This is a genomic window from Pseudoalteromonas sp. S2721 (assembly GCF_005887425.1).
In the GTDB taxonomy this organism is placed as follows: Bacteria; Pseudomonadota; Gammaproteobacteria; order Enterobacterales; family Alteromonadaceae; genus Pseudoalteromonas; species Pseudoalteromonas simplex.
Map to the genome: position 1 here is coordinate 57,672 of NZ_PNCZ01000014.1, position 115,343 is coordinate 173,014.

Here is a 115,343-nt window from a genome sequence, read left to right on the forward strand (position 1 = left end):
GTAAAGCAGCACTAACATGATATCGATTTTTAGCTGTATATCTTACATTAACTTGTGGGCTAACTCTTGTTGGTCTACGAATTCGCAATTTTTCTTTATCACCTAAACTTGCAACTCGACTTTGCTCTTGTGCAACTAGCGCTTGCCAAGCGTGTTGGTCGATCATTCTTGGGTTAGAATAACTAGCCGATTTATCCAACATTGCTAAGGCCATTTTTTTTGTTAGCGTTTTAGTTGCGTGTTTGTGCATCCAAGTAAAACGAACAGAGTAGGGCGATTCAGTTTCAAAATGGATCTTACGATATGCTGCAAGGGTAATGAGATTTGGAACAGCATTGTGAACAGCTTCAAACCTCGCATCATTATTATCGATAGCTATAACACTATTTTTAAAATCAGCTTTGGCTTTATTTAATTGATTTATCCTTGCAATGAAATGTTGCTTATCGACATCTTTTAAAACTAATAAGCCTGGATGCCTTTTTAATACTCGACTACTTAATCCTGACTTTTTATAAAAATCACCAAAGGAATTTAGAATTAATTTATGAGCATCATCGCCTTCAATTTTATGTACACTAATTGAAGAAGGAACTTTCTTTTCGTCGTTTACATCGATATCTGGCAGTTGATAATATGAAGCCTTATCAAAACCCACTTCTTTTAATTCTTCACAAAACAAATGAGTCAATTCACTGACTAAATCAAACTGACTGCGTATCTCTAACTTTGTACTCATAGGAACACATCTTACTTAACGTTTATTCAATTTTAATCTTATCCTCTGAAAATTAATAGATAAATTTATTTTCGATGCTGACCTTACATATTAATTAATTTAAGTATGATGTGTTCTTTATTATGCTACTTAGTACAGGTTTTCAACTTGATCAATGTTAGATATAAATTGTTCAATATAAGTGTGTAAAGCAGAGGTTACACTAGGCCTTAATCTAGGTAAGATGTGTTCTTGGCCTTTGGGTTAATTGTTAAAACAAAAAAAGCTCTATAACTCACTGTTTCAAAATGGAAAGATGCTAAGTATCTGCTAGTTAATATCGAATCTGTTTATCAAATAACGAAATAATCGTAAATAGCTGAATATTGTCCTTGAACTTAGTACGTGCAATAAGTTAGTTTTCGTAAATGGTCTATGTTAGGAATGAGGAAACAACATGCAATCGTGGAACCCAGACAGCTGGAGAAAACTGCCGATACTTCAGCAGCCAGAGTACCCAGATCAAGAAGCCCTTAAATCAGTTGAAGGGCAATTAAAAAGCGCACCACCTCTGGTATTTGCCGAAGAGACGCGTAGCTTATACAAACAACTAGAAGCTGTATGTGAAGGCAGAGCCTTCTTATTACAGGGTGGTGATTGCGCAGAGTCATTCAGTGACTTTAATGCAGCAAATATCCGCGATACATTTAAAACACTTTTACAAATGGCCGTTGTTTTAACTTATGGTGGTAAATGCCCTGTAGTTAAAATTGCGCGTATGGCAGGTCAGTACGCTAAGCCTCGCTCATCAGATTACGAAACGATCGATGGTGTATCTCTGCCTTCGTACCGTGGTGATATCATCAATAACTTCGAGTTCACTGAGCAAGCACGTGTACCCGACCCACAGCGTTTGATGACAGCATATCATCACAGTGCAGCAACGCTAAATTTATTACGCGCATTCGCGCAAGGTGGTTTAGCCGATTTACATCAAGTAAACCGCTGGAACATGGGTTTTGTTGCAGCAAATCCGCTTAAAGAGAAATACCAACAGCTAGCTGACAGAATTCAAGATGCGCTTGAATTTATGGAAGTGTGCGGTATCGACTCAACTGTTGCACCAAGCTTAAAAGAAACAGACTTATTTACATCACACGAAGCATTATTATTAGGCTACGAAGAAGCACTAACACGCCGCGACCACTTATCAGGTGACTGGTACGATTGTTCTGCACACTTTGTTTGGATTGGTGAACGTACACGTCAACTTGATCATGCACACATCGAATTCTTTAAAGGTATTAAAAATCCAATTGGTGTGAAAGTTGGGCCAGGTATGGACCCAGATGAGCTAATCAAACTTATCGATGCAGTTAACCCAGATAACATTCCAGGTCGCTTAACGTTAATTACGCGAATGGGTGCTGATGTACTGCCAGAGAAACTACCGGCACTAGTACGTAAAGTACAACAAGAAGGCCGTAAAGTTATTTGGAGCTCAGATCCAATGCATGGTAATACTGAGAAAGCGAGCTCAGGTTATAAAACACGTAGCTTTAATAATATTCTTCGTGAAATTAGCCAGTTCTTCGCAGTACACAAAGCTGAAGGTTCATACCCAGGTGGTGTTCACCTTGAAATGACTGGCCAGCACGTGACTGAATGTACTGGTGGTGCATATGGCTTATCTGATGAAGATTTAGCACAGCGCTACCGCACTCAGTGCGACCCACGCCTAAATGCAGATCAAGTTTTAGAACTAGGTTTCTTAGTTGCTGATTTATTAAAAGACGCACGTAAGTAACACTAAGTTATCCAAAAAAGGCTGCATATTGCAGCCTTCTTTAATGTCCGATACTAAAATAAGTTAGTACTTACGTCTTTCAAGACCAGTATCAGATATAATCTTTGCAGAAATTTCTTCTACTGAATGATGAGTCGAATTTAAAAATTGAATCTTCTGTTTTTTATAAAGCATTTCTACTTCACGCACTTCGATACGGCACTGTTTTAAAGACGCATATTTTGAATTAGCCATACGACGCTGGCGAATATCGGCAAGGCGAACAGGGTCAATCGTTAAACCAAAAAGTTTATGTTTGTAAGCTTTTAAACACTCAGGCAGGGTGCCTCTTTCTAAATCATCTTCTGTCAGCGGGTAATTCGCCGCTTTGATACCATATTGTAATGCTAGGTATAAACTAGTTGGTGTTTTACCGCTTCTGCTAACACCTACTAAAATAATGTCGGCTTCAGCATAGTTTTTAATGTTAGCGCCATCATCATTGGTCAACGCATAGTTAACCGCATCAATACGAAAATCATAACTTTTCTCGTGCATTGAATGCGTTCTATGAACCTTTGGTACTGGCGCAACTTTTAACTCTTGAGAAATTTTATCACTGTATTGTGATAAAAAGTCATAACACACCGCGCAAGACGATTTAATAATTTCACTTAGCTCGTGGTTTACAAAAGTGAAGAACACGAGTGGCTGTTCTCCATCACGTTGCGCTGTTGAATTAATTAAGTTCTTAACTTCAATTGCTTTTTTTTCTGTTTCAACAAAAGGAATTGTTTTGTGATTAAACTCAACAGGAAACATAGATAAGGTCGCATGACCAAAGACTTCAGAGGTGATTGCTGTTCCATCAGAAATATAAAATGCAGTTCTCATATTTAACCTTTTTATTACCTTTATCTGCAAAATAGGGGCTTCACGGTTTACGTGAGGTCTGTTGCCAGTGTAGAATGACTACGACCTTTTTAGAAGGTTTTCTTTCTTAACTCTCACAGTTAGTACTACAATTTGTTTATGGAGAAAGATCCGTGCAAGAATACGTTCTCTGGTATCAAGAGCTTGGTATGCAAGATGTTCCTCGTGTTGGCGGTAAAAACGCTTCACTTGGTGAAATGATCTCAAACCTAGCTAACGCTGGTGTTCAAGTGCCAGGTGGTTTCGCTACAACCGCTGATGCATTCAATGAGTTTCTAGAGCAATCTGGATTAAACTCAAAAATCCACGATATTTTAGACACATTGGATGTGGATGATGTAAATACACTCGCTAAAGTCGGTGCCGAAATCCGCCAATGGATTATCGATACACCATTCCAACCTAACCTAGACCAAGCCATCCGCGACGCATATAGCCAACTACACGGCGACGCATCACAAGATGTTTCATTTGCAGTTCGCTCATCTGCTACAGCAGAAGACATGCCAGACGCTTCATTCGCAGGACAACAAGAAACGTTTTTAAACGTACGTGGTATTGATGCAGTAATGACTGCAATCAAACACGTGTTTGCCTCACTATTTAATGACCGCGCTATTTCTTACCGTGTTCACCAAGGTTATGATCACCGTGGTGTTGCACTTTCAGCTGGTATCCAACGCATGGTTCGTTCAGATAAAGCAGCTTCAGGTGTTATGTTCAGTATTGATACTGAATCTGGCTTTGAAGATGTTGTATTTGTAACTTCAAGCTATGGTCTTGGTGAAATGGTTGTACAGGGTGCTGTAAACCCAGATGAATTTTATGTTCATAAACCAACGCTTGCTAACGGTAAACCAGCGGTAGTTCGCCGTAACATTGGTTCAAAAGCAATCCAAATGATTTACTCAGCGGATGAATCACATGGTAAGCAAGTTGAAATTGTTGACGTAGATTCGTCACTTTCAAACAAATTCTCAATCACAGATGCTGAAGTTCAAGAACTTGCAAAGCAAGCTGTTATTATTGAAAAGCACTACGGTCGTCCAATGGACATCGAGTGGGCAAAAGACGGCAACGACGGTAAACTTTACATCGTTCAAGCACGTCCAGAAACAGTTCGTTCAAACGAAGACGCTAACGTTATGGAGCGTTTCCAATTAAATGGTACAAGCACAGTTGTTGCTGAAGGCCGTGCAATTGGTCACAAGATTGGTTCAGGTACTGTACGCGTACTAGATTCAATTGATGAAATGGACAAAGTACAACAAGGCGACATTCTAGTTACTGACATGACTGACCCAGACTGGGAGCCAATCATGAAACGTGCCGCTGCGATTGTTACAAACCGTGGTGGACGTACTTGTCACGCGGCAATCATTGCTCGTGAATTAGGTATTCCTGCAGTTGTTGGTTGTGGTAATGCAACTGATTTAATTAAAGCAGGCCAAGATGTAACTGTATCGTGTGCCGAAGGTGACACAGGTTATATCTACGAAGGTATTTTAGATTACGAAGTACTTACATCACGTGTTGATGAAATGCCAGAATTACCAATGAAAGTTATGATGAACGTAGGTAACCCTGATCGTGCATTCGACTTTGCTCGCTTACCTCATGCCGGTGTTGGCCTTGCGCGTGTTGAATTCGTAATCAACCGAATGATTGGTGTTCACCCTAAAGCACTTCTTAATTTTGATGCGCAATCTGACGAGCTAAAAGCTGAAATCTCAGAAATGATGGCAGGTTATGAATCACCTGTAGAATTCTATATTTCTAAGCTTGTTGAAGGTATTGCAACACTAGGTTGTGCGTTTGCACCTGAGCGTGTCATTGTTCGTATGTCTGACTTTAAGTCAAACGAATATGCAAACCTTGTTGGCGGCCAGCAATATGAGCCGGAAGAAGAAAACCCAATGATTGGTTTCCGTGGTGCAGCACGTTATATCTCTGAAGATTTCCGTGACTGTTTCGCGTTAGAGTGTGAAGCGATTAAACGTGTTCGCAACGAAATGGGTATGACTAATATTGAAATCATGATCCCATTTGTTCGTACGCTTGAAGAAGGTAAGCGCGTTATTGAATTACTTGAAGAACATGGTCTTAAACGTGGCGAAAATGGTCTGAAAGTAATCATGATGTGTGAATTACCATCAAACGCGTTACTTGCAGATGAGTTCTTAGAGTATTTCGATGGTTTCTCTATCGGTTCAAACGACTTAACTCAGTTAACATTAGGTCTTGACCGTGACTCAGGTTTAATTGCGCATCTATTTGATGAGCGTAACCCTGCAATCAAGAAACTATTATCAATGGCTATTCAAACTGCTAAAGCAAAAGGCAAATACGTAGGTATTTGTGGTCAAGGTCCTTCAGATCATGAAGACTTTGCAGCTTGGTTAGTTGAGCAGGGCATTGATTCTGTTTCTCTAAACCCAGATACAGTATTAGAAACTTGGTTATATCTTGCTAAGAAATTAGCCGACTAAGTACTTTATTTAATTAAAATAAAGATTCTGATATAAAAAATGCCAGCACTTAGCTGGCATTTTTGTAGCTCAATTAGAAATCAGCGAGCAAGTTTTTTATCGATATAAGCACATGACTTAGTCAGAGCCTTTTGGCACAAGGTTAAATAATCACGCGCTTTAGGATAGTAAAAAGATAAACAGAAAAGTCCTGCAATAAAGAAGATCAGCGACGGTCCGGGAATAATAACAAAAACTAAACCCAATAACATGCACAAGGCACCTAAACTGATTAATGCAATTTTTTTCATCTGACTATCTCATTTGCTGCTTTAATACACAGTATAAAAGTATTGCCCCCGAAATCGATAAAAAGAGTGTTACAAACTGTAAAATCTTCAATTTATCTTAGCTATTAGCATGATATAATTTGCAAAATGCCTTAATTTATCACCGTCATGATAGCAACAATAAGCCAACAACAAGCCACCACAGAACTCGTTTCTAATTACTTAGATACAATACAAAAACAAGGTTTTAGTGGTGATACCGATGCAAGCTTTTCTACACGTTTAAGTTTATCAACCGATAACAGCGTTTACCAACAGGTACCTCAAGGTGTCATCTTTCCAAAGTCAGCAAAAGACATACAACTTGCTATGCAAATTGCTTCTCGTGATCCGTTTTTATCACTGACTTTTGGTCCACGCGGAGGTGGTACAGGTACTAATGGTCAATCGCTAACCCCAGGTATAGTTGTTGATTTATCTCGCTACATGCGTGAAATTTTAGAAATCAATGTCCAAGAAAACTGGGTGCGCGTGCAAACGGGTGTAATAAAAGACCAATTAAACGACTTTTTGCGTCCTTACGGTTTTTTCTTTGCGCCCGATTTATCAACAAGTAACCGTGCAACAGTCGGTGGAATGATAAATACAGATGCATCAGGTCAAGGCTCTTTGGTTTATGGCAAAACAAGTGATCACGTTTTAGGCCTAACAACTTATCTTGTTGATGGCACTGAAATGTCAACAACCCCTATGCCTATTGAAAAAGCAAAAGTAATTGCTGAACAAAACACGACAGTAGGTAAGTTATATAAAACAGTTCTTGATATTGGCCTTGAGAATCGAGACGCTATTTTAGAAAAATTCCCACGTTTAAACCGTTTTCTGACCGGCTACGATTTAGAACATATTTTTTCTGATGATTTACAAACCTTTGATATGAGCCGATTAATTACTGGCTCCGAAGGTTCATTAGGTATAGTTACTGAAGCAAAACTAAATATTACGCCCATTGCTGAATTTAAAACATTAATCAATATTAAATACGATAGCTTTGATTCTGCACTTCGTCATTCACCATTTCTAGTTGCAGCAAATGCAACTTCTGTAGAAACAGTCGATAGCAAAGTACTTAACCTTGCTCGAGAAGATATCATTTGGCATTCAGTATCGGACTTAATAACCGATGTTGAAAACAAAGATATGCAAGGGCTCAACATGGTTGAGTTTAATGCGGTTTCACCAGAAGACATTAAAGATAAAGTAGACACTCTTTGTAAGCTACTCGATGAATGTGTTGAAAAACAAACTAATGGCGTGATCGGTTATCAGTTAACGAATGACAAAGCTGATATATTAAAAATTTATGCAATGCGTAAAAAGTCAGTGGGCCTTTTAGGAAATGTAAAAGGCAGTCAAAAACCCTTAGCTTTTGCTGAAGATACTGCAGTACCACCAGAAAACTTAGCCGATTTTATAGTCGAGTTTCGTGAACTTCTCGATAACCACAACCTTCAATATGGTATGTTTGGCCATGTTGATGCTGGTGTTTTACACGTACGACCTGCACTCGATATGTGTGACCCTGAACAAGAAAAATTGCTTCGCCATATTTCAGATGAAGTCGTTAAACTGACTGCCAAATATGGCGGCTTGATGTGGGGAGAGCATGGCAAAGGGTATCGAAGTGAATATGGCCCTGAATTTTTCGGCGAGCATTTATTTACACAACTTAGAAAAATCAAAGCGGCATTTGATCCAAATAACAGAGTAAACCCAGGTAAAATCTGTACGCCAATTGAAAGTAAAGACTCACTCGTTTCTGTTGACGATCAAAAGCGTGCCTGGTTCGACAAAGAAATTTCTATCGATGTTAAAACTGAATTTAATAACGCGATGACCTGTAATGGTAATGGTCTGTGTTTTAACTACGATGAAAAATCACCAATGTGTCCATCTTATAAAGTAACAGGTGACCGCCGTCATTCACCTAAAGGTCGCGCAAGTTTAATGCGCGAGTGGTTGCGCCTTCAAGAGTCTGAAAATATTGATTTACTCAATGTCGAAAAAGAATTAGTTAATGGTGAAGTGATCACTTGGTGGGAGCGCTATCAACATAGTCGCGATAAGAAAAAAGGCGTTTATGATTTCTCTCATGAAGTAAAAGAATCAATGGACGAGTGTTTAGCTTGTAAAGCATGTACTACTGCTTGCCCAATCAAAGTTGATGTACCAACATTCCGTTCACGCTTTTTAAATTTCTACCACAGTTATTATGCGCGCCCAGCAAAAGATTATTTAGTAGCAGGCATCGAACAAACTGCGCCGGTGATGGCAAAATTTGCTAAAGTGGTAAATCCAATAGTAAATACAAAACTTGTTTCAGGATTAATTAAAAATACCATTGGTTATGTTGATACGCCAAGTTTAAGCATACCGCAACTTTCTAAACGTATTTCAAAAGATCAGCATTTTAATTTTGAATTACTTAATTCACTTTCAAAAGAACAACAAGCTGAATATGTACTGATAGTACAAGATCCATTCACGAGTTTTTACGAAGCCGAATTAGTCGAAAGCTTTATTAAAGTCATTAAAGCGTTAGGCAAAAAACCTATGCTATTACCATTTAAACCTAATGGTAAAGCACAGCATGTAAAAGGGTTTTTAAATGAATTTAAAACAACAGCAAAAAATGCTGCTGAGTTTTTAAATTCACTCAGTGAAATCAATGCTCCTTTAGTTGGGCTCGATGCATCTTTGGTTATGTGTTACCGAGATGAATATGTGTCAATTTTAAAAGAGAACCGTGGAGATTTTAAAGTTGAGCTTGCGCATGAATGGCTTCAAACGCAAAACTTTAAACAAGTTACTCTTGCCACTACAACAAATTCGCCATTTAAATTGTTGAGTCATTGTACTGAAACAACAGCAATGCCGAATGCATCTAAAGTTTGGCAAACCATTTTTGCTGATCTAAATTTACAGCTTGAAACTACCAGTACGGGTTGTTGTGGTATGGCAGGAACGTACGGCCATGAAAAACAAAACCAAGAAAATTCACGGGCTCTTTATGAAATGAGTTGGCAACCAATTATTTCAAGTAATGAGCCTGAAACTATTTTAGCAACTGGCTTTTCTTGTCGTAGCCAAGTGAAGCGCTATGAAAAATTTAAACCTAAGCATCCACTGCAATTGATTGCAGAGCTACTTTAAGTTGTAAAAATAAAAAAGGCGCTCAACGCGCCTTTTTATTGGTAACTTTTTGCTATGGGCTTGGTACTCATGCCATGAATGAACACACTAAATAAAATGGTTGTTAATGTTACTGTGGCAATTTGTTCTTTGTTTTCAATTGCTGTATCCATCACCATTAATGTGAAAACGATAGACGCCAAACCTCGAGGACCAAACCACGCAAAAGTAAATTTGTCTTTGAAATTTAGATTAGTAAACATAAGTGAAAGGAGTACCGGCACAATTCTAAAAATCGTCACACTTAATAACGCATAAAGAACAATTGGCCAAGTGATATCATTTACAATTAAGTGACCACATACAAAACCGAATAAACACCAAATTAGTAAGGCTACGAATTCAGCGATATGCTCAGAGTCTTTAACTAGTGTTGAACGAATTTTTTTAGGTGCTAAGTAATCAAATAAAAGCCCCGAAACAAAAACAGCAATAAAGCCACTGCCATGAAAATTTTGTGTTAAAGAGAAAATAGCCATGACTAAGCCAATCAATAAAAATGGACTGCTATTATTTGCAAAGTAATGACGTGCTAATGCTATTTTTAAAAGTGGAATAAACACAGCCATCGACACGCCTGCAACAATAAGTGCTACACCTAACTCTCTTGCAAAAACAAGTAAAGTATCAATTGTCGTTACAGCACTTTCTGGATTTTGAGCTAATAAAAGTAAAATTAAAAAGATGGGTACGCAAAGGCCATCGTTCAAACCACTTTCCGTATTTATTCCTTCGCGAACTTTCTCTGGAACCGATGTGCATTCTAAAATTCCTTTGCTAAGCGCGGCATCAGTCGGCGTTAAGATTACCGCAATCAAAGCAGATTGAAAAAGTGATAACTCCGAAAAGAAAAACAACCCACCAGCTACACCTAACAGTAATGTCATCGGCAAAGCAACAAAAAGTAACAGGCTAGGGTACTGATAACTATGTTTTAATACGGGAAGTTTTGATTTGGCGGCATCGGTAAATAAAAAAATACTTAAGGTTAATTCAACCAAAGGTAAAATGTCACTGAGTCCGGCTTCGCCTAACTTAAACTCACTCGGCAAAAAGTAAGACATTGCAATTCCGACCAACACAAAAAACATTGGCCCGGTAATTTCTGTTCGCTCTAATTGCCGAATCGTCAGTGAATAAAATAATAAAGCCAAGCCAACTGATGCCAGTATTGTATATTCCATTACACTTTCCTTTTTATTCCGGACTTTGCACGTTCTTTTATATTTGTTTGAATATAGATTTGATCTGTCGTAGCAATTTTTGCATGACCTAAATCTTCAGATAAATGTTTTAGCGGTCTTGTTTGGGCATCGTGTGTTGCACCGGTATGTCTTAACCAGTGAGCAGTGGCCGCTTCAAGTTGTTCCGCATCATCTTTAAAGCCGTCATCTAAAAGAGATTGTTTTGCTAAATCAAAACTTTGCTGAACCAAACGGCGAATTTGACGAACAGTCATTCCACCTTTACCACGAATTTTATGAACTAACGGCTCAGCTTCATCAACGCGGGGCAGGGCAGGTAAACCACGGTAAAGCCTATAACGTTTTAGATATGATATAAAATCTTCACTTAAGGTAACATCACGTAATTTATTACCTTTACCCATAATTCTTAGAAACCAAAAACCATCATTATCTTGCCAAAAATGTGACATAACGGGTGACCACTGAGGGCGCTCGGATAACTCAGATATTCGTAAGTACAATCCTTTTAAGCAAGCAAGTGTGAATAAATTTCTTTCTAAATTAGGTTGTTGTTCACATAAATCACGAGTAACACCAAAAACATATTCCCATTGAATATCACTAAGTGTATCGGGAATTTTAATTTGCGATTGCACAACTAAGTAAGGGCTATTCTTTTTAACAACCGGTACAAAGTTAGCAAAGGTTTTTTCTTCTAAAATTGCGAACTTATAAAAAACATTTAAAGCTGTAAACATAGATGCGAGTGTTTGTTGGCTAGCAATATTTTCTTTATTGATGAAAGGACGCCAATTTGTATTTAGTCGTCTTATGCCTTGTTCATCTTTATAACGCCATTGCACTGAACTTGATAACCAGGCTGAATCTGGTTCAACCATAAAATCAACATAGGCTTCAATATCTTCACGTTTTAGATCAAATACCGATTTTTCAGCAACCAACCACGACCATAAACAAAAACGCTCAAGCTCATTTCGAAAACGATTAAATGTGGCTTCTGATTTTCGGCCATACACATATAAAAACTGATAAACAAAAGCTAAGTCATTTTTTGATTCAGCAACAGTCAATCCAACTTGATGTATAAAGTGTTCAAGTTCTGGATATTCTGTTGCAAGAGTATCATCTTCAAGATGAGCAATTTGGTAACGCAGTTGTTTTAGTGTATCGACGAGAGCAACGAGCATAATGATGTAATATCTTGTAAAATAGCTAGTTATAAGATTACCATAAAGTCCGATACTGTCTAGTATTGGACTTAATATATCTATAGTATTTGCAACATTAACTAGATTGCCATACTAATATTCAAGGAATATGTATGAAAAAGTTTATCGCTATTAGTTTAGTTTTAATCACTACAATTTTAACCGGTTGTGCTACAACAGGAAGTGCATCTCCCGATGAAAAACGTGCTTTAGTACAAAGCATGAAAAACAATACATTAAGTGAGCTTTACGCTCAAAAACCTGATGTTAAACAACAAATTGCTAACTCTGCTGGTTATGCGGTTTTTGATAATGCCAATGTAAATGTTGTTTTAGCCAGTTTTGGCGGTGGTTATGGTGTAGTAAAAAATAACTTAACCGGTAAATCAACTTACATGAATATGGGTGAAGCAGGTTTAGGCTTAGGTTTAGGTGTTAAAGACTTTAATGTTGTGATGGTTTTTCATAATCAAGCAGCAGTAAATCGCTTTATTGAACATGGTTGGGCATTCGGTGGAAATGCAGATGCAGCAGCAAAATATGAAGATAAAGGTGGTGCTTTAGTTGCCGAAGCAATTGCCGACCAAGTAACTGTTTATTCCTTAACCGAAAATGGCCTTGCGTTACAAGCGGTACTTAAAGGCACTAAGTTTTGGGTAGATTCTGAGCTAAATTAAGCTATTTTAAACCCTTCTAAAAGTGGGCTAGTTAGTAACCTAACTCCCACTTTTCATTAGCTTAAGCAATTTAACATAACGTAATTTATGGGCTATCTACGATACCGCAAAGGCGGGACTGTATTAGTCATAACTGCTGCACTCGCAATTGTCATTGCTACCGCCACACATGCCGCAGTTATTTTCTTTTTTATTTCAGACCAACGATCTTTTAGCTCTTTATCCTTTGTTTTTTCGATAGATAAACTTATAAGAGCTTCTTTCCAATCAACTCCCATTTCTTCAGCCATAGCAATTACTTGGTTAGCAGTTAAAGAACGTTTCCCGTTTTTAATACTAGAAATATTGCCAGAGTTTAGTTCTGGAAAATAGACAGCAAGATCATTATATCTATCAATATTCTTGAACGTTTTGTACTTTTCTAAAAATTCTGAGCTAAATGTCATGTTAAATCCTCCGCTAGACCTATTTTAGTTTTTATTGGCCTTTTTAACCAGTAATTCATAACTACAACTCAATTCTGAGTAAAAAAACTTCATTTATTTTTATTTAATTTCTTCTCAGTAAATATCTAATCTAAACAATACCATACTTAACATTCTATCTAAGAAAACCATTCATTTTTCATTAATAAAAACCTAAGCCACATTCTTTCAGGCTTGACAGAATTATTTTGAAGGCACTAAAATCTTTCAACATTGACAGAATGACAATTCTTAACAAGGAATACGGATATGAGTTTCACTAAATTACATGAGCTAAACCAAAATTTATCTCAATATTTACTCGATACATTCTCAATTCATATTCTTGACCCAATTAATCTTATTGCTTTCCTTATTCTCTATGTAGCTGTAATCGCCATTTTATATTTGGTTTTAAAAGTGGTTTTTGATGATTCTTACTCAGATGATTTAGGTGAATAGAAATGACCGCACTATCATCTAACCAATACGCTCAAGTTTTCCCGTTAAATGCAGCAATGAATTTAACCGCTAATTTGCACCCTGCAAACACAGCAAAAGACGTTTTCGAGAACTTATCGAAACCAATGAAAGAACGTTTTTTCGACTACCAAACGTGGCGAAATCGTATCTTTGAACGTCATTCTAACCTTGCTCACATGTTGAGTACGGGCTATTTTTTAGCTGAAAAATTCGGCAATTTAGCTGATGCAAACGCCCGTTTAAAGCGTGCAGATGAAGTGTTAAAACTTGGTAATGTAAAATTTGGACACATCAATTTATCTGTTTCAGATGATGAAATTTGCGATATCGCAGAACAAAAAGCGCGCTATTGTGAGCTTAAAATCGCTAAAAACGGCCATAACTTACGTGTATTTTCACAATTAGAAGAGTTGGCAACTTCATTTAATATCGATGCACCGGTTCTCGTTTCACCTTACTGTTCAACCCTATCAGCAACATCATTAGTTGGCGCACTTAACCGTTTTGCAGACCCAATTTGGTGGCGTAGAAAATTACGCAAAATCCAAGCTGTTACCATCGAACAATTAGCGCGTGATTTAAGACTCGTTCATAAAAAAGCAAGTGCGTATGTCTCACAACCAACTATCCAAAACCGCCGTGATAGAAAACGAAAATCAGAGCAAATTATGTCTGATTTATTTGTTGTTCCTAATGAATCAAATCCATTTGAAGAATTTGAAACACTGCAATCTATCATTGAACGTTCTCATACATCGGGCAAACAACAAGCTGCCGAACTCATGGTTCGTATTCGTGGTTTCGAAGAACTAGCAGATATGAATGGTCATCGTGGTGAGTTTTATACTTTATCAGCGCCAAGTCGTTTTCATTCAGTACACCATACTGGTATACCGAACAAAAAGTATAACGGCTCAACCCCTCAAGAAGCACAAGAATACTTTAACGATATTTGGAAACGTGCCCGCGCCCTATTCGCTAAACAAGATTTAAGACCTTACGGTTTTAGAGTTGTTGAACCACATCATGACGGTTGTCCACATTGGCACATGCTTTTATTCATGGAAAAAGGTGATGCAACTCAAGTACGTAACATACTTAGAAAGCTTTGCACCCAAGATACACCGGACGAATTCAAATCAAAAACAACTCGCTTTAAAGCTATTGCTATTAATAAAAATAAAGGCTCTGCGGCTGGTTACATTGCTAAATACATTACAAAAGCTGTTACTGGTGATTGCATAGACAAAGTCACATGTTCTCAAGCTGGTGAAATTAACGTACTACCCGCTGATGCTGCTGAACGTGCATCAACATGGGCAAGCACTTTTAACATTAGACGCTTTCAACAAATCGGTGGTCCATCTGTCAGTTTATGGCGCGAACTTAGACGACTAGGCCAAGGCGAACAAGGCAAATGCGAGGTTGCAAACGCAATGAAAACCACACTAGATACCGTATCAAAATATGCCTTAGAAAAGGTTCGTCAAGCCGCTGATTCATCTGACTGGAAAGCGTTTTGTTTAGCAATGGGCGGCGTACAAGTTAAACGTAAAGATCAAACGCTAAGACTGCATTACCAGATACCTGACATTGTTGACCAAATCACAGGTGAGATTAGCCGAAGCGAAACCCAATCGCCCTACTTTGCCACCAAATACGGCGACCAACCAGCCAACCGTATTTTAGGCGTTGCTTGGGATGCCGTAGTTGTTATCACTCGTCGTGGAACATCACAGATTTTGACTGAAACAGACATCAAGGCTCAGCGCAAAATCATGATAGGCGTATCAGAGCAGATTCAAGGCTGGCATGACGATGGTCGCTTATTCGAGCCAACCAAAGAAGAAATGCAATTCTTAGAAGCATGTGTTTTAGAGGACTATCAAAACATGTGTTTATTCATGGATTACGAAGCACTGGCAGGCAACATTATGAGCGATGAAATCGCGAACTTGGACTTGTGTCATTAACTGTAACTTTTAATTTTAAGACCACTGATTAAGGAAATTTATTATGAATATTGAAGGCGCAATCACTGATTTAGCACCAATTAACCGCACTGACGATAAAGGTGCCCCACTTCCAACAACCGCAGAGTTTAAGCTTCACACAAAGAACCCTGCACAAATTCTGTCTGTAAAAGTATCTGCTGACCAATACACAGATGGCACTTACAAGCAATTAGAACAAATGCAATCAGACCCGAATGGCTGGGGCTTAAAGCCTGTATTACTGAATATCGAGTATTACGAAGGTGCGAACGTTGCTCGCCAAATGGATTGGAAAGGCTTCCGATTACACAGCCTTGCTGAACATAAGGCTAAATAATCATGGCTACTTGTGTCCAGCTGGAGTATGGCGAACTAAAACCAACCGCGCAATCAATCCAAGACTGCACTGGCTTTGTCATGCTTGAGCCGACCGAGTACCAACAATTTTTGCTAGGTTCTTCGTTGTTTGACCCTAGCGAAATTTCTAGTGAAGAGGCAACTGCCCTATTTGTTGCTGGTTTTTCACTAGTCATTCTCTGTTACATGACCGCTTGGGGCTATGGAACAGTAATCAACTGGTTTCGACCAGAAAACGACAATACTTAAAATTAATCTTTTCAAGCTAAAAGGAAATCATTATGGATTTTACTAACGTAACTGCGGCAGTAGACGCAACAACAATCGTAGCAGCTATCACTGCATTGGCAGCAATCAAGATTTTACCCGGTGTAGCTAAATGGGGTTACAACAAGGTTATCGGCTGGTTCCGTTAATCTCCGTTTAACCTGTTTCAAAAATCGCACATCAAGCCACGTTTCTTTGCAGGTGCGTGGCTTTTTTAATGGAGTAATTAACATGATTTGGGGTATCTACTATGCAGCACTTGGCATTGCTTGCGCCGTTGCGGTCATTCGTGGTTTCGAAAGCGAGTAAACTTTTATCATGGTGTTTCCGCGGTCTAAAGTTCGCAGCTAGACACCCACTTAAATTTATTTTCAATCTATTCAAGCTATGGTTCTGCATGATGATGCTAACTGTATTTGCATCATGTGCTATGGCTCAAGCTGATTTATCAGATTTAGTTGCACCTAAACATGAGGAAGGTTGGTGTACTTTTGCGAGCAAAACTGGTGCAGGTGGTGTGAAAGGTTGCGCTCGAGAACTTCCAGACGCAAAGGTTCAGGCATGTGAAAACTTTGCGAATAATTACATTGAAACCAACGACCAATACTATACTTGGGGTAGAGCAAATTGTACTGCTGATTTAAAAATTACCATCCCCGGTACGCGTCATTATTCAAATGGTAACTCTTTACCTACAACAAAAACTTTTTCTCTTTATTTTAGAAACGCTGTAGAAGATGAAAACTATTCTTGTCCGCCTACTTTACACCCTCTACATACAATACGGGTTCCAAGCCCAACCTCTGAAAATCCTAATGCTATTATGTGTGCTAAAGAACTTGTCGAGAATGAATGTCCAGAACCTACAACTGGTGATTCATATGTTGGTGGTACATCTTCTGGTTCAACCAATGTGTGTTTTGACAACGACAATGGTACTCAGTGCAATATTACTACTGATGATAATGGAGGTTATGTTCTTCCATCTAAGTATGAAGGCCAAGAACCAACTCAATGTCTAGCACCGCCAGATGATGAAGATGACGAAGACAAGTTTTGCTACGTCCATGGAAGCGGCGGTGTTTATTCCGTTAATTGTCCAACTACTTCTATTTCTATCGATACAACAGGTATACAAAAAAATGCAGATCAATTAGCTGTAAATCATGAGCGTCTTTCAAATATAGAAGCATCTTTCATAAGCCAACAAGACATAGACAACCTTATGGCCTCTGGAGAACTTAAAGGTGAAAAGGGAGAACAAGGCGAAAAAGGTGATAAGGGTGAAAAAGGAGAAAAAGGCGATCAAGGTATTCAAGGTGCTAGAGGTGCTGCAGGCGCTGATGGCCAGCAAGGTGAAAAAGGTGAACAAGGCGAAAAGGGAGAAAAAGGCGAGAAAGGTGAGAAAGGCGAACAAGGAGCTAGGGGTTTACAAGGCATTGCTGGAACTAATGGTATTGATGGTAAGGATGGTAAAGATGGCATTAATGGAACAGATGGCATTGATGGAGAGGACGGCGAAGACGGTGAAGGTTGCTCTATAGTTTCTACAATGTCAGGTGCAACTATCTCATGTGGAGAATCGCAATCTGAATTATCAAATGGTAACTGTTCCACTGAGTCACTATCCAATGGCGATACAAAAGTCACATGTCCAGATGGTTCTGAATCAACGGTCAATGGTGTGGATGAAGATGGAATTATTGGCGCTTTAGATAAGCAATTATCTGAAATGAAAAAGCAAACAGATGAACTAAAGGCGCAATCAGAATCACTTGAAAACATAGGGACGTATGATGGTGAAAAGCCAGTTATCGACTATGAAACCAAGCCCGATGGCTATAATGAAATAGCTGAGTTTGATTGGGAAGCAGAGAACTTCGGTACTGTTCTTGAAGAACATAATCAAGCAATGCGCCAGCTCCCTATTGTTACTGCAATAGAAAATTTCTTTACCACTTCATTTGGCGGTTCATGCCCTACTTGGTCAGAAACAGTTACTGTTCTGGACGCATCATTTACAGTGAATATTGACCAGTTTTGCAGCCCAGCCGTTCAAAGTATCTTGCCAATGATTAGAGCTATTTTAATGCTTGTCGCTGGCTTTTTTGCATGGAGGATAGCAATAGAATGATTAACGATTTATTAGATTGGCTCTATGAGCAATGGCAAGCGTTTATAGAATGGTGCTATGAAATATTAGTGTTCATTCTTGACGCTTTGATGTGGGTAGCGCTTCAAGTGTTCGAAAAAGCGCTTGAAGGTTTTCGCTATATTTTTGCCATGATAGACCCACCTCAATTTATTCAGTCGGGCATTTCCCAGTTTTCAGGCGCAATACCTCCAGAGGTAGGTTATTTACTTGGTGCAACAGGTTTTTCTGAAGCGCTTGGAATAATAGGTATTGGCTACACGTTTAGACTTACTCGCAAAGTCTTAACTTTATTCCAGTGGTAACACTATGATTATTTTCCACGAAGGTTTGCCAGGTTCAGGTAAAAGCTATGAAGCGTTAGTTAAACATATCATTCCTTCATTAGAAAAAGGCCGTAAAGTCTACGCCCGACTTAACGGCTTTAACTATGAAAAAGTGAGTGAACTAACAGGCCGAACTGTTGATGAACTCAAAGAGCTTTACACTGAAATAACTGAAGAACAAGTTCATACCGTTTATGAAATAGTAGAAAACGACTGTCTACTTGTTATCGATGAACTTCAGAACTTTTTCCCCAGTGGCAGGCAAAAGCTATCTGATGAGATGACTCAATTTATTGCTGAGCATCGCCATCGAGGAATGGATATTGTTTGCATGGGTCAAGCTTTAGCTGATTGCCATACCACATGGAAACGAAGAATTGAGCGAAAGATTACCTTTTTGAAACTATCAATGGTTGGCTTAGATAATAAGTACAAATGGGAAATGTACCAAGGCTCTATCAATGGTCAAAAAGGAGATGTTGTATTTAAGAAAATTAAGTCAGGCACTGAGAAGTATGATAGTAAATATTTTGGCTCTTACCTAAGTCATCAATTAACGACCGATAACACGGATGTTTATTCTGATGACCGTGTGAACATATTTAAGTCAAAACAGTTCATGCTTTACCTACCAATTTTTATAGGTGTCATTGCGTTTGCTATTTATTTCTTAAGCTCATTTTTTAGTGGTGAAACACAAATTGTTAAACAAGAATCCAAAGAACCGAACAACAGGCCAGTAGCAAAAGCTGAAAATCAACCTTCAACACCCACAACTGGAGAATCTAATCAGCAACAAACACAACCTCCAAAACCTAAAATAAGCGTAGACCCATATCAACGTTTAAGGGATATGATTCAAAACAACAATGCGATGATAACTTATGAAGAAATTTATAAAGGCCGAATTGCTGACTTGCGTGTTGTCGTAGAAAATGATGCAAAGCAAGTTCTCGATACATTCAATCGAGAGGAGTTGCTAACTCTAGGGTATCGCTTAAAGAAAACAATGTTAGGTATCGAAGGTTATCGCGGTACTAAATTAGCGGTCGTATTTAGATACAAACCGACTAATCAATATTTTGATAATCAGATACCTGATGAATCATACCATGACTTATATACATCTAATTAAACGCTAAAACCCAAGCCTTTCAACTTGTTGAAAGCCTTGGGTAGCGTTTAACCAATCACCCTACGTCACTGGTGACACTATGACTAGAAACCAAAAATACGAGCAGAAACAAAAAGCTAAAGGGTTAAAGAAGGTAACCCTTTGGATACCTGACGAATCGGAAGTTGAAATTAAACAGATGATAGAATTTCTGATTGATAACCCAGACCATATACCTTTCATGGCAAGAAATGTCAGAACAGGCCGTATGAAAAAGGCCATTTAGTGGTACGTAATTTTTTACGTAATATTCGTATCGGTACGTAATAATGAACAAAATTATTACGTACCACTCACCTTTGTATCTCCAGTTCTTGGAGGATGGCGTAGCCATGTCATACATTCCAGAAAATTCACATTTCATCGCGAAACCGTTTCCATTTTCAATACAGTTTATTAGGGTCGGGTATCAATTCAGTGAAATAGCCAATTGCACTCACTGCCCTAGTCTGTTTTCAATAAAAGTTGATTGCCTTCTGATAAACCAAGCTGAGTTAAGGACGGCACAGCAGCCGAGGGAAACACCCTCCCCCCATATACTAATAGGGGGGGAGCGAAACCACTTACACCGATACCGAGTGTGCATTGTGATTTTTAATAAAGGAGTAAATCACAATGGGCAACTTTAAATTGCAGTTCGTTACGCTATTCGGATATGACTACGCAAAAGGAGCTAAAGAACTCGGAGTAAGTGAACGCCAAGTAAGGAGATATGTAAAAGCTAACAAAGCTAGTAAACCTGTCGAAAAACTGATTTGGATAATGTATCGCGGCTACTTACCAGACACTGGGCCTTGGGCAGAATGCAGCATTTCATATCATAACAACGTGATGACTACGCCTTGGGGTAAAGTAAAACCTTCTGACGTACAGTTTGTTCACCGTTATAAATGGTCAGCTAAAGAGCATGAATCTATGTATAAAAAGCTTAAATCTGAAACTCAAGTTCAAGGTAAATACTTATTTGACTTACAAGAGCAGCTACTTGATATCGTTGGAACAATAGCGAGAAATACTGGTAGTTAATAGAAGGGCTCTGCCCTTCTAATTTGATTTTTCAATTTTTCCAAAAAGCTCTGGAATCATCCTTTCACTAAATCCGCTGACAATGGAAAGAAGAACTAAGCTATAAATATTTTTATTTGCAAATGTTAAAGCTAAATCCGACATAGATAGAAGATAAATTATACCTCCAGAAATACTTCCTAAAAGAACTGTAAATGTAGCTTGAAAATATATGTATTGAATTTTTATTTGATTATTAAAAACAACTTCATTATTTCTTTGAAGTATTGAGAAAAGTGCTCCCACTGATCCTCCAGCTATACATAAGAACACATATTTAAAACTGCTATCTGAGAAGTTGTAAGCTGTTAACATTAGAAATGATGATATTGTCGTGAAGATTAATGCACATAAAATAAAATGGCTTTTTATTTTATCTGGTGTTTTTATATCTTTTATTCTTTGCTCTATATCTACAAATAGCCGATCACATTCTTCTATTGTTTTTGCATTCAATGCACTAAAAAATATATTGCAAAGACTAACTAATACGCCTGGGTTAGCCTGAGTGTCAAAGAGTTCGTGCAATTCATTAAATTTAACAGCAGCTCTGTCCGCTATTTTTCCATTTTTATTAACATATTCCCAACCTGTAGTTCCCCTTTGGGTTTTGAAAATTATGCAATCTGTTGAAGCACAATAAATCATTTCTATAACTTCACCACTAATACTTACATCTCCGTTTTTATATTTAGTTTTATCTTCTTGCTCTGCAATTATTGGCTCCATTTTCATTCCCTTTTTTCTTAATTCTCATATAATATATCAGCAACTTACACTAACGGACTAGTTATGCATATCAATTACATCAAACTTTATTTCTGTTTGACTCTCACAGGTATTTCTATCTTTGCTACGATAGAAAGTTACTATCTATATCGAGCACATCTATTAGCTAAAGAAGCACAAGCGATAGCTAATCAAGCGGAACGTGATGCTAATGCAGCAGCTGTTCGTGCAAAATTACAGTTAGAAGAATCTCAACGCCAACTCAGAAAACGACAAGCTGAACATGCTGCAAAGCAACAAGCTATTAATAATGCTCAAAGAACAAATAACGAGATTTGTGATTTTTGGAGAAGTGAGTACCAGCAAATACAGTCGGATCGTAATAAATCAATGATGGATGGTGCTTGTGCTAGAGCTGCTAAGCGGCCAAGTACAGGAACAACGGAAATTCACTTAAGAGGTGATTGGTTAGACAAAAAATCAAATTAAAAGGAGTTAATATGAAAAAGGTTTTTTTTATATTTCTTGTTGTCATTGGAGCTTGGCAAACATACCAAGCATTTGCGCCTAAGTTGCTTTGCGATGAAGATATTGAATTAGACTATCAACCATCTCAAGAGTCATTTAGGTACTCTTTTGATGATGATAAGTTCAAGTGTGATGGTCGTCAGTACTGTTCACAAATGAGTTCAATGGATGAAGCAATTTTCTTTATCAACAACTGTCCTAATACAAAAATGGATGGGGATCATGATGGCAATCCATGTGAAAACGACACTCGTTTAAATGGATGGTAATGCCAAACTGTCAACTATGACAGCAATGACAACTTGCTAATAAAAAAGGGCTTTTCGCCCTTTTCTTTTATGTTACGTACCGTAATTTATGGGTAATTAAGTATAATTTGTTTCTAGTAGTTAATTTACTTGTTTATATCTATTTTACTATCTTTTATGAGTTCTCATTTATCGCTCTTTCAATTAATAAGTTCTTTGAACAAATAGCTAGTTGTTTTTTATAGTTCTCAAGAGATTAGTTTGTTATGCGTAATTATTTTTAATGTATTACTCTAACAGTTTAGATGTTAAAGCTTTTTATATTTTTAGCATTTAAAACCTATCTCGTATATCTGCTCTGGCTTTGCTTGCACAATGCCCATTCAAAATAAACGACCTAATTTTGATAACTTTATATCTTTTCATTTGATGTTCCACATCAGAAGTAGTTCGGGGTTTTTTAAGTTATCTCTTCTTACACCTCCTAGGAAAATTCAGATTTCATGGATAAACCATTAATTAAACTTAACTTTTCATTTTCATCTTAGTAGCATATCCATACTTTAATACTAGAAGAGTTGCTCTTTTAACATTTTATGCATTTTCTTCATACTTTATAACTATAATTATTAGCAGGTCCTATGAGAAAGTTTATTTTGCTGACAATTTTTTTGTATTTGGGATGGGAATATTACGTTACAAATAATGGTGGTACATCTATTACTGAGGTAGTCAATAGCCGTGTTATAGCACCTTTAAAAGCACGCTTTAATAAGAGACAACAAAAACGCTTCTCTACTAATGAAAGTTATTTCGAATGTGATGGCAGACAATACTGTAAGCAAATGACATCCATTGAAGAAGCCTATTTTTTCAATAGGCATTGTCCAAATACTGATTTAGATAGTGATTATGATGGTGAGTTATGTGAAGGTGATCCTAGGTTTTAATTTCTATAGTTTAACTTTAATTCTAAATTCTATTTAGAATTAAAGTTTTCCTCCGCATTTACGAAAAATATGAATTTTCTTAATTCCATATCAATTACTTAGGTGTAACTTGATATAGAACAAAACTTATTTAAATAAGACTTTCCTTGTTTATTTCACAATAATAACATCGACAATAAACAATACTTTACTATTATAATTATTCTAAAAAAGTGACCAGCACTGTGAATAGCCAACTAATAAATAGCAATGAAGTTAAATTTCCTGAATCATCTATCCTATTATCAACTACAGATTTAAATAGCAATATTACTTATGCCAATGATGAATTTTGTAAAATAGCCGGATATTCCCTCGACGAAATGGTGCATAAACCTCACAATCTCGTTCGTCATTCTGATATGCCAAAGCTTGCTTTTGCTGATTTATGGCACCATCTTAAAAATGGTCAATCTTGGATGGGACCTGTTAAAAATCGATGTAAAAATGGTGATTACTACTGGGTGAATGCCTTTGTAACACCTATTAAAGATAAAACTGGTAATATCATTGAATTCCAATCAGTCAGAACCAAACAGAGTGATGAAGTTGTACAAAGAGCAACTGCTGAATATGCAAAAATAAACAACAACCAAAAGTCTCATGCTACAGCAGTAAAGTATGATGCCACTCTTTACATAAGTGCCCTGTTGCTAATTAGCTTTTTAGGCTCGCTGGCTGCCCTATTCAGTGCTGGATTTAATATTTTTAATTGTGTACTTGTACTATTTTTAGCATCAGCTAATGGGCTTATGTATTTTTGGCGCCAAAAATATTTAGCACTTATTAGTAAAGCAAAACAAGTATACGATAACCCCTTAATGGCTTACCTGTATTCTGGTACCAATGATCAATCTGGCTTTGCATATCTTGCACTTGAGATGCAAAAAGCAAAACTAAAAGCCGTTGTTGGCCGTGTGAATGATGTTAGTGTGGGTGTTAATTACAATGCCCAACATTGTGCCGAGTCTGGCCATAATGTTACGGAGCTTTTAAATAAACAAACTGACGAAGTTTCGCAAATTGTTGTAGCAACAGAACAAATGACCGCTTCTATTGATGAACTTTCGTCTAGCACGATGAAATCAAGCCAAACTGCTGAGTTAACGAATCAAGCAACAGAAGACGGTTCACTTGCTGTTAGACAAACTATAAATTCAATTAGTGAACTTGACGAAAAACTCAATGCCGCAAGCAATTATGTAGAAAACTTAATCCAAGGAAATCAAGATATTGTGGCAATTCTTTCTGAGATTAATGCCATCGCAGATCAAACTAATTTACTTGCTTTAAATGCGGCAATTGAAGCAGCCCGCGCAGGTGAGCATGGCAGAGGGTTTGCGGTTGTTGCAGGAGAAGTACGAGCTCTAGCGTCTAGAACTCAGCAATCAACAGAAGAAATTAGCAATGTATTAAATCAACTCACCCACGCTTCGAAACAAGCACAAATTGCCATGAATGACGGACTAGATTTGTCGGCCAATAGTGTTAAGCTTGCCCATCAAAGTGGCGATAGTTTAGACCATATTAAAGCGCAATCAATCAAGCTAAGTGAGCTTAATAGTGTTGTAGCCCAAGCGATAAAAGAACAGCTAACGGCAAGTCAATCGATCGCAAGAAATATAACAGCAGCTCAAGATTTTGCTCATGACTGTAAAGAGCTTGGCCAAACTTCGCAGCAACTTTGTGAAGCATTACTCAGTAAAGTGACAGAACAAACATCCTTGATTAGCCAGTTTAAGTAGTTAAAGCAAAACCACGATTATTTGATAAGGTTTATTTTCGGTGTGTGCTTATTAGTACACACCGCATCGAATGCTTCTGCTAGCCGTTCTGTTTCTTTGAATACCTGCTGCCAATATATAATTCGTGTATCAGCATCAAGTTCAGTAAAGTCTTTACGATCAGGGATTTTGCCATAAGGTAATGAAGCAACAAAGTCAGCTGATGGAGTGATCATCACTACGTTATCATAGTTACTCGGGGTAATTCCACGCTTTAGGCTCTTATCAAACCAACCTGCCTTTGGGCTATTATTAAAATGCGGATATAATATGAGCCCGTCATTATGAATACTTAAGTCAAAGTGATAATCGATAATACCGCCATCACGATACATACCAGGCGGTGTTCCTGTTATATTTTTAATACCCTGCATCACTAATGGAATAGAGCCTGAAGCAAGCAAAGCATCCGCTAAATTATGTTCGTTTAACTCTATAGTATGGGTATTGAAAGTATTATTATCGGAAAAAGATAACTGACTATCCGCAGGCTGAAATACATAACGTTCATATTGCTTACTTAACAAACGTCTACTCATTCGATTGACTAAGTAGCTTTTAGATAACCCCATTAACTGCATCACTTTGTTTTCTGATGCTGTAAAGCCATTCGATTTTGCAACTATAAAGTGGGCTTTAAAAATCGGGTTGTTAATGATTTCGTGAATACCATTTTCAGCAAATACAGTGGTTAATAACTCTCGTGCTTTTGTTGTTATTTCTTCTGGTTTTGCTTTATTCGATGAATAGCGTGTTTCAGAGTAAGACTTTGCTAATCGAGATATTGCAGCAACAGGGTCATTTTGTGCAAAACAAGCAGATCTAAATGCGCCAGCACTTGACCCTAATAAGTTTAAAGGTGTGGTACGGTCTTTAAAAAATTCACCAAATAGATATTTATCCAAACCAAATAATGTAAACCACTTGGGCCCGCCGCTTGCTCCTAAAAAGGTATTAAACAAATCGGCAGACAGGCCTTGCTCTTGAATTACTTTTGCAGCACTAGGCCCTGCATAAATATCTATCATGGTTACTTTTCTCGTTATTGTTTTAGCTTATTTGCGCCAAATCCCTTGCTCTGTTTGACCTTGAACCTGTACTTTTTCAGAATCAAAACTTGGCTCTAGCCCTACTTCACGTTGACTATGGTAGTCTTTTGTCACAGATAAGATGGTTGGCGTTAAGCGTATGATAGCGATAACGTTCACCACTGTCATTAAACCTAAAGCAATGTCTGCAAGATCCCACACTTGTTTAATGGTGGCAGATGCGCCCCAAATCATCATGGATAAATATAAACAGGTATAAATACCTCGGCCGAGTTTATTATCTAGTTTAAATAAATGTAGGTTACTTTCTGCGTAGGCATAGTTTGCAACCACAGAAGTAAACGCAAATAAGCAAATTGCAGCCGCTACAAAGTAAATGCCACCAGCGGCCATATGCGCTGTCATCGCAGATTGAGTTAAGCGTATTCCTTCCATTTCGCCGCTAATATCAATATCAGCCAATAAAATAATCACCGCCGTACAACTACACAGCACAATAGTGTCAAAAAACACCCCAAGCATTTGAATGTAACCTTGAGTGACTGGGTGGTTTGGTACTGGCGATGCACAGCCAGATGCATGTGGCACACTCCCCGCTCCGGCTTCATTTGAATAAAGCCCTCGCTGAATACCGTTTTTAATTGCGGCGCCCATAGCCCCTGCGCCTGCTTCTTGTAAGCCAAAGGCAGAAAGTAAAATATCTTCAATCATCGCAGGCACTTTACCGATATTCAATAAAGTAATAATAATGGCGGCGAGTACAAATAAAATTCCCATAACTGGCACAATGCGTTCAGCAAAGCGGGCAATAGCTTTAAAGCCACCTAAAATAATAGAGCCTGCCAGTATCGTGATCACAATACCTGAATACAGTGTTGGAATTTCAAATGCGTAATTGAGGGCATCGGTAATGGTATTCGTTTGCATGGCACTAAACGTAAAGCCATAACCAAGGAATAAGCAAAAAGCAAAACACACTGCAAGCGCTCGACTGCCTAACCCTTGCTGAATATAATAAGCAGGACCGCCTCTAAACTCGCCATTGGCATCCCTAACTTTATAGACTTGCCCAAGTACGCTTTCGGCAAAACCAGTGGCCATGCCCAAAATGGCAATCACCCACATCCAAAATATTGCGCCACTGCCCCCTAACGAAATAGCAACGGCAACCCCCGCAAGGTTACCTGTGCCCACGCGAGCTGAAAGACCAGTACATAAAGCTTGAAACGAACTAATTGAGTTTTTATCGGTGCTGCTACTCGACTTTAACAGGCTAAACATATGGCGAAACTTAACCAATTGAATCGCTTTTAGCCTTACCGAAAACCAGATACCAGCAAACAGAAGAATATAGATAAGAATTTGGCCTTCTCCCCAAAGAAGACCATTGATTGTCGATACAGCACTGTTAAACATGGCAAGCCTTTATTGTTCTTGTAGATAAAAAATCACAAAAAGTGAATAGCTAACCACTTTAACTCTATTTACAAATATCTCAAGTAGGCAATGGGATTAATTACCTGAGCCTGCTCCCAACTAATTTAGCAGTTGTTGCTCTAAAAAGGCACGACCTGCCGCTAAGCCTAATTTGTGATCATAGCGAAGATCTGAATCTGTACTACCCAGCAGTTTACTGCGTAATTTATCACCTGCAAAAATTTGTGTGATACGGGCATCACTTGGCGGGTTTGCAATGAAATCGAGTTCATCTTGATAAGCTTGTTCGTGTTGAACCAAGTAATCAATTGTTTTAGGGCAATAACCCGATACGCAAACCAGTGACTTCAATTTATTTACCCATTCAGATTGTACTTGGAAGTTTTCATCAACAGTACGAATAACCACAATATCGCGGGCACCACGATTATAGGCTTCTTTCACGGGTAAAGGTGCAGCTAGGCCACCATCTAAATACATATCATGGACTAAATCAGTATTAGAGCTTTGAATAATGGCATCGTTTGCGGCCTTGGTTGTTAACCAAGGAGTTAAGTTAACGCCATCTTTATATAAAAAGGGTAATGCGCTTGATGCTTTTAACAGAGCCAACCATTGCGTATCTTCACCATTTGGGCTCAAGTAATAGGGTTTACGGTCAGCCGCGTTAGTGGTTGTGATCAACAGTTCGCGATTACCTAGGCTTTGTGTTGCTGTTTTAAAATCTAAAGCGCGATTTACTTCTTTGGTTTTATCAAAATACCAATCAAGATCGACAATGCTTTTACCAAACAGCCCGCGGCCAAGTTGAAAAAAACGTTTATGCCGCGAAAGGCCTCTGATCAGACGTTTTGCATAGCCTTTTTGACGCGCTAAATAACTTGTTAAGTTTTGTGAGCCTGCCGACGTGCCAATGAATAAATCGAATGGATCGTAATTATTTTCTAACCACGCATCGAGCACACCTGCGGTAAAAATCCCTCGTTGCCCACCACCCTCAGCGATTAATGCTGTTTTTGTTTGTGGTTCTACTGCGGCAATTGTTTGAGATTTCACGGTGCACCTTCCTAGGGTTATGGTTAATAAATGTATTGTATTAAGTTAATTTCAATCCTTAAAACGGATTATATAAATTGATTTAATCTATAAAACCGTTTAATAAATGAGTGTCAGGGCTTAAGCAATGCGCATAAAAAACTCATTACACGCATTCACTATTTGCCAAACCGTATTAGTGCATGATGCTTGCTAATATTTCCAGCGCATGTTGTCTGTCACTCAATTCATACAGGTCATTTGTAAAAATAAACTCATCAACCTGTAGCGTTTGTTTAATCATACTCAGCTTATGCTTAACGCTCGCTTGACCGCCCACAACAGAAAGTCCTAAAAAGTTTTCTACTTGCATTTTTTCTTGCGCTGTCCACAAGCCTTCCATTGTTGATACAGGCTCTTTAAGCCAAAGTGGCTTGCCGCGCATAAGTGCTAAGATACGTTGTTTCGCTGTGGTTGCTAAAAACTGTGCTTGTTCGTCGGTGTCAGCGGCAACAACGGGTAAACCAAGCATGACGTATGGCTTATCTAATACCTCGGATGGCTGAAATTCTCTGCGATACAATGCAATGGCATCTTCAACAAAGCGTGGGGCAAAATGACCCGCAAATGCATATGGCAAACCTTTTTTTGCCGCAAGCCCCGCACTATAAAGGCTTGAGCCCAGTAACCAGATTGGTACATTTGTATCTTCACCTGGGATTGCGCGTACTGGAGAGTCACCTTTATATGGACCAAGTAAAGCTTGCAGCTCCGTTACTTCATCATTGAAGCGCTCAGCGCGTTGTTCGTCACGGCGCAAAGCTCGGCTGGTAATTGGGTCACTGCCTGGTGCTCGGCCTAAACCTAAATCAATGCGACCGGGGTATAAACTCTCTAGGGTGCCAAATTGCTCAGCAACCACCAGCGGTGGATGGTTAGGTAACATCACCCCACCTGCACCTACGCGGATATTCTGAGTTTTACCTGCGATATGACCTATCAGTACTGAAGTTGCGGCGCACACGATACCGCGCATATTATGATGCTCTGCCATCCAAAACCGATTAAAACCCAGTTTGTCGGCTGTTTGTGCATAGGTAACACTGTTAGCTAGTGTTTGCGAAACGGTTTCGTGCTCTTTCATTGGGCTCAATTCAAGCAATGAAAAAGGTGTATTGCTAAGGTCTGACATTCGCTCTCCAAAATTTAACTCTTTATAATTAGTTAATGAGAGCGAATGGCTATTTTTCAAATGCTAATTAGGCACGGCTTTGTTGCTGTTTTTCCACCTTTAGGCCATCGGCGTCAATACCACGCTTCCAATAGGCTGATGCAACAATGTGTTCACGATCAATTTCAAAACTGCTTGTTACTAAACGGCGAATTGCTTTTACCAAGTTTGCTTCTAGTGCCATAAACACCATAGGTTGCGTGTTATAGCCAGCACATAAGCGTGTTACTTGGTCGAGAAGATCTGTTTCTGGCTCATCTGTAACTAACCATTCAACACTATGTTGGCTGTGTGCCTTAATTTGCTCAAGCTCAATGATGTCGGCTTTATCAGCAACATGAATAATGACATCAACAGTGGCATCTTGTGGCAGGGCTTGTAAGTAGCCATTGATTGCATTTACTGAAGTTAAATCTGCCAGCATTAAATAATGTGTTTGTGTAAAATCAGTGAGTTTTTTAGGGCCAGGGCCTGCTATACCTACCTCGTCGCCTACACACGCATTTTGTGCCCAGTTGGTTGCCACGCCTTGATGTTGGTTAACCACAAAATCGAGGGTAATTGCACCGTTAGCAGGGTTGATATCACGAATAGTGTAAGAGCGCATTAATGCAGGATGCTCAGCGTGTAAATCAAGTTCAACCTTAGATTCACCGGCATGCGGGAGTAATACCTTTACGTACGCACCTTTTGCATCTTGCGGGAAGTCAGCAAACTCCTCTGAGCCAACAACAATTCTTTGTAGATGCGGGGAAATACGTGTAGTACTTAATACATTTGCACGACGAACTTTTCTAGCCATCTTTCTCTCCTAGCTGGTTAAATTGCACAACGCCCCAATAGTTGATATAGTCAACTATACGCTTTTAATTGACTTTGTCAACTAATGCAAACTTGCTTAACTTAGGTGAACCATGCCACAAACCTCTCTTTCTTCAGCTTTATTTACACTGGCACAAAGTTACCGTGTCACTGTTCGCGAAGCCATTAACGCCAACGAGCTTGGTCTTAACGCACTGCATGTACGCTGCTTACATATTATTGCCGAAACACAGCACTGTACTGCCAATGATATTGTTGCCAAAACTGGTCGTGATAAAGCACAAATAGCACGCTTAGTAAAAGAGCTTATAAAGCTTGAACTGGTTTCTAAATGTGCCGACGAAAATGACAAACGCTGTTTAATTTTATCCTTTACTGCTCAAGGTAACGCCCTGTTCTCGCGTTTAGAAGTTGCAGAGCAAGAGGTTGATGCCAAACTTTGCCACGGTTTAACAGATCAGCAAGTACGTGATTTTATCGCTATTGCCACAACCATGATCGAAAATATCAATCACAACACCCCGTGATCTTATTGGCAAGATAACCACAAACCACTATACTGTATGAATGTACAGTATAGTGGTTTTGTTATGCGTGTTATTCCTATTTATATCGAAGCTGGCGTATGTGGTTTTGAATCACCGGCAGCACAATACAAAGAGCTAGGCTTATCATTAGATCAACTATTGATTAAACACCCTGATGCAACATTTATTGGTATTGCCTCTGGCGAATCAATGCAAGGTGTGGGGATTTTTGATGGTGACTTATTACTGGTTGATCGCGCCGAAGATGTTAAAAATGGCGATGTCATTGTCGCGAATCTAAATGGTTTATTTGTTTGTAAACTATTAGATAAACACAATGCCCAGCTATTATCAGCCTCGCCTAAATACCCTGCAGTGCAACTACGCCAATCGGATGAATTTCAGTTAGAAGGCGTGGTTACTCGCTCAATTCGCTTACATCGCAGTAGTAAAGAGCTATTAGCATGTACGCCTTAGTCGATGCTGTGGCCTTTTATGCCAGCGCCGAAAAAGTATTTGATCCGGCTATTCGTAGTAAACCGGTTGTGGTTCTCACCAACAACGATGGCTGTATTTGTGCCGTGTGCCCTATTGCTCGAAAGCTGGCTATTCCAAAATTTCAGCCTTATTTTCAAGTAAAGAAAATACTCGAAGATAACCAAGTGGTGATCCGCTCATCTAACTATGAGCTGTATGCAGATTTAAGCGAGCGGATGATGAACGTAATTGGCCGCTTTTGCGATAATCAGCACATATACTCTATTGATGAATCATTTTTAAACTTTACTGGTTTCAATAAGCTTATTCACGATTGGCATCGTTATGGCCATGATATTCGCCGTACCGTATGGCGCGAAACAAAGCTGCCTGTTGGGGTTGGATTTGGCCCAACAGCAACCTTAGCCAAAGCCGCCAATCATGCAGCGAAAAAACTCCCCGGCTTTGATGGCGTTGCAGTGATTGATTCAGAACCTTCACGGTTAGCCATTTTAAAAGCCATGGACGTACAAGATGTTTGGGGCGTTGGTCGACGCTTAGCTAAAAAACTCAAAGCAATGAATATCAATACGGCTTTTGATTTAGCCGAGCAAGATCCTCGAAAAATGAAACGCCTGTTTAGTATTGTATTAGAGCGCACAGTGAACGAGTTACGCGGAAAAAGCTGCTTAGCCTGGGATGAAGTACGCCAAGACAAAAAAGAAATATTTTCGACCCGCAGTTTTGGGGAGCGTATCACTGACGCCACCGCGCTGAAAACGGCACTAATCAATCATTGTGTCATTGTAGCAAGAAAACTACGTGCGCAAGGTTCACACACTCAACGCTTATTAATGTTTGTGGCCAGCTCTCCTCATCAAGATGGCTATTATAAAAAGTCCTATATTTATGAGTTTAGTGTCGCCACCGCCGATAGTTGTGTGTTTGCCAATGCTATCAGCGAGGTATTTGATCATCTCTATAAACCCGGGGTACGATTTTATAAATGTGGTGTAGGTGCCCTAGAGTTATCGAGCCACATGTTTCAGCAACCTGATTTATTTCAAGCACCTATCGATAACCTTAAACTGATGCAGTGTCTTGATAGCATTAACACCCGTTATGGCGTGGGTACCCTTGCCATAGCCAGCGAAACTCCTACGACCCGTTGGCATATGAAACGCGCTTACTTATCGCCTCATTACACAACCCGCTGGCATAACCTACCGAAAATACATTGTTAAAAGTCTGCCTGCTTAGCATTTAATAAACTACATAAATCCTTAGGGGCCAATGCAATCTCAAGACCTCGCTTACCAGCTGAAACATACATCACGTCAAAGCTATCTGCAGATTGATGCACATAGGTATTAAGGCGCTTTTTCTGACCTAGCGGGCTCACCCCCCCTAAAATATAACCTGTCGTGTTTTCGACTTTTTGTTGTGGAGCCATCTGCACTTTTTTAACCTTTGCCGCCTTTGCTAGCATTTTCAAGTTAACTTGCTGGCTCACTGGCACAATAGCAACCAAAAGCTGATGCTCAGTATCTTCAAGTACTAAAGTTTTAAATACTTGCTCAGCAGGGAGCTTTAGCTTCTCAACCGCTTCAAGGCCAAACTGTTGCTTTGAAGGATCATGTTGATAGCTAAGCACATCAAAATTAATACCTTTCTTTTGTAATAAATTAATAGCCGGTGTCATTACTTCTTCCAAATACTGAATGCTGAATGCTGAACGATAATAAACATAACGTGAACGGTAGTCTAAAAGCAATTAATCAAAACCTACAATCGTACTAATTTAAGTAAAATGAACTACACTTAAGTGATAGACACTACGCAAGGTAATGAACATGTCTAGAGCTAATAGCCTATATCTGGTTAAGCAGTTACTTATCATACTCACCCTGTTGTATACGATTAATTTTATCTGCAACGAATACTTAGCGTGGAACTCCTTTATTGATTGCCAAAATAAATGTCAAACACTTGGTCTAAATAAAGGGAAGATTCAAAAAACGGTATTCTCTGATGATGTAACATTGTGCAGATGTCTTGATGATTCAGCCTATTATGTTGTATTAGATTAAATCTGAAAATGCCGATTAGGAATAGGGTCAATTTAACGTATTATAAATTAGGTATTAATTTAACAAAGGAAGATAGATGTTTTTAGACTACTTTGCACTGGTCATGCTAGTGTTTGTAACGGTAGTAATATTTTATGGTGTTATTGCCATTCACGATATTCCCTACGAAATTGCCAAAAAACGTAATCACCCTCACCAAGATGCCATCCATTATGCAGGCTGGGTTAGCCTGTTTACCCTACATGTGCTGTGGCCATTTTTATGGGTTTGGGCGACATTATGGCGTGATGACCGCGGCTGGGGGTTTAACCAAATTCAAAAGGAACAAGAAGACTTAGCAGAAAAAGTAGCTAGCCTGACAGCCACGGTTGCAGCACTACAAGCACAAATAAATGCTCAATCGAATAATAAAGAGAAATAGACTATGGATTTGTTATTAATACTCACTTATACCGCATTGTGCATTGGTATCTTTAAAGTGTTTAAAATCCCACTTAATAAATGGACAGTACCCACCGCGGTACTCGGTGGTGTGGTACTGATAGGCGCTTTAATCCTATTAATGAACTACAATCATCCACATTCAAATATGGCCAGCAGTGCCTATGTCACAACACCCATTGTGCCAAATGTACGTGGTACCGTTGAAGAGGTTGCAGTAAAGCCAAATCAGCCAGTTAAAAAAGGTGACTTATTGTTTCGCATAGACGATACCTTATATCGAGCCAAACTAAATCAAGCGATTGCCGCTTTGCAGGATGCAAAACAGTCAGTGCTCGGTTTAGAAGCGAGCTATAAATCAGCACAAGCCAGTGCCCTAATGGCTAAAGCTGAATATGATCGTAGCAAGAAAGAATACGAACGTTATGAAAAAGGCGCAAAAAGCGGTGCTTACTCAAAAGGCCAAGTTGATAATAAATTAGGTGTATACTTAGCAGCAAAGGCAAGTTACGAAGCAGCACAGGCCGAAGAGTTACGTCAAAAACTAGCATTTGAGTCTGAAATAAACGGCGAACAAACTAAAATTGCCGCAGCTCGCGCTAATTTAGAGCAAGCTCAATTTAACTTAGACAGCACAAGCGTTTATGCACCTACCGATGGCTATGTAACACAACTAACATTACGCCCTGGGATGATTGCAGTCCCTATGCCATTACGCCCAGTAATGACCTTTGTGCACAAAGAAGATACCGTTTACGTCGCTGCATTTAGACAAAATTCACTATTAAGACTCGAGTCTGGCTACAAAGCAGATTTTATTTTTAAAGCTATTCCGGGCAAAACCTTTGCAGGCAAAGTAATCGATGTATTACCCGCGATTGGTGAAGGGCAAGTGCAAGCACAAGGCACACTGATGGGCACTGAGTTTTTTGCTCGTCAAGGGCGCGCAATTGTCACCTTAAAAATCACCGATGACATGAGTGAATATCACCTGCCACAAGGAACAAGCACAGAAGTCGCTGTTTATTCAGAACACTTCGAACACGTATCAGTGATGCGTAAAGTATTGATCAGAATGAAAAGTTGGCAAAACTACCTATTCTTAGACCATTAAGGCATAAAAAAGGCGCTTATCAGCGCCTTTTTATTCTCGAACTCAAGTTACTTAACTAGAAGTTACTTAGTTAGGTCATCGAAGAATTTCTTCACACCATCAAAGAAACCTTTTTCTTTTGGACGGTTTTTAGAGCCATCTTTACCCATGCTTTGCTCAAGCTCTTCAAGCAATTCACGTTGACGGTCATTTAGATTCACTGGCGTTTCAATAACCACTTTACAGATCAAGTCACCTTGAGCGCCACTACGTACAGACTTAACACCTTTACCACGCATACGGAACATCTTGCCCGTTTGGCTTTCTGATGGGATCTTCAGTTTTGCACGACCATCCAGTGTCGGCACTTCAATTTCGCCACCCAGTGCTGCTGTCGTAAAGCTAATTGGAACTTCACAATACAGGTTATTACCATCACGTTGGAAAATCGGGTGTTCACGAACAGAAACCTGAACGTATAAATCACCTGCTGGTGCACCATGCATGCCCGCTTCACCTTCGCCTGATAGACGAATACGGTCACCTGTATCAACACCCGCTGGGATCTTCACTGATAAGGTCTTAGTTTTTTCTACGCGACCTTGACCATGACAGCTGTCACATGGATCAGAAATAATTTGACCTGTGCCCTGACACGTAGGACAAGTTTGCTGAACCGCGAAGAAACCTTGGCGCATTTGTACTTGACCAGCACCATGACAGGTAGTACATGTTTTTGGTTTAGAACCCGCTTTTGCACCGCTACCATCACATGGCTTACAGCTAACCCAAGTTGGTACTTTAATTTCGACATCTTTACCACGAACGGCCTCTTCAAGGCTTAAATCCATGTTGTAACGTAAGTCCGAACCACGTTGTTGACGCGATTGACGACGACCACCGCCACCACCAAAGATATCTCCAAACACATCACCGAAAATATCACCAAAATCACCATGACCGCCGCCGAAGCCACCGCCATGACCGCCACCACCTTGTTCAAAGGCTGCGTGACCATATTGATCATACATCTGACGTTTTTGGTCATCAGTTAGTACTTCGTAGGCTTCTTTTACTTCCTTGAATTTAGACTCAAGTTCTTTATCGCCTGCGGTACGGTCTGGATGATATTTCATCGCTAAGCGCTTATACGCTTTTTTTATGTCTCGTTCGCTGGCATCTTTGCTCACGCCGAGAACTTCATAATAATCGCTTTTTGACATATCTATCACACTACTCTTTTTACTGCAGTTACACTGCGTAAGGTAAGTCGAACGACTTTACCGTTTATATACATGCAAAAGGCGCGTCAAGCGAAATCGCTGGCGCGCCTCAATCATTTCATCCTAACTTAATTGGCTAAACAAAGCAGCCATTAATGCGTTAGGCAGAAGCGAAACAAGCAATTACTTGTCGTCTTTCACTTCTTCGAACTCTGCATCAACAACATCGTCGTCTTGTTTTGCAGAAGATTGTTGTGCACCTGCATCCGCACCACCTTGTTGTTGCTGTGCTTTAGCTTGTGCAATTTCCATTAGCTTTTGTGACTTCTCAGCAAGAGCTTGAGTTTTCGCTTCAATCTCTTCTTTGTTATCACCTTTAATCGCCGCTTCTAACTCAGTAAGCGCAGCTTCGATTGCTTCTTTATCTTCTGCAGGTAATGCATCACCCGCTTCTTCGATTTGCTTACGTGTACCGTGAACCATTGCATCAGCTTGGTTACGAGTTGCTACTAGCTCTTCGAATTTCTTATCTTCTTCAGCGTGCGCTTCAGCATCACGAACCATTTTTTCAACTTCATCGTCGCTTAGACCTGAAGAAGCTTGGATTGTGATCTTCTGCTCTTTACCTGTATCTTTATCTTTAGCAGATACATGTAAGATACCGTCCGCATCTACGTCGAATGTTACTTCGATTTGTGGCGTACCACGTTGTGCTGGGCGAATACCTTCTAGGTTAAATTGACCTAGTGATTTGTTATCGCTTGCACGCTTACGCTCACCTTGTAATACGTGAATCGTTACCGCTGATTGGTTGTCTTCAGCTGTTGAGAAAACTTGTGATTTCTTAGTAGGAATCGTCGTATTTTTCTCGATTAGCGCAGTCATTACTTGACCCATAGTCTCGATACCTAGTGATAACGGAGATACGTCAAGTAGAAGTACGTCTTTAACGTCACCAGCTAATACACCACCTTGAATCGCTGCACCTACTGCAACTGCTTCATCAGGGTTAACATCTTTACGTGGCTCTTTACCAAAGAACTCTGCAACTGTTTTTTGAACTAGAGGCATACGTGTTTGACCACCAACAAGGATGATGTCATTTACGTCGCTTACTGATAAATCAGCATCAGCTAGTGCACGCTTAAGTGGCTCAATTGACTTAGTTACTAAGTCTTCAACAAGTGACTCAAGTTTTGCACGAGTAACTTTCACGTTCATGTGCTTAGGACCTGTTGCGTCAGCAGTCACGTACGGTAAGTTAACTTCTGTTTGTTGTGCAGAAGAAAGTTCAATTTTCGCTTTTTCAGCAGCTTCTTTAACACGTTGCATTGCAAGCGGGTCGTTTTTAAGGTCGATACCTTGATCTTTCTTAAACTCTTCAACTAAGTAGTTGATAACACGGTTATCGAAATCTTCACCACCTAAGTGAGTGTCACCGTTAGTTGCTAACACTTCAAACGTGTGCTCGCCTTCAACTTCGTCGATTTCGATGATAGAGATATCGAAAGTACCACCACCTAAGTCGTATACTGCAACAACGTTTTCACCTTTATTTTTGTCCATGCCGTATGCAAGTGCAGCGGCAGTTGGCTCATTGATGATACGTTTAACTTCAAGACCAGCAATACGACCAGCATCTTTAGTCGCTTGACGTTGTGAGTCATTGAAGTATGCAGGTACTGTAATTACTGCTTCAGTAACCGCTTCACCTAGGAAGTCTTCTGCTGTTTTCTTCATTTTTTTCAGCACTTCTGCTGAAATTTGTGGTGCAGCACGTTTCTCGCCACGCGCTTCAACCCATGCATCACCGTTATCAGCTTTTACAATTTTAAAAGGCATGATACCGATATCACGTTGTACTTCTTCGTCTTCAAAACGACGACCAATTAAACGCTTGATTGCAAATAATGTGTTAGTTGGGTTAGTTACTGCTTGGCGTTTTGCAGGTTGACCAACTAATGTTTCACCGTCTTGCGTGTATGCAATGATCGATGGTGTTGTGCGATCGCCTTCCGCGTTTTCGATAACGCGTGCTTTATCACCGTCTAGTACTGCTACACAAGAGTTAGTAGTACCTAAATCGATTCCAATAATTCTACCCATGAATCTTCTCCAACTTCAAAATTCGTTAATACGTTCGATGACTAGTAAATAGGGATGCAGGAAACTGAATTCAACTATAAAAATGAAAAATTTTACTTTTTTTTGAAATTTTTTTTGAAATGCATGTTTTTTCCTCAAAAAGCACTGTATTTGTACGCCTATTGCGGAATAAACAAACTGGTCTGATGACTTTGGCTGTGCTATAACCTAAACCATAACAATAAACGTTAAGGAAAATTATGCATTTTGAACAATTACTCGCCATGGCAGCTGAACTAGGTAAAGACAAAACAAAAGTAATGCAGTTTCCAGAAAACTGGTGCCAAGGCCGCACTGCATTTGGTGGTTTATCTGCAGCTTTATTATATCAAGCTATACGGCAGCATATCGATAACTCTCGCCGTTTATTATCTTTAAGTACTAACTTTGTTGGCCCGTTAATCGCTGACAATGATTTTTCAATCGACGTTGAAGTCTTACGTGAAGGAAAAAACAGTGCGCAGGTACTGGCAAAAGTGATTCAAAATGGCGATGTTTGTGTTATTACACAAGCCTGTTTTGGGGCTGAGCGTCAATCAAGTGTACAAGTAGATGTCACTAAAACCATGCAGCTAAAACCCGTTGATGAACGTTTTACCCTACCTTATAAAGAAGGCGTGATGCCGGCATTTTTCCAGCACGTTGCACTGTGTTTGCAAGACGGCAATATGCCTTTCTCTGGAGCAGACACCTCACATTTAGGTGGTTGGATGAAATTCAAACATGTACCAGAGCAAATGAGTGAAGCGCATATCATTGCTTTAACAGATGCATGGCCACCGACTCTATTACAAATGTACAAGCAACCTGCACCAGCAAGTAGTATGTCATGGTACATAGAATTTGTAGAAGAACCTGCAATTGCCCATGATGCTTGGATTGGCTACGAGGCTGTTACCCATCATAGTAAAGATGGCTATGGTCTTGAAGATGGCTGTATTTGGAGTGAAGACGGTAAGCTAATTGCATTGAGCCGCCAAACTGTTGCGTTATTCGCGTAACTCTGGCTCTGAAAGCTGCGCGTACTCAGTACCATCAAGGCGAATAATTGCTTGGTATTCGCCTGATTCTATGATCTCACCAAGACCCAAATTAAACGTGTTTTTTAACGTTTTACTGTAAAAAAACGCAGGTCTTGGTGCTTCTTTAAAGATTGCATGCACAATAAAAGGTTTTACCTCAGCGCTTTGTTTATATTTTTCTAAATAATATAAAAACACCCGGCGCTCTAAAATAATAACATCAACCCAGCCCTTCATAAGGTGATCAACTTGCGCTTTTTGGTTAACCACTTCTTCGTAAGAGCGTAAAATATTGGTAACCGATTTAAAAGGTGCTTCAATAAAATTAGTTGCGTTCTGAAAGGCAAGTACACTTTTACCTGCTAAATCATAGATAGTGCTAATTTTTAAATCTCTGTTAGCAAGGCTGACCGCGACATTTTGATAGCGCAGTAGTTCATCACTTTTATAAACATGTGGAGTGAGAACTGGAGGAAAGTTTAATGCAATATCAACCTCTCCCTGCATAAGCTGTTGCTCTGCACGTTTATTAGACATGTAATGAATATGAATATTAGAGATGCCTTGTGACTTAAAAGCTGCTTTTAAAATTTCAAGTTGAATACCGCTATTGGTATCTTCGATAACATAAGGAGGTAAAGAGGCGCTTGCAGCAACAACAATAGGTTGTTGTATATTTGGCTCAGATAAACACTCACCTTTAACACTAATAAACAACATTAAAAGGGTAAATAATTGCTTCACTAATCACCATAATGAATTAAATGTATTAAAAAGCGTAATCGCTTTGTACAAATATTAGCTTATATTAAACAATGCTGCATTTGTATTTATGCAGTATTTGGTGCAAACTTAACTAAGTTCTTGTTTATGAGACCCTAAGTTTGCAAACAGCCTGCCCTAGTTGTGATCTGGTCGTTGAGATCCCACATTTAAATGCAAAACAAGTAGCGCTTTGCCCACATTGCAATACTAAGTTATCAACATCACAAGCCTGCCAAGACAGTACAGTGGTCGCATTGAGCTTAAGCGCAATAGTCATGCTTTTAAGCAGTATGTTTTATCCTTTTTTATCTTTCACGAGTAGCGGTATTACACAAACCATTACGCTTCCTGATGCTGCGCGTATTTTATTCAATTACGATAACGATTTTTTGGGTCTATTTATTGACATAAGCATCATAGGCTTACCTATGTTGTTATTACTATTGATTATTCCGCTACATTTAGGTGTATTAAAAGTACTACCTTATTTGTGGGGCAAAAGATTGTTAAAAACCACCTTTGCTTTAGAGCCTTGGATCATGTCCGAGATTTTCTTAATCGGGGTGATGGTCAGCATGGTCAAAATAATGTCAATGGCAGACATTGAATTTGGTGTAAGCTTTTGGTCCTATGTGGCATTTGTGGTTCTATATGTAGCAACCATGGCGAAGTTAAATAAACACTATCTTTGGAAGCAATTAAGAGAGCCCGCATATATAGATCAAACAATTGCAAACACACGAGCTATCGATCAAGGACTGCGTGCTTGTCATGTTTGTGGCCAATTATGTAATACTGAAATTTGCTCGCGATGTGACACAAAAACCTTTACCCGCAATCCTTATAGTGTACAAAAAGCGTTTGCTTGGTTGATCACATCTGTCGCTTGCTACATCCCAGCCAACATCTACCCAATTATGTATACCACCAGCCTAGGTGATGAAATGCCTTCTACGATTATTGGTGGTGTGATGATTTTGTGGAATAGTGGTTCTTATCCAATAGCCATGATCATATTTTTGGCCAGTGTAGTTGTTCCCCTTGCCAAAGCGCTAATCTTAAGTTTTTTATGCTATATGGTGATGAAGCCTGCAAATAGACAAACAAAAGGCTATACACGTATCTACCAATTAACTGAATTTATAGGTAAATGGTCAATGATTGATGTATTTGTTGTCGCGATTCTAGTAGCCTTAGTACAACTAGGAAATTTAATGTCTGTGACACCAGGCATCGGCACAATATTTTTTACCACTATGGTAATTTGCCAAATGTTGGCAGCCCATGCATTTGATCCACGCTTACTGTGGGACAGCCCTACTAATTTAAAGAAAGTAAAACAAGAGACTCTGGCATGAGCGAAAACGCTAAAATAAAATCAGCGCCAAATATTTCGGCTATTTGGATAATTCCGTTAATAGCCCTACTAATAGGCGCATGGATGTTATACCAGTATCAGGCAAATAAAGGCACCACTATCTTTATAAAAATGCCTCATGCAGAAGGTATCGTTGCTGGTAAAACTGAAATAAAAGTACGTAGTGTAAAAATCGGCCAAATTAATCATGTACGTCTGTCAGATCAGCAAAATAGTGTAATTGCAAGAGCTCAAATCGATAAACACTATGATGACCTATTAACTGACGATGCAAAAATTTGGGTCGTTAAACCACGAATTGATGATACAGGTATTACTGGAATGAGCACTCTGCTCTCAGGCGTATACTTAGAATTTGCACCGGGTGAAAGCAAGAAGCTAGCGGATAAGTTTGAACTTCAGGATGAACCCGCATTAATTGGCAATGATGTTAAAGGTGGTCGTTTCACACTGCTTAGCTATAACGCTGAAGTACTTGATGTAAGTACGGGTATTTATTTCAAAGATTACAAAATTGGCCAAATAGAAACTGCAACCTTTGACTGGAAAAATCAGGCCATGAAATATGGCATTTTCATTAATGAGCCTTATCAAAATTTAATTACCTTAAATTCTATATTTTGGGTGAACTCAGGTATCGAAATAGACCTATCAGCTGATGGAATTAATGTAAATACAGGTTCATTAAGTAAGTTACTCAAAGGTGGAATTTCTGTAGGTATACCTGAGCAACAATCTCCTGGTGAAGTCGCCACTAATGGACACAGTTTTTCATTAAGTAATAGTTATAAAGCCGCGTTAGAAGAGCGCTTTTATGACTTTGATTATTACTTAATCGATTTTGAGCAATCAATTCGTGGGTTAAGAGCTGGGGCACCTGTTGAATACCGTGGTATGCGTATTGGTAGTGTGGTTGAAGCACCAGCAAGTGTCATGATCGACGGCAAGCCTGCACACTTTAGAACTGACAATACCGCAGTACCTGCCCTTATTAAAATTGAATATGGTCGTCTTTACCACGACAGTACAGCTGCACGCGAGTTTTGGCATTCAAGCTTAGATAGCTGGATTAAAAATGGCCTTAGAGCCTCTTTAAAGCCAGGTAACTTACTTACCGGCGCCGTATACGTTGACTTAGACATTTATGATAACGCGGAACCTGCCGAATTAAAGACTATAGCCGATTATACCGTATTCCCAAGTGTATCGAGTGGTATTACGGTCATAGCTGACCAAGTATCCGATGTGTTAAATAAAGTGAACAACCTTAAGATAGAAGACAGCTTGGCACAAATGCAAACTACGTTTTCTGAGTACCAAGAACTTGCTCATGACATGCGAGAATTGATCAATAAACAAGATACCCAAGATTTACCCGGTGATATAAATCGCAACTTTGCAGAAATGACTAAAAGCATGCAACAGTTCGATAAAACCATGAAACAATTTGAAAAAACCATGGCAAGTTACGAACAAGGTTCGGCTTTCCATCAGCAGTTACAAACTACCTTGTCCGAATTTAAACGTTTAAGTGAAGAGCTACAACCACTTACACGTGGCTTGAACCAGCAGCCTAATATGCTGATATTTGATAAAGAACTACCCGCAGATCCAACGCCGAGGAAACAATAATGAACTATAAACGCTGTGTTTCAATCGCAGCAGTGCTGTTACTTTCGGCCTGCAGTCAGACGTCATTCTCAACTATTGAGTATTATCAATTCTCGCAACCAATCGTGAATATGCAGCGGTTAGCTGAAAATACGCAAGCTCAGCTAAGGATCAACACAGTACAATTACGTGGTGCGCTTAATAATCGCGGTATTGCTATGGTACTCGACAACAACCGAGTCAATGCTGCTAACTACCATTTATGGAGTGAATCACCGGATTTAATGTTAACCGCCAGTGCCCATCAACAGCTTTACACTGACCTTGATAATTGGATGGTAATAAAAGGTTTACCGGTGATCACCGATTTAGATCAACAAAGCTATTATGAATTAGAATATGAGCTACATCACTTTAATGGCGATGAGCAAGGCAATGCCAACATTGCAGGGCTTTGGCGTTTGTACTATACAAACCCTGAGTCGGGCCGAAAGTTAAAAGCGGTTAATTACTTCAATGAGCTTACACCATTACAAGCAAGTGATTACGAAGGGCTTGTCGCGACACTTGAGTCAACATGGTTAAAGGTAAACAAACAAGTTGCAAACGAAGTATCAAAGTTTACTCTTTAAAAAGAGTTTTAGAGGCTGATTGTCATCGTTAATGATGACATCGCCTATGAACTCAAAGCCAAGTTTCTGTAACACCTTTTGTGAGCCAATATTTGTTGGTGAGGTTATTGCTGCAAGTACACCAAGCTCTAATACGTGTTTTTTGGCCATCAATAACCTAGCAGCAGATGTAATAATACCCTTACCTTCATAGTTAGCTATCAAGGCAAATCCTAAATCGGGGATAGCTAACGCATCGCGCTGAAAGAGCCCTACCATTCCAACCGGTGTATCATCAGCTAAACAAACAATATAACTGCCAAAGCCAAATTGCTGGTGGCTATTTATAAACGTTTGTTGAATATAATGCTCTGCTTGTGCGGGCGTATTAATGTTTTTATTACCTATGTGCTCTAAAAATGTTGCTTGATTTAAAAGCTCAACGATAAACGCGGCATCATCAGGCTGCCCAGCGCGCAAATATATATCTAACATTTATTAAAACACCTTACTCACGACATCATTGGTAAAATTAAGGCAATCAAGAACACGCTCTTTTTGTACTTTAGATAACTCGTCAATATCGAAATAGCCATACTCTGTGTGCTCATTACTCAACATTATCTCAGCGTCCTCAGCTATATGAGCACGAAAAATAAACGCATGAGAGTTAAACGCTGTGTGATAATAAACGCCACTTAAATAAGCGATATCTACATCACAATTAAGTTCTTCTTGGCATTCGCGAAGTAACGCTTGATGAATGGTTTCAACTTTATCTAAAGCCCCACCAGGTAGCCCCCAACTTTTTTGACCGTAATTCGCTTTTAGTAATAACACCTGACCTTGGTTGTTGGTGATAACCGCATGGCTACTGAGTCTGTAAGTATCTGAAAATGCCATAATCCCTTTGCTCAATTAATAAAAAGTGACGTTATAGATGAGTGTAAAATAATTATCATCGCAATTAAAATTGTTATTGACTAAATTAATATTCAGGATTATTTTTCTTGCGATGTTTTGGGCAAAACAAAAGCAGTATACCCTCTATACTGTCTGGCGCCAGCCAACGCAGGCACTTTCCCTAAAGGGTCCATAAAAGTGTGTTCGCGTAAAGCAGTTAATTGAGTCAATAGACTTTTGATTTCTCTAAGCAATCTCGTATTGCTTAACTGTGTGAAAATTATAATGCAAGAACCTTCTGCGTTAAGTTTACTGCCGCCAGTATTGGTGGTGGTTTTGGCCGTATTTTTACGCCGCCCTATTTTATCTTTACTGATTGGTGCTTTATTTGGTTTAGCCATGCTAGGTCCGACCGCTGTGTTAGCAAATTTTGCTGATATTTCATTAAAAGTAATGCAAGACGAAACCATTGCCTGGCTAATTCTAGTCTGTGGTGGATTTGGTGCATTAATCGCTTTATTAGTGAGAACCGGGGGTGCAAGTGCATTCGCCGAATTAGCGTTAAAATTTGCCAAAGGCCAGCGTTCATCGTTAGTAATGACCTTTGTGCTAGGTGTAATTATTTTTATCGATGATTACCTAAATGCATTAACCGTCGGTGAAACTATGAAGCGTATCACCGATAAGTTTAAAATTAGCCGCGAAATGCTCGCTTATGTTGTTGACTCAACGGCTGCGCCTATTTGTGTGCTTGTACCACTCTCTACATGGGCTGTATTTTTTGGAGGCTTGTTAGTTGATAATAATGTTGCACCAGAAGGACAAGGTATTGCCGTCTACATTCAAGCAATCCCTTATATGTTATACGCTTGGTTTGCAGTCATTGTGGTATTACTAGTTAGCTTAAATGTGATCCCTGCTTTTGGTCCGATGAAAAAAGCACAACTACGTGCCATGAATAATCAAATCGAGATCTCGAATAGTCAATACACAGATATTCAAACAGCAGATGAATACGCAGTGAAAGCAGCGGAAGAAAACTTTGAAACAGCAGCATCAAACGGCAAACTCTATAACTTTTTAGTACCGATAGTTTTACTTGTTGCGTTTACTGTTTACTTTGACATTGACGTCTATAAAGGGCTGCTGGCAACCTTTGCCGTTGTTTTACCTTTTTATATGTTACAAAAGTTGATGACATTGTCAGAACTCGTTGAGCGTATGCTCGATGGTTTTAAAAGCATGATCCCCGCTATTGGGACTGTGGTTGCTGCATTTATATTTAAAGATGTGTGTGACCAATTAATGCTACCGCAATATGTCATTAATACCTTGAGCCCTTATATGACAGCACAGTACTTACCAGCCGTGGTGTTTTTAGCAATGGCAGTCCTTGCTTTTGCAACGGGTTCAAGCTGGGGGATTTTCGCAGTAACTATTCCTATTGTAATGCCACTGGCTTACGCAATTGATGCCAATATTCCTTTAGTGATTGGTGCTTTGTTATCGGCGTCGTCATTTGGTAGTCAAGCGTGCTTCTATTCAGATTCCACCGTACTTGCTGCACAAGGCTCAGGGTGTGATTTAGTCAGCCATGCTATCACGCAACTGCCTTATACCTTACTTGCCGCATCTGCTGCATTTATAGGATTTTTGCTTATCGCATAAATTAAAAAGCCCAAGCAATAGCTTGGGCTTTTGTTTATCAACTATTAAATTAGTTTTGGAATTTAATGCCTTTGTAAAAGCTTTCTAAGTTTTCGACTTTTGTTTGACTTTTCAGATCTGCAAATGGCTTATCTGCAAACTTACTACCACGCATTTGAATGTTTAAACGCGCAGCTTCACTATTGAGCATCGTTTTCTTGTAATAATCTTTCAGATCAGCCAAGGTTACTTTTTCAACTTCAGCGATAAGCTTTTCTTTAGAGTCAAACTTAAAGTTCTCACGATACCAGTCTGTAATAAGTGGCGACATTTCATCACTTAAATTCTTAGGTTGCTCTTTTAAAGACACAAGCGTTGCATTTTTAAGTTGTGCAAATGTTTCTTCTGTCATGTTATCAAGCTCAACTGCGTATTGCTTTTTAAACTCATCAAAGCGCGCCTGCATCTCTTTAGGGCCTTTAACAGGTGTTTGAATGTAAAGACCTAATGCAGAATAATCTTCGATTGGACGCGCTAACGCACCAACCGCATAAGCTAATTGCTCTTCAGTACGTAACTTATCAAACGCTACGGTTCTAAAGTGGCTTTGTAAAATTTGTGCCTGTGCTTTTTGTTTATAGCCAGGGGTTGGGTGAACAACCATGTCAATGATTGCTACATCAGCTACATCAATATCTTTTTGTAAAACGATACGCTCACCAGGCTGAGGCAACCAAGCTTTACTTCTAGCAAACTCGGTCGCTTTATGACCTTTTGGTAAAATAGCGGTTAGTTTACTCGCAATAGCGTCAACATCATTTTGGTTATAGTTACCAAACGTGAATACGCGTAAGTCATTGGCAGCAAGTGTTGATTGCTTAATATCTGCAAAATCAGCAAGAGTTAGCGCATCTGCCGCAGCAATTAAGCTTTCGGTGTCAAATTTACCACTACGAGTAAGCTTAGAGTACTCACCGAATGCTTGATAGAATGGGAACTGTTTTTGCTGATTTAGTAAATCACGCTTAAAACGATCGATTGCTTGGGCAAAACCTTCTTCAGACACATCTAACGTTAGATTTTCAAGGGCCTGAGCTAAAAGAACATCTTGTTTATCAGTAAAACCACTAAGTGATAACACAAGGCCGTTACTTGGTTGTAGCCCTAAGCTCATACCTGCAACAGCGGCTTCTGTGCTTAATTTACTTTGTTGTAAGTTATAAAGATCAGCCCACACTGCATAAAGAACTTGTGATTTAACATTCACAAGGGCATCAGGTGTATTAATGTAAACTTCAACAAGACCCTTAGGTTGCTCAGCAAATTGCTGACTTGCTTGGCGCCAAACTTTTACACCTTGCTTATCAAATACCAGTTCAGGATGCGCTTGTTGTTTAAACTCCGCCGTTTTAATTGCAAAGCTTTCTGGTAATAAGCGGTTTACTGTTGGTAATGCTAAAGCGTATTCGCTCGGTTTGCTCCAGCTTGCAACTTCTGCTTCGCTGATATCTTCAATGCGGTATTTACCATCGTAAAAATGCAGCTGTGAATCTGTCTCTTCTTGTTTTGAAATATACCAAATACGTAAAGTATCTTCGTTTAATTGCGAAAGGACATTTTGCACCGCATCTGCATCAAACTTGGCATAATAATAAGGTGCGTTAATTGCGTTGTTCACAGGGAACTTTTGCATGCTATCAGTTAAGTTACTTACATAACCAAACTCATCCCCTTTTTCTAGGAATTGAAACGAATTGTTTAACGATGTACGAATTTCATTAAAGTATTTGCTATCAACACCCTGCTCTTTGATAAGTGCAATATATTGCATAACCATAGCAACAATTTCTTCGCGGTTTTGCATGCCGGCATCAGTCAATTCAATATCAACTGTTAAGCTGCCGTAGTTCCCATATTGCGTTGGTGAAGCAGAAGACGATAAACCTGATACCCAACCTTTATCACGTAGTATTTGTGCTGGGCTGCCTTGCATTTCGTTACTTAAAAGGTAAGAAACAAAACGGTTTGGTTTAACTGCAAATTGTGAACTGTTATCAGCAATAGTGAATTCTAATTGCAGTTGTTTTACGTCTTCATTCGGTGCGTAATAAACACGTTTACCGCCAGCTTCAGAGAAATCTAACTTATCAGTCACCGTTGGCTTTTCGATATTTTTATTTTCAATATCAGCAAAGTACTGTTTTGCTTTTGCTTCCATCTCAGCAAGTGGACGATTAGAAATCATCGCCACTTTCATAATGTTCGATGAATAGTACTTGTTATAAAAAGCAACGGTTTCTTTATGAAGATTGCTGCCTTCTTTATCACCTAGTGTTTCTAAGTTACCAATCAAGAAGCGGTTAGCAGGATGTGAGCCCATCATTTGACGTGCCAGTTTAAATTGGCCAAAAAAGTCCATTTCACGACGCATTGACCATTCGGCATTTACGGCATTTTTTTCTTTGTCTGTGTACTCAGGGTAAAGCTTTGGTGATTTAAAGAAATCCGCAAAACGGTCAAGTGCTTCATCGTAGGCATCATTGTTCACTTTGAACATGTAGTTTGTGATATCTAACCAAGTGTAAGCGTTATGAGCACCGCCATTTTTAGTCATAAAATCACTGTAACCTTTGGTGTCTGGGTAACGGTCTGTACCAAGGAAGAGCATATGCTCTAAATAGTGCGCCATACCTTGTTGCGACATAGGGTCGTGCAATAAACCAACACCAACACTCAATGCAGCAGCTGATTTTTCAGCACTTGGATCTGAAATTAAAATTACATCAATTTCATTATCAAGTATTAATGTTTTGTACTCACGGGTGTCGTTTGGGCTGATAACTAACGAGTCTGGAATAAGGTTAGTATTAGCAGCAGGAGGCGTTGTGGTAGAAGTAGAAGAACAACCTGCTAACACTGCAAAAGCGATTGCACTGAGTCCCATTATTTTTTTCATTATTTTGTATCCATTAGAAATTGAATAAATTTTTATTTATCATGTGTTTTCGAGCGCTGCAATTCAATGCTTTTCAGTTAAGTTACAGCAAAACTTTGTAACACATTGTGAAAATGCAGTACTTACGGTTAAGATTAATAGCAATAACTATAACAAAGGATGAGCTATGGAAAAGTGGCTAATTGTAGCAATGTTCACTCAGGTGTTACTGACATTTATTGTGATGTACATTATGGGTAAACGCCGCTTTCGTGCGGCAAAACAAAAAACCATTGAGATGAAAGACTTCTTAACAATGGAACTTGAAAAGGCTGGGGATAATGTTCGCGTAGCAGACCGTAACTTTATCAATCAATTCGAAATGCCGGTACTGTTTTTTATTGCCTGTTTAACCGCTCTGCAAGTAAATGCTGTAGGTACTGTTTTTGTTGCCCTTGCTTGGGTTTATGTTGCATTGAGAATTATTCATAGCGTAATACACTTAACTTCAAACACCTTGAAGGCGCGCTATTATAGTTTCGTTGTCAGTAGCTTTATAATGCTAATAATGTGGGTGCTGATTTTAGTTAGAATCTTTTAATAATCATCAATACAAAGAAATAAGGCGCTTTTTAGCGCCTTATTAACTTTTTGGGTTGGAACTATTTACGACGAGCAAAGCCTGCTAGGGCTAATAAAGATAGCATCCATGCAAGACTACCACCTGAACTACTACCGCCGTTGTCTGGAGCGTCATCTTCATCAATCAGCGTGTTTTCTTTTGGTGATAAAGAAGCAGATGAATTAGGGTCATCGTCAATCACAGTTACACTGTTAATGTAAAATAAGTTTTCACCACTAAAACCTGATGTTGTATCTGGGCACTGCTCTTCATTTAAGTTTACTACTGGGATCTCTCCACAATGTACTAATTCTGTGATTTGCTCTATCACAGCCATACTCTGGACAGTTACCTCGCCAAAAACGGTAAAGCCACCATTTTGTAAGTCAAGATTTGCGCTGTTATCTTTTAAATTAAAAAACCACTGACTGGTTGCACTGTTAGCATTGCCACCAAGCTTAGCCATTGCAATGGTACCTTTCACATTAGACAACTCTGGTTCATTAGTAATAGCGTCTGCGGTGTCTATCGCATCAAAGTCAGTACCAAATTTAAAACCCCCACCTTGTAAAATAAAGTTATCAACAGAACGATGGATAACGGTGCCATCGTAGCTACCATCTGCAACATAATTTAAAAAGTTCTCAACTGTAACAGGTGTCTGTTGATCATAAAGATGAATCGTAATGCTGCCCAGGTCCGTTTGCATTTCGACAATAGTTGCATTCGCTGTAAAACTGCTAGCCAATAAAGCTGTTGCAAGTAGATGTTTTTTCATTGTTTATCTTTCCTGATAATTTTTATTATAAAACTGCAAGAAGCTTAAAGAAAATAGGCAGGTGCTTAAATAGCAAACAAAACAGTTACACAAAACGCGTCAAATCAATTACATCTCAGTTACATTAATTTACACTGTGTATTCATTATGGTTATAAAAAGTTTAAAGATTAAATCAAAATCGTCTTATCAAATAGGCTCAGTTTGTTAGTATCTGCACGACAACAATGAACACACAGGAATGAACCATGGCGAATGAAGAGAACGCAATATGCGATTTTGGCCTACACCAAGGTGAGCCTTATAGTAAGTTACCCGCTAGTTTTTTAAATTGGATGGTCGGCAATAATCATCTTAAGTCTCATTATGCAGAACAAGAACTACAACGAAGACAACTTGCCGCAACAGGACAACTAAATACAGAAAATAGCGACAAAAGTTTATAAAAGACATTTAATTTAAACTTAAGTCGTTTAAACTAAGCGCATAATTAACCTACTGCTCTATTCAGGCAAACAATTATGCGTTTTTTTTTACTAACATCGCTACTGGTTACCCTAACCGCGTGTAGCTCCTCTTCTAACAATACAGATTCAGCCCAATATTTCACTCTGCTCCATACTAATGATAATCACGGTCGTTTTTGGCATAACGAACATGGTGAATATGGTATGGCTGCTCGCAAGACTTTAATTGATCAATTAAGAGCCGATTCTAAAGCACAAGGACATGCAGTTTTACTGCTGTCTGGTGGCGATATCAATACAGGTATTCCTGAATCAGATCTACAACACGCAGAACCGGATTTTAAAGGTATGTCTGTAATTGGTTACGATGCCATGGCAATTGGTAACCATGAGTTTGATAACCCGCTGGCTGTACTCGATAAACAGCAAAAATGGTCTAACTTCCCTTTTTTATCAGCCAATATCATAGATAAAACGACCGGTGAAACTCGTTATCAAGCATACAAAATCTTTGAAAAAAACGGACTCAAAATTGCTGTCATTGGTTTAACCACAACAGATACAGCAAAAATAGGTAACCCGCAGTATATCGGTGGCCTAGAATTTAAAGACCCTACAGAAGTGACTGCAAAGTTAGCCCCAAAAATTGAAAAGCAGTACAAGCCTGATATCACTATTGCTGTAACGCACATGGGTCACTATGTTGATGCTAACTTTGGTATTAATGCACCCGGTGATGTGACTATGGCGCGTAACTTACCAAAAGGAATGCTAGATATTATTGTCGGCGGTCATTCACAAGAGCCGGTGTGTATGAAAGAAGCCAATGTTGCTGACGAAAGCTTTATGCCAGGTAAAGCGTGTAAGCCTGATCAACAAAACGGTACTTGGATCATGCAAGCCCATGAGTGGGGTAAATATGTGGGAAAAGCTGAATTCAAGTTAGAAAACGATGAATTAACTCTGCTTAATTACTCACTTATTCCGGTAAACCTTTATATCGATGATGAAAATGGCAATAAACAGCTAGCGGCTGAGTACATCGAGCCAAACAAAAACTTACAAGACATGCTCGCGGTTTATCAGAAAAAAGGTGCAGCACAAATTGCTGGTAAAATAGGTAACGTGGATGCAAAACTTGAAGGTGACCGCAATAAAGTACGCTATGAGCAAGTAAACTTAGCACGCGTTATTATTGCTGCACAAATGCAGTCAGTGGGTGCTGATTTTGGTTTGATAAGCGGTGGCGGTATTCGTGATAGCATTCAAGCTGGCGATGTCAGTTATAAAGATATTTTAAAAGTTCATCCTTTTAAAAACCGTATCACCTATATTGATATGACAGGCCAAGAGCTATATGACTACTTGCAGGTTGTTACTTCTTTCCCACCTGATTCAGGTGCCTACTTACAATACTATAAGCTAAGCTTCAAACGCGATAACGACACTTTATCTGATGTTAAAATTGCTGGTAAACCACTTGATATGACTACAACATATCGAATGAGTATTAATAGCTACAACGCCTCTGGTGGTGATGGCTACCCTACGCTTACCAATAAAAAAGGCTTTGTAAGTACAGATGATACCGATGCACAGGCATTAAAACGTTTCTTTGAGCAAAATAGCCCTGTTAAAGCGGCTGATTACACTCCTAAGCAGTTTTAGATACCTAATCATCAATATCTAAATAGATAAAGGGAAGTCAGTGACTTCCCTTTTTACTTTAAAACTAGATTATTTCCCTATGACTTCAATATCGGTGATCTCAATCGACTTCAATCCGTAATGATGTAATCGAGAGCGTGAACCTTCACCATGGGCTTTAGGCGGATAATAGGTTTCTTTTATCTCAAGCTGCTCTTGCCAAACTTCATCAAGGGCTGCCCGAATTTCGCTTAAAGTTTTTTCTAAGCTATTAGTAAAGTTTGGTCGTTTACGTATTGTGTGACCAAGCTCAACTAACCGGTAAAAATACTTGTTCGCTAAAGTCAGTAATTCTTCTGGTACATCTTTATTTTGATTAAGCACTACGTCAGGTTGTTCAATACAAAACTCAACTAAAGCAAGATAAAAACACAATGGTTTATTCGCAAGGGCCACTGTTTTATCAACATCGCAACTAGCAGCCAAGGTTTTATTTTGAAGATCGACTATCAATTTAGGTTTCTCTTCTATCTGAACTGCAACTTCAGGTTCGTTTTTAGCTATTTGAATCTTGGTTCGTTCACTGATAAATAATAAGTAGGTAAATGTAGATGCAAATAAGCAGACCAGAATGAACACAGCTATATCGTTTTTATCTAATAAAGAAGATGCGATAACAAAGCTAACAGTTAATGATTTTTGAGGTGCATGTAATTGCTTAGTAATTAAATCAGCACGAGCAGGATATTCCGAAATACCTTCAATAGAGTAAACCATCACGCCTGAGTCTGCTAATTGAGCATTAAGACGCTTGATATAATTGAGTACCATGTCTCTACTACCGGAGTGCTTCAAAAAACCATCTGGTAAATTTAAATGGTTTAAATCAAGAGCAATACGGTTTTCAACTTTTGCTAAAGTCAGTGCATCATTAGTTGTTGTCTTATAAGCTTTTGCGATAATGAAGGTAGTAAATAATACCAAGCAGCAGCTTAAAAATATTGCGCCATAAACAAGCTTAATTCTAATTGGCAGCATTGCTATCCCCTACTTTCATTGTTTGCTGAGTCGAGTCACATTCCCAAAAAGACTCAACATGATTAAAGTAATGAGAATTTTGATTGTGTGCCAATAGGGTTAACTGTGCTTGAACTGCACATAAAAGGTCGGTGTTTTCGTCCTGCATTTTTAAATACCAACGACTGCCACTTATATTGTCGCGTATAGGCGTAATATAATTTTTAGAAAAACGTTGCTGATCAATGTCTTGCCAATAAGAAGAAATTAAATCAACCTTTCCGCTGGCAAGCAGCTCTCTTAACTCAGTATGGGAACTAGCGTAAGTTATATCTAGGTTTTCTAGGTTGATATCTAATTTTTTAAATAGCTGCTTTGGTAAAATATGTCCTGAGCGACTGGTTGGGTAATCAAGTAAACCGATGCGTTTATCTAAAAAGTAGCTCTTATCAATTCTAGGTTTTTCTTTACTCGAAATTAAATAGGCAGTGTAATCAGGAAATCCAACAACAGCTTGGTAGTTGTAAGTTGACTCCGCCATAAAAGCGTTAATTAAATTTTCTTTAGCAAGGATTAAATCAGCAATCCCTTTGCCTAAAAACTCAATCGTGTCTGAGGTTTTATAACCCCAATAAGAGGTTACCTTGCCATATTGTTTACTTATGATGTCATCATTGCATAAGGTTTTAGCAACATCCTCAGCCAACACTTTGCCCGATGAATACACCACTAACTCGTTAAGGTTAACCTCTGATTTGGTATCACATTGAAAAGACGTTTCAATAAATGCATCGATATCAGAAACAGCCGGTTTACCCTGCAAAATTCCGATATAAAAAAACAAAATAACTGATAGAAACAAAAATGTAACAATCGACGATTTTTTTATTAGTATTGTTCTTAAATTCAATTTTAATAGCCAACAACGCTCCGTTGTCTCTATTTGAACAATTATTCTTACTTATTACAACAAGTAATTTTACCTGAATAATTTAAGCTATTGATAAATAACATATATGAACAAGAAATTATGAATCTTATTGAGTCCTTTCTATTTGATTTTAAATTCAGGAAAATATGTCACAAGAAATCGTGCTTCATTGCACATTCATTTTGGACACTGAGTCAATGTTACAAAAAACAATAAAAATGTTGCTGTTATCAACACCAGTTATTTCAGCAGTGTTAAGCACCCCTGCAAATGCATGGGGTCAAAATGGTCATCGTATTGTTGGTGAAATTGCATCTAAGCATATTACAGACACCACCAAACTAGCATTAGTTCCTCTACTGGATGGTGACTCACTACCACAAGTTGCAACGTGGGCTGATGAAATGCGTTCTGCTCCAGAAAATTTCTGGCAAAAGAAATCTTCGCGCTGGCATTACATTAACTTTAAAGAAGGCGATGCTAAACCCCATTACGATTCAGATGCCCATCATAATAAAGAAACCGTGTCAGATATCCTTGAAGGCATGGAATACTCAATCTCAGTTTTACAAAACCAGAAAGCCTCACTAGCTGAAAAACAGTTCGCACTGCGTTTTTTAGTTCATCTAGTTGGTGACAGCCACCAACCTTTTCATGCCGGACGCGGTGAAGATCGTGGTGGCAACAATATTTCTGTCACATTCTTCGGTCAAGATACCAATTTACATAGCCTATGGGACACAAAACTCATTGAAAATGAAAATTTGTCCTATACTGAGTTTGCGCAATTTATAAATACAACAAATCAAGCGTTAATCACGGACTATCTTGCCAGTTCACCTAGCGATTGGTTAGTCGAATCAAATAATATTGCAAATTCACTGTATAACGAAAATGAAACAAACGTAAGTTATAGTTATATCTACAAAAACTTACCAATTGTGAAAACTCGCCTACAGCAAGGCGGTATAAGATTGGCTGGTTTATTAAATACGTTATTTGATAAATCAGCAAAACCGTTAGTAAAGGCACTTAAGATGCCAACTGACAGCAAACTATAAATGAAACATAACCTCTAACACGGGAAATAACATAATGAAAATCCAACTCCGCAAAACAGCTCTATCACTTGCTATTGCAGCATGTGTTGGTGTGAGTGGTGCAGCGTTAGCAAATGAAACAACATCTGCTATCAAGGGTCAAATCAAAGGTCCTAGCGGCAACCCTGCTGCTGGCACTAAGATCACTATCGTTCACTTACCTTCAGGTTCAACTAAAGAAACTGAAACGAACGATGCGGGTTACTTCACAGCAAAAGGCCTACGTGTAGGTGGTCCTTACCGCGTTGTTGTAGATTCTGACGTATTCGCAGATCAAACATTCAACAACATTAACCTACAAGTGGGTGCTGACTACCCAGTTAATGTTACGTTAGAGAGACAATCTGATGTAGAACAAATCGTAGTTACTGGTCGCCCTATCAGCCGTATGTCTGGTGGTACAGGTCCTGCTGCAACGTTCACTCTTGAAGATTTAGAAAACCAACCAGCTATCAACCGTGATTTAAAAGATATCATCCGTATCGACCCACGTGTAACTATCGATGATAGCCGCGGTTCAATCAACTGTGGTGGTGGTAACCCACGTTTTAACAGCTTAACGCTTGACGGCGTTCGTATGAACGATAACTTCGGTTTAAGCTCAAATGGTTACCCAACTATCGGTGCTCCTTTCTCTTTCGACTCAATCGAGCAAGTTGCAGTTGAGTTAGCACCATTTGATGTTCAATATGGCGGTTTCACATCATGTAACATCAACGCAGTTACTAAATCTGGTGGTAACGAAGTACACGGTGGTGTTTTCTTCGATTACACAAATGATTCAATGAAAGGCGATAAAATCGAAGGTGAAGACTACGACAACGGTGATTACACTGAAAAACGTTACGGCTTCAACGTTGGTTTACCACTAATCAAAGATAACCTTTTCTTATTCACATCATACGAAAAAGTTGAAGGCGTTAAACAATATGAGTACGGCGGTTTAAACACAGGTAGCGTTTCAGCTGCAGACGTTGCTCGTGTACAGCAAATCGCACAAGACGTATACGGTTATGACGCAGGTGGCATGCCATCTAGTGCTCCAGTAGAAGATGAAAAAATCTTAATTAAGTTAGACTGGAACATCAATGACGATCACCGTGCAAACTTAATCTATAACTACAATGACGCTTTCACGCTATCTCAATCAGATGCATACAGCGATACAGTAGCTTTAGATAATCACTTCTTCAAGCAAGGTGCTGAGTTTACATCAATCATCGGTTCAATTTACTCAGATTGGTCAGATAGCTTCTCAACTGAAGTTCGTATTGGTAAATCTGAGCTAGATGCAACAGTACAATCTTTAGATGCAGCGAGCGGCTTTGGTGAAATGCAAATTGATGCTGCTGGCGGTGGTACTATCTATATCGGTCCTGATGACTCTCGTCAATCAAATGACCTAGACTACGAAACAACGACTGTAAAACTTGCAGGTACATACTATCTTGATCAACACACGATCACAGGTGGTTATGAGTACGAAAAGCTAGACGTATTTAACCAATTCGTACAGCACACTCAAGGTGAGTGGCGTTTTGATTCTGTAGATGATTTTGAAGCTGGTCAAGCTGCACGTATCTACTACAACAATGCTGCGGGTACAAACAACCCAACTGATGCTGCTGCAAGCTTCTCATATGCACAACATACTTTCTATGTGCAAGATGAGTACAGCTTCACAGATTTAGATGCGACGTTAACATTTGGTCTTCGTTACGACAAATACACAAGTGACGACAAACCAAACTACAATGAAAACTTCACTAACCGCTACGGTTTCAGCAACCAAGCAACATTTGACGGCATCGATTTAATTCAACCACGTGTAGGTTTTGAATGGTATGCAACAGATGCATTAGAAGTACGTGCAGGTGTAGGCCTATTCTCTGGTGGTAACCCGAACGTTTGGTTATCTAACTCATACTCAAACGACGGTATCACGAACATTGGTACTTACCGTGAAGATATTGATTTATTCAATACACCAACAGTAAACGGTGGTACTCCAGGTTACGAAGTGCCACAAGATATGTTTGATGAAGTTGCTAATACGACAATTGGTGCAGGTGATTCATCAGTAAATGCTGTTGACCCAGACTTTGAAATGCCATCAGAGTGGAAATACTCAGTAGGTGCAACATACACAACTGAAGATGAATACGTTTTCTCTCTAGATTACTTATTCACTAAGCGTAAAGATGCTGCAATTTTACAAGACATCGCATTACAAGATTCAGGCAGAACTACATTTGACGGTCGTCCAATTCTTGAGTCTATCGAAGGTCGTAGCGGTGACTTACTGCTGACTAACGTAAGTGGTGATAGCGGTGAGTCTCACATCATTTCTGCTGCAATGAGTAAGCGTTTTGATAACGGTATTAGCGTACAACTTGCTTATGCTTACACTGACTCAACAGATGTAAACCCAATGACTAGCTCTGTAGCGAGTTCAAACTACGGTAACATGGCGACATACGATCCGACTAACCCAGGTGCACACACATCTGATTACGAGATCCCTCATCGCTTCACAATGACATTAGGTTATACAACTGAGTTGTTTGATGGCTACAGCACACGTTTCAACTTATTCAGCGAAACGTTCAAAGGTCTACCTTACAGCTATACATATAACGGTAGTGACGGTGTTTGGGGTGATAGCAACTCTAACCGCAGCCGTCAGCTAATGTATATCCCTGAAGTAAATGACCCTAACGTTGTTTACGACATGACACCTGAAGAAGTAACTGAGTTTAACCAGTGGATTTCAGCTCAAGGCCTTGAACGCGGTGAAATCGTTGGCCGTAACAGCCAAAATGCTGATTGGTTCACTAAAGTTAACTTCAAGATGACTCAAGAGTTACCTGGTTTCATGCCTGGTCACAAAGGTGAAGTATTCTTCGTTATCGATAACTTAACTAACATGTTAAACGATGACTGGGGCGTACTTAAGAAAGGTAACTTCGTTGGTAACCGTATGATCAAAACATCAATCGATGACCAAGGTCGTTACGTATACTCTGACTTCAGCCCTAACAATGGTAAAACTGCAACTCAAAGCGGTGCATCAGTTTGGGAAATGCGTGTAGGTGTACGTTACACATTCTAATAACAAGTTAACCTTGTTATAAAGCAAAAGCCCGCCCCTACTGGCGGGCTTTTTACGTTTGGGGGAAAGTTGGCAAGAGTAAAGTTAGCGAGTTGCTAAGTATCAGCGATTTTACATCGCGCCTTTCTACATAAAACCTAGAACCTAATACCTGATAAATCCTTTCGTAGGACTGGCTTTAGCCGGGAATGGTTGTAGAAATGAGATACGAGATACAAGAGCAAAATAAGCCAGTACCAAGATTAAAGCTTGAAGTAACAAATTAATGCATTTATATGTAGCAGATTTTATATCGCGTCTGAGGGCTGATGTTTAACTCGATCTAAGATTGTTATGTAGGTCGTCATTTATGGCGACAAATGTTTAAACACTGAATGATGACGGGCTAAAGCCCGACCTACACTGATATGTAAATGCAGGCCAATGAGACCTGCACAGTTATGTCTATTTAAGCTGCGTAAACCGCAAGTGGATGTGTTGTATTGATAGAAACATGCACTGCATCACCTGGGCGTACCATCACTTCATGGCTAACACGGCTTGTCACCACAGTATCACATGCCAGTTTAACAGCGCATAAGCGGCTGCCACCTTCGTAACGGACCCATGTCACTTTACCATTACTGGTATCAGCATTTTGAATAAGATTAATATCATCAGGGCGAAGTAATACATCAACCTTCGCGGTTTCATGATCAACCTTAATAGCTGGGGCATTACCTAAATCAGTGGTGGCAATATCACCTTCACAGTTACCGGCAATGAAACTTGCTTCACCTAAGAAACGCGCAACAAAGCGATTGCTTGGTAAGCTAAAGCAGCGTTCAGGGGTATCGATTTGCTGAATAATCCCTTCTTTAAGTACGCCAACTCGGTCACCGACAGATAAGGCTTCCTCTTGGTCATGGGTTACCCAAATTGCAGGTACACCCGCATCTTTTAATGCATTACGAATATCCCAACGAAGGGTATCTTTTAAAGCTGCATCAAGGTTTGATAACGGTTCGTCAAGCAATACAAAGTCAGGTTCGTGAGCCAATGTACGGGCAAGTGCTACACGCTGCTTTTGACCACCCGATAAAGTAGCGGGCTTTTTATCACGAAAAGCTTCAAGACCCAGTAACTTAATCCAGTGATCTGCTTTTGAAGTATCGGTTAATCTAAAGCAAATATTTTGCTGTACTGTTAAATGCGGGAATAACGCAAAGTCTTGAAATACCATCCCTACTTTACGCTTTTCTGGTGGCACTTTTAATTTGGGTGTTGCCCGCCATGAGCCTAAGTTAATTTCGCCTTCGCTGATAGGAATAAGCCCTGCTAACGCTTGTAAAATTGTACTTTTACCACAGCCAGTTGGACCAACTAGCATGAGGATCTCACTTTCCCCAAGTGATAAGTTAAGTTCACTTACCACACGATTGCTACCATAATCGATAGACAGCTTACTAACTGATAGCATTAAACTGATCCTTAATGTTCTAATTGACTGCGCTTTTCACCTGAGAGCATTATAGCTAAGCCACATGCTGATATCACTACTAACAGGAGCCCAGGAATGGCAGCGCGACCGAAATAACCGGCTTCATAAACTCGCCACAAATAGGTTGATAGGGTTTCAAATCCTGTTGGGCCGAGTAACAATGTTGCTTCAAGCTCTCGCATTGATTCTAAAAATACCAAGGCTGCACCAGCAATGATACCGCGCAGTGTTAAAGGCAAGGTAATACGCATAAATGCTTCACGAGGGCTTGCGCCTAATACGCGTGCTGATTTAATTAAACTCGAATCTAAGTGTTCTGTGCTGGTTCGCACAGATCCCACTGCCAACGGTAAAAAGCGCAGCACATAGGCAATCACTAATAATGCCAGAGTTTGGTATAAAAGCGGTAATTGCAGGCCACCATAAACAAGTGCAGTACCCATTACGATACCTGGAATACCAAATCCGAAATAAGTAACCCGTTCCATAATGCGCCCTACTTTACCGCTTAAGGCAGCATGCGCTACAGGCACAGCAACCACAACAGCGACAATAGCCGCAATGCCAGATGCATAAGCTGAGTTCCACGCAATGCTGAAATCAAAATCAGCAACACCATCACGGGCAAGCCAAAGGGTAAAAATGGCTAACGGAAAACAAATAGCCAATAATAAAACAGGTAGAAAAGTCACCAGCATGGCTAACTTTTGTCCGTTAGATGGAAATAACATTAGCGGTCTACCGTGGCGCTCTGAAGCCGTTTTAATTTGTGATTCGATGAACAGTAAAAAGCCTACTATTACCATTAATTGAAGCGACAACATCGCTGCACGACTTAAGCCAAAGGCGTTATATTCAACATAGATTACCCGAGTAAAGGTATCTAAGCGCATCATCGCCGGTGTACCAAAATCTGATAGGGTATAAAGTGCAACCAGTAATGAGCCCGCCGCAATACCGTTTATTACGCGCGGTAATATGACTTTAAACACACTCATCGGCATCGACATGCCTAAAGTGCGAGCCGCGTTTACCATGCTGGCATCGAGACTAAGTAAAGACGAACGCGTAGTTAGCATCACAAACGGAAATGTGTATAGCGTCATTACAATGGCTGCCCCCGTTAAGCCATACATAGGCGGGGTTTCAAAGCCTAGCAGCTGATTTATCTCACCACCGGGGCCAAATGCTGCATATAAAGTAAACGCGCCAATATAACTTGGAATAGCAAGTGGCGCTGCAAACAAAACAAGCCAAAGCTTTTTAAAAGGAAGTTGAACATAGGCACTAATAAACGCCAGAGGCACGCCAATTAAAATAGAGCCTAAAACAGTTAACACCATAAGTGATAAAGTGTTACCAAGAATTTTTAAATTATGACTATCAAAAACAGCCGTCGCATCACTGGCTAAGGTGATCAGAATATAAACTGGCACTAACGCCAAAAGCGCTGCAAGCAGCGCCATGGGATAAGAAGCAGGTATGCGCATTATAAAATACCGCTACTGCGCATAAGGTCAAGTGTTGGCCTTAAATCTGCCAATTGAGTTAAATCGATTTTCGGCGGTGACACATCCGTTAATGCTGGTAACCCAGCAGGCTGTTCAATGCCCTGGATCAATGGAATTTCGTACGCTTCACGTGCTAAGTAACTTTGTACTTCAGAACTTAGTAAGTAGCGCATAAAGTTCATTGCATTTGGGTTGTCTGTCAGTGATAACACACCTGATGCATTAACTAAACAACCGGCATCTTGATTGGTGAATGCTAGATCAAGATTAGCATCAGGTTTACCTGACTTAAGACGTAACGTGTAATAATGGTTTGCAAAACCGATATCCACTTCACCACGCTCAACAGCCATCACTACGCCAAGCTCGCCTGCATAGGTTTTCGAACGTTTTTGAACTTTCTTAAGCCATTTAGCGGTTTTATCTTCACCTTCAAGAATACGCATTGCCGTGACAAATGATTGGAAAGAAGCATAAGCCGGTGCCCAACCAATAGATAAATCGCTATCAGCAATGGCCATTATGCTATCTGGGATCTGATCTTTACTTAGGCGCTTAGTGTTATAAGGCAATGTACGAATACGACCTGTCACAGGTGCCCAGCCCGGATAACGAAACTGCGGTTGTAACTGCGCCTCTAAGTCAGATGGTAGCGGTTTAGCTAAACCTGCATCTGTGACTAAGCCAATCGCACCAGAGTCAACGGCCCAAAATAGATCAGCACGTTTAACACCCGCTTTCGCTTCTGCCACTATCATGTTGGCAAGTGCAGCAGTTGGGCCACGGCGAATAGATAAATTAAGTTTTGGGTTTTTCTTTTGGATTGATTGCAGTACGTTTTCGTACAAACCACCTTCACCACGGCCTAAATATAAAGTTAGGTCACCCTCTAGGGCTGGTAAGTCTTTCACTGAAATTGGGCTTGCAGCAGAGGCTGCAAAGGCACGAGAAAGAGGTAGCGGCATTGCGCCTACTACCCCAAACGCAGCCAGGCCTTGAATAAAGGTCCTACGCTTCACTAAAATACATCCTTACGTGCTTTTTCGGCTTCTTCTAGTAACACCTTAGCGCGATCTAGTTTTTCTTGCATATCAACAACCACTGCACGGACTTGGTCAACAGACCCTTTATCAGAAATAGCTTTAGGCAGGGTTACGTTAAAATCTTTTTCGAGTACTTCTACTAACTTCGCATCTTTTTCGATAAGTGTACCTTCAACACCTTCAAATAAGTGAAGGTAAGTATCGTGTACAATTTGCGTTGCTTCATCGCTTAAACGTTCTGCGTATTTTGCAACAACACGGTCTAATTTATGTTTGATCTCATCGATAGTAGCGCTTTGCGTCATTGTTTCAGAAGCAGTTGCTTTTACAGCTTTTAATAAGCCTTTTTGCTGGAAGTCAGCAGCAAGTTTAACAGCTCCAAGACCCTGCCACAAGGCAGCATTTAAGGCCTTTTGGTGCTTACGTAGTTCGCTTGCTGGTTTTTTGTCATCAATAGCCATTTTGATACCATAAATGCCTTGCCAGATTGATGCATAAACCGGCACATAATTCGTTTCAATCGCACTGTGAAACTTTACTGATTCCCAGTATTCAATTAAATCATCGCTTTTAACTGCTTTTGCGCCTTTTGTTTCATAATCGGTAACCATGGTGTCAACTTTACCGACCATCCACTCAACGTCTTCTGAGTAATCTTTTAAATTTTCTTTTAGATGATTAACGTGCTCACCAATTGGGCCATTTGCCAATACAGGTTGGGCAATAAAAGTAGATGCTAATACTAGGCTAAGACCTAGTGTTTTAACGGTGTTTAACGCTAATTTCATAGGGGGGACATCCAAGTTTCTAATTGTAAATGATAGCCATTATCATATATGTATCGATTGTCTAAATCAATTGCTATAAAGCCTTGATTACAGATTTAAACATTTTTATTTAAGTGATTGGAAAGCTTACTAAGAGTGCTTATAAATTGTTTAAGTTCTTGGCTATCTAGGTCACTCACTAAACCTGCTTGCCACTCATTTGCTAATGGCACAATTTGTTCATGAAGACGGTTCCCCTCAACGGAAAGCGATAACAAACTTGCGCGTTTATCCTTAGGGTTTTCTTTGGCTATTATAAGGTTTCTGGTCAATAGCGACTTTACTGCACGAGACACCGTTGATTTATCCATTCGTGCCATATCACATAATTCTTTGGCAGTGCGCTCACCATATTGCGCTAAATTCGCAATTATCCGCCATTGTGGCACGGTTAAATCGAACTGCTGTTGATATAGCTCACTAAACTGCTCACTCATTTGCATTGCAATATTAGTTAGTGAATAAGGTAAGAACTGTTTTAAATCGAGCGTTGTTTGATTATCTGTCGTCATGGCTGCACTACTGTCAAAGAATATTTACACAAGTAAATTCAGTGTAGTTTGAATTTAGTCTCACATGAGAGTATCTTACCTAAAACCTTTCAGGAGTCTAGTGATGAATAACGAATTACAATATATGACTGGCTTTGGTAATGAATTTGAAACCGAAGCATTACCCGGTGCATTACCTATCGGTCAATTCAGCCCACAAAAAGTTAAATACGATTTATATGCTGAGCAGTTCAGCACAACCGCATTTACAGCGCCCCGTGCTGATAATCGCCGCACTTGGTTTTACCGCATTCGCCCATCAGTAGTACAAGGTGATTATACACCAATTGATAATGGCCTTATTCGCACCGCTCCTATCACCGAAGTGCCAACACCACCGACGATGCTGCGTTGGGATCCAATCGACATTCCTACGAAGCCAACCGATTTTATAGATGGTTTAGTCACTATGGCTGCCAACGGTAGTGCCAATGCACAAACAGGTATTGGTATTCATATTTATGTCGCTAATAAATCAATGCAACACCGTTACTTTTATAATGCTGACGGTGAAATGTTATTCGTGCCGCAACAAGGTGAGCTATTACTTAGAACCGAGTGCGGGATACTCACCGTTCGTGCAGGCGAAATTGCCGTAATTCCTCGTGGCATTAAGTTCGCAGTTGATTTGCTTACTGATACAGCCCGTGGCTATATCTGTGAAAACTATGGCCATACCTATATTTTACCAGAGCGCGGTCCTGTCGGTGCCAACGGCTATGCTAATGACCGTGACTTCCACTACCCTGTAGCGGCTTTCGAAGATATTGAAGGTGATTTTGAACTCGTTGCTAAATTCAACGGCAATATGTTCCGTTGTGATATTGGCCACTCGCCATTAGATGTGGTTGCTTGGACGGGTAACAGTGCACCTTACAAGTATGACCTTGCTAGATTCAATGTTATGAATACAGTAAGTTACGATCACCCAGACCCATCAATCTTTACTGTATTAACATCACCATCGGGTACAGAAGGTGTCGCTAATATCGATTTTGCTATCTTCCCTCCACGCTGGATGGTGGCTGAAAACACATTCCGTCCACCTTATTACCACCGTAATATCATGAGCGAGTTTATGGGCCTAATCGAAGGTGTCTACGATGCCAAAGAGCATGGCTTTGTACCAGGTGGTTCTAGCTTACATAATTGTATGTCGCCACATGGTCCAGAAGCCGATGTATTCGAAAAAGCATCAAATGCTAAACTTGAACCACAACGCTACGAAAACACCTTGGCATTTATGTTCGAATCGCGTTACGTTATTTCACCAACTAAATATGCCCTTGAAGGTAAAGAGCGTCAGCCTAATTACACTGACTGTTGGCGCACTATTAAAAAACATTTCACAGGTAAACAGGACGTATAATGAAACTTTATAGCTATTTTCGTTCATCAGCTGCATATCGAGTACGCATTGCGCTTAATTTAAAGAACATTGATCACGAGTTGGTGACAGTTAATTTATTAAAATCCGAACAGCAAAGCGACGAGTACCTAGCTAAGAACCCTCAAGGGTTATTGCCTGCACTTGAAACTGAGCAAGGTGTACTTGCGCAATCGCTGGCTATTTTAGAGTGGCTAGAAGAAACTCATCCAGAAACGCCTCTTTTAACGGGTGATGCATGGCAAAAAGCTCAGATCCGTAATTTATGTTATGCCGTAGCGTGCGATATCCACCCTATCGATAATTTGCGCGTATTAAAATACTTGGCTAACGATCTGGGTGTTGATGAAGAAGCAAAAACAACCTGGTATAAGCATTGGGTAGAAGTTGGCTTTGAGAGTATCGAAAAGCTACTTGATGAAGCGAACACGTTTTGTGTGGGCAACAAACCAACGCTTGCAGATGTGTGCTTAGTGCCGCAAGTATTTAATGCCTTGCGCTTTAAGGTTGATATGACCAATTACCCTAAAATTGCAGCTGTTTATGAGCAATGTAATAAGCTTGATGCCTTTATAGATGCTGCACCACAAAATCAGCCAGATGCGATTTAAGCGTTAGTATGATTAATGTAAAAGGCCCGAACAATTCGGGCCTTTTATATTTGTTATCTTAGCGCTGAGTTAATCACACTCACATGGTTGATTAAATCGAGCCCTAAGTCGGTTAAGTAGCCCCCATCAGGACTATCTGTAATACCTTTATCATAAAGCCGTTTTGCTGCATCTTTAATTGAGTTTTCTGCATCGGAGTGTATTTTAATTCCCTGCATTTGAGAGTTACGAGGAAATTTTGCAAGCAGGGTTAGTTCATCGATCATATTTTTATCAAATTGCATGTGTTCACCTTTTTATTATTTATTCCTTGTCATAAGCTTAGTGTAGTTATACAAATCTGCCCAACGGGAGGCGTATTTTGTTAAAGAAAATTTTACTGTTAAGTACTTTGTTTACTTTAGGGTTTCTAAATCAAGCGCACGCTAAGGAAAAACCATTAATCGTGCTTGATGGTCAAGAGGCGTTAAACAATGAAAAAGTGTGTTGGTATGAAAATAAACGCTATACCGAAGGTGCCTATATTGTCGTTGGCGAGATGACCTTAATTTGCAGCGCCAAACAACCTAATTTATCAAACAGTGATTTGGCGTGGCTCAGACTAAATGCTAATGGCGAGATTATTTACCCTAAACAAACGAAAACGATTCACGTCAATTAGATTAAAACGCACAGATAGGGTACTATTGCGCGGTTGCAAATAACCTAAGATTTATCATGGACAATCAACCAAATAATCCGTTACATGGCGTTAAATTAGCCGACATCGTTACTAAACTTGAAGAAAAACTTGGTTGGGAAGGTATGGCAGCGCACGTCGATGTACGCTGCTTTCAAAATGACCCAAGTGTAAAGTCGAGTCTTAAATTTTTACGAAAGACCCCTTGGGCACGAGAAAAAGTAGAGCAGTTATATATTGATACCTTTATCAATAATGACCTAGCTGATGATGGCACTTTCCAATGGAAAAGCATCAAAAAGTAACCACTTAATCTTCAGCTGCTACAATCACCGAAAGCGATTTCGGTGATATCTCCACCTCTAGTTTATCTGCGGTTTTCACCTCACCATCAATAACATAGCTCAACCCTTTTGCTGCGCTTACTGTTACTCGTTTAGCATTTGTGTGGTGACTGTTAATAGCAAAACTAGTTTGTGTAATACTCGAGAATACTAACTCCGCAATACTTAAAGTACTCGCTTTAGAATCGGCACTAGGTGTTAGCCAGTTAACATCAAGTAAACCATCTTGGTGATCTGGCTGCCCTGCAGATTGAGCAAGTAAAGTAGTAAATGGCGCGGCGTTGGCGATGATTAAACTGGTGGTATTGATTGTTTGCTCATCGTTATTATCAATAGTAACAATATAGTCTTGCGCTTCATGCTCACCTAATGCTTGCCAAAACCCTTGTAAATAAGCTAATTGCCCAGACTCATTTTTAGCATCACGATGGGCTTTTTCAATCATCTTTTGTTCAAAACCAATTCCTGCAAGTAATAACATACGCTCGCCATTACACACAGCGGTATCTATCCGACTCGCCTGCCCTTCAATAATAAGCTCACACGCCTGCTCTACCGGAATAAGCTTCGATTGTATACCCATCAACACATGAGCGAGCGCATTTGCAGTACCTAAAGGAATAATCCCCAGTTTACAGTCTGTATTAACAAGTACACTTGCCACCTCTGTTACTGTACCATCACCACCACAGGCGATGACTACATCAGGGTTCAATTCAAGTGCTTCTTTGGCTAACTCAGTACCATTTACCTGCTCTGAAGTGGTGTAAACAGTTAAATCGTAATACTCAGACAAACGAGATGTAATTTGCTTACGTTTAGCTTCCCACAGTTTTGTGCCAGAAACAGGGTTAGCAATGAGCACAGCTTTATTTTTGATTAATAAGTCACCTCTACGATGGCGGCGCACTAGATGACGCAGCTGGCGCTTGTTTAAATTCGCAGTTTCTCTAGTTTCTTTAATTTGTGCGAGTACTTGGTGTACATCGGCATCTTTATTTTGGCTAAGTAAGTAAGCAGCCATCACAAATACAGAACGGCCACGCCCTAAAGCGCAATGGACTACCACACGTCTATCAGCTTTTACTTGATGGTCAATCCAATTAATCGCTTGGTGTAGTTGCGCGCGTGTTGGCACGCTATGATCAAGAACAGGGATATTTAAATAACGAATATTCTCTTGCGTAGAAGACCATTCAAGGCCATCAAACTCGCAAGTTACATCTAAAATAGCCGTAATACCCATTTCTTTCATAGTGTCTATATCGGAAGGAAATAAACGACAGGCTAAAAATAAATGCTCATTAATTTGTTGTAATGGCGGTACTTTATCGTGTTTACGCGACCAAGCATTGTAAAGCTGTGCACCCAATAAAAAGGGGATAAAAGCCCAACGAATATAAATAGGAATAACGCCATTTTCGCGTTTTCTAAAAATACGCGCGATATTAAAAAAATATGCGCCACTGACTAATAGTAACGACAGTGCAGTCCAATAAAAAAACAGTGCAAAATACACAGTTTCTACGCGAATAGCCGCAATTATAAATACAATCGCTAATGCTAAGTAACTAAATGCTGCCCACATAATCACTCCTTGTTATTCTAATTGCACAATACCTTGCAAATTTCACTCCATATAAAGCCATTTAAATAGCTTTATAGACTATGAAAAATCAGCAACTTAGCAATTATTAAAAAGCTTACCAATTTAGTTTAGGACATTTTTTCATTACTTTATGAATAACTTACACATGTTTACATAATATTCACATGTAAGTTTGCCTTGTCTTGCAACCCTGCTACGCTAACTAATGGAAAAGAATTACTTTTACAAAATTAAACCATTCTTTTTGTAAAAACATAAATGAATTGCATCTAAAACTGTCAGCTAATCGTTATTAATAATAACAAAGGAAATCTATGGAAAACGATGAATTATTAACCCTATTAAGTGCTACAGCTAAAGGCGATAAAATTGCTTTTGGTCACTTATATCAGAAGACCAGCGCAACACTTTTCGCAATAAGTCTTAAGATGCTTGGCAATCGAGCGCACGCCGAGGAAGCTTTACAAGATGCGTTTGTTAAAGTTTGGCATAACGCAAGTGAATATCAATCATCTAAAGGCGCTGTTATGTCTTGGATGATCAGCATAGTTAGATATCGAAGCCTAGATATGATTCGCCATCACAAAGTCCGTAAGGAACAAACTCTTGTTGATGAAAATGATCATTTAGATGATTTACCTATTGATGTTAATTATGAAGACAACAGCAAATTGGTAGATTGTATCGAACAGCTTGATCCTCAGCAAAGACAGGCTATTCATTTAGCATACTATAGAGGTTTGACTCATCACGAATTAGTTGACCACATCGCGACACCGCTTGGAACAGTCAAAAGCTGGATCCGACGTGGTTTACAGCAACTACAAAGGTGCTTAACGCTATGAATTATGAAAATCAAACACTCATTGATATGTTAGCGGCTGAATATGTACTGGGGACATTACGTGGTTCAGCAAGAGATAGATTCACTCGGTTAATGCTAACTTCAACGCGGGCACGTGAAGCAACTTGGATGTGGGAACAACACTTGAACAACCTTGCAAGTTCAATAGAATCTGTGCCTCCAGATGAACATGTTTGGCAGAAAATTGTTAGCAGGATCGATCCTCAGGTAATACCTATAACAAGCAAGCCAAATAAATCTAAATCATCAATATTACAAGCTTGGTCACTCATCGCTACGGCTGCATGTATAGTGTTAGCTTTAATTATTTGGCAACCTCAGGAAATAACGAAAGTTAAATCAGAACAAATAGCCCTTTTTAAAAATGAGGCTGAACAACCCCTTTGGTTTATTGATGTAAAAGATGAAAACTTATCGATTCGAGCTGCAACAGCACTTGTTCCGCGCACTGATAAAGATTATGAGCTATGGATGATCTTAAAAGGTAAAGATGCGCCGGTTTCTTTAGGTTTACTTCCAAAATCGGGAACACTTGAATTACCAAAACACATAGAGTTTGATGCGACAGAAATCTCGCTACTCGCTATCAGTTTAGAACCTCTAGGAGGCTCGCCAAATGGCTCTCCAACTGAGGTACTTTTCACTACAGAACTCATTATTTTGTAAATTAAAAGCCGTGTTTAAACACGGCTTTTTACTTTTTTCTAAAAAACTTTAACTTTTTTGCATCCAATAAGATTGCCAGTACGTTACTAGCAATGACTTATTTTACAACTAAGGAAAAAGTCATGAACAAAGTAATACCATCTCTAATCACTATTGCAGTATGTAGTACCTTATTCACTTCTATTTCTGAAGCATCTAGCCACCGAGAAGCACCTAATATTACGCGCTTTCCAACGTTAGATTCGACTGACTTTTATGCTTTTAATAGTTACGAAGAAGGTCGAGGTGACTACGTAACCTTTATTGCCAATTATATTCCTTTGCAAGATGCCTATGGCGGACCAAACTACTTTGCGATGGATCCAGACGCGACTTATAGCATCCATATTGATAACGATGGTGATGCTGTTGAAGATATGACATTCGCATTTAATTTTAAAAGTATGTTACCGAACAACAATATGGGAGTTGCTCTTACCGTCGGCCCCGAAGGTAATCAAAGAACAGTCGCAGTTCCTCTAAAAAATATTGGTGGCGTTTCAGCAGGCAATAATGCTGCCGTTAATTTCAGTGAGTCATATACTGTGAGTGTAATTTCTGGCTCACAACGTTCCGGCACAAAAAGCATGCTGACAAACACCGCCAATAGCAGCAACGATTTTTATAAACCTCTCGATTACATTGGTAATAAGACATTCTCTTCAATGGCTTCATACCAAGAGTACGCAAATCAATTTGTTTATAGTGTCGCACTGCCTGGATGTGATGGCATGGGCAAAGTGTTTGTAGGTCAAAGAAAAGACCCATTTGTTGTGAATCTAGGCAAAACATTTGATTTAGTTAATTACGTCCCTGTTGAAGGTGATAGTGCGCCAGGTGCAGGCGATGGTGGTGGATTCCCAGGCGGGATTACACAAACAGCTGATAATGATGACTTAGCTATGAAGAATGTCACTGCAATTGCTGTAGAAGTACCAAAAGCCTGTGTAATAGGTGAAGGGAATGGCACAATTGGTAGCTGGACAACGGCAAGTTTGCCCCAAGCACGCATTTTAAATCCTAATGCCGCATTTGCAAAAACTTCGGTAAATGGCGGTGCTTTAACGCAGGTTTCGCGTCTTGGTAACCCATTAGTGAACGAATTAGTAATTGGCCTTAAAGATAAAGACACGTTTTCTACTTCAGCACCTGCCGATGATGGTCAATTTGCCGACTATGTTACCCACCCTTCTTTACCTGAATTATTAAATATTCTCTTTAAAGACGCTGTTAATACGACGTTGGGCACAGATATTGAAACATTGGCACCGACTAACTTCCCACGAAATGATTTAGTCACCGCATTTTTAACGGGTTTCCCTGGTGTAAATCAACTTGCTACAGTAACGCCATCTGAAATGCTGCGCTTAAACACAGCAATTGCCGCAACACCTCAAAATGAACAATCAGCATTTGGTGTCGCAGGTGATGATTTAGCTGGCTTTCCGAATGGCCGTCGCCCTGGTGATGATGTAGTTGATATCGCATTACGTGTTGTAATGGGCCGTTTATGTTATCCGATCCCTGTTAATGGCACAGACACTGATCTTGGTTTATGTACATCAGATGATGCAAGTGTTGGTAATGTACCTTTCACAGATGGTGCGCCTCTTGATGCAAGCATGATGGATAGCAGTTTCCCATACCTTGCTACTCCAATTGCTGGTTCTAAATAAACAGGAGAGTCATTATGTGTAAATTACAACTCTCAAGTATCACACTCATTGTATTGTCTAGCTTACTAGTCGCTTGTAACGATAGTGATAGTAAGAAAAATATGGATACTGAAGTCGTTAATTCAGCACCTAGCGCAGAAGATGCAATGGTAACCACTCAGACTGAAACCGTTATTAACGACATGCTCGAAGGCTCAGACCCTGATGGCGATACGTTAACGTTTAGTTTAGTGAGTGAGCCAAGTTTAGGTACTGTAAATGTAAATACGGATGGTAGCTATATTTATACGCCAAACCTAGAGACTGTCGGTTCTGATAGTTTTCAATTTGCAGTCAGTGATGGTGTGAATAGTCAGGTAACAGCAACAGTAAGTATCACGATAGAGACCTTACAAGTTGACTTTGCAACGCTTGGTCGGGCCGCATTTATTCAAGATGTAAATGATGAACCTCTTCGATTGAATGGTCGAGAATTTATTAATACAGGTTCTGAGGCAAATTTTGATGATCTATTAAACGGAAATTAGTTTTTAGCTTGGCCACGGATGGCTATTTCTGGAGCAATCATGAAATATCTTTTATACATAGCTTTCGTTTTTAGCACTTACACTCATGCGGATCCTTATATACCCAATGATAAAGATGTTATAGCCTTATCAAGCAAACCGAAAGAAACTGAATTCACTAAAGAACAACTAACCGCCTTATTTAATAAAAGCCAATTTGTTGGTCAAACAGAAACAAATCAAGGTATGTTAAAAAGCTATTTAGAAAAACAAATTACTCTAACCGAAGATCCCGATATACATTATTTTTATGCTCGCTTACTACAAAGAGAACATGAGTTTGAAGCAGCAATTAATATTCTTTCAGAAGTTATCTCACGCAAACCTGATCATACGAATGCTATTTTATTAAAAGCAAATTTACTGATGGTTAAAGGTCGATTTGAACAAGCACTTGCACAGTGTATATCATTATTTGGTTTAGTTGGACTGGAAACTATTTCTACCTGCTCTCTCGATGTTAAGAGTCAAACAGGTGAACTTGAGCAAAGTTATCAAGCTTTACAAACCATTGTAAAAGAATCGTCAATGACTAGAAACACGCGTCATGTGCTCGCCGAGATGGCCTATAGGTTAGGCTATCCAGAACAAACGATAACTTACCTCAGTAACCTTGACCTAAAAACAGCCCCTGTCAGTTTAGTTGTTCTATGGGCTGACGCTCAAATGGCAAAGAAAAACCACCTGCTAGTATTATCAACGTTAGCAAGTTTAACTGCTGAAAATACTAACTTGGAAGACGCTATATTATTACGCCTAGCGCAAGCTGAAAAAATTGAGAAGCAATCAGATAAATGGCAAGAAAAAATGAGAAAGCGAGTGATACTAAGAGAACGGCGTCAAGACACCTATCATGCCAGTGATTTAGCTTTGTATTACTTAACATTAGATAAAAATAATGTAAAAGCTAAATACTGGGCAGAAATGAACTGGCAACAAGCTAAATTAGACAGTGATAAAAAACTTTTAGCACTCACTAACACTAGCAATTAAGGAATTATCATGAAAATCTTAGCAGCGGCTCTTTTATTTTTAATAGCATGTAGCTTTAAAATAAACGCCCATCAATTAAGTACAGCGTATCTTAACTTAACAAAAACCGAAAACGAGCAGTTAGTGTTAAAAGGGCAATGGCAAGTTGCTGTTATTGACTTAGAACATGTTATACCTTTTGACATTAACACAAATGATGTAATTACATGGCAAGAGATCAAGAGCCAAAAAGAGAGTATTTTAAAATACTTAGCTAAACATTTGGTTGTGAATCAGAATGACATAGGCTGTAAGCTGCATAATGAGGGGGATTTAAAAATCGACTCACATTTTAATGAATCATATATTGTCGTGCCTGTTCAAATAACCTGTCCTACTACACAAGCATTCACCATAAACTACAGTGCGTTGTTTGAAGTTGATGCTAATCACAAGGCAATTGCTGACATTGCAAACTTTAGTAGAGTGTTCACGTTAAGTGAAAATAATCAATCATTTGACACCAATTCACCTAATTAGTACGTCGATTTATAGGTATGAAAACCCTATGCTACTAAGGCAAAATTTCGTTTTGTAAATCGATTTATTGCCATTAAATTTAGTTCGTAACTATCTAAAGCTTTAGTAAGCGCTAGTAGATGCGCTTTATTCAAAAGGTAGTAACAAGGTTTTCATTGTTGGGCGAAGTGCTTTAAGTAATTCATTAATATCTAGATCTGGGTTTAGCATTTTGCGTAGTAAAAGCCCCCCCATCACAGAAAACATCACTTCAATACGAGCATTCACTTCTTCAAGTGCCGTTCCTTGTAACGGCCCTCTTTCACCCACTAATAATTCGCGCATTGAATCACGGGCATGGCTATCTGACTCACGCAGTAAGTTAGCGACTTTTTCATTACGTGCTGCCTCGGCAAGCATTTCTAAATCAAGCGCACCTTGACTCAAATCGGTATGGCGCTCAACGCCTCGGTCAAGACCATCTAGCAGAACAGTGACACGATCGCCGGGTTTATCAGCAAACTCTTTAAAGATTGAGAACATTTCTTCCATATCACGTTCAACAATCGATTCTATAATTGCTTCTTTACTGGCGAAGTAATTATAGATATGGCCAGCACTCATACCCGCAGTCTTCGAGATTTCCGCCATTCCTGCGCCATGATAGCCTTTACGTCGAAAACAATCTGCCGCGGCACAAAGCACTTGATTACGTCTTGCCTCGGCAAGCGCAGGGTCATTGTGTCTTTTTGTTTTTTGCGTCATGGTTTCTCCAAGCTTTACTGACTATGGTTAACTTTAATTTAAATAAGGTTTACAGGATCTTAATCTTAGAGGAGAGTCAAAACAACTAAGATCCTGCAAAACCTTAAATAAATTATGCTTTTGCTGATTTATTGCACAGTACTTTGTGCATTCCAGCCGCCGCCCAGTGCTTTATACAAATTAATTTGGCTCGCCAAATACGCTTGCTTACCCAAAATTAACTGTTGTCCTGCACTGTACCAATTTCGTTGTGCATCCAATACTTGCAAGTAGCTGTCTGCGCCTTTTTGAAAACGCGCATCCGATAAAGTAAAAGATAGCTCATTACTTTGGTACAAATCATTCAGGGCATCTAGCTGGTGCATATAACCTTCACGGTCAGCAAGGGCATCAGAGACTTCTTTAAATGCCTGTTGAATGGTTTGCTCGTAACTGGTTATTGCCATTTCTTGCTGTGCTTTTGCAACATCGAGATTAGCTTGATTACGACCCATATTAAAAATAGGCAAGTTTACTGAAGGTACAAAACTCCAAGTACCTGAACCTGAATCAAAAAGATTACTCAAGTCAGCAGAAGCTGTACCCGCATTCGCGGTTAAACTGATGCTTGGATAGAATGCCGCTTTTGCCACACCAATATTTGCATTGGCTGCCAATAAATCATGCTCTGCAGCTTTGATATCAGGTCGCTGAGTAAGAAGCTCTGACGGTAACCCTACTGGCACATCCGGTAAACTCAGTACATCATCAATATTTTGTGATGGTAATAAATCCGCAGTGACGGTTTTACCCACTAAAAAATCGAGAGCATTTTTATCGCGCTTTAATAAACGCTGATAGTTTGCGATATCAACTTTCGCGGTTGCTACTGTGCTTTCAAGTTGCGATAGCGTTAACTGAGAGGCAGCACCCAGAGCAAATGTTTTACGGGTTAGCTCTAAAGACTCCTGCTGAGACTTTAAAGTCTCGTTTGCTAAAGCCAATAGCTCTTTGTCAGTCGCATAGTTAAGCCATGCATTCACTAATTCAGAAATCAAACTAATGCGTACACTGGTTAAACTGTATTCTGCAGAATACAGGTTTTGCAAAGCTTGCTCTGATTGGTTGCGGACTTTGCCCCAAAGATCAATCTCATAAGCGGTTAAGCCAACAGTTGCTGAATAGTTTTCAGAGATAGTAGCTTGACCAGTACCAGATAAATCTGCTGGAAGACGCTGACGAGTACCCGATGCATTGAGATCAATGCTTGGGTAAAGTGCAGAATCTTCAATCTGATACATTGCTCTAACCTGCTGCACATTCAGTGCAGCAGTTTTAATATCTTTGTTGTTTTCAAGCGTTAGCGCAATCAACTGTTGAAGTTGCGCATTACTGAAAAATGACTGCCAATTGAGCGCATTGATATCGCCCGCTGTACCTTGGATATCATAGTTTTGAGCAACAGGTAATTCACGTTGCTCCATATCTGGCGCCATATTACAGGCAGATAACATAAGTGCAGCAACAGACACTGAGATAAGTTTAGCTTTCATTATGCCTGCTCCTCATTAGTTGATTTTGTTTTGCCGGGGAATACTCGGCGCACCAGTACAAAGAACAGCGGCACAAAGATTACCACAATAGTCGATGACGCAAGCGTACCGCCAATAACAGCAATACCGAGTGCGTTTTGTGCACCTGAGCCTGCACTTGATGCAATTGCCAGTGGTAGTACACCACACACAAATGCCATTGATGTCATAAAGATTGGACGTAAACGAAGGCGAATAGCTGCTACCGCGGCATCGACAAGTTTCATACCTTCATCCATTTTATGAATTGCAAACTCTACAATTAAGATGGCATTTTTTGATGCCAGACCTATGGTGGTTAATAGACCCACTTGGAGATAAATATCGTTAGATAAATTAAATACAAATGACGCAATCGACGCACCAAAGACTCCAAGCGGTACAATAAGCATTACCGCTGCAGGAACTGACCAGCTCTCATATAACGCCGCTAAACATAGGAATACAACCAACAATGAAAGTGCATACAGTAATGGCGCTTGACCACCACTTAAACGTTCTTCATATGAAATACCTGTCCATTCGAACGATACACCCGGTGGTAACTTCTTAACTATTTTCTCAACTTCAGCCATCGCTTGACCCGTACTGTAGCCTGGAGCAGCAGCACCTTGGATTTCCATCGCTGAGAAGCCGTTATAACGCTCAAGACGCGGTGAGCCATAAGTCCAATAAGAATGAGCAAAGGCAGTAAATGGCACCATGTCACCATTATTGTTACGTACATACCACTCATCTAGGTCTTCTGGCACCATGCGTGATTCTGGCGTACCTTGTAAGTACACTTTTTTCACACGACCACGGTCAATAAAGTCATTTACATAGCTACTACCCCAAGCCGTTGATAACGTATTATTGATATCTGCTTGCGTTAGGCCTAATGCTTCGGCTTTTGCTAAATCAATATCAAGCTCAAGCTCTGGCTTATCTTCTTGACCATTCGGGCGCACACCTGATAACACCGGGTTTTGTGCAGCCATACCTAAAAACATGTTGCGTGCTTCAAGTAGTTTTTCGTGACCTAGACCAACCCTATCTTGTAAGAACAAGGTGAAACCGTTTGCAGTACCAAGCTCAACAACCGCAGGAGGTGGGAAAGCAAACACGAATGCTTCTTTAATGGTTGAGAAGTACCCCATGGCTTTACCTGCAACCGCACCGACGGTTAGATCAGGGCGTTGACGCTCATCCCAGTGTTTTAAACCCACAAAGCCGATTGCCGCGTTTTGACCAGAACCTGCAAAGCTAAAGCCTGTTACCGTAAAGATAGATTTTACCGCTTCTGATTGTTCTTCTAAGAAGTGATGTTCCATCTTTTCAACAACTTTTAACGTTTGCTCTGTTGTCGCACCGGCAGGTAAGCTGACTTGGTTAAATAAAATACCTTGGTCTTCATCTGGTAAGAATGCCGATGGTAATTGTGAGAAAATAAACACCATGCCACCCACGATTAAACCGTAAATAAGTAAATAGCGTTTACTGTGCTTGATCATGCGAGACACAAAACCTTGTGTACCCGAGTTCGTTCTGTCAAAACCTCGGTTAAAGCCAAGGAAGAAACGACCAAATAAAGATTTATCGTTATGTACATGACTTGGTTTTAGCATAGTCGCACATAAAGCTGGCGTTAAAATCAATGCAACCAACACTGATAAACTCATCGCAGTTACCAAGGTAATTGAGAACTGGCGATAAATAACCCCTGTTGAGCCAGGGAAGAACGCCATAGGCACGAATACTGCCGAAAGCACCATCGCAATACCAACAAGGGCACCTTTAATTTCATCCATTGATTTACGTGTTGCTTCAAGAGGAGATAAGTTCTCTTCAGTCATAACACGTTCAACGTTTTCAACCACGACGATTGCATCATCTACCAGTAGACCGATTGCAAGTACCATCGCAAACATGGTTAGGGTATTAATTGAGAAGCCAAACACTTGCAAGATAGCAAACGTACCAAGCAATACAACAGGTACTGCAATAGTCGGAATAAGTGTTGCTCTGAAGTTCTGTAAGAATAAGTACATGACCAAGAACACCAGCACAACAGCTTCGATTAGAGTGCTTACTACTTTCTCAATTGAAAGTGATACGAATGGCGTCGTATCGTAAGGAACAACCGTTGTTAAACCTTCAGGGAAGAAAGGCTCAAGTTCAGCAAGAGCGGCTTTTACGCCATCTGCTGTATCAAGTGCATTAGCACCACTGGCAAGCTTAACACCTAAACCTGATGCCGGTTTGCCGTTAAAACGCGCAACAACACCGTAATTTTCACCACCTAATTCAACATCAGCAACGTCACTTAAACGAACAACTGAACCATCAGCATTGGTTTTTACAAAAATATTTCTAAATTGCTCAGGTGTTTGTAAGCGGCTTTGTGCAGTTACCGTTGCATTTAATTGCTGACCACTCACCGCTGGCAACGCACCTAATTGACCTGCTGACACCTGCGCATTTTGAGCACTGATTGCAGCACTAATATCAGCAGGAGTTAACGAGTATTTAAGTAACTTTGCTGGGTCTAACCAAATACGCATTGCATATTGAGAGCCAAACAGCTGTACTTCACCTACACCGTTTACACGCGAAATAATATCAAGCACGTTTGATGAAACATAATCACCGATATCGATGTTGTTCATACTACCGTCTTCAGATACAAAGCCTACAACCATTAAGAAGTTACGAGCCGATTTTGCAACCGAGACACCCTGACGTTGTACTTCTTCTGGTAATAACGGTGTTGCAAGCGACAATTTGTTTTGTACTTGAACCTGTGCGATATCCGGGTCTGTATCTGCACTAAAGGTTAAGGTTAATGTCGCAGAGCCGTTAGACTCAGAGGTTGAAGACATGTAGAGCAAGCCATCTAGCCCTTTCATTTTTTGTTCAATAACCTGTGTAACCGTATCTTCTAGAGTACGGGCCGACGCACCAGGGTATGTGGCTTGAATACTAATTGCAGGTGGTGCAATTGATGGATACTGCGCAACCGGCAAACTTCTAATTGCTAAGATACCTGCCAGCATCACAACGATAGCAAGTACCCATGCAAATATGGGCCGATCAATAAAAAATCGTGACATTAAGTTTCTCCGTTACTGGCTGTTTGCTGCTGATTCTGCAGGCATTGCATTGACTAGTGCACCTGGGCGGATTTTCTGTAAACCTTCAACAATTAACTTATCGCCACTGTTTAGGCCGTCTGTCACTAACCAATTTGAGCCAACAGTACGATCAGTTTTAAGCACACGTGCTTCTACGGTATTGTCTTTACTTACAACCATGGCAGTAGGTTCACCTTTGGTGTTTCTGCTTACGCCACGCTGTGGTGCTAAAATCGCATCACTTTTAACACCTTCAACAATCACTGCACGAACATACATACCAGGCAGCAGTAATTTTTCAGGGTTAGGAAATTCAGCACGTAAGGTTACTGAGCCTGTGCTTGGATCAACAGTCACTTCAGAGAATTGCAATGTACCTTTATGTTGATAAGTACTACCGTCTTCCATCTTTAATTCAACTTTTGAATGTAAAGCGGCATCTTTATCAAGCTCACCCGCAGCAATGGCTTTTTTCAAACGTGTTAGTTCACTGCTTGACTGAGTTAAATCAACATAAATTGGGTCTAATTGAGTAATGGTTGCTAATGCTGTTGCTTGATTAGCACTCACAAGGGCACCGGCAGTGACATCTGATTTACCAATTTGGCCACTAATTGGCGCTAACACTTTGCTGTAGTTTAAATTGATTTCAGCGGTTTTAAGCTGCGCTTGAGCCGTTAGTAAATCAGCTTTTGCACCTTTGTATGCTGCATCAGCTTCGTCGTAATCTTGTTGGCTTACAGCTTTGATACTTAATAGCTCTTTATAGCGTTCTGCTTTTGCCTTGGCATTAGCAATACTGGCTTGAGCTTTAGTAATAGCGGCTTTACTAGTTGCTACTTCAGCTTCAAATGTGGATGGGTCAATCTGATATAAAGCTTGGCCTTTTTCAACCTCAGCACCTTCAACGAACATACGTGATTGAATAATACCGTTAACCTGCGGACGAATTTGCGCAATACGTGAAGCAGCCACACGACCTGGCAATTCTTTAGTTAGCGTAAGTGGTTTGCTTTGCATCTCAATAACGCCAACAGGAACAGCTTGCGCTGCCTGCGTTTGCCCTTGAGCCGATTCTGATTGGCCGCAGCCTGATAATAAAACAGCACCAGCCAAAGCTGACACTGCAAAAAATGGAATGCGAGAGCGCTGCATGTGTAGTTCCTTAGTTTAGAGTGAACGATCATTCTAAACCAAAAAAGGCACAGATCAACCATCTTTAAAGAACTTTACATTAAATAAAATGCTTGCTTTAACGCATGAATTTTGTGCAATACATAAATTGCGCATTGAATTATTACGAACGTAACTGAGAAAGTTGTTTTAAAACTATTAGTTATGCGAATTGAAGTTATATCAATTCGCAGATTATTCGCCTAAACACATGCCCATTGCGCGGGCACTTGTTATTAAAGGATGTTCTAGAGGGATGACACGATATTCAGAAGTTGCTTCTTTTAAACTGATTGGTTTAATTTCACCGTCTTTACTGACAGGAATAAAACCAAACTGGCCTCTCTTAACAAGTTCGAATGCTTGCACCCCAAACTCTGCTGCAAGCACCCTATCAAACGCATTAGGTGTGCCACCACGTTGAATATGCCCTAATACGGTTACTCTTACATCAAGGTCAAGCGCTACACGTATTTGTGAAGCAAGCTGCTCAGCAATACCACCTAGTACAGGGTTTTCGTAACCGAGTTCATTTGATTGTTTACTAACAACACCACCAGCAACAGGTTTAGCTCCTTCTGAAATGACAATATTGGCAAATCCGTGGCCTTTATCAAAACGTGATGTTAGTTTGGCTTTAATCGCTTCAATATCGTAAGGAATTTCTGGAATAAGTGCGACTTCTGCGCCAGCTGCAATGGCTGAATGCAAACAAATCCAGCCTGCATCGCGCCCCATTACTTCTGTTACAATCACTCGGTTATGACTTTGCGCTGTTGGTATTAATCGATCAATTGCTTCGGTGGCGGTGTCGACAGCAGTCTGAAAACCAATTGTGTAATCAGTGCCATATAAATCATTATCAATGGTTTTTGGTACGCCTACGATATTTAAGCCATGCTCAAATAAATGCTGAGATACCCTATGCGAACCATCACCACCAATATTTATAACGGCATCAAACCCAAGTTGCTTAATAATACTGATTAACTCATCAGAGCGGTCAATAAACACTTGTTCGCCTGCTATTTCAGCAGGAAAAGCGGTTGGATTCCCTTTATTAACAGTTTCGAGAATTGTTCCACCACGAACATGAATACCCGCCACCACTTCACTAGTTAAGTGTATAATATCATTTGGCTTTTCAAGCACACCACCGTAAGCTCTTCGGCTACCATACACCTGCCAATTGCCATCATGTTCGGCTGCTTTAACCACCGCTCTGATCACCCCATTAAGCCCAGGGCAATCACCCCCACTTGTTAATAGCAGTAATTTTTTCATTGTGTTATCAACTTGGTTCACTGATTAATTACAGATTAGCTTATATGTTGAACTTTCGCGTATGACTTACATCAACTAAAGTTCGGTTTCTTATGAGTAGAAAAAAGCGCAACAAAAAGCACTAGTAATACATACTTAGGCAGACTAGTCAGTAAAGTGGTGTTATCAATATTTGCAGAAAAGCTGTTAACAGCAAAATATAAATGCAGCGCTAAAAATGGTGTCAGCAATATAAAGTATGAATACGCTTTATCTCTAAGGTACAGGGACTTACTAATGAGTAAAAATACTAAAAGTAACGCTAACAAAGGAAGGCCTAAAGTAACGATATCAACCATTGATAAAGCAAAGTTAGGTGACAAGTCATAAAGGGCTGAAAGTACTTCGGTTGGAATCGCAATCGCCGAGCCATAACCTATGACTGGTATAGATAAATAGGCAAATAAACAGCCAAAAATAAATAAAAGTAGTACATTATATTTCATAACCCCATTCCATGGTTTGTTCATTATTAGTCTTACGCTAACTAATAATGAACAAATAATCCACTACTTTTTCAGTACCTTACACCCTTAAAATGTCTTAACTTTAAAGGCTAGGTTTTCTACCGCACAGCCTGTACTACTGGTGTTTACACGGTAATAATGAGTATTGTCAGTGGCATTTAAATCCAATAAAAACTCATCATGCTGAGCGACTGCTTGTTGCTCTTGTGTTAAGCACATAGCTTGTACAAGCGAACGTAATTTAGCATCTGAAAATATAGTGCCGAAACGCTGCATCGGCAGTGGCGGAATTTTAATACTAGGGAGCGCATTATCTACAGTTCGTTTAGCTAGAGTAAAACCATCCTTTGTTACATCAATAACTGCACCAGCAGGCCAATAACTGATTGCGCCGCTGTTTTTAGCATCTGATTGAACATGCACGACACCGCTTTTACCAATCACCGTCATTAGTGCAGTTTCACCAGATCGAATTGATACAAGGGCGGTGGTCTCATCAATGCCAAAACCATGCTGTTGCCCGGTATCTGCCAGTAATCTTGCCAAACGCATTGTTCTGTTGCGCTCGCTAAAGTGTGTATCAAGAACACCATAAGTAAAGCTGCCAAGCCCACCTTGTTTTTCATAGGTAAGACTATCAGCCGAAAGCTTATCACCGCATTCATTTTCACAGCGCTCACTTGGCGGTGATACCGCAAACGAGCCTTCTCTCATTGCCGCTAAACTTGTACCATTTGAAATCATCGGCACTGTGCCATAGGCATTTTTACCACCACTTTGCACCGCTGTACCTGCGCTTGTGCCAACAAGTAATGGTCTTTGTAAAATTGTCTGAGTCCAAGGATATTGCTTACCGTTATCATCAAACAGTACTTTTCTGGTTAAACTCTGATCGCCACCGTTAAACATAATACCCGTCGCGTTTTTAATCAGCTTAACTAAATGATCGACCCCTTTATCACAAAGCGCTTTTTCGGCCTTGATTCGATCAGGGTAAATAGTCTCACGATTAAAAACGCCCATAGACTCTGTACGTAAAGATTCCAAACTCTCACATTGCTTACTAGTAATCGCAATTGCTAAGGCGGGTGTTAGAGGTAACCAGCTTGATTCAACACCAGTAAAGTTTAATAACCCTTCATAAAAGTCAGCTGATTCATATGGATCTCTGCTTGATGCAGTAACCGCTAAAATTGTTGGTGATTCGGTGGTTGTTTTTAATGAAGCAGCAACAAAGTCTAAAATATCATTGGCTGCATGTTCGTTATTATCGCTTGTACTTACCAACTCTTTTTGGCGGGTCGAATCTGTATTTGATACAGCCACTTCAAGTGAGTCTATGACAAAGTTGTATTCTGAATCAGTGAGTTCGTTTAGTAACTTGTTATCTAAATCACGCCATGCCCATAAAATATCACTTTTAGTGATCACACCTGACCTTTGACGTGCAATCTGTGCTAATACCTTGAGCGTTTGCAGACGATTTTTTTTATTCTTGGTTGGCCAATTTGTCTTTATTGCAGATAAAGCATCATTATTTAATCGATATTGATTAGTCTGTTTACCACTAATCTGTTTGTTCGAGAGGCAATTTTTAGGGCTCATACTTGAACAGGTGGTCAAAGATCCGCCGACTAAAACTAGCGTTTGCTGTTGATCATTTGCATAGACTTTGCTGCCAAATGATGCGAAAAACAAACTAAATACCAAAGAAAAAGCTGAAGTTTGATATTTAGTCTTTTGCTCCTTAAGGATGTTCATATTGTTACACTCTTGTAAAAAAATATTAGAAAATTGCTTGCGCAGCTTTTTGTTGCTTGCTATAAAAAAAAGGAACATTTAAAAACGCGAGTAAGCTAGCACTGTATCGCTAGCTTTGTCAAAAGACCTTACGGATTGGAATTATGTTGAAAAACGCATTATCGCTTTGCACATATTTCTACTCTCCACACTACCTTTCGGAGTGGTTTGACGAGTAGCCACACCTCACTTCCTGTGAGGGGCTAGTTGTGTCTATAACCCACTGCCCTGTCTAAAAAATTATAACAATTATTCAAAACGTCACGGTTTTGCCGTGTGTTTTTTAAGACAAAGGTAAATCAATATGTTTCGTCAGTTATCAATTGCTGTAGCAATCAGTGCTGTGCTGTGCCCAGTACACGCTGTGTATGCTCAAAACGACCAACAATCAGAAAAAATTGAACGAGTAGAAGTAACAGGATCACGAATTAAAGGGGTTGATTTAGAAGGAACCATCCCGCTTACCGTGCTTGACCAAGATGCAATCAAGCGCTCAGGAGCGAACACTATTCATGAATTATTAAAAGATTTATCGGTTTTTAAAGGCGGTTCCGGTACCTTTTCAACATCTGAAAGTGGTGGTACATCAACCTCAACGCCAGCGGGTCAATCCGCTGCAAGCCTCCGAGGTATGGGCCCCTCAGCCACATTAACACTCATTAATGGTAGGCGCGTAGCACCAAGCTCGTTTGCAGCAGGCACTGAAAACTTTGTTGATGTAAATTCAATTCCGCTTGCTGCAATCGAGCGCATTGATATTTTAGCCACTGGCGCATCAGCAATTTATGGAGCTGATGCGGTAGCCGGTGTTATTAACTATATTCTCAAAGATGACTATCAAGGAGCTGAAGTAAACACTTCTTACACCAATAGCTTTGACAGTCATGACGAAGCTAAGAAGCAACTTAACTTAGTCTACGGAACCAATATCGGTGAAAGTAACTTAACGGTATTTGCTGATATTTACGACCGCAATGCCTTTAAAGCGACCGACAGAAGTTATACCGCAACGCCTAATCTAGTAAATGGTTACTCATATTTACCGAAACTTGAGAACTCACCAAACATTTATTACTTCAGTAGCCGAGATGGCAATGAACTACCAGCGCCAAACTGTAAAACAGAGCTTGTCACGACTGAGTATGGTGAGCAAATTTGTGCTTACTATGCAAACCAAGATGATTACCTAGAAACCCCATTTGAAAGCCTTTCAACTGGCTTTATGTTTAACAGCACCTTAGGTGATTTAGATTGGCATACCGATTTCTTCTATAGCCAAACTAAATCAAAAGCCTATTCATCACCTGCACCAATCAATCAAATAAACGACGATGATGGTCCGTTTATCATAGAAGATGCGCTATTCATTTATGATAACGCTGATGGCAGTAACGACTTAATGGACCAGCTTTATATTGATCCATTTACCACTCAAGCGGGTCGAGAAGTGTATGGCTTTGCATTTGATGCACGCTTTAATTCACCACGAACTGTTGAAGTTGAAACTAAAAACTTTCGATTAGTCAGTAGCCTAGCCGGTTACATTGGGGATTGGAGTTGGGAGTCTGGTGTAACATTTTCTCGTTCTAAGTCAGAGCAAGAAGCGATTGATGGTATTTACAACCGCTACCAATTTCATGCTGCAATCACTGGTGAATTATGCTCCGACGGATCATTAGCTACATTTGATGGAACTCATCTCAATTGTGCGCAAGGTCAGTTAATGCCATTCTACAACCCTTTTTTACAGGGTGATGCTAATAATGATTCGGTGCTTGAGCTTGCAAAAGCAAACCCAAGTAGAAGTGGTGAAAGTACAGTCTACGGATGGGATTTAAACTTTAATGGCGATTTATTTACATTTAATGAGTTACCCATATATGCTGCATTTGGTATTGAAGCTCGCCGAGAAGAGTTAAAAGATATTCCGTCATTAGACTCACAAGCGCGTGCTGAAAATGGTTATTTAGTCGATGTTTTTGGTTTTGGCTCGAGCTTATCAGAAGCAGACCGTACGCAGTACGCTGCATTTGTAGAGTTGAATATGCCAGTTACTGAGCAGCTAGAACTGCAAATTGCTGGTCGTTACGATCATTACGATGACTTTGGTGGAACGTTTAACCCTAAAGTGGGTTTAAGCTACCGCCCTTCAGATTCTCTAATTATTAGGAGCTCTTGGTCAACGTCGTTTAGAGCACCTTCATTAACTCAAGCTGGCGTAAAATTACGTACCACACAATCAAGCTTTGATTGCGGCGCAAATCAGGCTGTTGCAGATTTATACTGTATGGGTGATGGTACTGAAGTCAGTGTTAACAGCCTAGAACTTGGTAATCAAGCACTCAAAGCCGAGGAGTCTGAAGCGCTCAGCATTGGCTTTGCATGGAGTCCATCTGTAAATACCAATCTAACCGTCGATTATTGGCATTTTGATCATGAACAAGTCATCGATACCAATATGACTGCCGTGCTTGATAGAGCAATTACGGACGCGTCTCTTCGTCACTGTGGCTTAGTACCACAAGGACAACAAGGTATTTCGTACGAGCAGCAGCTGTGTGAAGTAACCGATAATGCAGGCCTTAATATCGAAAGTGATGGCGCTAATCTTTCAGAGATCCTAACAAACTATATTAGTGAATTTAATCCGCGAGAAGATGAGCTATTCCTGCCACTATTTAGAGACCATGTTATTCCACTGGAAAATACCGGCACACAAACCTTAGCGGGTATCGACTTTAAGTTCGATCATCGTTTTCTTTTTGCACAAGGTAACTTAACGCTCGCTTTTGATGGTACACACTATTTAGAGTTTGAGAGAAATAAACCCGGTTCAGATGCAATCGAAAAGCTAATCGGCACTTATCGCTACCCTGAAAATGTTGGCAGATTCTCTATCGATTGGGATGCCGAGAGTTATTACATAAATCTAGGTGCCAATTATACCAGTAGCTATGAGGATGATATTGAAGGGCTTCGTGGCCGTGAAATAGACGAGCTAGAAGAACTTGGCGAGCTTAATGATGAGTTAAAGCGTGATGTTGATGACTGGCTAGTATGGGATTTATCAGCCGGATATTTTATCAATGATGCATTATCAATCCGTGCTCGTATCGATAATATCTTCAATAAAGAACCGCCTAAACTATATGGTTCAAGTCGAGGTTTTGATTCTATAAACCATAATGCTTATGGCAGTCGCTATACGTTAAGTTTGAGCTATCGCTTTTAGCAAGGTATGGGCGGCTTAATCGTCGCCCACACTTTTGAGCTTACGTTATCTTAAACTGACGACTCTCAGTATTAATCTTTCTTAGCAAGGGCTACAATACCTTGCTTATCTTATAAACGTCGAATGACATTTAAGTGACTTTATGAAAAACAAACAGTTTGCGATGCCAGATGCGAGCATCATTTTGTTGTGCGTCGCAGTTATCGCCTATTTTGCCAGCCTATTTATAACCCCCGGTGTATTTAATGCCGAAAAAGATAGCCATAGTGTTGAATTATCACAATATCAAACAGCCTCAGATCATACCCCGCCAGCATTATTTGCAGAAGGTGGTGAAATTGGCCTCGCTAATGTCTTATTTGAAGGATTAGTGTCAGGTGATAAGTATGGCGCAGCGATTGGTGTGATGGCGTTTATTTTAATCACTGGCGGTGCGTTTGGGATTATCTTAAAAACCGGTGCGGTAAATAACGGCATCATGGCACTGATCAATAAAACACAACATATTGAGTGGGTATTCATTCCTCTCTTGTTCGTGCTTTTCTCTTTAGGTGGTGCGGTTTTCGGCATGGGTGAGGAAGCCATTGCCTTTTGTATTGTGTTATTCCCAATTATGAAACAACTTGGCTATGACGCAAAAGTAACGGTATTAACAACCTATGTTGCTACACAAATTGGCTTTGCCACCTCATGGATGAACCCGTTTAGCATTGCCATAGCTCAGTCTATAGCTGAAATTCCCGTTTTTTCTGGCGCAGGGTTCAGAATGGTTGCTTGGCTTGTTTTTACTTCATTTGGCCTTGTATTCACTATTCGCTATGCCAACTCTATCAGAGCCACTAAACAACAATCTAACCAACACCAAGACAGTGCAATAAATTTAGATAACGCAGATAAACTAATCTTACTTACTTTTATTGCTGGCATTGTTTGGGTTATTTGGGGCGTGATGGCTAGGCAGTATTATATTCCTGAATTAGCAGCGCAATTCTTTTGCCTAGGGATTGCTTGTGCTGTAATCGCCAGCCTATTTAAAAAACAAACTGCCAATGAAAGCGCAAACGCATTTAAAGAAGGTGCTCAAGAGCTCCTACCTGCAGCGCTTTTAGTTGCTCTGGCAAAAGGCGTTATTTTAATACTTGGCGGTAGTGACTTAACCTCGCCTTCAACTCTAAATACCTTGCTGTACTACAGTGCCACCAGCATTTCAGTTGTACCCGACTATATTGCGGCTTGGGGCATGCTATTATTTCAAAGTGTATTTAACTTCTTTGTTTCGTCAGGCTCTGGACAAGCAGCCATAACGATGCCGCTAATGTCACCGCTCGGTGATTTATTAAATATCTCACGTCAAATTGTGGTGTTAGCATTTCAGTTGGGTGATGGTTTAACCAATATTTTTATTCCGACTTCTGCTAGTCTCATTGGCTGTTTAGGTATTGTTAAATTAGATTGGAGTGAATGGGCACGTTTTATTTGGCGCTTCACTTTAGCTTTGTTTGGCCTTGCTAGCTGCTTTATTTTTCTCGCACACTTTATTAACTATCAGTAAAAGATTTAATTATGTTAACACTTATAAAAGGCGCAGACGTTTTCGCCCCCTCACCTTTAGGCACTCAAGATGTTCTTATTGCTGGCGGAAAAATAGTTGATATACAGCCTGAAATCACCATCGATACTTATCAGAGAATTACCACAGTCGATGGCACACATTGTATTTTGGTCCCGGGGTTTGTCGATTCACTCGTACATATAACTGGCGGTGGCGGCGAAGCTGGATTCGCAAGTAGAACACCAGAAATGAACCTGACTGATGCAACATTGCATGGCACAACAACCGTTATTGCAGCCCTTGGCACTGACTCAAGTAGTCGAACTCATAGTAACCTGATTGCTAAAGCAAAAGAGCTGAAAGAGCTTGGGCTCAACGTGTTTTGTCATTCGGGCTCATATCATTTACCTGCGAAAACACTGACAGGCTCAGTCACCAGCGATTTAATGTACATTGATGAGTTTATTGGTGTGGGTGAAGTTGCTATATCTGATCATCGTAGTAGCCAACCCACGGTGCAACAGCTGACAGAGCTTGCCGCTGAGGCAAAAGTGGCAGGCATGTTAAGTGGTAAAAAAGGCACTGTCAGCATTCATGTTGGCCCTGTTGATACACATTTATCGTTATTACATGAGGTTGATAAGCTAACCGATATTTCACTGGCACAATTTTACCCAACTCACATGAATCGAAATATCGACTTACTTAATGCTGGGGTAGAGTTTTGTAAAGCCGGTGGCACTATCGATTTTACAACAAGTACAACCGAGTATGACCTTGCTCATGGTGAATACTCTGCCGCACACGCACTCGCTTATTGCCTAGAGAATAAGGTCGACCCAACAAAGCTCACTATGAGCTCTGATGGCCATGCAAGTCTCCCTATTTTTGACAAAAGCTATAATCTGCTTGGCCTTGAAGTCGGTAAAGAGTCTACATTGCATGGTTCGTTTGTAGAAGCAGTGCAAAAATATAATGTTTCGATTGAACACGCTTTAATGGCGATTACATCAAACCCTGCACAGATACTGGGTATCAATAAAGGTGTCATTAAACAAAATGCAGATGCCGATCTTGTGCTACTTAATAAAACAACGCTTGCGCCAACAGAATGCTGGTCAAAGGGTATTCATATGGTAAGCAAAGGTAACGCCCTTGTGAAAGGCGCCTTTGAGTAAGGCCGCATCGGCGGCCTAAACAGTATCCGAAATGCGAGTAACGAGTAGTTGCTCGACTTTCACTCCTTCAACATCGACAACTTCAAACTTATAGCCACCAAAATTGATAAACTCAGCGCGTTTAGGCAGGCGTTTCATGGTGTAGATCAAAAACCCTGCGACTGTTTCGTAATGAGATTGCTCAGGAAACTCTTCAATTTCAAGTACCTTAGCAAGCTCAACCACAGGTGTTAAACCATCGACCAGCCAAGATGAATTATCACGTTGAATAATTAACTCTTCGCCTTGATGGCTAATTAAATCCCCCATAAAGCCTTTCATTAAATCTTTGACAGTGACAATACCTACCATGAGTGCATACTCGTTAACCACAACGGCAAATGGTTCAGCCGCTTTTTTGAATGTGTTTAAAGCTTCAGACAAACTCAATGTTTCTGGAAGATAAAAAATATCTTGGCTTATCAATTCATTATCAATTTCGGCGCTTTGCCCTTTAAGTACTTTGCGCAAAATATCTTTTGATTCAACTGAACCTATTAATTTATCTAAATTACCATCACAGACTAAAAAGTGGTTATGTGGGTGTTCGATAATTTTGGTCGCCACTTCTTGAGCATCTGCTTTAACATCAAAATAGACAATTTGATCACGTGGGGTCATTACACTCGATAAAAAACGCGCTTCTAAATCGAATACATTGCCAATTAACTCATATTCTTGTTGCTGTAAGCTACCGTACTCTGCCCCTGCATCCATCATCGCCACAATGTCTTCTGTCGTAACAATGTCTTCTCGTTCAGCGGGTACTTTAAACGCGCGCAAAATCAGGTTGGTAATTCCATTAAAGAAAACGACAAAGGGTGTTAGCGCAAAAGTTACCCAGCGCATTATAGAAACCACATTAACTGCAACGGCTTCCGGCATAATCATCGCTAACCGTTTAGGTAATAAGTCAGCAAATAGAATAAACAAAGAGGTAATACTCAAAAACGAAATCAAAAAGCTGATTTGGCTTAGTAAAGGTCCTTGGTAAATCATACCTAAGATTTGTTCGATATAAGGCGATAATGCTTGCTCACCAACAATACCACCCAAAATGGCAATTGCATTCAGGGCAATTTGTATCATGGCAAAGAAAGCACCAGGTTGCTCTTGCAACGCCAGCACCGCTTGGGCTTTAGAACTCCCCTCGTCCACCATTACTCGTAATTTAATCTTGCGTGATGCTGCTATTGCAATTTCGCTCATAGCAAACAACGCACTGATCAGAATTAAAATAATAATAATGAGTAAGTCACTCATTGTAACTCCTAACATTTAAACGCATTCAGAGTGTTGAATGCAAACAACTTTTTGCTCGTTTTGCTAGCTAGAGTTTGGCGAGAATGGACAAAAAGCAGCTGATTATAGCCGCTTTATTACAATCAACAAGTGCTATTTTTAATCGTAATCAGCAAAGGCTTTACTTAACTTCTCAAGCCATGCAGTGTTCATATTTTTATTACAAGCAAAATATAAGTCAGGATTAACAACAGGAATACTAAACACTGGTTTTAGTGAGTTGAGTGTAGAGTCTTTTTGTAATTCAAAATCAAATTGTTGATCACTTAAAACGACTAAATCTATGCTCGTTCGACGACTTTTTAACACATCATAAATATTGTCAAAACTATCAAGTAATATCAGCTGATTTGTTTCATCAAAGCCATGTTCTTTTAAGAAAATATGAGAGTAATTATCTTTTAGCACCGCAATACGGTATTGCTTAGCTTGTTGTAAATTACTAATTGAAATTTGCTGAAAATTAAACGAATAAAATGAAGCAGAGAAACGTCCAAGTTTTGACAACCAGATAAAATCACGCTCCCTAGCAGGTAATCTAGCTATTGAGAATATACATGTATTTTCATCTCTAAGAGCCGCATTGTAAGAAACAGACCAAGGGTTCACAGAAATTTCATAGTTGATGTTACTTTGCTTGAGCGATGTTAGTACTTTATCAACTACAGTCCCCACTAACTCACCATTCTCATCTTGATACTGTAACTGCGGTAAATTTTCAGTGACCACTGTAATTGCAGAGAATACAGGTAGAGACACTAGTAAATAAAGTAAGATAAAGAGCTTATGCATAGTCGCTATACCGGAAATTATAATTATTTTTTATACAAATATAGCGCGAGGTGATGAAATTTGAAATGTAAAATAGAAATAAACAATTAGCGGAAACTAAGTTTCCGCTAATCTTGCAAAATGAATTACTTATTCATTGCACCAATCAAAAATGCAGAGATTTTAGCACCTTCTCTGAGTGTCGTTTCAGAACTTGTTTGGCCGATTAGTGAGCTGTCGGTGAATGGCGCGATTTCCATCATATCAGCACCTGTAATTGGGAACTCGTCAGCCAATGCAACAAGAATGTCTAATGCATGCTGAGGTGTTAAGCCACCGGCTTCTGGTGTTCCTGTCGCTGAAGCAAAGCTTTCATCAAGCGCATCAATATCAAAGCTCACATAAAGCTCATCAACATTATCTGCTTTGAGCTGTGCAATCACTTCATCAGCAACTGCTTTAGAGCCACGTTCGATAATTTCGTGGGCCCAATGTTGTTTAACACCAAACGTGTCTTCCCAATGTTGCTTAGGCTTACCACTAGAGCGGATACCAAATTGAATTAGGTTACGTGGCGCTGGTAAGTACTCAAGAATATGTGTACACCAAGAACCAAAGCATAAATCAATACCAAGACGCTCTACTAATAAATCTGTATGAGCATCAAAGTGAATGATTGCAGTGCGTTTGCCAGCATCACGTTTTGCTTTTAAGTAAGCTTTAGTTAGCGGGTAGCTAATTGAGTGGTCGCCACCGATACCAAAAATACCCTTATCAGGGTAGTTCGCATAAAAGCCGTCACAGACATCTTCTGTGATAGACAAAGGTGATACATGGTATTCACTGTTTTCATCAGCATATAACGCTTTTTGGCAGTTTGTGATGGTCGCATCGTTTAGGTATTTATCATGCAGTAAATGTGGGATCACACGCACATCACCTAAATCAAAAGCGCGTGCTTGCGGTTGTTGATCAATCAAGGTAGAACGTAAAAAAAGAGGTCCCCAGTTAGCACCACGTAATATACCACCGCCGCAGTCAGAGCTAATACCTAAAATAACGGCTTTGTGCTCAGACTCTGCCAATGTTTCAAGTGACTCTTTCCAAAGCACATCAACATTGTCTGTTTGACCGTATAATTTAGTACGCAGCGCATCTTTACGCTCTTTTGCTGTATTTACTGTAAATACACCATCGCCAGGAGGACAAAGACACTGACTTAGTTTTTCGTGGAATGCTTTTTGTGTGTTACTCATCTCTACTCCGCTGATCATTGTCTGCATATTCATGCGTAAACAAAAAACTTACGCAATCAGGTTTGTGTATAGTTAAGATTTTTAAGACTCAAGAATCACTTGCTCAACCGAATCTATAACTCACTGATATTGAAAGATTATATTTTTAATGCAGAAAAATTTAAACTGCTCTAGTCAAATAAGAGCGCTGTATTTTGGCAGGTATAACATGCGCGAAAAGAAAGTCAAATTTTGCGGCAACCGAGTCGATTGCCGCTATAGATTTATATTCAAACGAAGTGAATACTCATTATTCGTAGCCTCTTGGCTTCTTGGTTTTGATAACAGCAATGTATGCATGCCAACTGGCGTAGCTTAATAAAGGCATAATCACAATAAACCCAGCAGTGCCTGTAATAAAACCAACAAACACTAAACAGAGTATTATCCCAGCCCAAACAACCATGGCAGCAAAATTGGTTTTAACCGCGTTCATCGAAGAAATTACCGCAGTCATGATATCAACTCGGCGCTCCATCATAATTTGCGGGGTAAACGCAGAGATAGCAAATACAGTGACAAGTAAAATACCACCAACAATACTACCGAGCGTTAAAAACGCCGATAATTGCTCAAAACTTGGATTGACAACATTCGGATATAGGGCGTGGATGAGCGCAGCTAAACGCATCCAAACAATCATAATCACCATTAGTAACACCGCAAAGCCCCATTCACCTGCTGGGTTTCTAAACATAGATTTAAGGCTATGCATTAGAGTAGGTTTATGGCCTTTTTCAAGCTCCCACGCCACATCATAAAGGCCAGCAGCAAAGGCAGGGCCTATTAATGCAAAGCCAACCACAGCAGGCAAAATAACTAAGTGCGTATCAAACTGATATACAAAATACATAATTGTCGCTGGTATCAAGGTAAATACTAATCCGTAGACAAGACTCAGTATTGGCGCATTAGCGATGTCCTTAAATGCAAGTGCTAACCAATGAAACGGTGCAGATGCAGATATTTGAGAGCTCTCTAAACAACGAGCAAATTCGTGATTTTTGTTCATAGAAGATGATGCTGGCATAATGTATCCTCATTAAAGGTGACATCTTTAGGTTTAGGTTAACTGTGCAATTCTTGCAACATTGTTAAGTTAATCGGACATCTGTCCTGTACTTTAAACACATATGATTAAAGTATTACGCTTTAGACAAAAATAAGGTTTAATAATGGAAAAGGTATTTCACTTAGGGATCACACGTGACGACTTAAAAGGGGCAACTCTTGCTATCGTACCTGGCGATCCTGACCGCTCAGCACGCATTTCTACGCTTCTTGATAACCCTGAATGCTTAGCGAAGACTCGTGAATTTCATGTTTACCGTGGTGAGCTAAACGGCCACAGTGTTGTCGTTTGTTCAACCGGTATTGGCGGCCCATCTACTTCAATTGCTGTTGAAGAGCTTGCCCAACTTGGTATTGATACCTTTTTGCGAATTGGCACGACCGGTGCTATTCAGCCGCACATCAATGAAGGCGACATTTTAATTAGCCAAGCATCTGTTCGATTAGATGGCGCAAGCCAGCATTTTGCACCACTAAGCTACCCTGCTGTGTCTGACTTTTTTGCTACACAAGCAATGGTCAATGCATGTGATAAATTAGGAATTAATTTCCACATTGGTATTACTGCATCAAGTGACACATTCTACCCAGGTCAAGAGCGTTACGATACTTATTCAGGTTATGTTCCGCGCTCATTCCAAGGCAGCTGTGAAGAGTGGCAAAAACTAGGTGTGATGAACTACGAGATGGAATCAGCAACACTATTTACTATGTGTGCTGCCCTTGGCTTACGCGCAGCATGTGTTGCAGGTGTTTTAGTAAATCGTACTAAACAAGAGATTCCGAATGTTGACCACGGCGAGATTGAGAAAAAATCAGTCGCCGTCGTCATTGAAGCTGCAAAACTATTGCTTAATTAAGCGTTACTTAATTTCGCAATATAGTGCTCAAATGCTGGTGGGTTTGCAAAGCTTGCCAGCACAGATTTAGCCACCTCATATTGATTTTCTGCCCCTTGTGTTTCTAACAAGGTTATCGACTTAACTGTTTTATCATCAAAGCTTAAACCCGCAAGATAAAACTGACTCAATGCACTTTGTAATGGCGAAAGGCTTGGACTATAGGCAGCATTTTCGGCATAGCTTCCGTAAAAATCCCCTTCGGTAAATGTACTTAATTTAACAGCACTAAAATTACCTGTGTATGGCACATATGCATTGAGTGCTAATTGAATAAGTTTTGCGTCATCAATGGTAAGGTCGGCAAATTGTTTATCACTTTGCTTATGCGAAAATAAACACGCATCATTACCTAAATCTTTCGGGCCAAATGAATAAGGTAATAACTCATGAAGGTTAAAGTCACGCTCTGGCAATAAAATCTCAAGTGAGTCTGCAGTACTCAATTCATTCATAAATTGACGGCAATAGCCACAAGGAGCGTCACTGATTGCAATTCTTTGTACTGCTTGCGCGCCATTAAGCCATGCATTATTAATCGCTGATTGCTCAGCATGAACGACTAAACTCAAGGCTTGATGAGAAAACTCAACATTAGCGCCAAAATAGAAATTTGTTTCGCCTTGCTCATTTAACCCAACTGCAATAGCGCCCACGTAGAATTTAGAAATAGGCGCCACAGAAAATAAACTTGCAACGGGTACACAGGCTTTTAGTAACTCAATTTGGCTAACTTGAAACTGCTGACAAAGAGAAGAAATATCAGATTGAGATAAGATGCCACGTTGCTGTTTAAGCTGGGCAAAAAGAGAATTTTTTTGTTGATCATTGAAGCTAAACGGCTCTGAATTTTGAGCTAGTTTGCTTGCATCTATCCTAGTTGCTGTCATAACAAATTATAATTATTAATTGGCTAAACAGTTTAAAAGGTTACGTAATGAATTGCTAGGTTTTGGCGGTAAACATCAAGGTAAATCGCACAATAAAAGCTAAAAATTAGCGGTATTTGTAAGCCCAGATATACACAACAAAATAGCGATGACTAGCTCGACCAATTATTGACGAACCAGCCAATTTTTTGCTTTGTTAAAACATTCAAAGTTTTCAGCTTGTAAGTTATAGCGCTTTGCTTTTTGCATAAATAAGTCGTGCATAAAACCATCAAAACTTACGACAATTGCCACAACAGCTTCTTTCAAAGAGTTTGCCACTGCCGGCATAATTGTGAATAAATCAGCAGGTGCGAAATTGTGCGTCAACTCAGACACGTCAACGAGTATTTTATCTGACCCATATAATACTGAGTATTGTTGGGCGATTTGGTAAAAGTTAATCACATCCTGTGCGCTTGCCGTCCCTCTTAACGTCATCATAACTAACGACGTAGATGCATCATAGGTAATGCAAGTAGACACGTTTGACATAAAATACTCTTAAACTGCGTGAGTGGTTAGGGGTTAACTCTAGCTCTCAGAGTTGAAAGCCAGCATATTTTATTTATAACCCTAACTGAGTCAATAGCTAGCAATTAAATAGGTATGACCAGCATTAAATATAAGAATTTATAACTAGAAAAATACATTTTAGACGTTACCTTAAATTAACTTTTGACGCTTTTTTTATACATGCACGAGAATTCTGCCTTTAATTTAAGCCTTTTCAGATGCCCTTAAAATGAATGAAAACTTACAATGAACATCATCTTAAAGCAGTAGTGTAAACACGTATTATCTGTTGATACATGTTTCAAAGGTAGGGAAAAATCATGAGATTCATGGTTCAAATTATCGCAGGCATGTTATTGTCAATTCCTTTGCAAGCAACTGCAATTACAGCAATAGAATTTGAAAAACTCCGCAGCCAAGTTAAAAACACTTACGCAAACTCAAGACAACTAGGTTTAGAAGAAGTAAGTAAGCTACTAGCTAATACTGAGTTGAATCTTGAACAGAAGATCATTATGACCAACTATAAAGCGTGGTTTTTATCTGGTAATAATAAACTAGATGAAGCGATGACGACGCTTGTAGAGTTCGAGAATATGGTTGCCAAATCGAAAGATAAGAGCTTGATGTATGGCTACTTTAATATTTCGGGAAATATCTATTCTCATTTAGGGTTATATCAAGAAGCACTTAATCAATACAAATTAGCCCTCCCTTTTGCAAAGATGAGACATAATAACCTTGTAATGCAAACTGAAAACAACATCGCTGTTATCTACTTAAAATTACACTTCTATAATAATGCGGCAGACATATTTAAAAGATTTAAACAATATAGTAAAACAAACAAAGACACCTTTAATGAATCAATTACGACCAATCATCAGGCAATAGCTTTGCTCGGTTTAAAAGAATATGAGCAAGCATTAGAGCTACTTACTGACATATATGACTTTCAAAAAGACAACAACTTTGTTTTGCATCAGGTAGTTAACCTAACCACTCAGGGAAAAATTTATAACTCTCAAGCACAATTTAAAAAAGCAGAAACAATATTGAAAAAAGCACTCAATTTACTAAATGAGGATAATCTTAAAAGCGATAAACTTGCTGTAGTATTAGAACTTGCAAAAACATATGAAGCCCAAAGCAAACCTGCTCAGGCTCTAGCACAAATTCAGTCAATTGATTTAAAAAATAAAAAAATCTCTGACTATGAATTATTGCTAGCTACACAAGAACTATCGGCCTCTTTGCATTTACAACAAAAAAACTACCATGCAGCAATTGATGCATACAAACAGCTCTATGAAACTAAAGAAAAAATTCTGAGAAGACAAACCAGTACTAATCTTGCCAAAGCGTTGACAGAATTAGATATAACGACTAAAGAAGCAGAAATTGAACTTTTAACTAAATCAAATCAAGTTCAGGCTTCAAACAATAAAGCAAATAAAGTGATCTTTATGGCGATTGCTTTTACGTTATGCTCAATTTTAATCGTATTAACGTTGATGACAGTGAGGACGAAGCAACAAAAGAATGTTCTATCTAAAACATTAACAAAACTTCATAACACACAAGCACAACTTATTGAAATCGAAAAAATAGCATCGTTAACCGCATTAGTATCAGGTATGGCGCATCAATTAAATACGCCCATTGGCACCATTGTAACTGCCAGCTCTTTAATTGATGATCAACTAACACTTATTTGCCAAAAGTTTAAATCTCAAGAGCTGTCTAGCAAGCACCTTCATAGCTTTTTAAACGATACAAACGATGCAAAAGATTTAATACAGGCTAGCATCGCTCGACTTGCCAGTATTGTCGAAGAATTTAAGGCACTCAATGTGTCTATTGATTTAGATAAACCGCTAGTCCAGTTTAACCTAACAGAAGAAATATCACGCAGAGTTCTGCCTTTCTCAAGTTACTTAGGAAAGTGTATTAAATTCGATATTCAGGGTGATAATGTTGTAATAACTTCTTACCCTGCAATTATTGGTGACATATTAAAAACCTTAATCATTAATTCCTGCGAACATGGTTTTGCAATAAAGCTACACGGTTTAATTGAGATCGAGATTAGAGCTTTTCCTAAGCATGTCGAAATTATTTATCAAGACAACGGGGTCGGTATTAAGGAAGCTATCTTGCATGATATCTTTACTCCTTTCTATACCACTAATATGGGCGATAAACACCTAGGACTTGGGTTAAATGTTGTTTTTAATGCAGTTAAATTTAATTTGAAAGGAGAAATATGCGCCGAGCCTTATGAACACGGCGCACGATTTGTTATTAGCCTACCAATCGATGCTCGATTGGTTGATGATACTAGCTATTAACCGGTATTACGCATACCTGCAGCAATACCTGTCATAGTGATCATCAAGGCATTATCAATATCGCCTTCAGAGCCCTCGTCAGCTTCGCGTGAACGACGCAGTAACTCAACTTGTAATAAGTTAAGTGGATCTGTGTACGGGTTGCGAAGCGCGATTGACTCTTTGATCCAAGGTTGGTCTGCAAGCAGGCTCTTTTGTGGGCTAAGCGATTGCACAAGCTCAATAGCCTCACTCAACTCCTGACGAAGTTTTACGCCTAATGGCTTATATTGCTCAGTTACTAATGCATCATCGTAATGCGCACTTAACCATGAATCGGCTTTACTAAATACCATTTCTAGCATCTCTAAACGAGCACGGAAGAATGGCCATTTTAAGCTCATTTCGTGAAGTGTCTCGATGCCATACTTATCTAAAGCAGCTTTAAGGCCTGTTAATGCACCTAACCAAGCTGGCAGCATTAAACGGTTTTGGCTCCATGCAAAGATCCATGGAATAGCACGAAGACTTTCTACCCCACCGTTCGGGTTGCGCTTCGCAGGGCGAGAACCAAGTGGTAATTTAGATAGCTCTTGCTCTGGCGTTGCCATTCTAAAGTAAGGAACAAAATTTTCATCATGGCGCACAACCTGGCGGTAATGCTCACACGAATCAGCACTGATCAGTTCCATAACATCACGCCATTCGCTCTTCGGCTCTGGCGGCGGTAGCAAGTTACTCTCGAGTACAGCACCAGCATAAATATTTAAGCTTTGCAGGGCAACAGCAGGCAAACCAAACTTAAAGCGGATCATTTCACCTTGCTCTGTTACTCGCAAGCCACCTTTTAATGAACCTGGAGGCTGTGAACGTAGTGCTTGCGCAGCTGGCGCGCCACCACGACCAACCGTACCACCACGGCCGTGGAATAAAATAAGTTCAATACCGCGATTTTCGGCTAATTGAACAAGTTTATCCATAGCTTCATATTGTGCCCAACCAGCAGCCATCATACCTGCATCTTTTGCTGAGTCTGAGTAGCCAATCATGACATTTTGTTGGTTTTGAATATGACCACGGTACCAAGTGTTATCAAGTAAACATTCGATAACCTCTTTACCATTATTTAAGTCATCTAACGTTTCAAATAATGGCGCAACCGGTAAGTTAAACTTACAACCACTTTCTTTAAGCAGTAACTGTACTGCCAGCACATCAGATGCAGTGCGTGCCATCGAAATAATATACAAACCAAATGTTTGAGCATCTTGCGCTGCAATTACATCAAATGTATCTAGCACCTCTTGTACTTCTGGGCTTGGTTGCCAATGCTTTGGAATAAGCGGACGTCGAGAGTTTAGCTCAGCAAGTAAGAACGCTTGTTTGTCTTCTTCTTGCCATTGATGGTAATCACCTAACCCTAAATAACGTGTTAGTTCAGAGAAAACATCACCATGACGCGATGAATCCTGACGGACATCGAGTTTAGCAAGACGCAGACCAAAGCTGTTAATACGGCGTAGTACATCAAGCAACAAGCCATCGGCAACTACTTTCATGTTGGTCTTAATAAGCGAGCGATAGCACACTTCGATTGGGTGTTTAATTTGCGCGATATCGGTAATTAAATCTTCAGAATCAGTGCGCTTATTCTTAATTTTAGCGCCCAAATGGGTCACAGTTTCGGCAATTTGATTCTTTAATTTTTTAAGTACCGCACGATAAGGTTCAAAATCTTGACCTGCAAGCTCAATAAGCTCATCGCTTGCATCCGACATTGATAGCTCATTGCTTAGCGTTTCGATATCACGCGAATACAAATCGAGTGCCATCCAGCGGCCATGATCAAGTACTTGCTGTGTGACTTCAGCGGTGACGAACGGGTTACCATCACGGTCACCGCCCATCCAAGAAGTAAATTCTATTGGGCTGAAATCAATAGGCAGCTCAAGATCAAGCTCTGATTTTACGTCCTCGCCAAACTCCCGTAAGAAACGCGGAACAGCGTGCCATAAGCTATTTTCAATAACCGCAAAACCCCATTTAGCCTCGTCGATTGGCGTTGGGCGTGAACGACGAATGTCGTCGGTATGCCACGCTTGGCTGATAAGTTGGGCAATACGATTTAATAAATCTGCACGTTCACTAGGTAGGTTATCTTTACGCTCTAAAGAGGCAAGACAATCACTTAATTCAACGTGTTTATTAATCATTGTACGTCGTGTCACCTCAGTTGGGTGAGCCGTCAGTACTAAATTGATGTGGAGTTTTGAGAGTGTTTGTGCCAAGTGATTAGGATCAACTTGACCTTGCTTTGATGCTGTTGCTAACGCTTTTAATGTTTGAGTGAGAGGGTTTAGTTGGCAAAAACCAACATCATTAAAGCGCGATACGGTATGAAATTGTTCAGCAACATTAGCAAGATTCAAAAAATGATTAAATGAGCGTGCAACCGGTAATAATTCTTCATCTGTGAGAGCGTGTAGTACTTCGATAAGCGCCTGTCTGTCGGCTTCGTTACCACTACGTGACGATTTAGATAAAGCGCGAATCTCTTCTACCTTATCTAAAATGGCTTGTCCTTGTGCATCTTTAATGGTTTGACCCAGCATTTGTCCAAGCATACTAACATTACCGCGAAGTGCAGCGTATTGTTCACTCATTCTCATACTCCTTTCTTTAACTAAGTTGAAAGTACTTACTGCACAGTATTTAGCCAAGCACGAGCGCAGCTAAATACTGATCCCTTTTATTAATATCATTGTCAGCGTTAATTTAATAGATCGAATTTTCTAACATACTCGTAAAAAAGAATAACCAATCTATAAACATAAAAGTGTAATAAATACGCAGCTTAGTCAGCTACAAAGCGTTAAAGCCAACCCGATTGGTAAAATGGACTTACCAATTTAAAAGGTAAAATCCCCGTAAATTAAGGCATCCTTAATGTTTGCATGGTCAAATCTTTACCCGCCTTTTTTTATATGTTTGTAGGGTTAGCTCAAGACAAACAGAGCTACTTTCATTTTATTAGTTGGTGATAGTTTGAGCGAAATTTTTTTCAAATATTTTTATAACAGGTCAAAAATGCAACTCTATATTTTGTGTGGTGCACGCAGTGAAATTGCAAATGCCTATTTCACTACTCTTCATAAACAAATCAACACGGGTCATATCGTCACCATCAGTCGAGATGAATTTAAGGCAAGTTTCAATGAGTCATCAAGCAATGAGATAAGTCACCAGCATTTTATTACTGATTATTCAGAGCAAAGCTTAAGTGGCATTGCTAAAGAACTTGCCGATGGCCACTATGATTTAGCCCAGTTGATGATATTTAACGGCCTATTACATGATCCAGATAATGCGCCTGAACGTAAACTTGAACAAATATCTGAGCAGCACTTTATAAATAGCATGATGACGAATGCTCTACTACCAATTCGCTGTGTGACTTTATTCTCATCGCTTTTAAAGCCACAAGTTTCAACTGTGGTGTGTGCCCTTAGTGCACGTGTTGGTAGCATCAGTGATAACAAGTTAGGCGGTTGGTATAGCTATCGGGCATCGAAGGCGGCATTAAATATGTTATTTAAATCTGCAGCGATTGAACTTAGCAGACGCAATAAAAAGTGCTACTGCGTGTTATTTCACCCAGGTACCACTGATACGCCTTTATCAAAACCCTTTCAGGCAAATGTACCCAAAGGAAAGTTATTTCCCCCTGAGTTTGTAGCCGAGCAGCTGTATTCATTGATAAGTGATGCTGACTATTTACAACAATCACAAAACCCTGCCTATTTTGACTGGCAAGGAAAACCCATAGACTGGTAACAGGAAATTTATGCATTTTACAAAACAAGTCATTGCTGATTTAGAAAACCGCTACCGCGCTCATTTAATTAATAGTTTGTCGGGGTTTAAAAGTGCCAACTTAATCGGCACTCAAGATAGCAACGGCCAAACCAATTTGGCGATTGTCAGTTCAGTATTTCATCTTGGGGCACATCCCCCTTTAGTGGGTATGATAATTCGCCCTCATTCAGTGCCTCGCCATACCCTAGAGAACTTATTAGCCACTAAACAGTACACGATTAACCACGTAAACAAAGACATTTATAACAAAGCACATCAAACATCGGCACGCTACGATAAAGACGAGTCTGAATTTGATGCAACAGGGCTCAGTACTGAATACCTAAATGACTTTACAGCGCCTTTTGTAAAAGAAAGTAAGCTTAAATATGCGCTTGAGCTGAGAGAACACCACCACCTTGCTATTAATGGCACTGAGCTGATCATAGGTGAAATAAGCGACATTTACTTAGATGATGCGTGTTTGCAAGAAGATGGCTTTGTTGATATTGAAGCCATTGATACAGTCGCAGTAAGCGGGCTTGATAGTTACCATGTAACTGAACGTTTAGCCCGCTTAGCGTATGCTAAAAAGTAACCTTTAATTTAGCACTAGATTATAAATGGCTTAGGCGCATGGGTTAACACCTCAAAACCAGATTCGGTGACAACTATGTCATCTTCAAGGCGTACACCACCATAGCCTGGTATATAAATGCCAGGCTCAATGGTGATCACATTACCAACTTCAAGGTTGTAGTCTGTCAGAGTGTTGATGAATGGCACTTCATGTAAAAACAGCCCTAAACCATGGCCAAGCCCTTTACCGGCGTATTCGCCAAAGCCCGCCTCAGTAATCACCTTGTTTGATATAGCATTTAAATCTAAACAGTTAATACCCGGTTTAACCATTTCAAGTGCCGCATTTTGTGCATCAAGAACAGTATTATAAATACGGGTTTGTTTTTCTGACGCTTCGCCAATGATGTAACTGCGGGTCATATCAGAGCGATAGCCATTTACAACCGCACCAAAATCAAGGGTTACAAAGTCACCTTGCTTTAAAACCTGATCTGACGGGTTACCATGCGGCAAGGCTGAGCGCTCTGCAAACAACATGATAGTGGCAAACGACATACCTTCTGAACCTAGCTTTTGCATTCTAAATTCAAGCTCTAAGGCAAGGTCACGCTCAGTCACACCCGGTTTAAAATAAGGTAGCGTTTGTGCTAATGCTTCATCAGCGATGGCCGCAGCAGCTTTAATTTGTGCAACTTCCCAGCTATCTTTAACGCGCCTAAGTTTTTCAATTAAACCGTTTACCGCTGTTAATGTGTGGCCGTTTAGCTCATCTGCCACACCTTGCCAAATTGCTACCGTGACATAACTTGCATCAAATGCGACATGGCTGTTTGGGTTAAGGTGTCTATTTATACAATGGCCAAGGGTTTCGTTGTCTCTGTCTCGACAAACAACTTCAAACCCTGTTGTTTCAGCAATTGCACGTTGGTGGTATCGGTAATCAGTGATCAACACACACGCATTTTGAGTAATTAATGCATAAGCAGCATTACCGCTAAAACCACTTAAGTAACGAATATTTTCATGACCAAGTACTAACATGGCGCTGTAACCTTGTTGTTCTGGCAAGGCTTTAAATTCAGCTTGTCTTTTTAAGTAATTAACTTGCATTGTCGCTCCTTATTTTTTGCGCATGCTAACAGTTGTAGCCACAAATACGAATATTATGCGATTAGTCGCAGTGAGTTTGCATCAGCTGTTTACTCAAGCCACAATGCAGAAAAAACCAAGGAGTACACAATGACAACATATGGTATTGGCACACAAACACCAGAGCAGGCGCTTGACTCTTTGTCAGATATGACAACAGATTTAACCCCTATTCAAAATGACGAATTTCATGCGCGTATCGCAAAAGCACAAGCGTATATGCAAGCAAACAATATTGATGCAATTTATTTAAATGCAGGCACTAACCTAGCCTATTTTACAGGAATGCGTTGGTACGCAAGTGAGCGTTTAGTTGGCGCTATTTTACCTGCTAAAGGTGATGTGCAATACATAGCGCCGTTTTTTGAAATCGGCAGCTTAAACGATTTTATGGTGATTGACGGCCCAATTCGTGGTTGGCAAGAACACGAAAACCCATACCAATTGTGTGTTGAAGTACTGTCAGAAATGGGCATTAGCAAAACAGGCACCCTTGGTATTGATGAAAGCGCACAGTTTTTCATCTACGACGGCATTAATAAAGCTAATAGCAATTACAAGATTGTTAACGCACAGTGCGTTACAGCTCACTGCCGTATGCATAAATCAGCCAATGAACTTGCCTTAATGCAACGTGCAATGGACATGACTTTAGAAGTACACAAAGCAACGGCAAGTATGCTTTATGAAGGCATCACCACAACTGAGGTTGAAGCCTTTATTAAAAAAGCGCACCAGAAAGTCGGCGCACCGGGTAACTATTTTTGTATTGTGTTATTTGGTGTTGCGTCGTCTTTTCCGCATGGTGTTAAAAACCCGCAAACCCTTAAAAAAGGTGACGTGGTACTGATTGATACTGGCTGTAAAGTGCATGATTACCTCTCTGACATTACCCGTACTTATGTATTTGGTGAAGCAACCGAACGTCAACGTATGTTTTGGCAACACGAGAAAAATGCCCAACTTGCTGCTTTTGCTGCCGCAAAAAATGGTGTGGCATGTGGCAAAGTAGACGATGCTGCAAGACAGTACCTTGCCGAAAATGGCATGGGACCAGAGTATCAAACACCAGGCTGCCCACATAGAACCGGCCATGGCATTGGTTTAGATATTCATGAATGGCCATACCTTGTGGGTGGTAACCCTACTCCACTCGCAACAGGTATGTGTTTTAGCAATGAACCTATGATTGTCGTACCTGATGAGTTTGGTATTCGCTTAGAAGATCACTTTTATATGACAGACGAAGGTCCGCGTTGGTTTACCGAGCCAGCTCATAGCATCGATGACCCATTTGGGTTAGCTAAATAAAATTCAAATAAACTTTATAAGGCCAGTTTTCTGGCCTTTTTTGTATCTGAATTATTACAATCATTAACAGTGTGGACATTTTAGAGACAACCTATCCGCTTTTATCATGTTATGATTTCAAGAATTTAACCTAACATAATTATGGAGAATAAATGGGTTTACGTTTTAAAGTTCCACATACCCTGATACTGCTGCTGGGCATGATGGTTGTTGCGCTTATTGCTACTTGGTTAGTACCACAAGGTTTTTTCACTACTACATTAAGTGAATCAGGCCGAGAAATGGTTGTTGCGGGCACCTATCAAACAGTTGCTGAGCGCCATTACTTAACTCCATGGGATTTATTACAAGCCATACCTCGCGCTTTTGCTGCTGCTCAAGATGTTATTTTCTTTGTGTTAATTGTTGGCGGTGTATTAGCTGTTGCACGTGCCACAGGCACTGTTGATGCGCTCATTGGTAGGCTTTTAGAGCGACACGGTAAAAAACCGCAACGATTAATCTTTATGGTGGTGTTTTGCTTTGCCTTAGCATCAAGCAGTATTGGTACCGCCGGCGAATATATTCCTTTTGTTATTATTCTCGTCGCGCTTTGTAAAGCAATGCGCCTAGATGCAATGACCGCCGTAGGTATGATAGTCGCAGGTTATGGTATTGGTTATGGTGTTTCGGCATTTAACCCATTTACGGTATTAATCGCACAACAAATTGCAGGTATTCCTGTTTACTCTGGCTTAGAGTTACGTTTAGCGATATTTATTCCATTTGTACTTATTGGTTTTCATCATGTTTGGCAATACACCAAAAAGGTAGCGAACGATCCGTCTAAATCAATGATGATTGGCGTGCCTTGCCCACTGGAAAATCAAACAGCAACAAGTTACCCAGCTCTTGCCCTGCGACATAAGCTTATTTTAGGCAGCTTTATTATTACCCTTGCAATTGCAGTATGGGGCATCGCAACGAAGGGCTGGTACTTATACGAGCTAGGTGGTGTTTTTATTGCGTGGGGTGTAGTTGTCGCCATTTTAGGCAAACTATCTGCTGATGAAGCAGCAAACAAATTTATAGAAGGCGTGTCTGATCTTGTTACCACCGCAGTGTTAATTGGTGTTGCACGTGGTATTGCACTTATTTTAGAAGACGGCCAAATCCTGCATAGCCTTGTACATGGCATGTCGTTACCGCTTTCTTATGTATCAGCAGAAATATCAGCAATTGGCATGCTGGTTATTCAAACCCTGCTTAATACCTTTATTCCTTCTGGTTCAGGGCAAGCTTATGTCACCATGCCACTGATGGCGCCACTCGGTGATTTAGTGGGTGTACCAAGACAAGTTGCTGTGCTTGCTTACCAATTTGGTGATGGCTTTTCAAATATGATCATACCGACTAATGCCGTGCTTATGGGTATTTTAGGCATGGCAGGTGTGCCTTACGGCCATTGGTTTAGATTCTGTTTACCACTACTAATTAAACTAATGGTCGCAGCATCGGTTGTATTAGTTTTAGCTGTAATGTTTGGCTATGGCTTAGATGTACAGCCCACACTTAATTAAGTTAGTTGAGTGAGCTAATTGGCTCCTAAATGATGCACGCTAACACCTATGTGTTAGCGTGGCTCTGAGCATTACTTGCCACAAATAATTGTCAGATGAAAAGCTAATTATAAAAACTTCTGTACGAAAGCTTTTAACTCGTCTTTCTCAGCTTCACTAGCAAATGAATTTGCCGTAATGATCAAGATTGTGGATTAACAATATACGTTATGAGTTCTTTAAATAGTTTGTGATGTACGTAGTGAAGTTTCTTTAGCAGAAAGTAAGGGTTTTACAGATTTAGCCTCTTCTTGATAGCGGTTTCTCGTATCCCATAAATCTACGGAGTGTTGGATATTAAGCCAAAACTCTGGGGTATTCCCTAACGCAGCAGCTAGCTTAATTGCAAGTGGCGCCGTTAAGCTACCGCCATTAATCAAGTTACTAACTGTATTTCTATGCACACCCATTGCTTCAGCTAAAATTTTTGATGTAATGCCCATAGGCTCTAAAAACTCTAGCTTCAGCATTTCACCTACACTCACTGGACGACGCTTTGTAATACGCATAAACCTTACCTCAATACTTATTAGGGTCTAAATAAGTGTTTTCTGCTACACCATCAACCCACTTAAAAATCAATCGATACTGTTTGTTCACGTATTGAACACCAATCTTTCAAGTTACCTTCAAGATGTTTAAACCGGTTATCTGGTGGTACTCTTAAGTCAGATTCAGCCTTTACTGCATCTAATATTTCTAGCTTACGATATAAAGCATTCTCGATAACCTTAGGGATTAATCGATGACGCTTATCCTCTTCATAGAATGCTTAGAGCCACTCATCCTTAAAATCTACAGCCATATCCTTGCACTGTCCTATTGTGCATCAGTATAGAAATAATAGCGCACAGTCACAATGTGCACAACATATACGTTTAAAAATCACTCTGGGCACTTTTGTCGCGTATAAACTTATTCGTAGAAAACCATTTTTGGATATAAATGGGTTGGTGCTGAAGGACAGTTTTGTGCCAAAATCAGAAAATAAGCCATACCTTGATTATGCCCCAAAATAAGTTAGGTTAAATGCTCTAACTGCTGCTTTGAGCAATCAAGAAACGGTCCAAGCCCTATACATTGAATGATAAGTTAACGCATCTTTAATAATAGCTAGAAAATTTTGCTTAATGGGCTTACAACACCGTTTGCTCCTTGTTGTAAAACATGGGTGTAAATCTGTGTGGTTTTGACATCAGAATGGCCCAATTGTGCTTGAACGGTGCGAATATCGGCGCCACTTTGCAATAGGTGCGTTGCAAATGAATGGCGCAAGGTATGAGGCGTAATAACCTTTGTAATCAAAATCAATGTCCTTTACTCGCAATTGCACCGCTTCCATCACACGCAAACCACTTCCATACATTAACCCCGTGATTAAGTAATATCGCTTGGAAAGATGACTCATCAATTGCTTTACTTCATCAGGCGTCATCACTACAGGCAGCTTAGGTTGTCGATTACTTCGTGCAAAATTCAAGTTTAAAGAAAGCTCATTTTTGACAATATGTTTATATAAAAAAACGAGCGCATTTAAAGCTGCACTTTGTGTTCTAGGTGACATATTACGTTTTAATACAATATGGTCTAAAAACGCTTTGACTTCTGCATCTCCCATTGAGCTTGGGTGACGTTTGTTGTGAAAGTGAATAAATTTTGCGATCCAACCTAAATAAGCATTAATTGTTCTTAATGAATACTGACGAGTGAGCATATAGTCTGCAATGTAGTTTAAATAAGGAGAGCGAGTTTTCATTTTCATTCCTTTGAAAAGAAGCTGTATATATATACAGTTTTAGCTCAGTTGCTCGTATAGTCAAGAAAACGACCCAATCGCTCGTTTTTATCCTGAGGTAAAAGCGAGAACTCCTAAATTTTAATAACACTGGTAATTAGTTAACAAGTTTGTTAGAAATAATCTAATAAGAAAAACGAGCTACGCTGTGGTAGAAAAACGCGCGATTAGCTCGCTATAAACATGTTATATGCCTATGATATTTTTGAGCCGTTCTACAGCTTTGGTGTTTCTTCTTATAAGTTTTATCATGCTATATGGTGTAGGTGAGCGCTTTTTAGGTGCATTATGGATGCTCTATAAGTTTTATGGGAGCAATGGAGAAGGGATTTCGCTTGGTGTCTCAGTGACACTTACTACTTACCTTGTCTCATTTGGTTTAATAGCTGTTTCAAGAGTTCTGTTCACCAAATCTGGTGATAAGGTTGTTTTATCACTATCCAAAGTTACGGGCTACATAGTGTGGTCTGGGCTAATACTTTTAACTATTTTGCTTGTTACACCACTAGCTCACCTTTACTCGAGATAGCGGCATATAACAAAGCAAATTAAAAGTGCGGACAAAAAACAGTTGGCTTTGTTCGTGCCTCACAAATTATAGCCAACTATTTTTAGCCGTTTATTTGCGGCGTTAGTTTACAAAAGGAGTTTGGTGGTGTTTGAGAGTATTGCGGTTTATTCAGGATTAATTGCAACAATCTGGATTTTCATTGGCGTTTATGTAGCAAGTAGGTTTTATGATGGTTACAGCCATTCTAAGCAATTTTGTAGTGAGTTAGGTGCGACTGGTAGCCCAACTGAAAAACTATCTCCTTTAATTAATAATTATCCTCTTGGTTTTCTATTTTGCTTTTTCGGCTGGTACCTGGCTCAACTATCAAATGTTTCAACTTTAGTGAATGTTTCGGGTTGGTTAGTTATAGCTCATGGTGTTGGTACATGGGTCGCAGGTTACTTCCCAATGGACGCCGATCCATTTACTAAAAATCCTACTTTTAATTGTAAAGTACATTCTTGGGCTGGTTTTATCATGTTGCTTTCTCTCGTTGCGGCACCAATATTAATAGCTATAAGCCCAACAACTGATATTATCCCTCTATATTTTCGTGTATTTTCAGTTATATCTGTTGTCGCTGCTATTTATTATCTCTTTACTATGGCTAAAGCCGTCAAAACACAAAGCAACCCAGGCATACATCAACGTATTTCTTATGGTATCCAGCTAATGTGGCTAAGTACCTTTTCAATAGTGCTGGTGTAATTGTAAACTAACAAACGCTTTAACCACAAAGGACGCAAAACAGCAGGCTTGCGCTCCTTCGTCGCTAATTTTAGCCTGCTATTTTTCGCCGGTTAGGCAAGCGTTATAAATCACTATGAGCATCGAAGAAATCTTTAAAATAGCAGCTGCAATAATCGCATCACTGGGTGGTGGTGCATTGTTGCTTGCCGCATTCTCCCATTGGCTTGGAAGCTTATGGGCAAAGCGCATGCTGCAAAATGAAAGAGCCACGCATGAGGAGAGCCTCCAAAAACTAAAGGCTAAGAATGAGGCAGCCCTAGAGGACTTGAAAGCTCAAATAGATACCTTGAAGCAAAAAGAGTTGAATCGTCACTTTGATAAATTGGCTATCTACAAGGATGTGATTCATATAGTTTCAGAAATTCTTAGAGAACTAGAGGCAGTTGCCACATCAACGCAAGAGTCTATTAGTGCAGACGTTGAGCATTCCTTCGCCCTAAATCGAAATAAAGCTTATGGCTACATATCGTTAGTTTCCTGCCAAGAAGTGCTGGATAAATACAATGAGATGATCGATTTCTTTATTCCATTACTTTACGAGGGCAAGCAAGCGACATGGGAGCAGATGAGAGAAAAAGCTGACTCTATGCTAAATGCCATGCGTAACGATCTTGGGATAAATGAAGGAGAAGTCGTGTATAGAGGCACAAGGTGATTTATAACAAGGCCAGCCAGAGGGACCAAAAAACCGCCGCTTTCGCTCTGGTTTTTCGGCCCCTGCTGGCGACGTTATAAGCCACAATAGCCACCGTCACTTTGGAACCCTGTGAGTATTTTAAAACTAGAGAAACGATATTTTAACTTTTGGCTTTTATTAGCGTATTTCCTCGTTATTGGGTTAATTGATTCCCAATTATTCAGCCCAATACTCATATTATTAGCTATTCTTTTAAGCTACTTATTTCCTGAAAAACGCGAAAGTGGTTATTTCTTGGATGCTATTGATTTAGGGGGAGTATTCTGACCAATATTTATATGCATTATATCGAGCGTTTCTTTCATACACGTATATTTATTTGGCATATTCCATTAACTATCAGCTTTCGTTGGATATAGTATTTTTTATTTTCTGGTGCACTGGCGGTTTTTTATATTCATTCGCGGCTACATTTGTACCCAAGGATGGCTTCAAAACAGGCGGTAATTTTAAAGTAGCTCAACTTTATGCAATCATGTATCTTTTAGTTACTTTACTATTAACTTATTGGATAATAGTTAGTTTTAAAGGGCTTGATTGGTTTAGTCCCTTAGTCACAAATATCTATCATTTAGTTATCGGTGGCTTATAACAAGGCAATTATGTGTGGGACGCAAAACACTTGGCTTGCGCTCCTTCGTCGCTAATTTTAGCCAAGCATTTATGCGCCCATTAGTAAGGCGTTATATGCCTATGAAAAATATCATTACACCGCTGGTCGTGTTTAGCTTGTTCTCCCCTTTGAGTGCGTTCGCTGGTTCGTGGTATGAGGTAGTTGGGTCTCAGAAGTTAAAATTTCATAAACCTACATTTGAAGAAAAAATGTGGAATTATGTAATAAATAAAACCGATGCAAAGTTTGAAGATAAAAGCAGATATTCATTCAAGTACCAAGTTAAAGGTTCTGTTCTTTTGGTACACGCATACTGTGATATAACCGAATCAAATATAAATAGTGATTATATGTTCTTACCTCTTGACGGTGATAGTTGCTTCTTTGAAGTTCAATATGACTACAAGTTAAAAAAATTCCTACTTGTAGCTGTAAATGGCGAAGCTTAGGCATATAACAAGTTACTCAAAAGGACGTAAGGCGTTAGGTTTATGAATAAGCCGATTTTATATTTAAGTTTCTCTTTAATAATTTGCTTTGTAATACTGAAAACAGTCCCATACTGGCCTGAAAGCAAATTGCAGCATGTAGTTTATGTGTTTTTGAATTCAAAAAGTTTTGTAAAAGCTATAAGGGCAACCGAGCAAGAAGGTTATGTTTCAATACAGTGGGTACAAACCTCTGCAGAAACCGAAGTTTCACTAGCTTGGGTTGCTGCAGGTGCCAAATATAAAAAAGTCTCCAACCCAGATTTAAGCAGAATTGTAGTTCCATATAAAGAAAATGGCTTTAATTCACTTTGGCTTCAAAAAGAGGGTGAGGCTTGGATATTAAGAAAAGCTTTTTCCTTTAAAAGTGAGTACGGAATTGGTGAAGGTGCTTACGCTTTAGGTAAGAATATTAACCCCAAAGATGTGTGTTTACCAAAAGTACAATGTTTAGAGCACTTGTTTGATAATTGGTATGTTATAAAAAATTAGTATGCAAAAATAAACCTAACAAATTAATTAAACAGTGGACGTAAAACAGCAGGCTTGCGCTCATTCTTCGCTTAGTTTAGCCTGCTATCTTCCGCCGTTTATTAAGGCGTTATATGCCTAAGAGAGTTATATGAATATTGCTATTTTTGTTGTTTCATTTGTAGTCTATATAGGGATCTGCTTGGCTACCGTAAAACTCCATAAACATGTAGCAGATAATCTTAAACGGGTTAATCGACGTAATTTGCTAAACTTATGCAGCCAATATATTTTGTTTCTGTTGTTTATCGTTACCTACATCCCGTTTAGTATATTCTTCCCTGCGTGGTTAAATGCAAAACTTAGTATTGTGCAAGAGTCCCAAAATGCAACCACTGTTTTCATTTTACTGGGATGTTTAACGCTAGCAATTACTATGTGGCTAGGTTATAAAAAAACTAAGCAGGTTAATTGGTAATCGGCATATAACAAGTCAATTAAATGGACGCAAAACGCTTGGCTTGCGCTCCTTCGTCGCTAATTTTAGCCAAGCATTTATGCCGCTTAAAACGGCGTTTTATTTCAAGGAAGACTAAGTGCAATTTCCAGAGCTAGAAACATCTCGTTTAATTCTTAATAAGTTATCAAAAAGTGACGGACAGGCTTTACTTGATATTTTCACTGATGAAAACGTTGTTAGATATTACGATATCGATGTTTTTAATTCAGAAAAACAATCATTGGAGTTAATTGATTTTTTTAATCAACGCTTTGCTGACAAAGTAGGTGTTCGTTGGGCTATTCGAGTTAAGAGTTCGGGAAAACTAATTGGTACGTGTGGATTTAACTCAATAAACTTGAAGATGAAAAATGCAGGTATTGGCTATGAGTTAGCCTCAAAGTATTGGGGGCTTGGCTATGCTTCCGAAGCTATTAACACGATTATCCAATTTGCATTCTCTAATGACCAACCTTTAGGCGAACTCTACCGGATCCAAGGTGATATTATGATTGGAAATGCTGCTTCTGAGTCAGTGTTAAAAAAGCTAGGTTTCAAAGAGGAAGGAATTAGGCGTTCAAGTGGTTTCTGGAAAAACGAATTCCATGATTTAAAGTGTTTTGGTTTAATAAAACCTGAATTTAAAGAAATATAACAAGTTAATTAAACTAAAGACTTAAAATAGCCCTTTGAATTACAAACTATAACGGTCTGATTTTGGGCAAAGTGAGTTAAACCTAGCGCTTTAACTCACTGAGATGAAAAGTATAAGACTAACAACATGTCTTACACTATTTAGGCAGGCTTTAATTTTTAAGTTCTATATAGCACTTTAATAACATGCCAACCAAAGCGCGTTTTCACTAAATGTGGCTCTAAGATTTCGCCGCTGAAAGCTACTTTGTCAAACTGTGGCACCATTTGACCGCGTCTGAATTCACCCAAATCGCCGCCTTTTTTACCCGACGGACAGGTTGAATATTTTTTAGCTAACGTCTGAAACTTCGCACCTTTTTTAAGTTGCTTGATGATGTCTTCAGCTTGTTCTTTATGCTTAACAAGGATGTGCAGTGCGTGCGCTGTATTTGCCATGGAA

At 39.7% G+C, this 115,343-nt stretch carries 105 protein-coding genes and 2 pseudogenes (1 of these 107 only partly in view); 58 read left to right on the forward strand and 49 right to left on the reverse strand.

All coding sequences use genetic code 11. The features are described 5' to 3' along the window. A protein-coding gene (locus CWC02_RS06845; protein WP_054553335.1) for a DNA replication terminus site-binding protein crosses the window boundary here: on the reverse strand, positions 1-739 show its 5' portion. It extends 137 nt beyond the left edge of the window; the window shows 739 of its 876 coding nt (coding positions 1-739); its start codon is at positions 737-739; its stop codon lies beyond the left edge, outside the window. Between the two features lie 436 nt (positions 740-1,175). Between CWC02_RS06845 and CWC02_RS06850 the strand changes: the two genes are divergently transcribed. Beyond that, positions 1,176-2,525 carry a class II 3-deoxy-7-phosphoheptulonate synthase gene (locus CWC02_RS06850; RefSeq protein WP_054563102.1) on the forward strand — a complete coding sequence of 450 codons (1,350 nt, stop codon included), beginning with the start codon at positions 1,176-1,178 and terminating at the stop codon, positions 2,523-2,525. A gap of 63 nt (positions 2,526-2,588) precedes the next feature. On the opposite strand, the gene ppsR is transcribed toward CWC02_RS06850, so the two are convergent. Continuing rightward, positions 2,589-3,398 (reverse strand): posphoenolpyruvate synthetase regulatory kinase/phosphorylase PpsR, encoded by an 810-nt coding sequence (gene ppsR, locus CWC02_RS06855; protein ID WP_054553333.1) that lies wholly within the window; start codon positions 3,396-3,398, stop codon positions 2,589-2,591. Between the two features lie 152 nt (positions 3,399-3,550). Here ppsR and ppsA point away from each other — a divergent pair, with 152 nt between their 5' ends. After that, complete coding sequence (gene ppsA, locus CWC02_RS06860) at positions 3,551-5,926, forward strand: phosphoenolpyruvate synthase (RefSeq protein WP_138617233.1); 2,376 nt, start codon at positions 3,551-3,553, stop codon at positions 5,924-5,926. Positions 5,927-6,006: 80 nt separating this feature from the next. On the opposite strand, the gene CWC02_RS06865 is transcribed toward ppsA, so the two are convergent. Then, positions 6,007-6,216, reverse strand: coding sequence for a PGPGW domain-containing protein (locus CWC02_RS06865; RefSeq protein ID WP_054553331.1), 210 nt, complete (start codon positions 6,214-6,216; stop codon positions 6,007-6,009). Between the two features lie 147 nt (positions 6,217-6,363). On the opposite strand from CWC02_RS06865, the gene ydiJ reads away from it, so the two are divergent. Beyond that, positions 6,364-9,408 carry a D-2-hydroxyglutarate dehydrogenase YdiJ gene (gene ydiJ / locus CWC02_RS06870; protein WP_138617235.1) on the forward strand — a complete coding sequence of 1,015 codons (3,045 nt, stop codon included), beginning with the start codon at positions 6,364-6,366 and terminating at the stop codon, positions 9,406-9,408. A gap of 35 nt (positions 9,409-9,443) precedes the next feature. On the opposite strand, the gene CWC02_RS06875 is transcribed toward ydiJ, so the two are convergent. Continuing rightward, positions 9,444-10,631 (reverse strand): cation:proton antiporter, encoded by a 1,188-nt coding sequence (locus CWC02_RS06875; RefSeq protein ID WP_138617237.1) that lies wholly within the window; start codon positions 10,629-10,631, stop codon positions 9,444-9,446. After that, positions 10,631-11,842 (reverse strand): tyrosine-type recombinase/integrase, encoded by a 1,212-nt coding sequence (locus tag CWC02_RS06880; RefSeq protein WP_138617239.1) that lies wholly within the window; start codon positions 11,840-11,842, stop codon positions 10,631-10,633. Before CWC02_RS06880 ends, CWC02_RS06875 begins: the two co-directional genes overlap by 1 nt. A gap of 134 nt (positions 11,843-11,976) precedes the next feature. Between CWC02_RS06880 and CWC02_RS06885 the strand changes: the two genes are divergently transcribed. Then, positions 11,977-12,540 carry a lipid-binding SYLF domain-containing protein gene (locus CWC02_RS06885; protein ID WP_054553327.1) on the forward strand — a complete coding sequence of 188 codons (564 nt, stop codon included), beginning with the start codon at positions 11,977-11,979 and terminating at the stop codon, positions 12,538-12,540. A 92-nt stretch (positions 12,541-12,632) separates the two neighbouring features. Here the strand turns inward: CWC02_RS06885 and CWC02_RS06890 are convergent, their stop codons facing one another. Next, positions 12,633-12,986: a hypothetical protein gene (locus tag CWC02_RS06890; RefSeq protein WP_062567877.1), complete on the reverse strand. Its 354-nt coding sequence runs from the start codon at positions 12,984-12,986 to the stop codon at positions 12,633-12,635. A gap of 288 nt (positions 12,987-13,274) precedes the next feature. Here CWC02_RS06890 and CWC02_RS06895 point away from each other — a divergent pair, with 288 nt between their 5' ends. From CWC02_RS06895 to CWC02_RS06935, 10 genes are all read left to right on the forward strand, one after another. Beyond that, positions 13,275-13,466 carry a hypothetical protein gene (locus tag CWC02_RS06895; protein WP_138617241.1) on the forward strand — a complete coding sequence of 64 codons (192 nt, stop codon included), beginning with the start codon at positions 13,275-13,277 and terminating at the stop codon, positions 13,464-13,466. Between the two features lie 2 nt (positions 13,467-13,468). After that, positions 13,469-15,460, forward strand: a complete 1,992-nt coding sequence (locus CWC02_RS06900) for a replication endonuclease (protein ID WP_138617243.1) — start codon at positions 13,469-13,471, stop codon at positions 15,458-15,460. 43 nt (positions 15,461-15,503) lie between these two features. Beyond that, positions 15,504-15,818, forward strand: coding sequence for a hypothetical protein (locus tag CWC02_RS06905; protein WP_187489718.1), 315 nt, complete (start codon positions 15,504-15,506; stop codon positions 15,816-15,818). Positions 15,819-15,820: 2 nt separating this feature from the next. After that, a complete protein-coding gene (locus CWC02_RS06910) occupies positions 15,821-16,087 on the forward strand; it encodes a hypothetical protein (protein WP_138617247.1) in 267 nt (88 codons plus the stop codon). Positions 16,088-16,119: 32 nt separating this feature from the next. Further along, positions 16,120-16,254 carry a hypothetical protein gene (locus CWC02_RS21060; RefSeq protein WP_283235070.1) on the forward strand — a complete coding sequence of 45 codons (135 nt, stop codon included), beginning with the start codon at positions 16,120-16,122 and terminating at the stop codon, positions 16,252-16,254. A 248-nt stretch (positions 16,255-16,502) separates the two neighbouring features. Continuing rightward, positions 16,503-18,239: a collagen-like triple helix repeat-containing protein gene (locus CWC02_RS21065; RefSeq protein ID WP_283235071.1), complete on the forward strand. Its 1,737-nt coding sequence runs from the start codon at positions 16,503-16,505 to the stop codon at positions 18,237-18,239. Further along, positions 18,236-18,562 carry a hypothetical protein gene (locus CWC02_RS06920; protein WP_138617249.1) on the forward strand — a complete coding sequence of 109 codons (327 nt, stop codon included), beginning with the start codon at positions 18,236-18,238 and terminating at the stop codon, positions 18,560-18,562. The genes CWC02_RS21065 and CWC02_RS06920 overlap by 4 nt, the downstream gene beginning before the upstream one ends. Positions 18,563-18,566: 4 nt before the next feature. Then, complete coding sequence (locus CWC02_RS06925) at positions 18,567-19,718, forward strand: zonular occludens toxin domain-containing protein (protein WP_138617251.1); 1,152 nt, start codon at positions 18,567-18,569, stop codon at positions 19,716-19,718. Between the two features lie 79 nt (positions 19,719-19,797). After that, positions 19,798-19,983: a hypothetical protein gene (locus CWC02_RS06930; protein WP_105180822.1), complete on the forward strand. Its 186-nt coding sequence runs from the start codon at positions 19,798-19,800 to the stop codon at positions 19,981-19,983. Between the two features lie 389 nt (positions 19,984-20,372). Then, a complete protein-coding gene (locus CWC02_RS06935; protein WP_138617253.1) occupies positions 20,373-20,783 on the forward strand; it encodes a hypothetical protein in 411 nt (136 codons plus the stop codon). 18 nt (positions 20,784-20,801) lie between these two features. On the opposite strand, the gene CWC02_RS06940 is transcribed toward CWC02_RS06935, so the two are convergent. Beyond that, complete coding sequence (locus tag CWC02_RS06940; RefSeq protein ID WP_138617255.1) at positions 20,802-21,551, reverse strand: hypothetical protein; 750 nt, start codon at positions 21,549-21,551, stop codon at positions 20,802-20,804. 63 nt (positions 21,552-21,614) lie between these two features. Here CWC02_RS06940 and CWC02_RS06945 point away from each other — a divergent pair, with 63 nt between their 5' ends. The 4 genes and pseudogenes from CWC02_RS06945 to CWC02_RS06960 all read left to right on the forward strand — a co-directional run bounded on the left by CWC02_RS06945 (position 21,615) and on the right by CWC02_RS06960 (position 25,061). Then, on the forward strand, positions 21,615-22,040 hold the full coding sequence (locus CWC02_RS06945; RefSeq protein ID WP_138617257.1) for a hypothetical protein: 426 nt from the start codon (positions 21,615-21,617) through the stop codon (positions 22,038-22,040). A gap of 161 nt (positions 22,041-22,201) precedes the next feature. After that, positions 22,202-22,348: pseudogene (locus tag CWC02_RS20935) on the forward strand (excalibur calcium-binding domain-containing protein); the annotation flags it as partial. 620 nt (positions 22,349-22,968) lie between these two features. Then, positions 22,969-23,277, forward strand: a complete 309-nt coding sequence (locus CWC02_RS21095; protein ID WP_054552227.1) for an excalibur calcium-binding domain-containing protein — start codon at positions 22,969-22,971, stop codon at positions 23,275-23,277. 224 nt (positions 23,278-23,501) lie between these two features. Beyond that, on the forward strand, positions 23,502-25,061 hold the full coding sequence (locus CWC02_RS06960; RefSeq protein ID WP_138617261.1) for a methyl-accepting chemotaxis protein: 1,560 nt from the start codon (positions 23,502-23,504) through the stop codon (positions 25,059-25,061). Positions 25,062-25,078: 17 nt separating this feature from the next. Here the strand turns inward: CWC02_RS06960 and CWC02_RS06965 are convergent, their stop codons facing one another. The 5 genes from CWC02_RS06965 to CWC02_RS06985 all read right to left on the reverse strand — a co-directional run bounded on the left by CWC02_RS06965 (position 25,079) and on the right by CWC02_RS06985 (position 30,654). Continuing rightward, complete coding sequence (locus CWC02_RS06965; RefSeq protein WP_138617262.1) at positions 25,079-26,128, reverse strand: patatin-like phospholipase family protein; 1,050 nt, start codon at positions 26,126-26,128, stop codon at positions 25,079-25,081. A gap of 27 nt (positions 26,129-26,155) precedes the next feature. Continuing rightward, positions 26,156-27,565 (reverse strand): alanine/glycine:cation symporter family protein, encoded by a 1,410-nt coding sequence (locus CWC02_RS06970; RefSeq protein WP_138617264.1) that lies wholly within the window; start codon positions 27,563-27,565, stop codon positions 26,156-26,158. Between the two features lie 120 nt (positions 27,566-27,685). Beyond that, positions 27,686-28,642 (reverse strand): patatin-like phospholipase family protein, encoded by a 957-nt coding sequence (locus CWC02_RS06975; RefSeq protein WP_138617266.1) that lies wholly within the window; start codon positions 28,640-28,642, stop codon positions 27,686-27,688. A gap of 175 nt (positions 28,643-28,817) precedes the next feature. Then, a complete protein-coding gene (locus CWC02_RS06980) occupies positions 28,818-29,813 on the reverse strand; it encodes an LLM class flavin-dependent oxidoreductase (protein WP_054552222.1) in 996 nt (331 codons plus the stop codon). Positions 29,814-29,880: 67 nt separating this feature from the next. Further along, a complete protein-coding gene (locus CWC02_RS06985; protein WP_138617268.1) occupies positions 29,881-30,654 on the reverse strand; it encodes a siderophore-interacting protein in 774 nt (257 codons plus the stop codon). A gap of 112 nt (positions 30,655-30,766) precedes the next feature. Here CWC02_RS06985 and CWC02_RS06990 point away from each other — a divergent pair, with 112 nt between their 5' ends. The 3 genes from CWC02_RS06990 to CWC02_RS07000 all read left to right on the forward strand — a co-directional run bounded on the left by CWC02_RS06990 (position 30,767) and on the right by CWC02_RS07000 (position 32,922). Continuing rightward, on the forward strand, positions 30,767-31,201 hold the full coding sequence (locus CWC02_RS06990) for a MarR family winged helix-turn-helix transcriptional regulator (protein WP_138617270.1): 435 nt from the start codon (positions 30,767-30,769) through the stop codon (positions 31,199-31,201). 63 nt (positions 31,202-31,264) lie between these two features. After that, positions 31,265-31,678, forward strand: coding sequence for a LexA family protein (locus CWC02_RS06995; protein ID WP_054552219.1), 414 nt, complete (start codon positions 31,265-31,267; stop codon positions 31,676-31,678). After that, entirely contained in the window at positions 31,666-32,922 is a 1,257-nt protein-coding gene (locus CWC02_RS07000) for a Y-family DNA polymerase (RefSeq protein ID WP_138617272.1), read from the forward strand. Before CWC02_RS06995 ends, CWC02_RS07000 begins: the two co-directional genes overlap by 13 nt. Here CWC02_RS07000 and ybaK read toward each other — a convergent pair. After that, the gene (ybaK, locus tag CWC02_RS07005; RefSeq protein ID WP_138617473.1) at positions 32,919-33,380 is read right to left on the reverse strand and encodes a Cys-tRNA(Pro) deacylase; all 462 of its coding nucleotides are present in this window, start codon (positions 33,378-33,380) and stop codon (positions 32,919-32,921) included. The genes CWC02_RS07000 and ybaK overlap by 4 nt on opposite strands. Before the next feature lie 464 nt (positions 33,381-33,844). Between ybaK and CWC02_RS07010 the strand changes: the two genes are divergently transcribed. Next, entirely contained in the window at positions 33,845-34,189 is a 345-nt protein-coding gene (locus tag CWC02_RS07010; RefSeq protein WP_054552213.1) for a DUF3302 domain-containing protein, read from the forward strand. 3 nt (positions 34,190-34,192) lie between these two features. Next, positions 34,193-35,323, forward strand: coding sequence for an HlyD family secretion protein (locus CWC02_RS07015; RefSeq protein ID WP_138617274.1), 1,131 nt, complete (start codon positions 34,193-34,195; stop codon positions 35,321-35,323). Positions 35,324-35,385: 62 nt separating this feature from the next. Here the strand turns inward: CWC02_RS07015 and dnaJ are convergent, their stop codons facing one another. Together dnaJ and dnaK are read right to left on the reverse strand one after the other, a co-directional pair. After that, entirely contained in the window at positions 35,386-36,525 is a 1,140-nt protein-coding gene (dnaJ, locus tag CWC02_RS07020) for a molecular chaperone DnaJ (RefSeq protein WP_138599789.1), read from the reverse strand. Positions 36,526-36,708: 183 nt separating this feature from the next. Then, positions 36,709-38,631 (reverse strand): molecular chaperone DnaK, encoded by a 1,923-nt coding sequence (gene dnaK, locus CWC02_RS07025; RefSeq protein WP_138599790.1) that lies wholly within the window; start codon positions 38,629-38,631, stop codon positions 36,709-36,711. Between the two features lie 239 nt (positions 38,632-38,870). Between dnaK and CWC02_RS07030 the strand changes: the two genes are divergently transcribed. Continuing rightward, on the forward strand, positions 38,871-39,671 hold the full coding sequence (locus tag CWC02_RS07030) for a thioesterase family protein (protein ID WP_138617276.1): 801 nt from the start codon (positions 38,871-38,873) through the stop codon (positions 39,669-39,671). Here CWC02_RS07030 and CWC02_RS07035 read toward each other — a convergent pair. Continuing rightward, positions 39,660-40,436 (reverse strand): substrate-binding periplasmic protein, encoded by a 777-nt coding sequence (locus tag CWC02_RS07035; RefSeq protein ID WP_249364082.1) that lies wholly within the window; start codon positions 40,434-40,436, stop codon positions 39,660-39,662. The genes CWC02_RS07030 and CWC02_RS07035 overlap by 12 nt on opposite strands. 140 nt (positions 40,437-40,576) lie before the next feature. Between CWC02_RS07035 and CWC02_RS07040 the strand changes: the two genes are divergently transcribed. The 3 genes from CWC02_RS07040 to CWC02_RS07050 are packed head-to-tail and all read left to right on the forward strand — an operon-like array spanning position 40,577 to position 44,078. Then, positions 40,577-41,815: a PqiA/YebS family transporter subunit gene (locus CWC02_RS07040; protein ID WP_138617278.1), complete on the forward strand. Its 1,239-nt coding sequence runs from the start codon at positions 40,577-40,579 to the stop codon at positions 41,813-41,815. Continuing rightward, on the forward strand, positions 41,812-43,467 hold the full coding sequence (pqiB, locus tag CWC02_RS07045) for an intermembrane transport protein PqiB (RefSeq protein ID WP_054552207.1): 1,656 nt from the start codon (positions 41,812-41,814) through the stop codon (positions 43,465-43,467). Before CWC02_RS07040 ends, pqiB begins: the two co-directional genes overlap by 4 nt. Then, positions 43,467-44,078, forward strand: coding sequence for a PqiC family protein (locus CWC02_RS07050; RefSeq protein ID WP_138617280.1), 612 nt, complete (start codon positions 43,467-43,469; stop codon positions 44,076-44,078). Before pqiB ends, CWC02_RS07050 begins: the two co-directional genes overlap by 1 nt. Here CWC02_RS07050 and CWC02_RS07055 read toward each other — a convergent pair. Further along, positions 44,061-44,552 carry a GNAT family N-acetyltransferase gene (locus CWC02_RS07055; RefSeq protein WP_138617282.1) on the reverse strand — a complete coding sequence of 164 codons (492 nt, stop codon included), beginning with the start codon at positions 44,550-44,552 and terminating at the stop codon, positions 44,061-44,063. The two genes, CWC02_RS07050 and CWC02_RS07055, sit on opposite strands and share 18 nt — an antisense overlap. A gap of 3 nt (positions 44,553-44,555) precedes the next feature. Then, the gene (locus CWC02_RS07060; protein WP_138617284.1) at positions 44,556-44,960 is read right to left on the reverse strand and encodes an NUDIX hydrolase; all 405 of its coding nucleotides are present in this window, start codon (positions 44,958-44,960) and stop codon (positions 44,556-44,558) included. A 285-nt stretch (positions 44,961-45,245) separates the two neighbouring features. Here CWC02_RS07060 and CWC02_RS07065 point away from each other — a divergent pair, with 285 nt between their 5' ends. Beyond that, complete coding sequence (locus CWC02_RS07065) at positions 45,246-46,628, forward strand: Na+/H+ antiporter NhaC family protein (protein ID WP_062565487.1); 1,383 nt, start codon at positions 45,246-45,248, stop codon at positions 46,626-46,628. Between the two features lie 49 nt (positions 46,629-46,677). Here the strand turns inward: CWC02_RS07065 and CWC02_RS07070 are convergent, their stop codons facing one another. Continuing rightward, complete coding sequence (locus CWC02_RS07070; RefSeq protein ID WP_138617286.1) at positions 46,678-49,563, reverse strand: insulinase family protein; 2,886 nt, start codon at positions 49,561-49,563, stop codon at positions 46,678-46,680. A gap of 166 nt (positions 49,564-49,729) precedes the next feature. Here CWC02_RS07070 and CWC02_RS07075 point away from each other — a divergent pair, with 166 nt between their 5' ends. Then, positions 49,730-50,143 carry an MAPEG family protein gene (locus CWC02_RS07075; protein ID WP_138617288.1) on the forward strand — a complete coding sequence of 138 codons (414 nt, stop codon included), beginning with the start codon at positions 49,730-49,732 and terminating at the stop codon, positions 50,141-50,143. A gap of 61 nt (positions 50,144-50,204) precedes the next feature. Here CWC02_RS07075 and CWC02_RS07080 read toward each other — a convergent pair whose 3' ends face one another. Continuing rightward, positions 50,205-50,882, reverse strand: a complete 678-nt coding sequence (locus CWC02_RS07080) for a peptidylprolyl isomerase (RefSeq protein WP_502705401.1) — start codon at positions 50,880-50,882, stop codon at positions 50,205-50,207. Between CWC02_RS07080 and CWC02_RS21115 the strand changes: the two genes are divergently transcribed. The 3 genes from CWC02_RS21115 (at position 50,851) to ushA (ending at position 53,076) form a co-directional block, all read left to right on the forward strand. Continuing rightward, the gene (locus CWC02_RS21115; RefSeq protein WP_365995968.1) at positions 50,851-50,958 is read left to right on the forward strand and encodes an AgrD family cyclic lactone autoinducer peptide; all 108 of its coding nucleotides are present in this window, start codon (positions 50,851-50,853) and stop codon (positions 50,956-50,958) included. The genes CWC02_RS07080 and CWC02_RS21115 overlap by 32 nt on opposite strands. A 231-nt stretch (positions 50,959-51,189) precedes the next feature. Then, complete coding sequence (locus CWC02_RS07085; RefSeq protein ID WP_054552199.1) at positions 51,190-51,387, forward strand: hypothetical protein; 198 nt, start codon at positions 51,190-51,192, stop codon at positions 51,385-51,387. 75 nt (positions 51,388-51,462) lie between these two features. After that, positions 51,463-53,076, forward strand: a complete 1,614-nt coding sequence (gene ushA / locus CWC02_RS07090) for a bifunctional UDP-sugar hydrolase/5'-nucleotidase UshA (protein WP_138617292.1) — start codon at positions 51,463-51,465, stop codon at positions 53,074-53,076. A gap of 69 nt (positions 53,077-53,145) precedes the next feature. Here ushA and CWC02_RS07095 read toward each other — a convergent pair whose 3' ends face one another. Both CWC02_RS07095 and CWC02_RS07100 read right to left on the reverse strand, forming a co-directional pair. Then, positions 53,146-54,093: a hypothetical protein gene (locus CWC02_RS07095; RefSeq protein WP_138617294.1), complete on the reverse strand. Its 948-nt coding sequence runs from the start codon at positions 54,091-54,093 to the stop codon at positions 53,146-53,148. Further along, positions 54,080-54,982: a type 2 periplasmic-binding domain-containing protein gene (locus tag CWC02_RS07100; protein ID WP_138617296.1), complete on the reverse strand. Its 903-nt coding sequence runs from the start codon at positions 54,980-54,982 to the stop codon at positions 54,080-54,082. The genes CWC02_RS07095 and CWC02_RS07100 overlap by 14 nt, the downstream gene beginning before the upstream one ends. 218 nt (positions 54,983-55,200) lie before the next feature. Here CWC02_RS07100 and CWC02_RS07105 point away from each other — a divergent pair, with 218 nt between their 5' ends. Continuing rightward, positions 55,201-56,064: a S1/P1 nuclease gene (locus tag CWC02_RS07105; protein WP_138617477.1), complete on the forward strand. Its 864-nt coding sequence runs from the start codon at positions 55,201-55,203 to the stop codon at positions 56,062-56,064. 34 nt (positions 56,065-56,098) lie between these two features. After that, complete coding sequence (locus tag CWC02_RS07110) at positions 56,099-59,215, forward strand: TonB-dependent receptor (RefSeq protein ID WP_138617298.1); 3,117 nt, start codon at positions 56,099-56,101, stop codon at positions 59,213-59,215. Between the two features lie 448 nt (positions 59,216-59,663). On the opposite strand, the gene CWC02_RS07115 is transcribed toward CWC02_RS07110, so the two are convergent. The 5 genes from CWC02_RS07115 to CWC02_RS07135 all read right to left on the reverse strand — a co-directional run bounded on the left by CWC02_RS07115 (position 59,664) and on the right by CWC02_RS07135 (position 64,588). Further along, positions 59,664-60,674, reverse strand: coding sequence for an ABC transporter ATP-binding protein (locus CWC02_RS07115; RefSeq protein ID WP_138617300.1), 1,011 nt, complete (start codon positions 60,672-60,674; stop codon positions 59,664-59,666). Between the two features lie 11 nt (positions 60,675-60,685). After that, positions 60,686-62,185 carry an ABC transporter permease gene (locus CWC02_RS07120; RefSeq protein WP_138617302.1) on the reverse strand — a complete coding sequence of 500 codons (1,500 nt, stop codon included), beginning with the start codon at positions 62,183-62,185 and terminating at the stop codon, positions 60,686-60,688. Continuing rightward, entirely contained in the window at positions 62,185-63,225 is a 1,041-nt protein-coding gene (locus tag CWC02_RS07125; protein ID WP_138617304.1) for an extracellular solute-binding protein, read from the reverse strand. The genes CWC02_RS07120 and CWC02_RS07125 overlap by 1 nt, the downstream gene beginning before the upstream one ends. Continuing rightward, positions 63,225-64,037 (reverse strand): hypothetical protein, encoded by an 813-nt coding sequence (locus tag CWC02_RS07130; RefSeq protein WP_138617306.1) that lies wholly within the window; start codon positions 64,035-64,037, stop codon positions 63,225-63,227. Before CWC02_RS07130 ends, CWC02_RS07125 begins: the two co-directional genes overlap by 1 nt. Before the next feature lie 95 nt (positions 64,038-64,132). Beyond that, positions 64,133-64,588 carry a MarR family winged helix-turn-helix transcriptional regulator gene (locus tag CWC02_RS07135; protein ID WP_138617308.1) on the reverse strand — a complete coding sequence of 152 codons (456 nt, stop codon included), beginning with the start codon at positions 64,586-64,588 and terminating at the stop codon, positions 64,133-64,135. Positions 64,589-64,691: 103 nt separating this feature from the next. Here CWC02_RS07135 and hmgA point away from each other — a divergent pair, with 103 nt between their 5' ends. Then, positions 64,692-65,996 (forward strand): homogentisate 1,2-dioxygenase, encoded by a 1,305-nt coding sequence (gene hmgA, locus CWC02_RS07140; RefSeq protein ID WP_138617310.1) that lies wholly within the window; start codon positions 64,692-64,694, stop codon positions 65,994-65,996. Beyond that, positions 65,996-66,625, forward strand: a complete 630-nt coding sequence (gene maiA, locus CWC02_RS07145) for a maleylacetoacetate isomerase (protein WP_138617312.1) — start codon at positions 65,996-65,998, stop codon at positions 66,623-66,625. The genes hmgA and maiA overlap by 1 nt, the downstream gene beginning before the upstream one ends. Before the next feature lie 53 nt (positions 66,626-66,678). On the opposite strand, the gene CWC02_RS07150 is transcribed toward maiA, so the two are convergent. After that, a complete protein-coding gene (locus CWC02_RS07150; protein WP_054552187.1) occupies positions 66,679-66,909 on the reverse strand; it encodes a TIGR02647 family protein in 231 nt (76 codons plus the stop codon). A gap of 77 nt (positions 66,910-66,986) precedes the next feature. On the opposite strand from CWC02_RS07150, the gene CWC02_RS07155 reads away from it, so the two are divergent. Beyond that, complete coding sequence (locus CWC02_RS07155; RefSeq protein ID WP_171043823.1) at positions 66,987-67,286, forward strand: DUF1496 domain-containing protein; 300 nt, start codon at positions 66,987-66,989, stop codon at positions 67,284-67,286. A 56-nt stretch (positions 67,287-67,342) separates the two neighbouring features. Then, positions 67,343-67,609 (forward strand): VF530 family protein, encoded by a 267-nt coding sequence (locus tag CWC02_RS07160; RefSeq protein WP_054552185.1) that lies wholly within the window; start codon positions 67,343-67,345, stop codon positions 67,607-67,609. A 4-nt stretch (positions 67,610-67,613) separates the two neighbouring features. Here the strand turns inward: CWC02_RS07160 and CWC02_RS07165 are convergent, their stop codons facing one another. Then, positions 67,614-69,236: a diacylglycerol kinase family protein gene (locus CWC02_RS07165; RefSeq protein WP_138617315.1), complete on the reverse strand. Its 1,623-nt coding sequence runs from the start codon at positions 69,234-69,236 to the stop codon at positions 67,614-67,616. 335 nt (positions 69,237-69,571) lie between these two features. Here CWC02_RS07165 and CWC02_RS07170 point away from each other — a divergent pair, with 335 nt between their 5' ends. The 6 genes from CWC02_RS07170 to CWC02_RS07195 all read left to right on the forward strand — a co-directional run bounded on the left by CWC02_RS07170 (position 69,572) and on the right by CWC02_RS07195 (position 74,581). Continuing rightward, positions 69,572-70,102, forward strand: a complete 531-nt coding sequence (locus CWC02_RS07170; protein WP_138599809.1) for a sigma-70 family RNA polymerase sigma factor — start codon at positions 69,572-69,574, stop codon at positions 70,100-70,102. Beyond that, positions 70,099-70,788, forward strand: coding sequence for an anti-sigma factor (locus tag CWC02_RS07175; protein ID WP_054552182.1), 690 nt, complete (start codon positions 70,099-70,101; stop codon positions 70,786-70,788). The genes CWC02_RS07170 and CWC02_RS07175 overlap by 4 nt, the downstream gene beginning before the upstream one ends. 122 nt (positions 70,789-70,910) lie before the next feature. Then, on the forward strand, positions 70,911-72,503 hold the full coding sequence (locus CWC02_RS07180; protein WP_138617317.1) for a DUF4331 domain-containing protein: 1,593 nt from the start codon (positions 70,911-70,913) through the stop codon (positions 72,501-72,503). 14 nt (positions 72,504-72,517) lie between these two features. Continuing rightward, a complete protein-coding gene (locus tag CWC02_RS07185) occupies positions 72,518-73,030 on the forward strand; it encodes an Ig-like domain-containing protein (RefSeq protein ID WP_138617319.1) in 513 nt (170 codons plus the stop codon). A gap of 39 nt (positions 73,031-73,069) precedes the next feature. After that, on the forward strand, positions 73,070-74,062 hold the full coding sequence (locus tag CWC02_RS07190; protein ID WP_138617321.1) for a tetratricopeptide repeat protein: 993 nt from the start codon (positions 73,070-73,072) through the stop codon (positions 74,060-74,062). Positions 74,063-74,071: 9 nt separating this feature from the next. Next, positions 74,072-74,581 (forward strand): hypothetical protein, encoded by a 510-nt coding sequence (locus CWC02_RS07195; RefSeq protein WP_054552178.1) that lies wholly within the window; start codon positions 74,072-74,074, stop codon positions 74,579-74,581. A gap of 126 nt (positions 74,582-74,707) precedes the next feature. On the opposite strand, the gene CWC02_RS07200 is transcribed toward CWC02_RS07195, so the two are convergent. The 7 genes from CWC02_RS07200 to CWC02_RS07230 all read right to left on the reverse strand — a co-directional run bounded on the left by CWC02_RS07200 (position 74,708) and on the right by CWC02_RS07230 (position 84,733). Then, entirely contained in the window at positions 74,708-75,325 is a 618-nt protein-coding gene (locus tag CWC02_RS07200; RefSeq protein ID WP_054552177.1) for a TetR/AcrR family transcriptional regulator, read from the reverse strand. A gap of 128 nt (positions 75,326-75,453) precedes the next feature. Continuing rightward, positions 75,454-76,857 carry an efflux transporter outer membrane subunit gene (locus tag CWC02_RS07205; protein ID WP_138617323.1) on the reverse strand — a complete coding sequence of 468 codons (1,404 nt, stop codon included), beginning with the start codon at positions 76,855-76,857 and terminating at the stop codon, positions 75,454-75,456. Continuing rightward, entirely contained in the window at positions 76,857-79,988 is a 3,132-nt protein-coding gene (locus tag CWC02_RS07210; RefSeq protein ID WP_054552175.1) for an efflux RND transporter permease subunit, read from the reverse strand. The genes CWC02_RS07205 and CWC02_RS07210 overlap by 1 nt, the downstream gene beginning before the upstream one ends. A 12-nt stretch (positions 79,989-80,000) precedes the next feature. Continuing rightward, entirely contained in the window at positions 80,001-81,164 is a 1,164-nt protein-coding gene (locus CWC02_RS07215) for an efflux RND transporter periplasmic adaptor subunit (RefSeq protein ID WP_138617325.1), read from the reverse strand. A gap of 213 nt (positions 81,165-81,377) precedes the next feature. Beyond that, on the reverse strand, positions 81,378-82,466 hold the full coding sequence (locus CWC02_RS07220) for a 6-phosphofructokinase (protein ID WP_138617327.1): 1,089 nt from the start codon (positions 82,464-82,466) through the stop codon (positions 81,378-81,380). Positions 82,467-82,537: 71 nt separating this feature from the next. Beyond that, a complete protein-coding gene (locus tag CWC02_RS07225) occupies positions 82,538-82,951 on the reverse strand; it encodes a hypothetical protein (RefSeq protein ID WP_138617330.1) in 414 nt (137 codons plus the stop codon). 87 nt (positions 82,952-83,038) lie between these two features. After that, a complete protein-coding gene (locus CWC02_RS07230) occupies positions 83,039-84,733 on the reverse strand; it encodes a cyanophycinase (RefSeq protein WP_138617332.1) in 1,695 nt (564 codons plus the stop codon). A gap of 343 nt (positions 84,734-85,076) precedes the next feature. Here CWC02_RS07230 and CWC02_RS07235 point away from each other — a divergent pair, with 343 nt between their 5' ends. The 3 genes from CWC02_RS07235 (at position 85,077) to iadA (ending at position 90,734) form a co-directional block, all read left to right on the forward strand. Next, the gene (locus CWC02_RS07235) at positions 85,077-88,004 is read left to right on the forward strand and encodes a TonB-dependent receptor domain-containing protein (RefSeq protein WP_138617334.1); all 2,928 of its coding nucleotides are present in this window, start codon (positions 85,077-85,079) and stop codon (positions 88,002-88,004) included. A gap of 142 nt (positions 88,005-88,146) precedes the next feature. Then, entirely contained in the window at positions 88,147-89,556 is a 1,410-nt protein-coding gene (yfcC, locus tag CWC02_RS07240) for a putative basic amino acid antiporter YfcC (protein ID WP_054552170.1), read from the forward strand. An 11-nt stretch (positions 89,557-89,567) separates the two neighbouring features. Beyond that, complete coding sequence (gene iadA, locus CWC02_RS07245; protein ID WP_138617336.1) at positions 89,568-90,734, forward strand: beta-aspartyl-peptidase; 1,167 nt, start codon at positions 89,568-89,570, stop codon at positions 90,732-90,734. Positions 90,735-90,749: 15 nt separating this feature from the next. On the opposite strand, the gene paeA is transcribed toward iadA, so the two are convergent. The 4 genes from paeA to CWC02_RS07265 form a co-directional block, all read right to left on the reverse strand. Further along, positions 90,750-92,036, reverse strand: coding sequence for a polyamine export protein PaeA (gene paeA / locus CWC02_RS07250; protein WP_054552168.1), 1,287 nt, complete (start codon positions 92,034-92,036; stop codon positions 90,750-90,752). Between the two features lie 138 nt (positions 92,037-92,174). Further along, positions 92,175-92,867, reverse strand: a complete 693-nt coding sequence (locus CWC02_RS07255; RefSeq protein ID WP_138617338.1) for a substrate-binding periplasmic protein — start codon at positions 92,865-92,867, stop codon at positions 92,175-92,177. 125 nt (positions 92,868-92,992) lie between these two features. Then, positions 92,993-94,102 carry an arginase family protein gene (locus tag CWC02_RS07260; protein WP_138617340.1) on the reverse strand — a complete coding sequence of 370 codons (1,110 nt, stop codon included), beginning with the start codon at positions 94,100-94,102 and terminating at the stop codon, positions 92,993-92,995. A gap of 289 nt (positions 94,103-94,391) precedes the next feature. Then, complete coding sequence (locus CWC02_RS07265) at positions 94,392-95,171, reverse strand: DUF2189 domain-containing protein (protein WP_054552165.1); 780 nt, start codon at positions 95,169-95,171, stop codon at positions 94,392-94,394. A gap of 145 nt (positions 95,172-95,316) precedes the next feature. On the opposite strand from CWC02_RS07265, the gene udp reads away from it, so the two are divergent. Further along, positions 95,317-96,072, forward strand: a complete 756-nt coding sequence (gene udp, locus CWC02_RS07270; RefSeq protein ID WP_054552164.1) for a uridine phosphorylase — start codon at positions 95,317-95,319, stop codon at positions 96,070-96,072. On the opposite strand, the gene cdd is transcribed toward udp, so the two are convergent. Both cdd and CWC02_RS07280 read right to left on the reverse strand, forming a co-directional pair. Beyond that, positions 96,069-97,001: a cytidine deaminase gene (gene cdd, locus CWC02_RS07275; RefSeq protein WP_138617342.1), complete on the reverse strand. Its 933-nt coding sequence runs from the start codon at positions 96,999-97,001 to the stop codon at positions 96,069-96,071. The genes udp and cdd overlap by 4 nt on opposite strands. Before the next feature lie 165 nt (positions 97,002-97,166). Further along, positions 97,167-97,535 carry a hypothetical protein gene (locus CWC02_RS07280; RefSeq protein ID WP_054552162.1) on the reverse strand — a complete coding sequence of 123 codons (369 nt, stop codon included), beginning with the start codon at positions 97,533-97,535 and terminating at the stop codon, positions 97,167-97,169. 341 nt (positions 97,536-97,876) lie between these two features. Here CWC02_RS07280 and CWC02_RS07285 point away from each other — a divergent pair, with 341 nt between their 5' ends. Then, positions 97,877-99,907: an ATP-binding protein gene (locus CWC02_RS07285; protein ID WP_138617344.1), complete on the forward strand. Its 2,031-nt coding sequence runs from the start codon at positions 97,877-97,879 to the stop codon at positions 99,905-99,907. Here CWC02_RS07285 and ppc read toward each other — a convergent pair. Continuing rightward, positions 99,904-102,549 (reverse strand): phosphoenolpyruvate carboxylase, encoded by a 2,646-nt coding sequence (gene ppc / locus CWC02_RS07290; protein ID WP_138617346.1) that lies wholly within the window; start codon positions 102,547-102,549, stop codon positions 99,904-99,906. The genes CWC02_RS07285 and ppc overlap by 4 nt on opposite strands. 424 nt (positions 102,550-102,973) lie before the next feature. Between ppc and CWC02_RS07295 the strand changes: the two genes are divergently transcribed. Continuing rightward, positions 102,974-103,720: an SDR family NAD(P)-dependent oxidoreductase gene (locus CWC02_RS07295; RefSeq protein WP_138617348.1), complete on the forward strand. Its 747-nt coding sequence runs from the start codon at positions 102,974-102,976 to the stop codon at positions 103,718-103,720. Positions 103,721-103,730: 10 nt separating this feature from the next. After that, positions 103,731-104,339 (forward strand): flavin reductase family protein, encoded by a 609-nt coding sequence (locus tag CWC02_RS07300; RefSeq protein ID WP_138617350.1) that lies wholly within the window; start codon positions 103,731-103,733, stop codon positions 104,337-104,339. Positions 104,340-104,353: 14 nt separating this feature from the next. Here CWC02_RS07300 and CWC02_RS07305 read toward each other — a convergent pair whose 3' ends face one another. After that, on the reverse strand, positions 104,354-105,433 hold the full coding sequence (locus CWC02_RS07305; protein WP_138617352.1) for a M24 family metallopeptidase: 1,080 nt from the start codon (positions 105,431-105,433) through the stop codon (positions 104,354-104,356). Positions 105,434-105,562: 129 nt separating this feature from the next. On the opposite strand from CWC02_RS07305, the gene CWC02_RS07310 reads away from it, so the two are divergent. Together CWC02_RS07310 and CWC02_RS07315 are read left to right on the forward strand one after the other, a co-directional pair. Further along, on the forward strand, positions 105,563-106,783 hold the full coding sequence (locus CWC02_RS07310) for a M24 family metallopeptidase (protein WP_138617354.1): 1,221 nt from the start codon (positions 105,563-105,565) through the stop codon (positions 106,781-106,783). A gap of 152 nt (positions 106,784-106,935) precedes the next feature. Continuing rightward, positions 106,936-108,342 carry a YfcC family protein gene (locus tag CWC02_RS07315; protein WP_138617356.1) on the forward strand — a complete coding sequence of 469 codons (1,407 nt, stop codon included), beginning with the start codon at positions 106,936-106,938 and terminating at the stop codon, positions 108,340-108,342. Between the two features lie 218 nt (positions 108,343-108,560). Here the strand turns inward: CWC02_RS07315 and CWC02_RS07320 are convergent, their stop codons facing one another. From CWC02_RS07320 to CWC02_RS21070, 4 genes and pseudogenes are all read right to left on the reverse strand, one after another. Then, entirely contained in the window at positions 108,561-108,890 is a 330-nt protein-coding gene (locus CWC02_RS07320) for a HigA family addiction module antitoxin (RefSeq protein WP_138617358.1), read from the reverse strand. Positions 108,891-108,900: 10 nt separating this feature from the next. After that, positions 108,901-109,138: pseudogene (locus tag CWC02_RS20945) on the reverse strand (type II toxin-antitoxin system RelE/ParE family toxin); the annotation flags it as partial. 356 nt (positions 109,139-109,494) lie between these two features. Continuing rightward, complete coding sequence (locus CWC02_RS21120) at positions 109,495-109,629, reverse strand: tyrosine-type recombinase/integrase (RefSeq protein ID WP_502705399.1); 135 nt, start codon at positions 109,627-109,629, stop codon at positions 109,495-109,497. Continuing rightward, positions 109,577-110,143 carry a phage integrase N-terminal SAM-like domain-containing protein gene (locus CWC02_RS21070; RefSeq protein WP_502705402.1) on the reverse strand — a complete coding sequence of 189 codons (567 nt, stop codon included), beginning with the start codon at positions 110,141-110,143 and terminating at the stop codon, positions 109,577-109,579. The genes CWC02_RS21120 and CWC02_RS21070 overlap by 53 nt, the downstream gene beginning before the upstream one ends. 688 nt (positions 110,144-110,831) lie before the next feature. Between CWC02_RS21070 and CWC02_RS07335 the strand changes: the two genes are divergently transcribed. The 5 genes from CWC02_RS07335 to CWC02_RS07360 all read left to right on the forward strand — a co-directional run bounded on the left by CWC02_RS07335 (position 110,832) and on the right by CWC02_RS07360 (position 114,902). Continuing rightward, positions 110,832-111,437, forward strand: coding sequence for a DUF998 domain-containing protein (locus CWC02_RS07335; RefSeq protein WP_138617360.1), 606 nt, complete (start codon positions 110,832-110,834; stop codon positions 111,435-111,437). Positions 111,438-111,552: 115 nt separating this feature from the next. Continuing rightward, positions 111,553-112,134, forward strand: a complete 582-nt coding sequence (locus tag CWC02_RS07340) for a hypothetical protein (RefSeq protein ID WP_138617363.1) — start codon at positions 111,553-111,555, stop codon at positions 112,132-112,134. 648 nt (positions 112,135-112,782) lie between these two features. Next, on the forward strand, positions 112,783-113,238 hold the full coding sequence (locus CWC02_RS07345; protein WP_138617365.1) for a hypothetical protein: 456 nt from the start codon (positions 112,783-112,785) through the stop codon (positions 113,236-113,238). A gap of 42 nt (positions 113,239-113,280) precedes the next feature. After that, positions 113,281-113,769 (forward strand): hypothetical protein, encoded by a 489-nt coding sequence (locus CWC02_RS07350; RefSeq protein WP_138617367.1) that lies wholly within the window; start codon positions 113,281-113,283, stop codon positions 113,767-113,769. Positions 113,770-114,344: 575 nt separating this feature from the next. Beyond that, a complete protein-coding gene (locus CWC02_RS07360) occupies positions 114,345-114,902 on the forward strand; it encodes a GNAT family N-acetyltransferase (RefSeq protein WP_054552146.1) in 558 nt (185 codons plus the stop codon). A gap of 158 nt (positions 114,903-115,060) precedes the next feature. Here CWC02_RS07360 and ppiC read toward each other — a convergent pair whose 3' ends face one another. Next, positions 115,061-115,339: a peptidylprolyl isomerase PpiC gene (gene ppiC / locus CWC02_RS07365; RefSeq protein ID WP_054552145.1), complete on the reverse strand. Its 279-nt coding sequence runs from the start codon at positions 115,337-115,339 to the stop codon at positions 115,061-115,063. Positions 115,340-115,343: the final 4 nt, after the last annotated feature.

Coding starts and splice junctions, on each gene's coding strand:
- CWC02_RS07085 (WP_054552199.1), top strand. CDS start 51,190: ATGGCGAATGAAGAGAACGCAATATGCGATTTTGGCCTACACCAAGGT.
- CWC02_RS07000 (WP_138617272.1), top strand. CDS start 31,666: ATGTACGCCTTAGTCGATGCTGTGGCCTTTTATGCCAGCGCCGAAAAA.
- ybaK (WP_138617473.1), bottom strand. CDS start 33,380: ATGACACCGGCTATTAATTTATTACAAAAGAAAGGTATTAATTTTGAT.
- maiA (WP_138617312.1), top strand. CDS start 65,996: ATGAAACTTTATAGCTATTTTCGTTCATCAGCTGCATATCGAGTACGC.
- CWC02_RS07060 (WP_138617284.1), bottom strand. CDS start 44,960: ATGGCATTTTCAGATACTTACAGACTCAGTAGCCATGCGGTTATCACC.
- CWC02_RS21060 (WP_283235070.1), top strand. CDS start 16,120: ATGGATTTTACTAACGTAACTGCGGCAGTAGACGCAACAACAATCGTA.
- CWC02_RS07315 (WP_138617356.1), top strand. CDS start 106,936: ATGGGTTTACGTTTTAAAGTTCCACATACCCTGATACTGCTGCTGGGC.
- CWC02_RS06965 (WP_138617262.1), bottom strand. CDS start 26,128: ATGATAGATATTTATGCAGGGCCTAGTGCTGCAAAAGTAATTCAAGAG.
- CWC02_RS07075 (WP_138617288.1), top strand. CDS start 49,730: ATGGAAAAGTGGCTAATTGTAGCAATGTTCACTCAGGTGTTACTGACA.
- CWC02_RS07220 (WP_138617327.1), bottom strand. CDS start 82,466: ATGAAAAAATTACTGCTATTAACAAGTGGGGGTGATTGCCCTGGGCTT.
- CWC02_RS06850 (WP_054563102.1), top strand. CDS start 1,176: ATGCAATCGTGGAACCCAGACAGCTGGAGAAAACTGCCGATACTTCAG.
- CWC02_RS07350 (WP_138617367.1), top strand. CDS start 113,281: ATGAATAAGCCGATTTTATATTTAAGTTTCTCTTTAATAATTTGCTTT.
- CWC02_RS06900 (WP_138617243.1), top strand. CDS start 13,469: ATGACCGCACTATCATCTAACCAATACGCTCAAGTTTTCCCGTTAAAT.
- CWC02_RS21070 (WP_502705402.1), bottom strand. CDS start 110,143: ATGAAAATGAAAACTCGCTCTCCTTATTTAAACTACATTGCAGACTAT.
- dnaJ (WP_138599789.1), bottom strand. CDS start 36,525: ATGTCAAAAAGCGATTATTATGAAGTTCTCGGCGTGAGCAAAGATGCC.
- CWC02_RS06920 (WP_138617249.1), top strand. CDS start 18,236: ATGATTAACGATTTATTAGATTGGCTCTATGAGCAATGGCAAGCGTTT.
- CWC02_RS07115 (WP_138617300.1), bottom strand. CDS start 60,674: ATGCTATCAGTTAGTAAGCTGTCTATCGATTATGGTAGCAATCGTGTG.
- CWC02_RS06995 (WP_054552219.1), top strand. CDS start 31,265: ATGCGTGTTATTCCTATTTATATCGAAGCTGGCGTATGTGGTTTTGAA.
- CWC02_RS07195 (WP_054552178.1), top strand. CDS start 74,072: ATGAAAATCTTAGCAGCGGCTCTTTTATTTTTAATAGCATGTAGCTTT.
- ushA (WP_138617292.1), top strand. CDS start 51,463: ATGCGTTTTTTTTTACTAACATCGCTACTGGTTACCCTAACCGCGTGT.
- CWC02_RS07055 (WP_138617282.1), bottom strand. CDS start 44,552: ATGTTAGATATATATTTGCGCGCTGGGCAGCCTGATGATGCCGCGTTT.
- CWC02_RS07165 (WP_138617315.1), bottom strand. CDS start 69,236: ATGTGGGCAGCATTTAGTTACTTAGCATTAGCGATTGTATTTATAATT.
- CWC02_RS07130 (WP_138617306.1), bottom strand. CDS start 64,037: ATGAAATTAGCGTTAAACACCGTTAAAACACTAGGTCTTAGCCTAGTA.
- CWC02_RS21065 (WP_283235071.1), top strand. CDS start 16,503: ATGATGATGCTAACTGTATTTGCATCATGTGCTATGGCTCAAGCTGAT.
- CWC02_RS21095 (WP_054552227.1), top strand. CDS start 22,969: ATGAGAAAGTTTATTTTGCTGACAATTTTTTTGTATTTGGGATGGGAA.
- CWC02_RS06910 (WP_138617247.1), top strand. CDS start 15,821: ATGGCTACTTGTGTCCAGCTGGAGTATGGCGAACTAAAACCAACCGCG.
- CWC02_RS07205 (WP_138617323.1), bottom strand. CDS start 76,857: ATGAAAGCTAAACTTATCTCAGTGTCTGTTGCTGCACTTATGTTATCT.
- CWC02_RS21115 (WP_365995968.1), top strand. CDS start 50,851: ATGCTGCCCAGGTCCGTTTGCATTTCGACAATAGTTGCATTCGCTGTA.
- CWC02_RS07160 (WP_054552185.1), top strand. CDS start 67,343: ATGGACAATCAACCAAATAATCCGTTACATGGCGTTAAATTAGCCGAC.
- CWC02_RS06945 (WP_138617257.1), top strand. CDS start 21,615: ATGCATATCAATTACATCAAACTTTATTTCTGTTTGACTCTCACAGGT.
- CWC02_RS07190 (WP_138617321.1), top strand. CDS start 73,070: ATGAAATATCTTTTATACATAGCTTTCGTTTTTAGCACTTACACTCAT.
- CWC02_RS07310 (WP_138617354.1), top strand. CDS start 105,563: ATGACAACATATGGTATTGGCACACAAACACCAGAGCAGGCGCTTGAC.
- CWC02_RS07295 (WP_138617348.1), top strand. CDS start 102,974: ATGCAACTCTATATTTTGTGTGGTGCACGCAGTGAAATTGCAAATGCC.
- hmgA (WP_138617310.1), top strand. CDS start 64,692: ATGAATAACGAATTACAATATATGACTGGCTTTGGTAATGAATTTGAA.
- CWC02_RS07235 (WP_138617334.1), top strand. CDS start 85,077: ATGTTTCGTCAGTTATCAATTGCTGTAGCAATCAGTGCTGTGCTGTGC.
- CWC02_RS06890 (WP_062567877.1), bottom strand. CDS start 12,986: ATGACATTTAGCTCAGAATTTTTAGAAAAGTACAAAACGTTCAAGAAT.
- ppiC (WP_054552145.1), bottom strand. CDS start 115,339: ATGGCAAATACAGCGCACGCACTGCACATCCTTGTTAAGCATAAAGAA.
- CWC02_RS07210 (WP_054552175.1), bottom strand. CDS start 79,988: ATGTCACGATTTTTTATTGATCGGCCCATATTTGCATGGGTACTTGCT.
- CWC02_RS07185 (WP_138617319.1), top strand. CDS start 72,518: ATGTGTAAATTACAACTCTCAAGTATCACACTCATTGTATTGTCTAGC.
- CWC02_RS07070 (WP_138617286.1), bottom strand. CDS start 49,563: ATGAAAAAAATAATGGGACTCAGTGCAATCGCTTTTGCAGTGTTAGCA.
- CWC02_RS07230 (WP_138617332.1), bottom strand. CDS start 84,733: ATGAACATCCTTAAGGAGCAAAAGACTAAATATCAAACTTCAGCTTTT.
- CWC02_RS06985 (WP_138617268.1), bottom strand. CDS start 30,654: ATGGCTAGAAAAGTTCGTCGTGCAAATGTATTAAGTACTACACGTATT.
- CWC02_RS06940 (WP_138617255.1), bottom strand. CDS start 21,551: ATGGAGCCAATAATTGCAGAGCAAGAAGATAAAACTAAATATAAAAAC.
- CWC02_RS07175 (WP_054552182.1), top strand. CDS start 70,099: ATGAATTATGAAAATCAAACACTCATTGATATGTTAGCGGCTGAATAT.
- CWC02_RS07340 (WP_138617363.1), top strand. CDS start 111,553: ATGAGCATCGAAGAAATCTTTAAAATAGCAGCTGCAATAATCGCATCA.
- udp (WP_054552164.1), top strand. CDS start 95,317: ATGGAAAAGGTATTTCACTTAGGGATCACACGTGACGACTTAAAAGGG.
- CWC02_RS06930 (WP_105180822.1), top strand. CDS start 19,798: ATGACTAGAAACCAAAAATACGAGCAGAAACAAAAAGCTAAAGGGTTA.
- CWC02_RS06880 (WP_138617239.1), bottom strand. CDS start 11,842: ATGCTCGTTGCTCTCGTCGATACACTAAAACAACTGCGTTACCAAATT.
- CWC02_RS07180 (WP_138617317.1), top strand. CDS start 70,911: ATGAACAAAGTAATACCATCTCTAATCACTATTGCAGTATGTAGTACC.
- CWC02_RS07200 (WP_054552177.1), bottom strand. CDS start 75,325: ATGACGCAAAAAACAAAAAGACACAATGACCCTGCGCTTGCCGAGGCA.
- paeA (WP_054552168.1), bottom strand. CDS start 92,036: ATGAGTGACTTACTCATTATTATTATTTTAATTCTGATCAGTGCGTTG.
- CWC02_RS06875 (WP_138617237.1), bottom strand. CDS start 10,631: ATGGAATATACAATACTGGCATCAGTTGGCTTGGCTTTATTATTTTAT.
- iadA (WP_138617336.1), top strand. CDS start 89,568: ATGTTAACACTTATAAAAGGCGCAGACGTTTTCGCCCCCTCACCTTTA.
- CWC02_RS07305 (WP_138617352.1), bottom strand. CDS start 105,433: ATGCAAGTTAATTACTTAAAAAGACAAGCTGAATTTAAAGCCTTGCCA.
- CWC02_RS07050 (WP_138617280.1), top strand. CDS start 43,467: ATGAACTATAAACGCTGTGTTTCAATCGCAGCAGTGCTGTTACTTTCG.
- CWC02_RS06990 (WP_138617270.1), top strand. CDS start 30,767: ATGCCACAAACCTCTCTTTCTTCAGCTTTATTTACACTGGCACAAAGT.
- cdd (WP_138617342.1), bottom strand. CDS start 97,001: ATGACAGCAACTAGGATAGATGCAAGCAAACTAGCTCAAAATTCAGAG.
- CWC02_RS06935 (WP_138617253.1), top strand. CDS start 20,373: ATGGGCAACTTTAAATTGCAGTTCGTTACGCTATTCGGATATGACTAC.
- ydiJ (WP_138617235.1), top strand. CDS start 6,364: ATGATAGCAACAATAAGCCAACAACAAGCCACCACAGAACTCGTTTCT.
- CWC02_RS07110 (WP_138617298.1), top strand. CDS start 56,099: ATGAAAATCCAACTCCGCAAAACAGCTCTATCACTTGCTATTGCAGCA.
- ppsR (WP_054553333.1), bottom strand. CDS start 3,398: ATGAGAACTGCATTTTATATTTCTGATGGAACAGCAATCACCTCTGAA.
- CWC02_RS07015 (WP_138617274.1), top strand. CDS start 34,193: ATGGATTTGTTATTAATACTCACTTATACCGCATTGTGCATTGGTATC.
- CWC02_RS07010 (WP_054552213.1), top strand. CDS start 33,845: ATGTTTTTAGACTACTTTGCACTGGTCATGCTAGTGTTTGTAACGGTA.
- CWC02_RS07095 (WP_138617294.1), bottom strand. CDS start 54,093: ATGCTGCCAATTAGAATTAAGCTTGTTTATGGCGCAATATTTTTAAGC.
- pqiB (WP_054552207.1), top strand. CDS start 41,812: ATGAGCGAAAACGCTAAAATAAAATCAGCGCCAAATATTTCGGCTATT.
- ppc (WP_138617346.1), bottom strand. CDS start 102,549: ATGAGTGAACAATACGCTGCACTTCGCGGTAATGTTAGTATGCTTGGA.
- CWC02_RS07120 (WP_138617302.1), bottom strand. CDS start 62,185: ATGCGCATACCTGCTTCTTATCCCATGGCGCTGCTTGCAGCGCTTTTG.
- dnaK (WP_138599790.1), bottom strand. CDS start 38,631: ATGGGTAGAATTATTGGAATCGATTTAGGTACTACTAACTCTTGTGTA.
- CWC02_RS07285 (WP_138617344.1), top strand. CDS start 97,877: ATGAGATTCATGGTTCAAATTATCGCAGGCATGTTATTGTCAATTCCT.
- CWC02_RS07255 (WP_138617338.1), bottom strand. CDS start 92,867: ATGCATAAGCTCTTTATCTTACTTTATTTACTAGTGTCTCTACCTGTA.
- CWC02_RS06865 (WP_054553331.1), bottom strand. CDS start 6,216: ATGAAAAAAATTGCATTAATCAGTTTAGGTGCCTTGTGCATGTTATTG.
- CWC02_RS06885 (WP_054553327.1), top strand. CDS start 11,977: ATGAAAAAGTTTATCGCTATTAGTTTAGTTTTAATCACTACAATTTTA.
- CWC02_RS07280 (WP_054552162.1), bottom strand. CDS start 97,535: ATGTCAAACGTGTCTACTTGCATTACCTATGATGCATCTACGTCGTTA.
- CWC02_RS07320 (WP_138617358.1), bottom strand. CDS start 108,890: ATGCGTATTACAAAGCGTCGTCCAGTGAGTGTAGGTGAAATGCTGAAG.
- CWC02_RS06980 (WP_054552222.1), bottom strand. CDS start 29,813: ATGTCAGACCTTAGCAATACACCTTTTTCATTGCTTGAATTGAGCCCA.
- CWC02_RS07300 (WP_138617350.1), top strand. CDS start 103,731: ATGCATTTTACAAAACAAGTCATTGCTGATTTAGAAAACCGCTACCGC.
- CWC02_RS07260 (WP_138617340.1), bottom strand. CDS start 94,102: ATGAGTAACACACAAAAAGCATTCCACGAAAAACTAAGTCAGTGTCTT.
- CWC02_RS07225 (WP_138617330.1), bottom strand. CDS start 82,951: ATGAAATATAATGTACTACTTTTATTTATTTTTGGCTGTTTATTTGCC.
- CWC02_RS06905 (WP_187489718.1), top strand. CDS start 15,504: ATGAATATTGAAGGCGCAATCACTGATTTAGCACCAATTAACCGCACT.
- CWC02_RS07065 (WP_062565487.1), top strand. CDS start 45,246: ATGCAAGAACCTTCTGCGTTAAGTTTACTGCCGCCAGTATTGGTGGTG.
- CWC02_RS07215 (WP_138617325.1), bottom strand. CDS start 81,164: ATGCAGCGCTCTCGCATTCCATTTTTTGCAGTGTCAGCTTTGGCTGGT.
- CWC02_RS07150 (WP_054552187.1), bottom strand. CDS start 66,909: ATGCAATTTGATAAAAATATGATCGATGAACTAACCCTGCTTGCAAAA.
- CWC02_RS06895 (WP_138617241.1), top strand. CDS start 13,275: ATGAGTTTCACTAAATTACATGAGCTAAACCAAAATTTATCTCAATAT.
- CWC02_RS07135 (WP_138617308.1), bottom strand. CDS start 64,588: ATGACGACAGATAATCAAACAACGCTCGATTTAAAACAGTTCTTACCT.
- CWC02_RS07170 (WP_138599809.1), top strand. CDS start 69,572: ATGGAAAACGATGAATTATTAACCCTATTAAGTGCTACAGCTAAAGGC.
- CWC02_RS07030 (WP_138617276.1), top strand. CDS start 38,871: ATGCATTTTGAACAATTACTCGCCATGGCAGCTGAACTAGGTAAAGAC.
- CWC02_RS06970 (WP_138617264.1), bottom strand. CDS start 27,565: ATGTTTAACAGTGCTGTATCGACAATCAATGGTCTTCTTTGGGGAGAA.
- CWC02_RS07265 (WP_054552165.1), bottom strand. CDS start 95,171: ATGCCAGCATCATCTTCTATGAACAAAAATCACGAATTTGCTCGTTGT.
- yfcC (WP_054552170.1), top strand. CDS start 88,147: ATGAAAAACAAACAGTTTGCGATGCCAGATGCGAGCATCATTTTGTTG.
- CWC02_RS06925 (WP_138617251.1), top strand. CDS start 18,567: ATGATTATTTTCCACGAAGGTTTGCCAGGTTCAGGTAAAAGCTATGAA.
- CWC02_RS07105 (WP_138617477.1), top strand. CDS start 55,201: ATGTTACAAAAAACAATAAAAATGTTGCTGTTATCAACACCAGTTATT.